Origin of the sequence: Parabacteroides sp. AF17-3 (assembly GCF_003635445.1) — a bacterium.
GTDB lineage: Bacteria > Bacteroidota > Bacteroidia > Bacteroidales > Tannerellaceae > Parabacteroides > Parabacteroides goldsteinii.
The window spans coordinates 230687-346029 of record NZ_QTMM01000002.1 but is presented as its reverse complement, the minus strand read 5'-3'; the positions used below and the strand labels follow the sequence as shown (position 1 = coordinate 346029).

The following is a 115343-nucleotide window of genomic DNA, read 5'->3' as shown; positions in this document are numbered from 1 at the left end:
ATGGAAATCTTGATCAACCATCCGTTTCCGTAAACATCTTCGTTTACCAGTTCAGGTTTGTCTTCCAGTTCGGAGTTTGCCTGGATCACTTCTCCGCTAACCGGCATGAACAGGTCGGAAACAGTTTTTACAGCTTCGATTGTACCGAAAACTTCTTCTTTGGCAACGACTTCGCCTTCAGTGGTGATGTCTACAAAAACGATTTCGCCTAATTCGCTCTGAGCATAGTCAGTGATACCGATATAGGCAACTTCGCCGTCTACACGAATCCATTCGTGATCTTTTGTGTACTTTAAATCAGCAGGAAAGTTCATAACTTTAGTGTTTTTATTAGATGAATAAATAGATATAACTCAATAATGAGGCTACAAAGGTACATATAAAACCGAGACAAAAGCCGGCATATACCTGCATAGGAGTATGCCGTTTTAAAAAGATACGTGAAGTACCGACCAGCCCGGCTGCCAGCAGTATGATAATGAATCCCCAGTAAGGATTTATCAGGTGGATGCGCGCAACACCCATGATTCCTCCGAGAAGTCCTCCGATGCCCAGCGCATGGGCACTGATCTTCCAGAAGAAGTTAATGCACAGGGAAAAGAGCAATGCTACGCAGGCCCCCATCAGCAACGAGAGGAACCAGAACGGGATCATCATCTTGTACATATAAAATATACAGACCATGATGGAGGTGATGATGATCAGGTAGGGAACTACCCGTTCTTTGCGGTCTGTCAGTTCCAGGTCGCCGGCGGCCCCGTTCTTGACCATCAGAAAGATGAAAATTCCCGGAACGACGGCTGTCGACAGGAAGGCTCCGCCAACCAGAAACAACTTCATGGTGGGCGGGTAGATCGCCAGGTATGTGAATGACAATGCCAGAATGACTCCATACGTTATCATTAGTAACGGGTGGAACATGCCGGATATTATATTTGAAAACAATCTCATAACGCTTCAAATTTATATTTCTTTTCTGAGCCTTGCAACCGGAATGTCTAGTTGTTCCCGGTATTTGGCCACTGTGCGGCGGGCGATCACATAACCTTTCTCTTTGAGGATCGTGGTGAGTTCCTCATCTGTGAGCGGTTTGCGTTTATCCTCGCTGTCTATGTGTTCTTTCATTATCTTCTTCACCTCACGGGTGGATATTTCCTCGCCGCTGTCGGTTTGCATCGATTCGGAGAAGAAGAACTTCAGGGGGTAGATGCCGAAATTGGTTTGCACGTATTTACTGTTGCTAACCCTCGAAATGGTCGATATGTCGTATCCCGCACGTTCGGCCACGTCTTTCAGTATCATCGGGCGCAGGGTCGCATCGTCTCCCGTCAGGAAAAAGTCCCGTTGCAGGAGGATGATGGCTTCCATCGTACGCTGTAATGTTTCCTGGCGCTGTTTGATAGCGTCGATAAACCATTGTGCGGAATCCAGCTTTTGTTTTACGAACTGCACTGCTTCACGCATTTTGGAAGTCTGGTTGGCCTTATTGCCGGTGTAGTCCTGAAACATTTCCGCATATTCACGGCTGATCTTCAGATCCGGAATATCCCGGTTGTTCATGCTCAGGATCAATTCGCCGTTCACCGCCTCGACCAGGAAATCCGGAATGACCTGGCTCATGGCTGCTTCCATAGAACCACCCCAACTGCTGCAAGGTTTAGGATCGAGAGCAATTATTTCGTGAATAGCCTTTTTCAGCGTGCCTTCGCTGATGTTGAGGCCGCGCATGATCTTGTCGTAGTGCTTGCGGGTAAATTCCTCGAAATATTCCGTGAGGATATGGATAGCCATCTTTACTCCGGGCGTCGACTCTTTACGGTCGAGTTGGAGCAATAAACATTCCTGCAGGTTGCGGGCTCCGACTCCGGCGGGGTCGAAATCCTGTATGATGGTGAGCACCTCTTCTATTTCTTTCTCGTTAACGTCCTGTCCGGCCTGGAAAACCAGGTCGTCGGCAATGGCGGAGAGTTCGCGACGCAAGTAACCGTCGTCGTCTATATTTCCGATAATATATTCGGCAATCTTCATTTCCTTTTCCGGCAGGTCACGCAATCCGAGCTGTTGCAGCAGATATTCGTTCAATGACTGGCTTACGGAAAAAGGAATATCTTCCTTGCGGTCGGTTTTCTCGCTTATCTCGCGGAGCTTGTAATCCGGGATATCGTCTTCACTCATATAGTCTCCGAGTGAGAGGTCTGTATCTGTTTCGTTTGTAGTTATATCATCAACACCCTCGTCGTCAGTCCGTTCAAAGTCGTCCGCAATATCCTTTCCTTCCTCCAGGGCAGGATTATCCTCCAGTTCGTGCTTGATTCGTTCTTCCAGCTCGATAGCGGGAAGTTCCAGAAGCCGTATTAACTGGATCTGCTGCGGAGATAGCTTTTGCTGTAACTTTTGTTGTAACTGTTGCTTCAACATATTTAAAATCGTCTACATTAGAACATGCAAATATAACTTTTTACGCTGAACACGCTTATGATTAAAAGCATAATTGTTCTAAAGAAACGGCCTTCCGGGCGATTTCCAGTGAATATTAACATGTCTCGACGTGAATTAGTTCCTTGAAATGCCTTAAAAATCAAAACTATTCAATATTTTTGCGTTTATAAAGAATTACCATATGATGTCAACACTAACAAAGAACAAATATAACCGATTATCCAAAGAGGAACTGATACTATTATTAGAAGCACGTGACAATGAACGGAAGGCCGATACCGGCAGTTCTTTTGCTGAAGCTTCCAATATCAAGCGTATTATTTCCGAGGTACTTGTATTGCTGTTTAATGAAGAACGCCAGCCGATAGAGAAGGCCATGAGTTTGCTCCTGAACTTTTTCAATGCAGACTGGGGATATGTAGCTATTTTTGAAAAAGACGGGCGGACAGCCTATTTCCCTTACGAAGTGATGAGCGAATGGGTGGAAGTCCCCAAAGAGAACCATTCGGAACTGACGGACGAGACTATCCCCTGGATCATGGAAACAGTAAAGGACGGACGTGATATCGTCATGTGCAGCATGAGCGACCTGCCTCCGGAAGCGGAAACGGATAAAAAGCTGTTTGAGTTGCAGCACCTGAAATCCATGCTTATTATTCCGCTTTCTTTCCATAATAAAATACAGGGGTTTATTGGTTTTGATTCTGTTCGTGTACAACGTTTCTGGACTGCTACGGAAATCGAAGACTTACATATTATAGCAAGTATCTTTTCCCTGATCATCGAACGTCGGGAGACACAAGCCAGCCTGGAAGAATCGAGGAAACATTTGGCGGAACTCAGCATCAAATTTAAACAGTTCTTCAATAATTTGCCTATCGGGGTGGAACTATATGACTCCGAAGGTTACCTGATCGATCTCAATGAGGCTGATGCCCGTATTTTCGGCTCTGCCCGCAAAGATCTTTTAGGCATTAATCTTTTCAGGAACCCGGCTATTCCGGAGAAAATACTGAAGGGGATAAAGAGCGGACGGGCGTTTAGTTTTCCATTCGTCTATGATTTTAGTATCATACAGAATACCAGCTATTATCCATCGGCTTTCGTAGACCAGGTCAAATATCTTCAGATAAAGGGAATAGGACTGAATGATCCGGAGTTCGGGCTGGTCGGATACCTGCTAATCATTTCAGATAACACGGATATGCAACTTAAAGCGGAACAGACCCGTAACAACCTGGCTATTTTGAAAGCCGTTCTGTTGTCCGGTCGTTCAATAGTCGGTGAGTATAGTGTGGAGGAGGATGAACTGTATATAGACCCTGTGTTGAATGACCATTCCAGTTCAAATCCTTTGTTCAATTATCTGAAGACACATAATTATCTGTCTATTCAGGAGTTGTGGGATTTGGGGCAATTCAGTTCTATCCCCGGGAATGATATGGGACCTCTTTTGCAGGTTATCCGCGGAGAGACTGATAATTGTAGTTTTGTATGTAAAATGTTTGTCCGGACGGTTCCCACATGGATTCGTATAAATGCCCAGGCGCACAAAATCAATAAAGACGGGCATCCCAGCAAAGTCGTTTGTTATATAACGGACATAACGGGAGAGAAACTGCTGGAAGAGAATTTGCAGCAGGCCCGTGACGAATCGCGTAAGAATGAACTGGAAATGCAAAAGGCCCGTGAGGCAGATATGCTGAAATCTACGTTTCTGGCCAATATGAGCCATGAGATCCGTACGCCTTTGAATGCCATTGTCGGTTTCTCCGGTATCATTGCTGAAATGGATGATGAAGAGGGAAAGGATGAATATGTGAAGATTATCAATACAAATTGCGACCTGCTTCTTCGTCTGGTCACCGATATCCTTGATTTCTCAAAGATCGAATCGGGAATGATGGATTATTCGCTGGCAGATGTCAATATAAAGGAAATATGTGCAGAACAATATAAAGTACATTCCCTGAAAGTCCAGGAAGGCGTCTCTATGCGGTGCGACCTGAATGCTTTGCCGGACAAAATACTCCATACCGACCCCAAGCGAGTTACGCAAGTGGTCTCCAACTTACTGTCGAATGCCATCAAGTTTACCGAACAAGGATCTATCACCCTTTCCTATCGTGTGGAAGAGGATCATGTCTTGTTTGAAGTCAGCGACACCGGTATCGGTATTTCAGCCAGGCATATCGAAACGATTTTCGAACGGTTTACCAAAGTCGATTCTTTCAAGCAAGGTACTGGTTTAGGCTTGTCTATTTGTAAAACGATCGTCAATGCCTTACGCGGTGAGATCGGTGTGGATTCAACGCCTGGCGTGGGTTCAAGGTTCTGGTTTACACTGCCTTGTGAATAAAAAAGAAAGAAAGGAAACAGGTATAAGAGCTACATAATCAAAAGTTTTTGCATATATTTGTCGGAAACAGAACGTGTTTTTAGGACAGACGCCGGGAACTAAGACCAAATTTGAAAAACGATTATGTATGAAAAATGACCTGTTATATGAAAATCTTGTAACGGCTATTAAAGACAAGTTTCCGGGACGAGGCGTGCTGACAAATAAGTTGGCCGACCTTCTGATGCTGGAAAAGGAAGCCGTTTATCGTCGGTTGAGAGGCGATGTCCCTTTTACCATCTTCGAAATTGCTACCATTGCTGCCAAGCTGGATATTTCGTTGGATCATATCATTGGCTGTTCTTCGGGTAAGAGCAGGCCGTTCCAGATGAAAATGGTAAACTTCCTGAATCCGAGCGAAGAGGATTATGAGATGCTCGAAAACTTTGTGAATGAGTTGAGGTATCTCAAGGATGATCCGAATTCAGAAGTGGGCGGGGCGTTGAATATTCTTCCTCAGTCGTTGGTGTTAGGCTACAGACATATTTATCGGTTTTACCTGTTCAAATGGATTTATCAATGTGGGAATGTTATGCCTGCCCGGTACAGCCAGATTGAACCACCTGTCCGGCTGCAACTGATTAACAGCGAGATTGTAACGGAGGTTTGCCAGGCAGCCAATGCGTACCATATAATGGATAGCATGACATTCCTGTACCTGGTGAATGATATTAAATATTTTGCCAGCATCTACCTGATTACCCGGGAGGAGATAAATGTCCTGAAGAAGGAACTGATGATCTTTATTGATGATCTGGAGACTTTGGCTGCCAGAGGTTTCTGGAAGGAAGGCAAGAATATCCATTTTTTTGTCAGCAGTGTTAACTTTGAAACCAGTTACAGTTATGTGGAAACGCAACATTGCCATCTGACGATGCTTAAATCTTTCACACTGAACGACGCGACATCTCCTGACGAAGCTATATTCCAACGGATGAAGCAGTGGATGCAATCCCTGATCCGTACTTCTACCCTGATCTCCCGAAGCGGAGAGAAAGACCGTATCGTCTTTTTTGAAGAGCAGCGGCGGATAGTAGATATGCTATAAGTTTTGCAGGGGGCTAAAAGGGTGGAAAACGCCCCTTTTAACTGTTAAAATTAGCAGTTTTTGTCTGTATTGTATAAAGTTTTGTGTTCTAAAACAATTTTTAGCTACAATGCCCGGATGGCTTAACATATATTGTCTGTAAAAGACTTGACAAAGGCTTGCTACAGCCTTATCTTTGCATTGTGGTTTTTTCATAATAGTATTAGATTTAAGGTTAACAAAGTTGGTTAGGGCTTGTCGTGAGACAGGCTTTAATTGTTTATAGACCTTTCCTTCTCTTTGCCACTCTCCCTGTTTACTTCTCTCCTGACCTATATGGGATTACTCTATAAGGAATTTGAAGTATCATATATTATGATATTATAATCGCATATATTATGAGAATGTTGTATCATAATATATGATACTATGAAGAATAAGGTAGTTTTCTTTCCGAGACTATTGGATAATGAAAAAGCCCTTCCCGGATAAACAGAAAGAGCTTTTACTTGGTAACCATAAAAGTTTATGGTTATATTTTCTTTTCGATAACGGCCTGTACTACATTTAATACATAGTCACCCAGTTTTTCGGATTCACCGACAAGGTCCATATAATAAACACCGTCCTGATACTGGTATTTCTTATTGTTGACATCTTCCATATTGTGTATCTTCAACTGGTTGCGATAATTGTTGATTTCGTTTTCAATGTTGTAAGACTGGTTGATATCGTCGTGAACGACTTCCTGCATGTGGAGGATTTCATTCATCCGGGTTAGGGCCTTTTCAAGCAGGGCGAACATCTGGTCGATGTTGTGGTTCTGCTCGTCGGTAAACTCGGATTTGCCTTCGTTGCGGCGTCTGATACCACGTGCCAGGTTGTTGCACGAGTCGGCGATACTTTCTATTTCCGTCACGGTACGCAACATGATACGGATCTCTTCCTTACCTTCAGAACTCAGGCGTCCTTCAGCAACGAATGTCAGATAGTTGGCAATCTCGATTTCCATACGGTCACTGATGTTCTCGTACTTTTCGATGCGACTGTATATCTTCAGGAAGTTGTCTTCGTTTTTCTCATAGAACAGGTCTTTAACCATGCCGAACATACGTTGTGTACGTTCTCCGAATACGGCAATCTCTTTCTTCGCCTGCATCAATGATAACTCGGAAGTGGAGAGCATACCGGAAGGAATATATTTCAACTGGAACTCTTCTTCGTCGCTTACGTTCTTCGGTTTGATCAGGGCTGAACAAACATATACGTAGAACTTCACGAACCAGATCATGATACAAACGTTTGTTATATTGAATACGGTATGGAACAGGGAAAGGCCGTAGGAAACGGATACCTGTAATGTGAGTAATTGCTTTTGCAAAGCGAGCAGGTGCGGGTCTGTGATCTGCGCGCTGGAAGTGATCAGGGAGATCGTCTTCGGATCGAGTGTGCTCAGGAACTGCGTCATCTCGTTCGGGTCGCCCGGGCCATAGTTTGTAACGATCCAGGTGATCATGCTGGTGAACGGATAGAACAGCGCCATCACCCAACATACCCCGAATACGTTAAACATCAGGTGGGCGATTGCAGCACGCCGGGCCGAAACGTTTGCCGAAATAGCTGCAATATTCGCTGTAATGGTTGTTCCGATATTTTCTCCCAGTACCATGGCTGCCGCCATCTCGAAAGGAATCCATCCCTGCGTACACATAATCAATGTGATGGCAACGGTAGCACTGGATGATTGAACGATAACTGTAAGAATGGTTCCTAAAAGGAGAAATATAAGGAGGGAAGGATATCCCAAAGAGGTATAATCTTGTAAGAAAGAAAGGATTTGAGGATTGCTTTGCAAGTCGGGTACTGAAGATTTCAGATAGGATAGCCCCATGAAGAGGAAAGCAAAACCCATTAAAAATTCACCCCATGATTTTCGTCTGCTCTTGCCGGAGAAGATCAGCGGAATACATAATCCGATGAGTGGCAGGGAGAAGACACTGATGTCGACTTTAAATCCGAAGAGGGAGATGATCCATGCCGTAACCGTCGTACCGACGTTGGCTCCCATGATGACGCTGATTGACTGGGTTAGCGTCAGAAGTCCCGCATTAACGAAACTGACAACCATCACGGTAGTGGCACTTGATGACTGAATGAGTGCTGTGATCAGAATCCCGGTCAGAACACCTGTAAATCGGTTAGTCGTCATTACCGAGAGAATGCTGCGTAACTTGTCTCCTGCGACTTTTTGCAGACCTTCACTCATTACTTTCATTCCGTATAGGAACATACCTAATGCTCCTACAAGCGTAAGAAAATCAAAAAAAGAATAGTCCATTTATATAAATTTAAGTGGATAAATATCCGATTAAAATGAATGTATGCATACTTATATTTTCTTCTCTATAACAGCCTGTACAACATTCAGGACATAATCTCCCAGCTTTTCAGCTTCGCTGACGATATCCATATAATATACCCCGTCCTGATACTGGTATTCCTTATTATTGATATCTTCTACATTATGTTGTTTCAACAGGTTGCGATAATTGTTTATTTCGTTTTCGATATTGTAAGACGGGTTGATGTCGTCGTGCGTCAACTCCGGCTTTTTCAGTATCGAGTTCATCTGATACAACGATTTCGTCACCAGTTCGAAAATCTTGTCTATGTTGTGGTTCTGTTTGTCGGTAAAGACAGACTTCCCTTCATTCCTGTGTTTGATGGTACGAGCCAGATTGTTACAGGAGTCGGCAATACTTTCTATTTCCGATACGGCACGTAGCATGATACGGATTTCTTCTTTACTTTCCGAACTCAGGCGGCCTTCTGCAACGAGGGTAAGATAGTTGGCTATCTCTATCTCCATATGGTCGCTGATGTTCTCGTATTTTTCAATCCGGTTATACGTTTTCATGAAGGTGTCCTCGTCCTTCTCGTAAAACACATCTTTTACCATGCTGAACATGCGTGTTGTCCGTTCGGCAAAAAGGGATATCTCCTTATTCGCTTGCAGAATAGACAATTCAGCGGTAGAAAGCAAACCTCCTGTGATGTAACGCAGGCGGTACTCTTCGTCTTCCGGCTTTGATTTGATCACTAAACAAACCAATCGTTCAATCGGTTTAATGAACCATATTAATATCAATACGTTGCAAATGTTAAATGCGGTATGGAACGCCGATAACATATAGGTGATAGCAATGTCTTTGGGCGTATTGGGAGCAAGGTAATTGACAAGATTCGTTACAGCGTCGATAAACGGGTGGAAGATGCAGAGCACCCAGATAATCCCGAAAAAGTTGAATATGAAATGGGCAAATGCCGCCCTTCGTGCCTGTGCATTTCCGGTGAGAGCCGCGATATTGGAGGTTACCGTTGTTCCGATGTTCTCTCCCATCACCAGCGCAATACCCAGATACAGGTCTAATACGCCGCTTGAACATAATATTAATGTAATAGCCATAACGGCCGCCGACGACTGTACCGCCATTGTTATAATGCCTCCGATCAGCAGGAACAACAACACGGAAAACATTCCCCATTCCTTGCAGGATGCGATAAAAGACAGGAGTACCTGATTGTGTTCCAGGTCCATGTGCATCGCATTCTCCCTCAAAGTCGTTAGTCCTAAAAACATAAAAGCGAACCCGAAAACGAATTCACCGAATGACTTGCGTCCGCTTTTTTTAGAGAATATTAAGGGGAGGGATAATGCAAACAGGGGATAAATGACATTGGACATATTAAACTGGAAACCGAAGACAGACATAATCCACGCAGTGACTGTCGTCCCTATATTGGCTCCCATAATAACGGATATAGCTTGTGTCAAGGTAAGAAGACCGGCGTTTACGAAACTAACGGTCATAACGGTGGTAGCGGTGGATGACTGGACAGCGGCTGTAACGAATGCTCCCGTGAGCAATCCGGTAAACCGGTTTGTAGTCATGGCGCCCAGGATATTACGCAAACGATCTCCTGTTAACTTCTGGAGACCTTCACTCATAACTTTCATTCCGTACATCAAAAGAGCCAGCGAGCCGAGCAGTTTAAGTACGGTAAAAATTGTATTATCCATCAAAAAATAGTTATACCTGGAAGTATATCCGATTAATATTCCTAACTTTAGGCAGCAAAACTACAAATAATAACTGATATAATATGTCTGAAACAATCACAATTTATTGCAAAAATAACAATACTTATAAAGAGGTACCAATCGGCTCCTCTTTATTGGATATTTATACGATGATGGGGGCGCCTCTGCGTTACCGCCCGATGAATGCAAAAGTGAATAACAAGGTAGAAGGCCTGAATTTCCATTGCTGGCATCCGAAAGATGTTGAGTTTGTGGATTATACACAGCTTTCCGGGTTGCGTACGTATGTCCGTTCCCTTTGTCATATTTTCTCAAAGGCGGTTAATGACGTGTTGCCTTCCGCAACATTAAATTTGGAACATCCGATATCGAAAGGTTACTACTGTGTAATCCATAATGGCAAAAAGATCGATCTTGAAACAATCGACAAGATCAAGAAGCGTATGCGTGAAATTATCGATGCTGATCTGCCTTTCCTGCATAAAACAGTCCGGACGGTGGATGCGGCTGTCCTTTTCCGTGAACGGGGAATGAATGACAAGGCGCGTCTGATCGAGACTGCCGGGATGCCTTACACTTCGTATTATGAACTGGATGGCTATATCAATTTCTTTTATGGCTGCCTGACGCCTTCCACCGGTTATATCCAGTTGTTCGATATCGTTCCGTATTTCGACGGGGTGTTGCTCCAGATACCGAAGAGAAGTAATCCGCTGGAACTGGAGCCGGCTATCACGCAGGATAAGATGTTCGAGGCTTATAAAGAGCATCTGACTTTGCAGCGCACACTGGATTTGAATAATGTGGGCGACCTGAACCGGGCTATCGAGAAGGGGCATACTTCCGAAATTATAATGGTTTCGGAAGCAATGCAGGAAAAACAGGTAGCCAAGATTGCGGAAGAGATTGCGAAGAGATATGAAGAAGGTGTCCGTATTGTTCTGATCTCGGGACCTTCGTCTTCCGGAAAGACAACTTTCTGTAAGCGTTTGGAAGTCCAGTTGATAACGAATCTGATCCATCCTGTGGCTATTTCGCTCGATGATTATTTCCTCAACCGGGAAGATACGCCGAAAGACGAGACGGGCGATTATGATTTTGAATCGCTTTATGCCCTCGATCTGCCTTATTTTAACAGCGAGATGAAGGATTTGTTGGCGGGGAAAGAAATAGAAGTGCCTACTTTTGATTTCGGTACGGGTAAACGTATCTATAAAGGTAAGAAACTGAAGATGCGTGAAAATTCAGTCCTGGTGATTGAAGGTATCCATGCGTTGAATCCGGAACTGACATCCATGATCGAAGACATATATAAATACCGGGTGTATGTTTCCGTCCTGACATCCATCTCTTTGGATAACCATAACTGGATACCGACTACCGATAACCGTCTGTTGCGTCGTATCATTCGTGATTACCGTTTCCGCGGTTATTCGGCCAAAGACACGATTGCCCGCTGGCCGAGTGTGCGCCGGGGAGAGGACAAATGGATTTTCCCTTATCAGGAAAATGCGGATGCCATGTTCAACAGTGCCATGCTGTATGAGTTGGCGGCTTTGCGCAAATTTGCCGAACCGATCCTGGCCGAAGTACGTGAGAGCGATGAAGAAAACGCAGAAGCCTACCGCCTGTTGCGTTTCCTCCGTTACTTTAATTATATTCCGGACGTCGGCCTGCCCGGCACTTCGCTTTTACGCGAGTTCCTGGGGGGAGGAAGTTTCCGGTATTAAGAAATGAATATATTTCTTAATGCATACAGACTGTTGTTGTCGTTGTCCGGAAACCAGCAAAGCGGACGGTTGACGTAAGGAGCCAGATAATAGCGTAACTCCTTCGGAAAACGGTTGTAAGGAACAATGTCCGTGAGTGTTGGTGCCTGATGAGCGTATACATGATATAATCCGTCATCCAAATGCAGTGCTTTTGGACGGATATGATGTTTTATAACCCGGATCAGTGAATATGGTATCAGTTGCATAACTCTTTTCATAAGGCTGATCTCCGGGTTCATCCGGTAATCAAACGGAATGGATAGCAAAGGCTCTTCATACAGTCCGTCTTGTTCGCATTTATATAGAAAATTACGATATAGTTTATAATCCAGATGTAGCGACTGCCAATACGTTACCAATTCCTGGTCCCATAACGGTGTCCTCCAGTCGAAGCCAAAGTATTCGTATACACGTACGCTGTTTAGCAGGAATTTGCAGTGCCATTCCTGCCACATATAATACTCTGTAAAATTGTTGGGAGGAAGCGGTGTGTGGTTCATCATATCCAGAAGTTCTTCATATAGAACAGGGCTGCGCTGTTTGTAACTCCATTGGTTGAAGCTATATTTTAAATAATCGATAATGCCTTTGGCTGATTTAATTTCACTGATACCTCTCAGGCATTGGGAGCCGGTGATGAAATCGTACGTATGTCCTGGTACAAAAATATCGTCAGGATGCAGAATACCCTTACTTTTTAATTCGGATACTGCTAATAAGTCTTGAATATGCGGATTGCTCACTCCATTAAAAGCAAAGTCGAAATAATTATTAAAGTCTGCGCTTTTCCGGAGTTTTCCCCATTTTTCTGCGTTGTATTCCACATAATACCAAGGGTATCCCAGTGCCTCCGCAACTTGTTTACTTAATGAAGACTGGCGGTTGCCGGCTTCTCCATATGTGAAACAGATAATATTCTTAACTCCAAGTTTATGCATCTGGTTGATTACCATGCGAGAATCATGTCCTCCACTGAGAGGTATGACCCAATTGTGCACATTGGGGGCACTGTCCAGCATTCTTTGGAAAATATGTGTAAAAATGATATTCTGTTTCTTAGCCTCTTCAGTTGGAATAAGGTGCTGTTTGTCCGTCGTATTCAATTTGTATATGAAATAACGTTTACGTTTAATTTCCGGTTCTTGCCCGGATAGTTGTACGATTTCTGAGGCTTGTATTCCGTAAATATCTTTGAATACTGTATGTTCACCCCAAGCCAGACTGGATAAAAGGAATATTTCTGCCTGGCGGAGATCCACTTCCGGTTGGATCTTATAGTCGCGGAATAGGGACAAAAGATCATCTGTAATGTAAGTAACTCCGTTTATTGTTGTATAAAGTATCGGATATGATCGGGTCCGGTCTGCTATCAGATATATTTTTTCATTACATTCAATGATCAGGGCAAAACTACCGTTTAGTTCATTAATCAGTCTGCCGGCTTCTTCCATATCGAATGTATCCTTGTTGACGAGAGAAATAATCTGTTGATGAAACTCTTCTCCCGAATAGCATTTATTCTGCCTGGAAGCCCATCCTATAGTATGAACTGAGTTCCCTGTTGTCCAGTTGTTACGATATAATTTAATCTGAGTATTCATGATTTTTTATTCGTTAATGAATGAAACAATGGGGCAATAACCGCCCAATAGTCTAATTTGAATAATTTACTGCTTAATATGAGTAGCACATAGAATGCCATAAATGTAATCATCAGAATTATTAATGGCGGGTATGATTTTACAAAAGGATAAACAGTGTATTGAATTATAGTAAGTACAACGGCAGAGTGGATAATCGCTTTACCAAGGAATTGCAGGATATTTTTAGTAAACACAGTGATGTGCAATTTATATTTTATATAGATATAAAAGGCGATAACGAGTAAGATTGTATTTGCTATGGAAACCCAGGCGATTGTTACCGGCGAGGGATAAAGATATATGGCAATAGCTTCGGACACCCATATGGATATGGCTGATAAGAAGTAAAAAGAAGAATATACTTTCAACTTTCTAAGTGCCAGCAAAATAGGTAGAAAAGGATATACGTTGATGAAATTACTTAACAATATGATCCGGAAATAGATTGCGGAGTTCGCATAATCTTTTCCGTAGATGAAAACGACAATTTCTGTAGCAAAGAATAAGCAGAATGTCAGTAGCGGATATAATAATAAACAAGTCTTTTTTATTGCGTTCTGCCATGATTGGATTGCTTCTTCGAATCCTTTTGGAGTATTGACTTTGGAGAATAACGGTATAAGGACTGTCAATACAGACCCTGATACCATGGTGGCTAAAGGAAACTGGATGAAGCCATTGGCAAATTCGGCAAAGACAACTTCTCCGAAATAACGACTGATGAAAAACTGGTCGGCAGCGGTGAATAACATCAGTGAAAGATCTGCACTCATTAATGGAATGGCATAATAAACAACATCCCGGATATGCAAGGTCGATTTTTGGGGAATAAAGCCTCTGTATGGTTTATAGATAAGAAAAAAGGCTACTATCAACATACAAAAGGATGAAACAACCAATCCCTGGAGTGCAACCAGGCAGTTTGCTTTATAAAAGATTACGGGAAGAGTGATGCAGCATAAGATTGTAATCCTGGAAATGACTGTGTACATTGCCAGGTAATAACTTTTCTGTTCACACATATAAATGCTTTCCATCGCAAAAGTAGGTAATAACAGGAGCGGGATCGGGGCATATATTTTAAGAGCCTCATCCAAAGCGGGGTTTTTTAGTATGGAAGCAATCAGAGGAGATCCGAAATATAAAGATAAAGAGAAAATAAGTCCTAACAGAATGAAAGCTGTTTCGAACCGATTGATAAGATGTTTCCCTTCACTCTTGGTTAGTTTGGGTAAAAAGTAAGTCAGTGTTTCCGGCAGTCCGGCAGCAAATATAAGAGAGAAGGAAGCATAAATATACATCACCTGTTTGTATGTTCCATAATCTTCCTTTGTGAGAAAACGGGATAATATTGCTGCGCTGATAAATGCCAGGGCAAAAGAACTAAGTTTACCGAAGCCTAGCCAGAAGGCTTGTACGATATTCCTTTTATCTCCTATCAATCCTGTCATTTTACGTTATTTGAAGATTATCCAGTAAACGGACATACGTATCGATCGCCTCCCTGATCTCCATCAGGCCGATATACTCGTCTGCCGCATGCGAACGGGCGGAGTTTCCCGGGCCTATCTTGACGGAAGGGAACGGCATGAGTGCCTGGTCGCTGAGCGTGGGCGAACCGAACGGCTCTTTTCCCATCATGATGGCTCTTTGTACAAACGGGTGATCCAGTTCCGTACGGGTTGAGTTCAAACGGAAACTGCGTGCTTTTACCTCACATTTCACTTGCTCTTTGATCAGCTCGAACAGTTTTTCATTGGGGTAAAATTCATTTGTACGTATATCGACCGTGAATTCGCAGCGGTCGGGAACAACGTTGTGTTGTGTGCCGGCATGGATAATTGTAACGCTCATTTTTACCGGTCCGAGGAAATCACTCTTCTCCGGAAACTGATAGGTGTTGAACCATTCAATATCTTTTATAGCCAATGTGATAGCATTGATTCCTTCATTACGGGCAGCATGACCAGCTTTTCCGGTTGCTACGCAATCAAGGACCATCAACCCTTTTTCGGCAACGGCTGGCTGCATGCCGGTCGGTTCTCCGACGATGGCAAAAGCGATGGGCGGAAGGTCTGCCAGTGCACTTTCCAATCCGTTCTTTCCTGATACTTCCTCCTCGCAGGATGCCAGGAAAATCAGATTATAAGCCTGTTCTTTACCGGTCAGTAGTGTGAAAGCCGAATACAGGGAAACAACGCTTGCTCCGGCGTCATTGCTGCCCAGGCCGTATAACTTTTCATCTTCGCTCTCTTCGGGATTGAAAGGGTCTTTCGTCCAGCCGGAGGCCGGTTTTACGGTGTCGATATGTGAGTTCAGCAACAGTGTTGGTTTATTCAGGTCGAAACCGGGAGAAACGATCCATAGATTATTCCCTTTACGGTGTACCGTATGTCCTGCAGCTTGCCATGTCTGTTGTAAAAAGTCGGCTACAGCCGCTTCATCCCGGCTGAAAGAGGGACGGCTGATCATCCCTTTCAAAGTATCTATTGCTTCGTAGTAAAGTTCCATCTATTCAGATTATTGAATTTTGTTACCGGTTGTATCTCAATTCCCCTCTTGAGAGGGGGCAGGGTGTGTGTCACATTCCGTCAATAGCCTGTCCACCGTCTCCCTGTCATGTCCGAGTTGTTCTATCAGTTTTTCCAGGGAATTAAATTTGACATCCCCCCGTACATAATATATAAACGCAACAGTTATTTCATTATTATAGATATCTCCGGAGAAGTCCAGTATATTCACTTCCAGTGTAATATTGTCGCCATTCTGAAGCGTAGGACGGTCGCCGATGTAGAGCATCCCTTTATATTTCTCTCCTTTCAGATAGACCCACACTGCATAAACCCCGATCCCCGGTACAATTTTAAAAGGTTCGTCCACCTGTATATTGGCTGTTGGAAATCCCAGTTTTCGGCCGACTTTGTAGCCGTTTACAATCGTTCCCCGCAATTGATAAGGGTAGGTGAGTAACCGGCCGGCATCTTCTACATTACCGTCTGTCAATAATTTCCTGATTTCGGAAGAACTTACAGCCGTACGTCCTTCGTCGTAAGGCGATGCTTTGATAACTTCCATCCCGCAGACTGCTCCATAAATAACATACTGCTCAAAACCGTCTTTCCGGTCATGGCCGAAACGATGGTCATAACCGATCAGTAAGGCGGCTACATGTAATTTCTCCGCCAGTATGGAACTGATAAATTCCTGTGCCGTTAGGCGGGATAGCTCCACCGTGAAGTCGAGGACGATGCAGTAATCTATGCCGGTGGTAGCCAGTTGTTCCAGTTTTTCCTCAAATGAATTAAGTAATTTGGGCTGATAATCCGAATGCAATACGGCACGCGGATGCTCCGGAAAGGTAATAACGGCCGAAGGCAGGCCTTTCGTCTTCGCGACTTCCTTCAGTTCATTGATCAGGAACCGATGTCCCAGATGAACTCCGTCGAAGAAACCGATGGTGGCAACCAGTCTTTTCCCTTTTAATAAATTCGTATCTCTGATAACGATCATTTTCTTTCTATTCATTCAATGAAAAGGCAAAAGTACATAAAACCAATGGAAATTAGTCGTACATTTGACCTGATTTATTAACAGACATCTCTGAGTATTAGTTATGAAAAAAGTCTTTTATCTTCTGATTTGCCAGCTTTTATCCGTCTCCTATCTCTTTGCCGATGGTGTGCAGACTGAGAACAGAACGGTGATTTTCACACCTTCCGGTGGTGAAAAGGTTCATTTGTTAACTCCCGGAAGCAGTGTTTCCGAAACAGTTTCGTTTAAACAGGAAGCCTATCCTGTACGTAGACTCCTTCGTGTTGTCGGCGGAGTAAAAATGCCGGCTCCTTTTGAAAAAAGGGGAGAGGAAATGTTCAGGCGGTCGGAATTTTATATCGACGACAATCTGGATTCCGTCCATGTGAAGAAAGATAAGTATTCCTTATATTTTAAAGGAGAAGATAATAACTTCGAGCGGCATGCCTATTACCGTATTTCGGGTGACTTGCTGAAACCCGGTGAACTGACGGTGACTTTGCCGGTTGTGAAACGTCAGGACCTGTCCGTTTCTGCGGGTGGTGACTTTGGTGTACAGATAGAATTGTTTTATAAAAAGCCAGGACGCTATAAAGACGATATTTACGACTGCCCGGATTCGCTGCTTTACTTCCCGGTACCCGCAGGCTCCGGCAAATATCAACAAGTAACGCAAACATTCGTGCTTCCTGATAACGTCGCATGTGCCTTTTTACGTATCGGGGGAACTCATTTCAGCGGTGAGTGCTGGGTGGAGGCACCCCGGTTGGTGCAGAACAAGAAACAGGTCTGCTCCATACCTTTTGCTAAGTTTGCCGATAAGACAGACGATTATAACTACTGGACCGGTTGTAACCTTTCTACCCGCAGCTGGCCGCGTTGGAAACTGGATTTCAACGGTACGACTGTTTACGAAGGAAATATTTTCGACAGAGCTTCTGATATAGCGGACTTTTATATCCTTCTGCCTGCATCCGTGCAGGGTAACGGCGATTTGAAACTGACTTTGCTCAAAGAGGATAACCGTGCAGCGTATTCTTATGAACTCCGTTCGCTGGAGATTATCGAAGAGAGTGCCCGTGATTTTGAAGTTGTTTCCGTGCCTGAATATGTTTCTGCCGGAGCGGCTTTCGGTGTACTGGTAGAAACGAATAAGCCGGATGTCCGTTTGAAGGTACAGGCTCCGTCTTCTGTTATCCCGGCGTCTCAGGAAGTGGTATTAAAAGAAACAGGTTTGCACGTGATTGAGTTTCGTGCCGGCAATTATGCTTCCGCCGTTCCGATGATTTTTGATGACGGAAGCCGTAAAGCGGAAGTAACAATTCGTCAGATAATAGAAAAGGAACCGGATGAGGTTTACATTTCTTCCGGGGATGAGATTTATATAGATAAGGAATATGCGCCTTATGATTATTTCTTTAAATGGTATATCTCCCAGCGGGTCGGAAACTGGTATCAGTTCCGTCCTTCCTATCAGTGGAGCGGTTTCCGCGTTGCCCGTCCCGAAGTTATCCGTCATTATACCGGTTTGCTGAATAAGCTCCGGGTTCCTTATGCCTGGCAGGTAGAAGGCCGTACATTGGCCGGTAAACGTATCAATCCGGATTTGGAAACATTGGCTTCCCCGATGTTCCGCGGAAAGCAGGCGCACGAAAATGACGGCGGTTATTATTACTGGCAACATTTCCTGTATCAGGGAGTCTTCTCGGATATGGCTGCCCGTAACCGTCCTTACGGCGGTATTTTTGCTAAACATCGCCCGATTTATACTGACCACGGAACCTTTATCCATTATGACCCGTATGGTGTCAAGGATATGGCCGACGGTGCCCGCAAGCTGGTTGAGAATTTCCGTTACTCAAAAGGAGAGAGTAGCCGCCATACAGGTCCTTCCACGTTGTTCCGTTATTTATATCAGGCAGGCTATAACTGGTTGGGAGCCGAGCAGATGTACGGTCCTGAAGAAATTATCCTGTCTTCATTGCGCGGTGCTTCACGTGCTTACAGCAAGCGGGATTTCGGAACGTTGCATGCTATGCAATGGGGTTCAGGACCTTTTACCGACCCGAAACATTCTTTACGTTTGTATATGTCGCTTGCCGTAGCCTATATGCATGGTTCTTCCCATATGAATACGGAAGAAGCCTTGTGGTTGGACGAGTATGCCAACGACCGTTATTCCCAATCGGGCAAAGAGCATTTATATGCACAGCATCGTGTGCTGGATTTCATAGAAACACATACCCGTCGCGGCGAATTGAAAAGTAACGTCGCTGTTATCCAGGGAAGGAATGATGCCTGGAAATCGTTCGGTCGCGGCAGCTTATGGTCACAGAAGGGTGACAAGTGGCAATTTAATAAGGCAACGGAAAGTTTTGACCTCCTGAAAGTCTTCTATCCCAATAATATCGTGGATGGTTGCGGTCCTAACGGTTGGTTCACCTCTACGCCTTACGGGACTATCGACATTCTGCCTATCGAGGCTCCGCAAGATGTGATGAATAAATATAAGGCAATGGTATTCCTCGGTTGGAACAGTTTCGATGAAAGCGACTTCCTCCGCATCCGCAACTATGTATTTGACGGCGGAACGCTTGTCCTGACGGCCGCCCATCTGAATGCCGAACTTCAACCCGACCAACCGGCAAAGTTCCCGACTAACGATGCGGTCATCCGTGAAATGTTGGGTGATAATTACAAGTCTTTGAATGGAAAGACCGTTATCCCGTTCGGATCAGGAAAGATCATCTACTTCCCGCAAGCTGCTTATCCGGCAGAATCGTCTTTGAGAAGCCAGTATGAAGAAACAATGCGTGAGTTAGCTACGGAAACCGTGAACAAGGAACTTCCCTCCGGTTGGATCGAATCTGCTCCGTCTGTAGGTTTTACTGTTTGGGATAACAAAGACCATCGCACGATTTATCTGCTGAACACCGACTGGCAAAGTGCTGAACAGCAACATACGGCAACCTTCGTCTATAACGGAAAGAAATTCCCTGTTGATGTCAGACGTTATCATATCGAAACTGTTCATTGCGCTAACGGTTTAGCGATTAATCCCGGTAGTAATACGACGGATATTTTAAGCATAAATAAAGAAGGTAACAGTTGGAAAGTAACCGTACAGAATACGGAGAAAGATACAATCCGTTGTTTTAATGCAGAAACAGGAACGACAACCACTGTTGTGCTGGATAGCCCTTCTGTTCATGTGATTACGGTTGGGTATTGAAAAATAAGGTATCTCTGTCAAGTTGATTTAAAATAGAATATCCTCCGATGAAACCGGAAAGAAACCGATTCATCGGAGGATATTTATACCTGAGCATTTGTAGAACAAGTTCACTCAAGCCTCTGTTAAATAAACGCAGACTTAGTTATTCTTCTTATCTTTCTCTATTTTCCTCAAAAGATATTCCACATTAATAAAATGCCGGGTGTATTCCGTATGCATCCTTCTTACAACCGAACTGGCTGCTGCCATCTGAGCAAGGAACTGTAAATGTTTTCCCAAAGAAACATTCACTTCCATCCGTTCTTTCTTTTGTATGGTATCCTGTACGGAATAGGCACCACAAGCCATTTGTATTTCCGGCATTCCCTCATCCCAGGCATGCTGTGTATACTTGCAAAGTATTCCGAGATTTTTCTTTAAATCTTTGCGAAGGATACTTAGCACTTCAAAATCATTGTGATTGGCAGAACAGGCATTCGGATTAACCAGACGGGCAAATTTAAGGTAAAATTCTTTCAATTCTTCTTCGGAAAAAGGAGATGGGTTGCCACTTGTTTTTTGCATCTTTTCACTTTGTTGGACAGTTAACAATTCTGTTTCCATACATATTAATATTAGATGTGAAGGCGAAGATTTTCTAAATATAAGAGCGGTTCCGCCTGTCCCGTTGCATTTCCTACCTCAGGCAGAGTAGATGCATTAACATTCTACACGGGGGTACGGAACCGCCATATAGAATGCTCGTGAGCGGACATAAAAATGCCCGCCACGGAAATTGGCAGGTTTCCCCGCCTGAGATATAGGAAATGCATGACAAATGTACGATAATAATTAAAGGATGCAATAAAATACACTTCAAAATTTGTAGATGAATTGATACTGGTAGTAGAGATACTTATAGCAGTTAGAGCTTTTAGGATAAGTCTCGATGCAAATAATTTCAATTCTGATAAAATATGAACAACTTTCTCTGATAGTCCTAAATTGACAAAATGCTATATAAGGTACCTTCTGAATAAGCTGTATGGGGTGGTATTTTGTACAGTTAGCTTTTATGCGACTGTGGGGAAGGATGGAATGTGCAAAAAGTCGGAATAATGGTGTGATATGCGTTATAATAATATCGTATTACACATGGCGGATGCTATCTGCTGTATTGATGGTGATTTTGCAAAATAAAAGATATTGGAAAAGTATCTGTGATATTCCTTGTTTCAGAAATAAAACATGCTCTTTAGCATGAAAATATCCCCTCGAAAATTCGAAAAATGAGTTTTTTTCTTGTTTTATTAACGTTTTTTTAGCTTATGTCGAGTAAATTTTCAACCATAATAAAAATATACTTCATTTAAAACGAATATAAATTCCGTTTTAAATGAAGTATATTTTGCTTGAAGAACAGATAAAGTCGGATGCTTTGTTAATAAATGTATATAAAATTATCCTAGATAGGCAATATGGATGAATATACTGGTTGTTTAAATAAGTGTTTTGCTATCATAAAGACATCTAATCGTTTGATTTGATAGAATAATGATATATTGATAATCAATTGAAAGCCGACATAACTGTTATTTGTGAGTCAACTGTCAACTTCAGAAATGTTTCATTTCTGATAAAAATAACCCTGATAAACCCTTTTAACGGGTATATTCAAAGAGGATGAACTCTTTGGGACAGTTTACTTTTTATCCGGGAATAACTTTTGTATTTCATACTCTGCGTTGTGTCCGGGGAAATTATCGTCGACCACATTCCCATCCCGATCCAGCATGACATAACGAGGTATGCCATTGAATTTGAATAGTTGACGCAGATAGTTGTATTCATCTTCCGGCAAACGGAACAAGTTGTCACCCATATCATTTTCCGAAATAAATTTATTGTAAGACTCTTCCGGAGAACCGCCTGTATCTGTAATATAGACAAAGGCGAGGTCCGGACTTCCTTTATATTTGTCTCTTAGTGGCTGCATATGTTTAATGCCGTAAATACAAGGTCCGCAGGTAGTAGCCCAAAAGTCGACTAAAACGAATTTTCCTTTGTGCGGGTCTGTCATTTTACGGAAAATATCCGTGGCCTTCCCATCCGGAAGTTTATAGGCTTGTTTTTCTCCTTCTGGAAATTTCTTGGCATACATACGCATCGTTTCTTCTTTCAGGAAAGGCTCTGAGATACTGTTGTTTATTTCTTCAGCCAGCAAATGTCCTTCTTTGGGTGTAAGCATCTCTAGTGCATAATTCAGCGAACGGGTTTTTGCAATCTCAAACAGCAGACCGGGCGTGACTTGCAATTCATTCCGTAAGACAGAATCTTTGCGTAACCATCCCTTGCTAAACATTTCAAGCTTATTCTCGGGGGTGAATGTCATATCTGCGTTGTTGAAAGGTCCCATATATTCATAACGGTTGATGAAAGAACTGAACATATTCGAGACAAGTAAACTTTTGTCGTTACTATTTATCTTCGGAAGGAAGTTATAATAATCATCCGGAATCGGTTGTTTCAGGATTTCATTGGTAGAGTCCTGAGAGGCGTAATACCTTCGTGTCATAACATAATCAAACAAAGCTCCGTAAAATGATAGAAGTATTTTATTTTTCAGTAATTGCTGGCCTTTGATTGAAATAGTATTTTGTTTCAGCTTTTCTGCCAGTGAGTTATCAGCCTCTTTCAAAGCGTTCAATTGCTGTTGTTTAAATTCCGCCGGGGCAAGAGTTTTTAGTTGCTTTTCGAAATTCCGATAATTGAAAGTATTCACTTTAAACTTGTTAAGTTCTTTGTTTATTCCGGCTGAGGCTCCTTTGAAATCTATGTTTTTAAACTCATACCGGCGATCGCGATATCGGTCTGCCATCAGGAAGTCTTCCCAGTCGAGAGAAATAAATAAGGTTTCTCCCGGTTCGATATAAAATGGAATGGAAGTCCTTTTGAAAGAGATATAACCTTCCCAGGGATGATTTAAAAGAAAGTCAGCTTCGAAACGTCCGTCAGGATGGATTTGTATGACAGTCGGATAGTCTTCGCGGGTTAGTTCGTTACCAGTATAAATCATGCCGGTACTGAAGCCGGCTCTGGGATCGTATCCTTTTAGAAAACCGCGTAAATGGGCTGTGTCTTTCCGGAAGAAGTCGGTTCCGTAACCGGTCGACGGATCAGCTTCTGCTGCCAGCTGCTTTTCCATATCTTCCCATGTCCCGTATATGCTTTCTTCCACCGGTTTCTTTTTCTGATCTTTTGTTTTTTTCAGTGAGATTCCGAAGATTGAACCTTCTCCAGTATCTGATTCGATATAATCGAATTTCTTCATTTTTTTATCGAAAGGAGGAAAGATCAGGACAAATGTGGAGTCGCCGGAATCAGGCATAAATGTTTTTTTACCGAACTCGGTTCCTTCGATTCCGGTCGGAAAATATTTCTTTCCGGTATCCGCATCTTTGATGTAAGTAGTACTGTCGAAAGAAATCCACCAGTGGGGAATAAATTCGCAATGTACTTGTACCCGTGTGTTTTCTTTGTTTCGCTCTATCTGAGTGATCGTATTGATACCTGTGCTTTTAAATTCATAAGCAGGGTTTTCAATGACGCGTTGGGCGAATGCTGTATGGCTGAGACCCAGAAGTAAGAATAGGATGACTGTTTGTTTTTTCATATCGGAATGTTTTAAATGTTATCCTTTCGTTAATTTATAAGGCTAAAGATAGGTTTTAGTAGTTATAAACAGCTTGTTTGGGTATGGTATTATTCTGTTTTTATCCTATTTTATTGTTTACTATGGGGGCTTTAACAGATATTTTATCTTTTAGTTGCTTGCTGCCTTTGAATTTTAATTCCTGTAGTTGAATATTTTGATGGATGGTTGCTATTGCCCCGATTAGTGTACAGATTGGAGGATTCAATAATTTTTTCGGCAGATGTATATAGGTGTTTTATAAAGGGTATAGCGTTAAAATAGAGTTGGGACAGGGCGTTTTCCGAGATTTTTAATAAGTTTGCAAAATGGAAGTAAAAGATCAGACGACAAATTGTTATCAGCGCATATATATGGAATATGCGCCTATGTTGCTTCGTTTTGCGGGCAAGTTTGTCTCCGGATTCTTTGCAGAGGATATTGTGCATGATGTTTTCCTGAAATTATGGGATAAGCAGGTTTTCCTTCTTCCTGATGACGATTTGAAAAGGATTCTTTTTGTAGCTGTGCGTAATGCCTGCATCGACCATCTGCGTCGTTCTAACATGGAGCAGGAGATACTTGACCGCCGTGCTGTACAGCTAAAATTGGAAGAACTGGATTATTTCGAATCGTCCGACGAACTTTTCATGCGGAAAGATTTGTTGGAGCTTCTAATGAAGAAAGTGACGGAATTACCAGAACGAAGCCAGGAAATATTCCGTCTCTCTTATCTGAAAGGAATGAAAGCTGCTGAGATCGCTGAACAACTGGGTTTATCTGTCCGTACGGTAGAGAACCAATTGTATCGTTCCTTGCTTTACCTCCGTAAGCACTGTTCTCATTTATTCTTTTATCTTTTTACCTTGATTTAAAAGGGGGCATTTTTTTATTTTAAAAAAAGTTTGTTTTCGTGTGAGTACTTTTCATGTCCCATTCGTTATAAGTTCATAAAGGACTAAGTCACTAAAGACGACGAATTACAGGGAAAAAGTATGGAACATGATTATACAGAGTTAGTTATAGGTTACTTGCAAGGTAATCTTTCCAAAGAAGAAACAGACCTTTTTTACGATTGGGTGAATGAGAGTGCCTCCAACAAAGAGACATTCTTTGAAATCAAAGCAATATATGATGCCGGTCTGTTTTTAGGAAAACCGTTGGATACGGCTTCCAGCTGGCACCGTTTGCTTAATAAAAAGAAAAATTCACAAACTCGCCGGTTCAATCTTTGGTACCAAATAAGTAGCTATGCAGCGGTGGCCCTGATAGCTGTGGCGATTAGTTCTGTTTTCTTTTTATTTATCCGTGATGACGACAAGACTTTATATTCTAAGTATATAGGAGGTGACGGCCTGGAGGCAGATGTAATAGAGTTACCAGATGGTACACATGTTAGTCTTGGCTCAAAAACGACTTTCCATTATGATAAGAATTTTGGAAAAGATAAACGTATTGTATATCTGGAAGGTGAGGCATATTTTGAAGTCGCCAAACAAAAGAATAAACCTTTTATTGTAAAGACAAAAGAACAGGATATCGAAGCCCTTGGAACCAAGTTCAATGTAATGGCTTATCCAATGGATTCTATGACAATCACTACGTTGCTGGAAGGATCAGTTCGTCTGACAACAATGCATATTGCTAAACAAACGATATTGGAATCCAACCAGCAGTTTGTATATAACCGGAATACAGAATCTGCTATCCTTCGAAAAGTGGATGCCCGGCAATTTGTATCGTGGACTTCCGGTTATTATTATTTTCATGAACAAAGTCTAAAAGCAATTTTAGATCGTCTTAGTCACGTTTATGGTGTAGAGTTTGCTGTAAGTTCTAAGACATTGAATAAGCGTACTTTCACCGGAACTTTCTATCGGGGACAGAGTATTAAAGATATTATGGAAATAATAAATTTATCTATTCCGGTCAAATATAAGATTGACGACCATCATGTGACGATTTCGGAAAGATAAGTTATAAGAGTAGTTAACTTTTAAATTCAATAGTATGAATGGATAACGTAAGTAATTAAAAAAGAAGGGAAAAAATATCTTGCCGGATATTCTTTTCTAAAGTATGTGATTCAATTAAACTTCCATTGCCGTGGAAAATGTGTTTAATCTTAAAACAATCAAAAGTATGAATTATCAACGTATAGTTGTTTCTGTAAACCTGAAAAGAACTATTAAAATTATGAAGCTAACCGTGTTAATGCTTATTGTTTGTCTATCACAAATGGTAGCAGCAACTTATGCACAAACCACCAAATTGAGTCTTTCTATTAAAAATGAGACACTGGAATATGTACTGAAACAAATAGAAAAACAGTCTGAATTCCTGTTTTTCTATAATCTGGAAGAGATAAACAAAAATGAGAAAATCTCTATTACAAAGAAAAATGCAAATATCCAGGATGTTCTGGATGCTATCGCCACTAAAACAGGTTTGAAATATACCATTAAAGATCGCCATATAGTATTAACGACAGAAATATCATCACCTGTAACAGGCATAATACAACAAAACCGCAAAATAACCGGTACAGTGAATGATACTTTTGGACCGATTGCAGGAGCAAACATTATCCAAAAAGGGACAACCAACGGAACAACTACCGATGTAAACGGTAATTATTCGATCGAGGTTCCGGAAAATGCCGTATTGCAAATATCTTTTATAGGATATATCCAACAAGATATAGCAGTAAAGGGTAAAAGTATAATTGATGTATTATTGAAAGAAGATACACAAGCACTGGAGGAGGTTGTTGTCGTCGGTTATGGCACGATGAAGAAAAAAGACCTGACAGGTGCTGTTGCTTCTGTCAAAATGGATGACGCACCGGTGGGAACTGTTTCGACTATCAGCCATGCCCTGGCCGGAAAAGCTGCCGGTTTGCAGGTGAGCGCTGTAAGTGCACAACCTGGTGGAGGTACAAATTTCCGTATTCGCGGTGCTGCCTCTGTTAATGCAAGTAATGATCCGTTGATTATTATCGATGTTTTTCCCATAAGTACTCCTAATGAGGATAAAATCAAAACAGGAAAATATTCAAGCGGAACAACCGATAATATCCTGGCTTCTATAAATCCGAATGATATCGAGTCTATCGAAGTATTGAAGGATGCAAGCTCTACCGCTATTTATGGTGCACGTGCAGGTAACGGTGTAATCATTATAACTACTAAAAAAGGTAAGACCGGTGCTCCCACTGTTACATATTCAGGAACAGCCAGTGTTCAAACCCTCGCTAATTCTTACGATATGCTGGATGCAAAAGATTTTATGATCCAGTCTAATCGCTATCAATACGAACAATGGATGAAGGATAATAAAATAGGTATTTATGGAGGAAAAAATGAATCGGAAGCCTCTTCTACTTATACCCCACGTTATACAGATGCTCAGATTAGTAATCCAACAAATGATACAAATTGGTTTGATGAAATTACCCGTACAGGTTTTCAGACCCAACATAATATTTCAATTAATGGTGGAACTGATATGACAAAGTATTTAATATCCGGTAACTTCTTCAAGCAAAACGGAGTAGTGAAGAATAATGATATGGAACGTTATACAGGTCGCATGAATCTGGAACAGGTAATCAGCAAATATGTAAAAGTCGGTGTAAATCTGACATTGTCAAGAAATCAGATGAACAATGTCCCATTAGGTTCCGGACAAAATGAAAATGCCAGTATCATGGTGGCTGCAGCTCAGTTTAATCCAATTCTAGGCATTAGAGATGAAAACGGCGAATATATTTTAAATGACGAAGCTGCATTTTTACCGAATCCGGTTTCATTACTTGACATAACAGACAAAACGACCAAGGAAAGATTACTGGCTACTTCTTTTATAGAAGTAAAGCCTATCAAAGATTTGACTTTAAAAGCGAATCTTGGCATTGATCGTAATTATCAGAAACACAAGGTGTATTTGCCTAAAACAACTCTTTATGGAGCTAAAAAAGACGGGCAAGCAGATATTGCCCAGTATGATAAATCAGATTATCTGTTAGAATTAACTGCCAACTATGCAAAACAATTTGGTAATCACAATTTGAATGCACTAGTCGGTTATTCTTTTCAGCGTTTCACTGATGAATCTTTATCAGCAGGAAACAGTCAGTTTCTTATTGACGGTTTCTTATACAATAATCTGGGAGCAGGAGCTTATCCGAAGCCTAGTGTTGGTTCTTCTGCATCCAAAGATGAAATGGCGTCTTTCTTCGGTCGCGTAAATTATTCTTTCAAAGATCGTTACTTACTGACAGCCACATTACGTGCCGATGGGGCTTCCAACTTTGCCCAAAATAACCGTTGGGGTTATTTCCCATCTGTTGCTTTAGGTTGGAGATTTACTGAAGAAGAATTTATGCGTCCGTTAACAAACGTACTATCGAATGGTAAATTACGTCTGAGCTATGGTCAGACCGGTAATTCCAATATTGGTAATAAGGCGATTTCCTATTACAAAACCGGCAATAATAATGAATTTGGAGGAACTGAGTCAGTCGGTGTTTATCTGGACCAAATGGGTAATCCTGACCTGAAATGGGAAACTACTACTGAATGGAATGTCGGTTTGGATTTAGGTTTCTTCAATAACCGTTTGAATGTAACGGCTGAATACTATCATAAAGTCGTATCAGATCTGCTGAGCGAACGCACATTATTATCTTATAATGAAGTAAGCAAAATTGCCGCTAATATAGGTGAAACGCAAAGTCAAGGATTTGAATTGACAATTAATACCAAGAATATTGATACAAAAGATTTTAGTTGGAATTCGGATTTTACATTCTCTTTTTATCGTGATAAATGGAAAACTCGTGATGCGTCATGGAAACCGGCAGCTTATTCACAGTACGATGCACCGATCCGTTACTATTTCGGATACATGTCCGATGGCTTAATCCAGGAAGGAGAAACTGTAGACTGGATGGCAGGCTCAGTACCTGGTCAGGTAAAGATCAAGGATTTGGATGGTTATGTATATAATGAAGACGGTACACTAAAAGTTGATAAATACGGTATTCCGGTAAAAAGTGGTAAACCTGATGGGAAGATTGATGAAGCAGATATGGTTATTTATGGCAGTAAAGATCCTGGATATATGATAGGATTCAACAATACGTTACGTTATAAGAATTTTGATTTCAATATCTATTTCTACGGACAGTTTGCCCTATGGAATATAGGTTCTTATAAAGACTTGTGGTTAACCGGAGCTGATGGTATGACAGGTATTGTAAATATGTACCGGGGGTACAATATGCCTGTTTCATCTAAAGATGTATGGTCTCACGATAATACTTCGGCAACTCGTCCGGGATACTTTCAGGATAAGAGTCCGGTTTCTGCAGGAAGCACAAGTACGGGTAAGATTGGTGACTACTATCTTGAAAAAAGTTGGTTCATCCGTTGCCGTAACATTACTTTAGGATATACGATACCGATGAAACAGTCAAAGAAAGTTTTATCTAATATCCGTGTGTATGCAGATATCAATAATCCGTTCACAATTACTCCCTACAAAGGGCTTGACCTGGAAACAGACAATTCCGTATGGGCTTATCCGAACGTTAGGAGTTTCAGCCTTGGATTAGATATAACATTTTAATTAAAATCTAAATTGAGTATAATATGAACAAGTTACTATATATATTATCCTTGTCGTTGACAACAACCGCATTTTTACCCTCTTGTACAAATCTGGAATCAGAAATGTATGATGTGATTAATCCGAATATCTTCCCCGTTAACGAAAATGATGCCAATGCATTAGTTACAGCTGCCGCTTACGCCCCCTTTCGTTCAAGTTGGTATAGCGGTCTTTTCACAGCAGCTAACGGTGGCATTCATGTTATTGGAGAAATGACGACTGATATAGGTTATTGTCAGTGGAATGATGTTTACTGGCCTGATTTATTGGAAGTAAATTTTACTCCATCATCCGACTGCCCAACAAAAATCTATAAAGATTATATCAACTATATTGGGAAAATGACATTAGCTCTAGATCGTATATCAAATATCGAAATGAAAGATGAAGCTAAAAAACGATTAGAGGCTGAAGTCCTCTGTGGTCGGGGATGGTTAGCTTATATATTATACGATTTTTATGGTCCCATTCAGATACCGACATTGGAACAGTTGAATAATCCGTTAGGGGAAATAATTATATCCCGCGTATCCAAAGAAGATATGGTCGCATTCATTGAGAATGATCTGAAAGCAGCGATAGAGGTGTTACCTGCAACTTACAAATCATCTGATAGCAACTACGGACGTTTTACCAGAGGTCTGGCTTATACAGTATTAATGAAACTGTATATGCATGAAAATAACTGGGCAAAAGCAGAAGAATGCGGACGGGAATTGATGAAACCGGAATATGGATATGGACTGATGAATAATTACAAGGATATTTTCACTTTGGAAAATGAAGGAAATATTGAAACGATCTGGGCTGCGATCTGTAGCAGCAGTGTAAATCAGCAACTTTGGCAGGCTCATGTTCTCTCCAGTCAGTATCCGACAAAGAATGAAAGCATCCAGAAATGGGGTGGTTATCGCGTTTTATGGGACTTTTATGAAACATTCGATAAAAACGATAAACGATTAGAAGTGTTGGTCGGTGAATTTGTTGGGACAGATGGTAAACTTTATAATAAAGAAAATCCGGGTACTGTATTACAAACAGGAGCGATGCCGGTTAAATACGGAGAAGACCCTGCAGCAACCGGTGAAGAAAGCCAGATAGACTGGATCGTATATCGTTATGCAGATGTAATTACTTTATTATCGGAGGCTATTGTCCGTAATAGTAATGCTGTGACGCAAGAAGCTGTCAGCTTATTAAATATGGTACGTTCGCGTGCTGGTATTTCTACCTATAATCTCTCCGATATCAAAGGTGTCGATGATTTTCTGGAAAAAGTACTGGAAGAACGTGGTCATGAACTATGGTTTGAAGGTGCTCGCCGTACAGACTTGATCCGTCATGGTAAATACATTGAATACGCCCGTAAATACAGAGGATCTGTAACCGCTCAGGATTACATGAACCTGATGCCGTTACCCCAGTCCATTATTAATGAAAGTAAGGGTACTGTTATCCAGAATCCGGGTTATTGATAGTACGCTTATCAGTAACTATTGATTCTATAAGATCTTTGTGCAGTATTGTTAGAAATCAATAATACTGCATAAAGATTTTTTTATTTTATCATAGTAAATATTGTTCACATACGCTGAATACCTCTCTTTTTCGTTATGATACACAAATATTCTTTCATAATAATTTTTATTCTGCAAAATCGGAAAAGGACTATATTCCAACCGTAAAATGTATCTTTGTAGAAGTATTCGAATAAAACTTTTAATAATAACGCTATGCATTCAAGGAAAACACTTCTTCTATTTTTTCTGGCAGCATTTTTTACATTATCATGCTGGGCAGAAAGTAAATACGAATCAAAAATCACATCCTTAAAAGGTGAAAAATGGTGGGGAGGCATAGTTGCCCTCGGGTCCCAGATGCCTTTTAAAGACGATATCCGCTTATTCGATCTTGCTTCTGAAAATCTGAATAATCAGAATGTTCCTCTTCTTTTATCTTCTGAAGGAAGATATATCTGGAGTAACAAGCCTTTCTCTTTCAAACTAGAGAATGGAAATCTGCAAATCTTTTCAGATTATGAAAGCCTGGAACCGATATTGGCTGGAAATACGTTGAAAGATGCTTATATGGCAGCCTCTACAAAACATTTTCCTCCTTCCGGACAGTTACCGGATTCATTATTTTTTTCCATGCCTCAATACAATACCTGGATTGAACTGATGTACAATCAGAATCAGGAAGATATATTGAAATATGCTGATAACATAATGAAGAATAATTTTCCGGTCGGTGTTTTCATGGTAGACGACAACTGGCAGAAATATTACGGTAATTTTGATTTCAAACCGGAGCGTTTCCCCGATCCGAAAGGAATGATCGATCGGTTACATAAAGACGGATTCCGCATCATGCTATGGATTTGTCCGTTTGTAAGCCCTGACAGTCCTGAGTTCAGGGAATTACAACAAAAAGGCTATTTGATCAAAAAGAAAGGGACTAAACAAGCTGCAATTATCCCCTGGTGGAACGGTTATAGTGCTTGTTATGATTTAAGTAATCCTGCTGCCGCGGAGCATTTGAAAAAACAATTGCGCAATATGCAGGAACAATATGGAGTAGACGGATTTAAGTTTGATGCCGGTGACATCGGTCATTATAATGATCCGACTTTAGAATTCTATGACAAGGCTGCAACCTCCGTGGATATGTGTGAATACTGGGCCAAAATCGGGTTGGACTTTCCGTTCAATGAATACCGTGCCGGTTGGAAAATGGGTGGACAGGCTTTAGTACAACGTCTGGGAGATAAGGATTATTCCTGGAATGCAGTAGGACTCCTGATTCCTGATATGATTGCTGCCGGATTATTAGGGTACGCTTATGCTTGCCCTGACATGATCGGCGGAGGCCAGTTCGGTTCTTTCCTGGGAGTAGACCAGACAAAGCTGGACCAGGAGTTGATTGTTCGTTCCTGTCAGGTACATACACTGATGCCGATGATGCAGTTCTCCGTTGCGCCCTGGCGTATCCTGGATGAAAAACACCTGGCTATTTGCCGTGATTACGCTCATTTGCATGAGAAAATGGGTGGTTACATTTTGGAACAGGCTCGTCATTCTGCAGAGACCGGTGAACCAATTCTCCGCCATATGGAATATGCTTTCCCACATCAGGGATTTATCGACTGCAAAGATCAGTTCATGCTGGGTGATAAATATTTAGTAGCTCCCATCGTGACAAAAGGACATAAACGCAAAGTAATGTTGCCCAAAGGGCAATGGAAAGACGATACCGGTAAAAAGTTCCGTGGCCCTAAAACGATAGAGATAGAAGTTCCGCTGGAAAGGTTACCCTGGTTTGAAAAGATTAAATAAAAACAGATCCCCGAGAATAAATATAGTTCCCGGGGATTTTTCTCAAAATATATTTCTAGTTAAATACTTCTTTGAATATACGTTTTACAGTCGAAATACAATCACCCTCCGGTTCGGATGAATAAGAATCCGTCAATTTTGTCCAGGGTTCTTCCAATGCGTAGAAATCGATTGCAGTCGGCTTTTTGCCATCCAGTAATTCGTTCTGATAGTCGAACCATGTTTTCCATCTCATGTAATAGAAGTCTTTCAGGATACCGTTCCATTCTTTATGGGCATAATCACGCAAACCGCCTTTATCGGCAGCATTGCGGTTCCCCCAAGTCGTGATCTGTACACGGGCATTCCATTCATACAGGTCTTTTTCTTCCGGGGTATTTCCGAGAGAGCGGGCCCGGGCGATCCAATTTCCGACTTTAAATTCTGGACGGGTTCCCAGCAACTCATCCTGTAACAGGAGAAGTTGCAGAAAACGGTTGGCAGCTGTATTGTAAAGCTGTTTATCACCGGAGGCAAAGGAGGCTTCCACTACTTTTTCCACCAAACGACCTTTTTCGGCAATGGCCTGGCGGACGATGTCTACCAGATCGTATTCAAAATTATTATTACCTGTAAACTGGTCAGCTACGGAAACCATCATGGCTGCGGCACGAATAACGTCATCCGGATTGTAATAGTCACTCATTTCAGACCAACTCGATACCAGATAAGGATGATCGGAAGGGCGGGCACAGAAAATAGATTCGTGAGTACCCTGTTGCGTATTTTCCGGCGGACAATTATAAATGGAATTGCTTAGGAGAATCCAGGCCTCCTGCACGGTTGGGTTCGCTTTTCCGTAACGGGCTACCGTGTAGTTTTTAAGCCACTCATTTTTATCGAAATGTACCGGGCGCCAGGGGAGTTCCGTCAACAGTTCGAACATGACCGGATTATTTTCGCTTCCTTCCATTGTCATTCCTACACCACGCAATGTTTTGCCGAAAGAGCTTTCTTTGGCTTTATAGTATTCGTCGATCACGTGCGCCATCTTGCCGTGCAGACCTACATTGCCGCCGTAGTTCAGCAACATGCAATAAATCCAGTCGTGCTGGCCGAAACCGTCTTTGCGATGCCAGGTAGATTCGGGATCACCCCATTGCGGGCGGCTTTCGGAAAACAGGTCGAGAACAATCATATCGTCGGCTTTCAGATTCTCAATCATTTGAGAGCGTGGATTTGCCTGCCAAGCTTGTGCCACCCATACGGCTTTCGGATTGTTTTTCTTCATAGCCTGCATAATTGCTTTTCCCGCGGCATCCAAGTCTACTCCGGCTACGCTTCCACCTTCATGGAAGGGATCCATGCTGTAGAAGTTAGCTTTGCCGTAGAGTTTGTTCAGCTCTTTATAATACAGGGAGGCTATTTCCTGGAAGCGGGGATCTGTCGGTTGCAGGAATGCAGGGCGGTGGTAACCACACCATAGTCCGGGGTCGGAAACATTCAGTCCCAGTTTTTCTTTTGCATTGTGAGGAACCATTCCCGAATAACCGGGGAAGACGGGTTCAATGCCGTATTCGCGCATCCGTTTTACAATACGCTGTTGCAGGGTGATCTGCTGTTTGTACCAGCTGTCGGGATTCGGTCCACCCCAGCCTTCCAGATTATTCATCAGCCACCAGGCCTGAAAACCGGGGCCGGCAATAAACTCGTTGATTTCGTCTTTATTGTATCCTAACTTTTTAAGTACATTATACCAGACGCCGTCCGTCCCGACCATGGCAAGCGGCAGGTTGATTCCATGCAGAGCCATCCAGTCGATTTCCTTTTCCCAACGTTCCCAATCCCAGAAAGCCATGGTATATGAATAGGTGCAATAATTGAAATCGTAGCGATATTTCATATCTGTTTCATGACGTTCCTTTCGGACGACAGCTGGTAAAACTTCCGGAAGCTTGGCTTGCATGCCATTCCAGGAAAGATGGATTCCGGCATGATATTTCAGATACCAGTTTAATCCTACCGCTATATTTACCGGGTTATTTCCACGGATGACGACTTTGTTTCCTTTCTGATCCAGTTCGAAAAAATCGACCGGGGATTTGATCTGTTCGATAATGAATTTACCGGAAGCTCCTTTGTCAATGCGTTCCAACAAAGCCTCGACGGGTGATGCAGCTTTGGCTATCACCGCGATGAATAGTAAACATAAGAGATGAATTATTTTCATAGAATTAATCTTATTTGATAGTGATGATTAACGTAGCTTTTTGCCCTTTCAATAATGACTCCGGTAATCCTTTGATCTGGCCATCTACAATAACAGTTCCTTCTTTTTGAACTTTTTCAAAGGCTTCCTTATTTAAAGGTTCCCATTCCACAAATTGTTGAGTTGTAGTACCGTCATTATAATGTACATTGACAAACGAAGGTGTATATAACAATTCGCGGGTAATGTGCCCGTCAATATTCCGTAAAGTAGCTTTCCCTTCGGCAACTTGTAAACAGGCAGGTTCGATAGAGGTAATGCACAAATCATTCTCCGGAATGCTCTTGTATCCTTCCGGTATTTTTTTGTACATACGAATGTAGTCGATATCAAAACTTTTAGGATAGGGAATGGTTGGATCATAAGTACCTGTCCAACCATCTTTGGCTTTCCGGTTATCATAAAAAGAAATGATTTGGATGAGCGGATAGGTAATCGCTGCTTTATGTTTCATAACCTGTATGCCATCGACATAAACAGTGACACCTTCCGGTGTCCAGTCGAAGCCATATATATGGAATTCTTCTGCCAATTTTTTATTGGCAAACCACGGATGTTCCGTATGATATTGAATGGTAGAATCTTTCCAGCTATGTACTGTTGCCCAAATGCGATTGACATCAGTTCCCTGTATTTCGAATATATCGATTTCACAACTTTGATTCGGATCGTCTTCGAAACCGATGAGCCACCAGGCACAATGAACACCTCCGCCATCCTGCATCTTGGCACGCATTTCGTAATATCCGTACTGATTGATCTGAGTTGCTTCGGTTTTTATCTGGTGAAGTGCTTTTTTCTTTGGGTCATAATGATGCAGCCCGGTACGACTGGCACTCATGAAACCGGAAATATACATACCGTTATCAAATTCATTCTTTGAGTTCTTGTCAATGATAAGTCTGATAATACCATTCTTCATTTCATAAGTCGGGGTACAAACGGATCTGTCTTTAGGCCATGACGGCAAATACTCCGGAATCCATTTATCGGTATTAATTTCTTTACCATCAAATTCATCATGGAAAATTAAGCGGTATCCTTCTTTTTCCAACGGGTTGGGAGGATAGTCCTGAGCATTGGAAGGTAGTATATTACTTATAAAAAGTAAACCGGAGAGAAATGTGTAAAACAAGTGTTTCATGATATTTAGTTTTATTAGAGAAAAAAGGCCGCAGTTAAAAGCGGCCTTTTCTTAAAAATGCAAATATAGTTTTTTTATTTGGAGGAACGAATTAATATCCGGGGTTCTGGATAATAATTCCTTTCCCCTCGTTGATGACAGCCTGTGGCAACGGGAAGAGAACAAATTCGGGTTTCGTCGTCGTTGAACCACGGTCGATCGCGTTCTGGATGAATTTACCATATCGAATCAGGTCTGCACGGCGATTTCCTTCCCACCAAAATTCGTGACCGCGTTCCTGAAGCATCTTATCCAGAAAATCATCGACGCCTTTTATGTCTCCCATAGTATATGGAGACAATTTAGCTCGTACACGTATTTGATTTAACAAATCGACAGCTTCTTGTGTTACCGAATTTCCCTGGCGGACGATTGCTTCTGAAAGCAAAGTCAGCACATCTGCGTAGCGATAAACGATCCAATCGATCTGGCTGCCATCACCTGTTGATTCCGGATCTTCGCCATATTTCACAGGAACCGCGCCTGAATAGGTATTACCATGTTTTATAATATCAGATTCTTCATTGAATAATACGCCGTCGTTACCCATATATTCGCCAACCAATACGGATAGACGATCATCGTTCTTGTCAAATGTGCGATAGAAAGGCCAGGGAACCTTGAAGCCGTCCCAACGCTGGATAGAATTGTTCTTACAGGGATAGTTACCCGGCAGGCAATGGTCGTGCCATAATTCCAGTTGGGTACCTCTTTCTTCGGTGCAGGCAAAGATGATTTCTTTATTCTGTTCGTTTTCCAGGGTGAAAATAGACTGGTAGGAATCCATTAATCCGTATCCGTAGTCGGCTTTCATCAACTCACGACCACATTCAACAGCTTTTGCCCAGTTCTTTTCGTGCATGTAGAATTTCATCAGGACTGTATATGCTAGACCTTTATCAAAACGTCCGAATGCAGAAGCGCGGGTAGGAAGGCCTTCCAGTGCTGATTTTAATTCTGTTTCGATAAATGTTGTCATTTCTTCCTGGCTTGCCCGGGGAATGATCTCTTCTGCCAACGGGTTATTTAGCTGTTCAAGTGTAGGTATTGGCATGGGACCATAGAAATCATATAAGAGGAAGGCTAGCCAACCACGTCCCATATGGATTTCGGCATTCATACGTGCTTTCACATTATCTGCCATTTCCACACCGGAAATGCGTTCAAGCGTCAATGTCATTGTCCCCAGATATTTGGCATAATTGGTGTAGTTTATTGTCGAATACTGGTGATTGGGTGTCCAGTTGTGACTGGTCAAAGGAATCCATGCATCATTCACCCAACAACAAACAGCCAGATCGGTCGACATATCTCCGATAATCTGTACACCGGTTGCCACGTTGAAGATACCACTATAGTTATCGCAACGAAAAGGGGCGTAAACTCCGCCTGTGATCAATGCTTCCGCATCTTTCTCTGTTTTTGGGAAAAATCCGGGGTTGATGGCATCATATCTTTCCGGCTCCAGATCAGTACATGAGATTAATGTACAGCAGCACATTAATGTATATAATAATTTCTTCATGATCTTATATCTTCTTTTATTGATTAATAAATTAGAATGTAATATCCAAACCAAAGCTGTAAGTACGGACATTCGGATAAGCCCATTGCAGACTTGAAGGAGTACTTTCTGAACTTGAAATGTCAGTTTCCGGGTCAAGTCCTGTATACGGCGTGATAACAAACGGGTTGTTCACATCAAAATATACGCGGACATTAGATAAGATGTGCTTGCTGGTCTTGATCGGTATATTATAGCCTAACGTAATATTGCGACAACGGATAAACCAGGTCTTTTCGTAATAATAATCCCCCGTTCCGTAAGCGCTTTCAGTTTGGAAATAACCAGGCAATGTGCCGTTAGGATTCGTTGAACTCCAAATATCGCCTACTGAAACCGGTTGGTTGTAACCACGGCGTAAGTCATTGACGTTATTACTAATCCAGGTTTTCTTATAGCTACCGGCTGATAATTTATCAAATTGTCCGTAGAAATAGACATTCAGGTCAAAGTTTTTATAACGGAATGTATTGTTAAAACCAAACAGATACCCAGGGTCGGCAGAACCATAAATCACTTTATCAGCATCATCCAGTTTGCCGTCAGGTTTACCGGTCTTCATTGGAATACCGTGTTCATCAACTTTAATCGAACCGTCTTCATTGTAAACATATCCGTTGATATCTTTAATTTTTACCTGTCCGGGAAGAGCTCCTGGCATATGGTCGATCTTTTCACCCGGTTGTACCAGACCATCTGACAGATAACCGGCATAAGAACGGATATAACCGTTGTATTCGCTGTATGCACTCGGCTTCCAGTTCGGATCGCGTTCTTTCCATTTGTCCCGGTATAAAGAGAATGTCAGATCGGAAGTCCATTCAAAATTTTTGTTCCTGATATTGGTTGTATTGAGTGTGAATTCAAAACCCTGGCTTTGAGTTTTACCTACGTTAGCTATAATTTTATTCACTTCGTTGTAAGATAACAGAGTCCGTTCGTTTAACAGGTCTGATATTACTTTGTGGAAATATTCAGCTGTTACATTAATACGACCGTTCAGAAAACCTAAATCCAGACCAAGGTTCCATTCACGTGTCGTTTCCCAGGTAAGTTCATTGTTACCCATCTGATCCAGGTAAACACCATTGACTGCACTACCGCCAAAGAAGTTATTATTACCCACTTTATAGTAGCTATATGCTTTGTCACCCACATTGGCATTACCTGTTTCACCATAGCTCAAACGTAATTTACCGTTTGATAAGATATTTGTCAAAGGCTTCAGGAATTCTTCTTCCGTGAATCTCCATCCGGCAGCAACAGAAGGAAAATACCCCCAGCGGTTTCCGTCTGCAAAGTTAGAGGAACCATCGGCACGAAGAGTGGCAGTCAATAAATAACGATCTTTGAATGAATAGTTCACGCGACCAAAAAATGAGGCCATGCGTGATTTTGTTGCACTTGAACCTACAGTCGGACGTTTTGCATTGCCTGCTCCCAGGTTATTATATAAGAAACCATCTGTAATGAAGTCATTGCTCTTTCCTGACAGAAATTCATAATCAAACAACTGATAAGAATGACCAACCAATGCATTTAAATTATGATCACCAAATTGTTTAGTATAGTTAGCTGTTAATTCCATCAGATAGTCTGAGTTGTCAGCCTGTGCTATATAACCTGAACCATTTTCTCTTGCTCCGTACAACGTTGTAGTAGGCATGTATTGTTTACGTTTCTGATAGTTACGGTCGATACCGAAATTAGCTTTCAACAATAAATCCTGAATCGGACGAACTTCAAAGAAGACCGTACCTAGTAATCTTTCTTTAGTTGTCTTATCTGTAATATCCAATAAAGAAACTGGGTTGGGAAGGAAAGAGGCGTCCTGATTCATTGAGTATTCACCGTTTTCATCGCGTACAGGCAATGTTGGATTAAACTGAGCGGCCGAAACCAGGATACCTGCATTTTCATTCTGCCCATTTCCCAGAGGAATATTATCATATTGGTTACGGGATACATTCAGGTTTACTCCCATCTTTACATATTTACTCAGTTTCTGATCCAGATTTACACGTGCAGAATAACGCTCCATGGCATTATTTTTAATTACACCGTCTTGTTTGAAATAGTTACCGGAAACCAGATACTTCGTATTCTCATTACCGCCGGTAATGGATAAATTATGTGAAGTTTGGAATCCCAATCGGGAGATTTCGTCAAACCAATTTGTGTTATGTGCAGGATTGGCAATTTGTTCAGCAGTATAATCCGGAACAAAAGGTGAAGACACTTCTGATTCGGATTTACCACCATAAATGCCCACGCCATTCGTACGCAGCCAAAGCTCTTTTCTGTAATCGTTTGTCGCTTGCATAAAGCCTGAAGCATCCAACATTTCATAAGACTTTGAAATATCCTGAACAGATGCAGAACCGGAATACTGTACTTTTGCCGCACCACTTTTACCTCGTTTCGTCGTTACGATAATCACACCGTTACCGGCACGTGCACCATAAATAGCAGTAGAACTTGCATCCTTCAGTACTTCGATAGATTCTATATCGTTCGGGTTAATTGAAGACAGGATATTATCCTTATTTCCATCCTTATATTGGTTTCCGCTGTCCAATGATCCCGGATCGCTCACTGGAAAACCATCGATAATGATCAGCGGATCATTCCCAGCCTTGTCTGAAGAGGCAGCACCGCGGATACGGAAAGTAGACTGACCTCCCGGCTGTGCACTGATCGTACTTACCTGCAAACCGGCAGCCTTACCAGCTAGCGCATGACTGATGGTTGAAACCGTACCGACGGGGGCATCGTCCATTTTAACAGAAGCAACAGCGCCAGTCAGGTCTTTCTTCTTCATCGTACCGTAACCGACAACGACAACTTCTTCCAGCGCCTGTGAATCTTCTTTCAATGTTACATTAATAACACTCTGTCCTTTTACGGCAATATCCTGTGGAATATAGCCGATAAAAGAAATCTGCAATGTTGCATTGGCAGGCACCTCGATAGAGAATTTACCGTCTAGATCGGTAGTCGTACCATTGGTTGTTCCTTTTTGAATCACGTTAGCTCCGGCAACCGGTCCCATAAGATCACTGACAACACCTGTTACTTTCTGTGATTGTTGTGAAATAGCAGCATTTGAAACATGTTCTGTAGTCAGCACAATGTGACGGTCTTTGATCGTATATCTCAAGCCTGTTTTGGTGGCAATGGCATCCAAAACGTCCTGGATATTGGCATTCTTTTTTCTGATCGAGATCTTTTCGTTTTTATTGACCTCTTCCAGATTATAGAAAAACAAGAACTCTGATTGTTTTTCTATTTGTTTCAACACATTTTCTAATGTCTCCTCTTTGGCAGAAACATTTAGTTTTGTTGTTTGCGCATAAGTTGCGGCGACCATTTGCGACAAGCAAACGGTTAGCATTAACACGGTTAATTTCATAATTTTTATAGTTCTTTTCAGATTTACAGAAACAACTATACGTTGATTATTCATACTTTTGAATGTTTTAAGATTAAACATAATCCCACGGCAATGGGAGTTTAATTGAATCACACGTTTTAGAAGAGAGAATCCGGCAAGATTTTCTCTTCTTTTCTTTTTACCACTTTACTCGCTCATATTAATACATTTTTAAGATTAGCTATTATTTATATTTCAGAAACGGTTATATGACGGTCGTCAATCCTATATTTGATTGGAATAGAAAGGTTGACGATTTCCATGATATCTTTTATACTTTGTCCCCGGTAAAAAGTTCCGGTGAAAGTTCGTTTGTTCAGAGTTTCGGACGTGACGGTAAATTGCACTCCATAGACATGACTCAGCCGGTAAAGTATGGCTTCCAGGCTTTGTTCCGGAAAATAATAATAACCGGTAGTCCAGGATGTGAACTGTTTGGCATCCACATTCCTGACATCACCAGCATGTGTATTCCGGTTGTAAATAAACTGCTGATTGGGTTTCAGTATGGTTTGATGCAGAATATTCTCTGTCTTCAGACGAACGGCTCCTTCCAGCAGGGTTGTAGTGAGCAGTGAGTCGGAAGCGTAAGCTGTAACATTGAATTTTGTTCCCAGGGCTTCGATATTCTGTTCCTTTGTCTTTACGATAAAGGGCTTGTCTTTATCTTTTGCGACTTCAAAATAAGCTTCACCTTCCAGATAGACAATTCTTTCTTTTCGACCATAATCATTTTCATAATGAAAGACAGTCTTCGATCCCAGACAAACCTGTGTTCCATCTGGTAATTCAACGACATCAGCATCCAAACCGTCCCCACCGATATATCGGGTCGCTATTTTGTCTTCATCCTTATTGAAAGTCAGAAATAAAGAGGTAAGACATACTGTTATAAAAGAGACTGCTGCATAATTACCCAATTGCAGCCATCTGCTTTTCTTACGTGGATAAAACACCTTTCTCTTCTTCAGAAGGCGATCCCAACTTCCTTCCATATCATTCTGCATTCTATTGGTATAGCAGGCATCATAGACCGCTTTGATTTCAAAGAATACCTTTTTATTTTCGACATTCTCATTCACCCAGGTGTAAAAATCATTTATACCCTGTGTATCCAGTTGCCCTTGCAGATATTTTATGACCAATTCAGATCGTCCGTCTTCCATATAATTTCTCTGTTAGATATAAAGTGACTTAGTCCTTTATGAACTAAGTAATTCTTCAAATCTCGGAAACAGTCAAAAGAACCACGCAAAATGAAAACTTCAACTCTTTTACTTCTGCTATTTTTGCTCATACTTAATCTAATAAACAGAAAAATATGAAACGTTATGGAAGTGTTATCGGCGTAAAGCCTGAAAAACTGGAGGAATATAAGAAATTGCATGCTGCTGTATGGCCGGCTGTGCTGGCTATGATCAGTGAGTGTAATATCCGCAATTACTCCATTTATTACAAAGATGGAATGCTGTATAGTTATTATGAATATATCGGAAATGATTATGAAAAGGATATGCAGCGAATGGCTGCCGATCCGACCACACAGGAATGGTGGAAGCTCACCGACCCTTGCCAGCAACCGGTAGAGAACCGTGCTCCCGGCGAATGGTGGGCTGCTATGGAAGAGGTTTTCCATACAGACTGAATAGCATATAAATAGAATAGGCTTTAAATATTATTGAACATGAACGACATTATTATTAAACTTGGCGAATGCGTGGAATTCGGCAAGATCAGTCTTGCATCGCCCTATCCACCGGCAATGAAAGGACAACCGGGTGCTGACGAATTGACCCGGGAAGCATTGGAGAACGGCTTATCTCCTCAATCCGTACTGAATGACGCCCTGATCCCGGCAATGAACCGGGTTGGCAATAAGTTTACGGAAGGGAAGATATTCGTACCTCAAATGTTGTTATCGGCTAAAGCGATGAACAGTGCCATGAAGCATCTGAAACCTTTTTTTCAGAATGGCGAGATCAAACGGAAAGGTGTATTTGTTATCGGTACCGTTATGGGGGATTTGCACGATATCGGCAAGAACCTGACAGGCATGATGGTGGAAGGCTCCGGTTGGGAAGTGATCGATCTGGGGACGGATGTGCCGGCCGAGAAATATATCCAGGCATTGGACGAACATCCCGGAGCTGTCTGCGGTATGTCTGCCTTGCTGACTACTACCATGAGTAATATGCAACCGATGATCGCCACTATACGTGCAAAATATCCCGAAACTAAAGTGGTTGTCGGTGGCGCACCGTTGAATGCGGAATTTGCTCAAAAGATCGGGGCGGATGCTTATGCCCGTGATCCGCAGGATAATATCAACTGGTTGGAATCAATCGTAGCCTGATAGCGTATGAATAAGTTTATCGAGCAATTACAGGATAGCGACAAGCGGATCGCTATCCCTATCATGACCCATCCCGGAATTGAAGCGATCGGGAAAAAAGTGATCGATGCCGTTACGGACGGCGAGGTTCATTATCAGGCAATCAAACAGGTGACGGAAACCTATCCTACAACGGCTTGTACCGTCATTATGGATTTGACTGTCGAGGCGGAGGCTTTTGGTTGTGCGATCAGTATGCCGGAACACGAGGTACCCAGTGTTACCGGGCGTCTGGTGTATGACGAAGAAACCGTGAATAGCCTGCAGGTCCCTTCTTTGTCTGCAGGCCGGATGCCGGAATATCTGAAAGCGAACCGCCTGGCAGTGGAAAACATAAAAGACAAACCTGTCCTGTCCGGCTGTATCGGTCCTTTCTCATTAGCGGGAAGACTCTATGATATGTCTGAGATTATGGTCGGTATTTATATCGAACCGGATGTGGTAAAAACGCTGTTGGATAAATGTACAGCTTATATTACAGCTTATTGCCGGGAGCTGAAAGCGATCGGCGCAACAGGTGTGATCATGGCCGAACCGGCTGCCGGATTACTTTCCAATGAAGACTGTCAGGAATATTCGACCGTTTATGTCCGGCAGATAGTGGAGGCGGTACAGGATGAGAACTTTGCTGTGATCTTACATAATTGCGGAAATAAAGGACAATGTACCCAGGCAATGATTGATTCCGGCGCTGCAGCTTTACATTTCGGAAATGCCGTAAATATGGTTGAGACGCTGGAACAATGCCCGTCAGACCTCATCGTGATGGGAAACATCGACCCTGTCGGCATTCTGAAACAGGCCACATCGGAAGAGGTGTACCGGATTACTGCTGATTTGTTGTCAAAGACATCGCAGTATAAAAACTTTGTTATCTCTTCCGGTTGTGATATGCCGCCTTTGGTCCCGGATGCAAATATCAAAGCCTTCTATCAGGCAATAGCCGATTTTAATACAGGGAAATGATGTTCCGGTCATACACATTTTCGTTTGAAGAGGTTCGTCCGGAAATACCGGTATTGATGGAGTACCTCCAAATCCCGGATTCAGAGAGTTATGCACTCGTCTCGGAGATTGTGGAGAAAACCTTTGACGAATTGAAAGATTCGAAAGAGATTATCGGCGGATACCGCGTACTGGATTGTCCGGAAGTAAATATGAGAGAAGGAATAGTCGCTTGTTCTGCAGGGTATTTGCATACAGGGCGTAAGATTAGCGGTTATATGAAAGGATCCGGCCGGATAGCTTTATTTCTTTGTACGGCAGGGAAAATTTTTACCGGGTTGTCACAAGCTTATCAGCAGAACGGTGATTTTCTGGAGGCATTCGTTGTCGAGTCGATCGGCTCGGCGACCGTTGAAAATGCAATGGATAAAGTGCAGCAGTATTTGGAAGAAGATATGACAGAACAGGGAAAGAAGATCACGAACCGTTACAGTCCGGGCTATTGCGAATGGGCACTGTCAGGGCAGCGCGATCTGTTTGCCTATATCGGCGACCACCCGACCGGGATTACTATCAATGAATCTTGTCTGATGCAGCCGATCAAATCGGTTAGCGGAATTATAGGAATAGGGGATGAGGTCAGAAAGCGACCTTATGGCTGTGATATCTGTAACAGTGCCTCTTGTGCGTATCGGAATATTAGAAGAAAAAAACATTAAGAGTTATGACATTTGAATTATTATTCGGAATTGGGCTGATAGCTATCGGAGCATTTTCGTCGGGAAGTTTCTCGATCCCTTTTGGAAAGACCCGTAACTGGGCGTGGGAAAACTATTGGCTGATATATAGTTTGTTTGCTTATGTGATCGTGCCGTTGGTGGCATGCTATGTTTTTTGTCCGGGCTTTATGAATGTGCTGTCCGGTGTCCCGGCACAGACGTTGGGATGGATCTTTTTACTGGGGATCATCTACGGTATTTGTAATCTTACCTTCGGACTTTCCCTGCGTTATCTGGGGCTTTCGTTAGGCTTCTCGCTTTCTTTGGGATTGATGATGATACTGGGAACGATCATTCCTCCGGCTATCGACGGGCGTTTGAATATTCTCTTGCAACAATCCGGGGGGACTATGTTGATAGCCGGTTTGCTGATTGCCGCAGTCGGTATTGCTTTGAGTGGATATGCCGGTTACCGGAAAGATAAAGGTGCCGGACCGGAAGCGAACCCGGAACTTAATTTCGGAAAAGGACTGGTGCTGGTTTTCTTTGTCGGAATAACCGGTGCTTCGCAAGCCCTGGGTATAGAACAGGGTACGGGGATTTCATCTGCTTTGGTCGCTTCGGGTATCGATCCGCTATTCCAGACGTTACCTGTCTTTTTCGTATTGTTCGGTGGTTCTTTTTGGGCGACTGCGATTTGGTGCTTGTTCCTGTCGAAAAAGAATAATAACCTGAAAGTCTTTGTAAAGACAAAGGATATCGCTGTTTCAAGCAACTATCTGTATTGCGGATTGGCGGGTTTTCTTTGGTTTGTCAACTTTATCTTTTACGGTATGGGGAAAAGCCGGATGGGAGAGTTTTCGTTTACGGCCTGGGGGATATTGATGTCGCTGACCATTGTCTTTGCTACCCTTTGGGGATTGTACCGGGGCGAATGGAAGGCTACGGATACAAAGACAAAAGCATGGATGTATGCCGGACTGGTCGTATTGGTTGCTGCCTCTTTCATTATAGGAATGAGTGGCGGAGAGTGAGGATGATTGAAAATTGAAAATTGAGAATTGAAAATTATGACTTCAAGAGAACGTGTTTTATCAGCTATAGCTCATAAAGAGCCTGACCGTGTTCCGGTCGATATGGGAGCAACTCCCAGTTCGGGTATTTCGGCAATTGCCTATTCCAATTTATTAAAATATCTGGGGCGTACCGACCTCCCGGTTCAGATTTACGATGTGGTACAGCAACTGGCACAGCCGGATCTGTCGATTATCGATCAGTTCGGTATTGATGTCCTCGATATCGGCCGTACGTTTAATGTGAGTCCGTCCGACTGGCAGGAGACAATACTGGCTAATGGCGATAAAGCCCTGTATCCCGCCTGGTTTAATCCTGTAGAACAACCCAACGGTTCCTGGCATTGTTATGATACCGATGGTAAACGCCTGTTAGCAATGATGCCGAAAGGTGCCACATTCTTCGACCAGTCCTATTTCCCTTACGTGGATGGCTATCCTGATAGTTACGACGGTCTGGATGAAGAGATGGGACGTGTCCTGTGGTCGCGTTATGTGCACAGTCCCTGGGATCATGCTGCTGATGACGGTTTTTGGGAACAGTTGAGAACAAATGCCTTGCATTTGCGGGAGACAACGGATAAAGCGTTGATGATCGTTTGCGGTTGCAATCTTTTTGAATGGGGAACATTCCTGCGCCGGATGGATAATTTCTTGATGGACCTGCTTTGTGATCCGGATCAGGTGGAACGTGTATTGGATGAGTTACTGGAACGTCACCTGGCAACACTTGAAAAGGTCTGTGCTTCGGTCGGCGATATAGTTGACATTATCCGCTTCGGGGATGATCTCGGGATGACAACCGGTCCGTTCATGGATCCGGATACTTATAAAACCCTTTTCAAACCCCGTCATAAACAGTTATGTGATTATGTAAAATCTCATAGTCAGATGCATACCTTTATCCATTCCTGCGGTTCTATCTCTTCATTGATGCCCCATATGATCGAGGCAGGAATTGAAGTTTTCAACCCGGTACAAACCAATGCCGTAGATATGTCTCCCGAATTTCTGAAAAAAGAGTTCGGACAGGATTGTACTTTCTGGGGCGGTGGTGTAGAAACCGTCGGCACACTGAACAACGGCACACCGGCTCAAGTTCGTGAACAAGTCCTGGAGCGTCTGGAGATCATGTCGTCCGGAAGTGGTTTTGTCTTTAATACCGTGCACAATATACTTCCGGATGTTCCGCCGGAGAATATTATCGCGATGTTTGATGCGGTGAAAGAGTTTAATAATAAATGAAGTTGATGATGTGAAAATATAAAAAAAAACAATGCTTTTTGGGGGTGTACTTTCTGTTTGACTTGTACGTCGGAAAATAACGAAAGCACTGTTTCCTCCGTCTGTTAAAGAATAAAATGTGATTCAATATATATAGGCAGGGATTGATGATTAGTTAAATAATGATCATAGTTTTTGTAGAACTACGTATCTTTTTGCAAAAATAGAAAAACATCCGATAAAATCGTTTAAAAAATCCGTTCTTTTTTTTGCAAAATCCGATATTAAACTAATAATAGAGGGGTAAAAGGTGAAGTTTTAACCTTTAACAAAACGTTTGTTGAGTTTTGTCTGCATATTTTTGACGCAATTTACTGATTATCTCGAAATAATTATTGTCTCTGAACCATAGTTCTACAAAGACTATGGTTCAGAGACTTTTTTTATAAGTATGCGATAATAGATTGCAAAGGTGATGATTTTTATGGTTTAGACTTATGAATAGTCGTTTGATATTTGTATTAACTTTTGTTTGACCTTATCTCTAATCTCAATATGAATTGAAGGTGGATGAGATATAGCTATAGTATTAATGAATATAAAAGAATTTGTAAACCTAAATTTAATGCCTATGATATAAAGAAAAGGACAGTATGCTAAAAACGGATAATGTTTACACAATTATTCGGTTCACGTAAGATTAAACCAAATGTAAAACTGGTTAAAACTCTTAAACTAAGTAATTATTATGAATAAAAAAAGAATTGAAATAGGGATGGTAGCTAAAAGATCCCTTCCTATATTCGTTTTTACGACATTTTTATTTGTTTTGGCAGATTCGGCTTTTGCCACTGGAGCTGATGAAAAATCTACTATTACAGATAATAAAGTCAAAAAAGCAGGAATGGCTCTTATTCCTGCTCCAATGCAACAACAGAAAAAAATCAGTGGAGTAGTGACAGATGATTTAGGTGAACCTTTGCCTGGAGTTGCTATTCAGGTTGTAGGAACGCCGAGGGGGGTAACTACCGATGTTGATGGGACATATTCTATAGAAGTAAAAGAATCAGACAAATTGGTCTTTACTTATTTAGGAATGGAAACGCAAACAATTCCTGTTATAGGTAAAAAAGAACTGAATGTTACATTGAAACCTAAAGTTGACGAATTGGAAGAGGTTACTGTTGTTGCTTTTGCCAAGCAGAAAAAAGAATCGGTTATTTCTTCTATTACTTCCGTTAAACCTACTGATTTAAAAGTTCCCAGTAGTAACTTGACAACATCTTTGGCTGGTCGTATTTCCGGCTTGATTGCTTATCAGAGAAGTGGAGAACCTGGACAAGACAATGCAGAATTCTTCGTTCGCGGTGTAACAACATTCGGTTATAAAAAAGATCCATTGGTATTGTTGGATAATAATGAAATATCTTCTTCTGATTTGTCAAAAATCCAGCCAGATGACATTGCCAGTTTTAATATTATGAAAGATGCTGCAGCAACAGCCCTGTATGGTTCGCGTGGAGCAAATGGCGTTATTTTGGTTACAACGAAAGAAGGTGTTGAAGGAAAAGCCAGACTGAATGTCCGTTATGAAGAGTCTATCACAACCCCTACAAGTATGGTTGATTTGGCAGATGCGGTAACATATATGAAGCTGCACAATGAGGCCATTAAAACACGTGACCCACTGGGAGCAACCATGTATTCACAACAGAAAATCGATAATACGATTGCCGGAGGAAATCCGTATGTTTACCCTGCTAATGATTGGTATGATATTATGTTTAAAAAACAGGCTCATAGTCGTCGTTTGAATTTCAATTTAAGTGGTGGTGGTAAAGTTGCCAGTTATTATATCACAGGTACTTATAACTCAGATAAAGGAAATCAGAAAGTAGATGGTGTAAGTAACTTTAATAATAATGTCAATTTGAATCGTTATATTTTACGTTCCAACGTAAATATTAAAGTAACACCTACAACAACAGCAAAGGTTCGTTTGCAGGGTACTTTTGACGATTATAGTGGTCCGTTGGATGGCGGAGATGATTTGTATAAGAAAGTGATGAATGCCAATCCAGCGTTGTTTCCGCCCTATTATTTGCCTGATGAAGCGAATAAATATACTCAACATGTTTTATTTGGTAATGCAGATAAGGCACAATATATGAATCCGTATGCAGAGATGGTAAAAGGGTATAAAGAATATTCGACTTCCAATATGTTTGCCCAGTTTGAATTGGAGCAAAAACTGGATTTCATAACCGAAGGTCTTTCTTTGAGGGGATTGTTTAATACGAGTCGTTATTCATACTTTGAAGTAAAACGTGCTTATAATCCTTTTTATTATTCAGCAGGTATGTACGACAAGGCCTCAGATACTTACAAACTGAATATATTGAATGAACAGAGCGGCACGGAATATTTGAATTATGTGCCGGGAGAAAAAAAGGTTAATTCTGCTCTTTATTTTGAAAGTGCATTGAACTGGAATCGTATTTTCCATGAAAAACATAATGTTGGCGGCTTGTTGGTTTTCACGATGAGGGAATCGAAGAATGGAAATGAAAGTGACCTACAAAAGTCATTACCTTCACGAAATATCAGTTTGGCAGGACGTTATACTTATGCTTACGACGGACGTTATTTCGCTGAATTTAACTTTGGGTATAACGGTTCTGAACGTTTTGCAAAAAAAGAACGTTTTGGTTTCTTTCCTTCCGGAGGTTTAGGTTGGTTCATTTCCAATGAAAATTTTTTCCCTGAGGCTTTGAAAAAGACAGTAACCAAGTTAAAATTGAAAGCAACTTATGGTTTAGTTGGTAATGATGCAATCGGTAGTGAAGACGACCGCTTCTTCTATTTATCTAATGTGAATATGAATAACTCATATCTGGGCTCATCTTTCGGTACGTTAGGTAATAGAGGGGGGCGTGGGTTGAGCGGAATTTCCATTAGTCGTTATCCGAATGAAGACATCACTTGGGAAATTGCACGTAAGGCCAATTATGGTATTGAATTAGGCTTATTTGACAAAATTGAAATCCAGGCAGATTATTTCACGGAAAAGCGTTGGAATATTTTGATGGATCGTGCTGCCATACCGGAGACGATGGGGCTTCAAAGTAGTTTGAGAGCAAATGTTGGAGAAGCAAAGAGTCACGGTATTGATATGTCGCTTGATTATAATCACTCGATCAATAAAGATTTATGGATTACGGGGCGTGCTAATTTCACGTATGCAACTAGTGAGTTTTTAGTATATGAAGAACCAGATTATAGTAGTACGCCTTGGAAATCACGTATCGGTCATTCGTTGGCTCAAGAATATGGCTATGTTGCTGAACGCTTATTCATTGATGAAGAAGATATCCGCAACTCTCCGGTTCAGTTTGGTAATTATATGGCTGGAGATATTAAATATAAGGATTTGAACGGTGACGGGAAAATAACGGAATTAGATCAGGCAGCTATCGGTTATCCTACCAGTCCTGAAATTGTGTACGGTTTTGGTTTTTCTATGGGATATAAAGATTTTGACCTTTCTTGTTTCTTCCAAGGATTGGCAAGGGAATCGTTTTGGATTGATGTAGAAAAAACTTCCCCATTTATTGGAAACCAAAGTGCATTGTTGCAAGCGTATGCCGATAGCCATTGGTCGGAAGCTGATCGTAATACACAAGCATTGTGGCCGCGTCTGTCTACATCCGTAGTTGAAAATAACAATAAGAAATCTACATGGTTTATGCAGAATGGCGGATTTTTGCGATTGAAATCATTGGAATTCGGTTATCGTATTCCGAAGCATATTATTGATAAAGCTCATATAAGTGATTTGCGTTTCTATTTAAGCGGAACCAACTTGCTGACTTTCTCTAAATTTAAATTGTGGGATCCGGAAATGGGTGGAAATGGTTTGGGATATCCTATTCAGAGAGTATTTAATGCCGGAGTTCAGTTGTCATTCTAAAATGTAAATAAGATGATGAAAAATATATTATTAAAAAGTTTACTGTTCTGTATCGTATTACTGGAATGTATCTCTTGTAATTATTTGGATATTGTTCCGGATAATATGGCGACAATTGATTATGCATTCCGTAATCGTACAGCATGTGAAAAGTATTTATATACTTGTTATAGCTATCGTCCGAGACATGGTGATTTCCAGTGGGATCCGGCAATTGCTGCTACAGACGAAGTTTGGTGCCATTCCTATATTAATACTGCCGGGCGTTATATTGCTCGTGGTATGCAGAAAGTGAATAATCCTTATATGAACTTCTGGAGTGGAGCTAAATCAGGGGATTCCTTTGTCATTCCGGCTTTGTGGGATGGTATTCGTGACTGTAATATCTTTCTTGAGAATGTGGATAAAGTAACAGATTTACCTTCGTATGAACGTGACCGTTGGATAGCAGAAGTAAAATTCCTGAAAGCCTATTATCATTTTTATTTGTTCCGAATGTATGGTCCTATACCTATTATGGATGTCAATCTGCCGGTATCGGCTACTCCGGAAGAGGTAAAAGTATATCGTGAACCGGTAGATAATGTTGTTGATTATATAGTAAATCTGCTGGATGAAGCGGCTGCAGGTCTTCCTTCTAATGACGACTTGGTGGAAGGCACTGAAGCCGGACGAGTATATAATCTGGTGGCTAAAGCAATGAAAGCTAGAGTTCTGGCATATGCTGCAAGTCCATTGTTTAATGGAAATACGGATTATGCCTCTTTGGTCGATAATCGCGGAGTACAATTATTCCCTCAAACGTATGATCCTGAAAAATGGAAAAAAGCAGCAGATGCTTGTTTGGAGGCGATTGATATGGCTCATGCACAGAATAAACGGCTTTATACGAGTGTAGATCCACTGTTGAGTACGCAGAACGATACCTTCAAATTGCAGACCACTTTACGTCAGGCTATTTGTGATCGTTGGAATTGTGAACTGATTTGGGGGAGTACTAATAATGACCAATATTCATTTGTTCAACGATGTCAATCCCGTGTTTTGCGTGTTGGTGCAGAAATGGGAACAGTAGTTCGTACCGAGTGGGCCCCAACATTGAATACGGTTGAAAAATTCTATTCATCCCATGGCGTACCTATCAATGAAGATAGAGACTGGGTACAGAACAACTGGTATAGCCAACGTTACGAAATTCGTCCGGAAGTCTCTTCCGGTGCTGAAAAGTATTATGTAAAGGAGGGGCAGAAGACTGTTAATCTACATTATAATCGTGAACCCCGATTCTATGCAAATATAGGTTTTGACCGAGGTATCTATTTCGGTAACGGTTATAATAAGTTTCCGGACAATGTAAAACATTGCGAATTTTGTGCGAAAGAATATTCAGGAGTTGCTTCTGCTTCCGAGGCATTCTCTGTTACAGGATACGGAGCTAAGAAAATGCATAGTTTTAAAGATGCTATGACGGCGAACGATTATAGTATAGAGTATTATCCATTCCCGATCATGCGTATGGCAGATCTGTATTTGTTGTATGCTGAAGCACTGAATGAATATAGCGGTCCGAGCGGTGAAGTATATAAATATGTAGATATGATTCGTGAACGCGCCGGTTTGGAAGGAGTTCAGGCTTCTTGGACTAAATATTCCATTTCTCCTTCTAAAGCTGCAACCAAAGAAGGCTTACGGGAAATTATACAGCATGAACGTGAAATCGAATTGGTTTTTGAGGGACAACATTTCTGGGATCTCAGACGCTGGAAGAGAATTCAGGATTTTAATGAACAGCCAAAAGGATGGAATGTCATTCAGGGAGATACTCAAGATCTCTTCTACACAGTGACTTCAGTGGCCCAGACTCCTGTTGAGTTTTCAGTAAGAGATTATTTCTGGCCGATCAATGAAAAAGAGATTTCGATAAATTCGAATCTGGTTCAGAATTTTGATTGGTAAGTTGGTAATTAGTAATCATAATAAATGGGACAATGAAAAAGAATTTATTATATATACTTTCCGTTTTGCTTCTGATTGCATGTTCGGAAGAGGAACGTACGTTTGTTAAAACAGATTCTGTCGCTCCGCAACCTGTCAGCAATGTAGAAGTTACTAATATTCCGGGTGGTGCTATTTTGAAATATACTTTGCCGGACGATGAAGATCTACTTTGTGTAAAAGCTAATTATGAATTGAAATCAGGTGTTTCAAGTGAAGTGAAAGCTTCCTTATTTGTGGATACTCTTAAGATCGAGGGTTTCGGCACGGAAGATGAACGTATCGTGGAACTGGTAGCAATAGATCGTAGTCTGAATGAATCGTCACCTGTAAAAGTGACCGTGAAGCCACTGGAGGCTCCTGTTGTTACGATCGGACGTACTTTAAAGTTGATTGCCGACTTTGGTGGTGTACATGCCTATTGGGATAATCCCGGGCGATCTGAAATTTCTGTTATTTTGGAACAAAAAGATAATAACAATGAGTTCAACCGGATCGATGCTTACTATAGTACGGTGGTAGAAGGTAGTGCCGCGACTCGTGGAATGGATACTGATCCGAAAGATTTTAAGATTTATATACAGGATCGTTGGGGAAATGTAAGTGAAGCTTTGGAAACGACCATCTCACCTCTGTTTGAGGAACAATTTGATCGAACAAAAATCACAGGTATGTCTATTGAAGGCGACCAACCTTCGGCTTGGGGATGGGTTCTCGCAAACTTGTTTGATGGGACGAAAAGTGATGGTAACGGATTTCATACAGCTAATGGGTCAGGTGTTTGGCCGCAATGGATTACATTCGATTTAGGTGTGACCGGGAAGATCAGCCGTATCAAAGTATGGCAACGTTTGGGTGACTGGATTTATAAACATGGAAATTTGGAACATTTTGAAATCTGGGGAACCTCAGATGCTGAAAATTTGAATGATCCTTCGGTTTGGACTTTGATGATGGATTGTAAGAGTACTAAGCCTTCCGGATTACCATTAGGACAGATATCCGATGAAGACAGGCAATGGGCCGAAGCGGGTGAAGAGTTCGTTTGTGACCCAAGTAAACCTAAGGTTCGTTATCTCCGTTTGCATGCTTTGCAAACTTGGTCTAATGGTGACTTTTTCCATATGTCTGAAATAGAGGTCTATGGACAGGTTGGTGAGGATAAGTAAGGTTATTATTAAATGTATAGAAATATGATAGTAAAATATATTATTCCCCTCCTGATTTTTTGTGTTGGGGTATTTTCTACGTCTTGTGATGATATGGACGCTTTACATATTGGTTTTCTGGAAGAAGGCGAAACTATTTATGCGGCGAAAGTGGATAGTGCATCCGTCGGTCCGGGTAACGGTCGTGTTAAGATGGAATTATTTATTAATGCCCAACGTATTGAGAAGCTTCGTATTTATTGGAATGCTTATACGGATTCCATTGATTTCAATGTCGGCGGACAAGTTGGTGAATTCTCTCTTATGATTGAAAATCTGCCGGAACGGGAATACTTGTTCCAAATCGTCAGTTTTGATAAATATGGAAATCGTTCACTTCCGTTTGAAGCAACAGGTAGAGCTTGCGGTGAAGATTATCGGAATACCTTACCTAACCGTCATATTGAAAACATTTCGAAGACGGAAGATGGTAATATATTGATAACCTGGGGCGCGGCAAATGATGGTGCGGAGAAATGTGTGTTGACTTATACCGATGCAACCGGTCAGCAGCAGGTTCGTGAGGTATTGGCTACGGTCTTGGAAGATATCATTCAGAATGTCCAAAGCGGATCTTCATTTACGTATTATACAATATATAAACCGGCGGCTAATTCACCGGATAGCTTTAATACGAAAGAAGATTCAAGGGATTTTCCTGAATGAGTAGTCTTTATAACTTGTAGATAAACATGTTGAATGTAAGGAGAGGTGTGTTGGGGTACAACATACCCTCCTTTCTTCTAAAGTGAATTCATTATGAACAGGAAGGTTGCGGACATATTATTTGTCCTGTTTCTATTCGTAGGTATGGTAACATATCTCTTTTATACCCAATCTTACCGGATTATTTTATCTGGACAGGTTGGTTGTTTTTTAGCAACAACTGATTTTTTCACATCTTTTCTTCCTCGGATACAAGGAATTGTAGATTATCTAGCCTCTTTTCTTGTACAATTTTATGTGATTAGGTATTTCGGAATCGGAGTCTTGATAAGTCTGGCTTTTCTCTTGGGACTTCTGATAAATATGTTGTTAAAACCTTTTACAGAATCTCGTTACCGCATTCTTTTATCTTTTTTATATTCGACGACATTTGTTTGGTCTCTACATAGTTTCTCCGATTATCCCTTGTCGAAAGATCTAACTTTATTGATTTCTTTTATCTGTTGCCGTCTTTATATCGGACTATCCGATAAGCGTATACGTGTTTTGTTCAGTTATTGCCTTGCTTGTATTCTTTGGTATATTTGTAAAGAAGCAGCGTTTGTAGCTTGTTTGTATATATTTGTTTATGAGTATTTGAAAGGAATGAGAAATTATTCTTACCTGATCTCTCTTTGTTCTCTTTTTGCCTTTTCAGCATTGTTCACGACTTTATTGCTCCAATATTGTTTCCCGATGGAAGAAGTGTTTGTTGCTGAATGGGAATTGGATTGGTATCCTTGGTATCTGATTTATATGACTTCTTTTGTCGGTTGTATCTTTTTATTACGTTGTTCACGCGGTTATCTCTTTGTTGCCTCCGGTTATCTTCTGTTGGCCGTATATGCTTGTCATGTGAATACCGACCGTACCAGGGAGTTTGAGATGAAATTGTTTTACCTAATGCAACAAGGTGATTGGAATAAATTGCTGGGTAGTATATGTGATGCCGAAAAACTGAACTCTAGAACCTTGAATTATTATTATATGGCATTGGCACAAACCGGACAATTGAGTAATGCCTTGTTTCGGGATGGATTCCCTTATTCGAAGTCATTGGTTTCAGCGGGTGAGCAATCGTATGTTTCGAAAACTCGTTTGAGCGATATCTATTGGAACTTAGGTTGTTTTCGGGCTAGTCAGGTGTTCTCGACTGAAGCCATGTCGATGTTGGATACGGGGGTGAACCCTTATCATCTTAAACGCTTGGCGATGATCCATTTGATTTATCGGGAAAATGATTTGGCAATAAAACTTCTGCGTATATTGAAAAAAACGGTGATGTATAATCGCTGGGCTGTCGATTTGTTGAACCGGATGAAACATGATCCAGATCTGGAACAGGTCGATTGGATCATTCGTTTCCGGAAGATGCTTCCTTCATATGGTTTCCAAATAGGTATGAACAGGCCATTAGAAAATATAACAAACCTAGCTATCCAATTACCATTTGAAACATTGGCCTTGGAATATGCTTGGAATTTGGCATTACTGGAGAAAAAGGTTGATTGGGTGGCTAGGATGGTCCGCTATAGATTGGATTTTTCTCCGAACTCGGAAATTCCGATCCTGTGTCAGGAAGGAATTTTAATCTATGAGCGAGAGAATAAAATCAGTGAAGACCGGAAATTAAAGATAAACTATGATGAAGGCGTATTGGCACGTTTCAAAGAGTATTGTACTCAGGGAAAACGTCCGCTAAATACGATATCCGGTTATTTTGTAATGAATAATGATTATAAATCCAGTTACTTTTATTATTATGAATCTGTCGATGTTCATAAATAGGTATTGTTATTTCTGTTTATTGGTATGGGTATGTATTTCGTGTCAATCTGTATCCAAGTATATAACTGAGGAACTGTCGCAGAAACCTCAGTTGTTTCCCGATTATACCGATATTGTCATACCCTATAATATTGCCCCGTTGAACTTTAAAGTGACTGGTCGCCCTGAGCGAGTTGAGGCTGTGTTGCGGTTTTCTGACGAGAGTTGGGTACTTACAGGAGAAGAAAAGATTATTTTCCCGGAAAAGAAGTGGAAACAATGGCTTGAAAAGGCTAAAGGAGGTCATATATCGGTGACATTGAAAGCCGAATGGGATGGAAAGACATATCAATACGTTCCGTTTGACTGGGAGGTGTCGATTGCTCCAATCGATCCGGTACTGGTTTATCGAAAAATAGAACCAGGGTATACAACTACTAATACTATGTCGATTAACCAGCGGAATTTGACAAACTTTAATGATGAAGTTTTAATCGATAATATGAAATCGGAAACCGGCTGTATAAACTGCCATTCTTTTTGTCAGAATGATCCGGATCAGATGCTGTTTCATTCACGTCAGAAAAATCCGGGGACTTATTTTATCCGACATGGAGAAATAGAGAAAGTGAATACTCAGGCGGGAGAAATGTCACAGGCCGCCGGATATCCTTTTTGGCATCCGTCGGGCAACTACATTGCTTTTTCTGTTAGTCAGACGCGACAAATTTTTTATGAAGGGAAGACTCCCATAGAGGTCTTTGACTTGGGGTCGGATGTGATAGTATATGATTTGAAAGACAAGAAAAGTTATACAATTCCGGAACTATTTGCAGATTCATTGCATAATAACTATCCTGTGTTTACGCCCGATGGTAGAACCTTGATTTATTGTGGGGGTAAAGCAGTTCAGGTTCCTGAATATAAGAGTGATTTAAAATTATCTCTTTGTGCGATTCGTTTTGATGCGGATAAAATGGAATTTGGGGAAACGGTGGATACATTAGTGTCAGCTTCCCGGATTAATAAAAGTATGTTACATCCGAGAGTCTCTCCCTGCGGACGTTTTTTGCTTTATACGGAGGTGGAATACGGTTCGTTTTCCAATTATCATAAATCATCTGATTTGGCTTTATATGATTTAAAAAATAAGACACATAGGGCGCTAGACGAGATAAACTCGGAGGATGTGGATAGTTTTCATTCCTGGTCGTCTGTGGGTGGATGGGTGGTATTTAGCAGTCGTCGGAATGACGGATATTATACGTACCCTTGGTTTACACAAATCAATGATGCCGGGAAGGCTTCCAAACCGTTTCTTTTGCCTCAGGAGAACCCAGACTTTTATATTTATTGTCTGACTTCTTATAATGTTCCCGAATTGGTAAAAGGAAAAGTAAATATTAATCCTTATAACCTTCGGAAAGCAGTTATGGAAGTTCCTGTAATAAGGAGTAAATACGAAATACAAAATGACTGAATTTAAACACGACACGCCAAGTCGGAGATGGCGTGGGAACTCCGGTAATCAGATTTATCCCGCCTTGATGTATTGTAACAACCCCGTAGGGCGGTAATCTGAAGCCATAAAGAAGAGCGGTAGTAAGTCAATGAACCGTACGCTCGTAAGTGACAATATCTTTTGGATGAAATTGAATGGTGCACCTGAGACAATTCCTGAAGAAGGAGCTGTGGAGATCATCCGGAGATCGAGTGATCTTCCCTTGAATGTATGATGAAAGTGTTACAAAGTAACTGCCTTGTCCGTTGGGACGGGAGAAGTGTTTGCAACACTTTCTTTTTTTTGATCGGAGTTAGATGTATTAACTTTTGTCTTTGTTGTAATAGGTGAAAAAAGTATATTATAATTTGTGAAACCAAAGGCTTCTTTCTACTTTTGTAATCCAATCGTTGGTAAAATGTTACCATAAAATGATTGGATTAATTACGAGAAGCGTTTTATGATATTATCCTAACATTGGAACTTCGACACTTTCAGATAATTGGATAGTAGACAGCGAACGCTCACATACCTGTTTTTGTTATATCCCAGTGTATTTGCACAGGGGAATATTCAAAATAAAAGGGTGTGAGCTGTTGTTTATATCAATTATCTAGGCAGTCGAAGGCCTCAATGTTAGATATATCAACAGTCCTCACGCCTCTTTTTATTTATTATCCAGTCCTGGGGATTGATGGATACAAATGTTTTCCTAAATTTGGAGCCTCATATGGAAATAAATTATAATGTATCGGAAAATGTTCTTTGGATGAGTTTTAAGAACGGAGATGACAGAAGTTTTGAACTCATATACAGAAAGTATGCAGATGCTCTGTTCCGGTATGGCGTCCAGTTTACTTCCAATGAGTCTTTGGTAAAAGATGCTATTCATGATGTTTATGTAAAACTTTATAATGACAGACAGCGTTTAAAAACGGAAGTCAATATAAAATTCTATTTGTTTACCTGTTTGAAAAACCACCTGTATAATCTTCTGAAACGAGAACTGTTTTTTGATAAAGTAGATATAGAAGAAAATGAATATTTAGACCCAGGAGCGGAAGAGCAGGTTACGTTAACTCTAAATCAAAGCGAATTACAGGAAACAGTTCGAAAAGTCCTGGGTATGTTAACAGACCGACAACGGGAAATAATTTATTATCGCTATATAGAAGAGCTTTCGATAGAAGAAATTGCTATTTTGATGGATATGAATTATCAGTCAGTACAAAATTCAATACAACGTTCGATTAAGAAAATGCGGGAATCTTTCCCTGTACTGATTGTTTTTGTCATTATATTAAAAAAAATGTACTTCTGTTGAGTATAAATTTTCCTTTCGATTGTATTCCTTATAGAGAATATTTAACAGGTACAATTAAGAATGAAAGGAAAAGACTATACAGGCTATTCAGTTGAGCAGTTATTGGAAGATGATTTTTTTCTGAAATCATATTTTTATCCGACAGATAATTCGCAGGCTTTTTGGAAAGAACAGGCTCTTAGGGATGAAGTTCTTGCCAAAGAAATTGTTTATGCCCAAATGGTTCTACGTTCTATTCCTTATCGCAAACAGACTTTTTCATCTGAAGACAAAGAATTACTTTGGAAACGTATTTCCAAAACCAACCATAAAAAACGATCATTCAGATATTGGTATTCCTCGGTAGCTGCAGTTGCAATATTATTGTTGGCTGTGGGAAGTTTCTATTATATGAACTATTATGAGGAAGACAACTTAACTGCAATTGAAAAAGTGCAAAAGCCTGAACAGCCAGTCGAAACAGTTCAGTTAATTCTGGCTGATGAAAAAAAAGTGAATATTGAAGAGAAAAACTCCCATTTGCAATATAATAAAAAAGGAGAATTGCATATCAATGCCCAAAAGATGAAAACCTCACAGGACTCAGTAACGAGTTCTGACAATAAAAATGAGTTAATTTATAATCAATTGATTGTTCCATCAGCAAAGCGATCTTTCCTTGAACTAGCTGATGGCTCGAAAATCTGGGTGAATGCAAATACACGAGTCGTTTATCCGGTCACTTTTGATGATAAAATGCGTGAGATATATGTAGACGGTGAAATTTATATAGAAGTTTCCCCGGAAGAAAAGCGACCGTTCATCGTTAAATCGAAAAAAATGGATATTCGTGTGTTAGGTACGAAATTTAATGTATCGACATATGAATCCAATGAGGGGGTATCTGTTGTTCTCGTTTCAGGAAAAGTTAATGTACGGACCGATAATCGGGTTGAGTCATTATTGACTCCGTCTGATCGACTTTCTTATGAGAAAGGGACTACTGATATTAAGAAAGTGAATGTGGAGAATTATATTTCCTGGAAAGAAGGGTATTATACATTTGATAATGAATGTTTCTCTGTTGTCTTGGATAAACTGTCTGATTATTATGGAAAAAAGATAAGATATAATGATAAGGTAAGAGCTTTGCGTTGCTCCGGTTCATTGAATCTGGATGAGGATATGGTAAAAGTACTGACCGGCTTAGAGTCGACCATGCCTGTCACTTTTACAATAGAGAGAGAGTATATATTAGTAATTGTTAAACCTTAAAAAAGAATATAAATATGAAGTAAAGGAACTTTGAAAAACAAAACCGGATAATAGTGGGTATTATCCGGTCGTAAATTTAAAAGAAAGAATTTTAGCAGAATTCTTTCCAGTTAAATCAAAAATCAATACAAATGTATGGAAAACAAACGAATAATAAACGTAGAAGTACGTGGATTTAGAAAATTAATGTGTATCATGGCTGCTTGTCTGGTCGCAGCATCTTGTTGGGCAGCAGATTTCTCCGCGAAATCGGCCTATTCACAAAAGACCCAGATATCCTTAAATCTTTCGAATAAAACAATCAAAGAGGCATTTAAAGAAATAGAACGAAACAGTGAGTTCGTTATCTTCTATTATGAGGGAATAATTGATGCCAGCAAACGAGTGGAGCTGAATATCAAGAATCAGACGGTTGATAAAATCCTTGATAAATTATTTGAAGGGACTGAAAACACCTATAATATTGTCGATAAGCAGATTTACATTACCAAAAGGAATGAAAAAGAAGAGGCTGTTGTCTCTTTTCCGGTCACTCAACAGCAAAGAAAAGTTACTGGTAAGGTTATTGATGAACTTGGAGAACCTTTGCCTGGAGTAGCTATACAAGTGAAAGGTACCCCCCGGGGGGTAACCACTGACATCGATGGATCCTTCGGTATCGATGTCAGTGATACTGATATATTACAATTTTCTTACTTGGGTATGCAAGACCAGGAAGTAGCAGTCGAAAATAAGAAACAGTTGTTTATTACGCTGAAAGAGAAAACGGATGAACTGGAAGAGGTCACTATTGTTGCATTTGCCAAACAGAAAAAAGAAAGTGTATTGGCTTCTATTACAACGGTAAAACCTTCTGAGTTGAAAGTCCCAAGCAGTAACCTGACTACAGCTTTGGCAGGACGTATGTCCGGCGTTATTTCTTATCAACGAAGCGGAGAACCGGGTCAGGATAATGCAGACTTCTTTGTACGTGGGGTAACTACCTTCGGTACAGGTAAAAGTGATCCGTTGATCCTGATTGACGGTGTAGAATTTACTTCCGAGGACCTGGCACGGTTAAATACCGATGATATCAATAGTTTTTCAATTATGAAAGATGCCAATGCGACGGCTCTTTATGGTGCTCGTGGAGCAAACGGGGTAATACTTGTTACAACTAAAGAGGGGCAGGAAGGTAAAGCTAAATTTTCCATTCGTTTCGAAAACTCCCTGGCTGCTCCGGCTAGCGAAGTGAAATTGGCTGATCCGATTACTTATATGAATTTGCATAATGAGGCTGTAAGAACACGTGACCCATTAGGCGTACTTCCTTACTCGAATGAGAAAATTGCTAATACAGGCATAGGAAATCCGAATGTATATCCCGCCACTGATTGGAAAAATATGTTGTTTAGAGATTATACGATGAACCAGCGCTTGAATATGAATATCAGTGGTGGTGGGAAAGTAGCACGTTATTATGTGGCAGCTTCATTTAATCAGGATAATGGTATTTTGAAAGTTGATAAGCGGAATAATTTTAATAGTAATATTAATTTGAAAAAGTATTTGCTTCGCAGTAATGTTAATATTAATGTGACAAAAACAACCGAATTAATAGTCCGTTTGCACGGAACCTTCGATGATTACAGCGGCCCTTTAGATGGTGGTAGCGGTTTATATAATAAAGTGATGCGAACAAGCCCGGTATTGTACCCTGCTTATTATGAACCGGATGAAACTCATAAGTATACACAACATATTTTATTTGGAAATTATGATGGCGCTAATCATATCAATCCATATGCTGATATGGTAAAAGGGTATAAAGATTACAGTAAAACGGTTATATTAGCTCAGTTGGAATTGAAACAGGATCTTGATTTCCTGCTAAAAGGATTGTCGGTGAGAGGATTGTTCAATACTTCCAGGTCTTCTTATTTTGACGTATCCCGATATTACACACCTTTTTATTATAAAGTAGGTTCATATGATAAATATCAGGATGTTTACAGGCTTACGGGGTTGAATGAACAGAGTGGTAAGGAGTATCTTGATTATAATGAGGGGAAAAAAACGGTCAGCAGCACGACTTATTTTGAAGCAGCAGCACAATATAATAATACTTTCAATGAAAAACATAGTGTAAGTGGTATGTTGGTTTTTACAACTCGTGAAGAACTGATCGGTAATGCCGGTGATTTACAACAGTCTCTGCCTTTCAGGAATATAGGCTTGGCCGGGCGTTTGACTTATGCCTTCGATAATCGTTATTTTATTGAAGGAAACTTCGGGTATAATGGTTCGGAGCGTTTTTCATCCAAAGAACGTTATGGATTCTTCCCTTCGGCAGGTGTCGGTTATATGGTTTCAAATGAAAAGTTTTTTGAGCCGTTAAGTCACATTATCACAAAATTAAAGTTGAAGGGTACTTACGGGCTTGTAGGTAATGATAATATAGGGGAAGCAAAAGACCGCTTTTTTTATCTGTCGAATGTGAATTTAGATAATTCGGATCGTGGTTATGTTTTTGGAACGGATTTCGGCTATTCAAAAAACGGTGTCTCCATTAGTCGTTATGAAGATCCGTTTATTACCTGGGAAAAAGCTTATAAGCAAAACTATGGCATAGAATTGGGATTATGGGGAAAAGCAGAATTACAATTGGATTATTTTAGGGAGAATCGGAAGAATATATTGCAAAAGCGTTCTGCTATTCCATCAACTATGGGTTTACAGGCAACACCTCAGTCAAATGTCGGAGAGAGTTTTGGTTCGGGCGTCGATATGTCATTGGATTACTCACAATCGTTTAATAAAGATTTTTGGTTGACAATGAGAGGTAATTTTACGTATGCGACGGCAGAATTCAAGGTTTATGAAGAACCGGAATATAGCAGTACCCCTTGGCGCAGGCATAAAGGACAGAAACTATCCCAACAATGGGGGCTTATTGCCGAACGACTTTTTATAGATGAGGAGGATGTAAAAAACTCTCCGGTTCAGCAGTTCGGTGAATATATGGCGGGTGATATTAAATATAAGGATATCAATATGGATGGAATTATAGATGATCAGGATAAAGTTCCTATCGGTTATCCAACAACTCCGGAGATTATTTATGGATTCGGTTTTTCAGTGGGTTATAAAAATTTCGATTTCTCGGCATTCTTTCAAGGATCGGCCCGTTCTTCTTTCTGGATTGATTCGAGGAAGATAACTCCTTTTATAGATACGGATAACGATTCGGATACAGATGCCGGTAAAGTTGCCAGAAATGCACTGTTACAAGAAATCGCTGATAGTCATTGGTCGGAAGCACATCGGGATCCTCATGCCTTTTGGCCACGTTTGGCAGATCGGAGTATTAGCAATAATACACAAACCAGTACATGGTTTATGCGGAATGGAGCATTTTTACGTATGAAATCGGCAGAGCTAGGATATACAATTCCTAAAGAACTGACTAAAAAGATCCATTTGGGAATGGTAAGGTTTTATTTGAGTGGAACAAACTTATTTGTGATCAGTCCGTTCAAATTGTGGGATCCGGAAATGGCTGGAAATGGTTTAGGGTATCCTGTACAGCGGGTGTTTAATGTTGGAGTTAATGTTAGTTTATAAAACGAGTACTATATGAAAAAGATAATTGATGTATTTATTTTGCTGATCAGCCTATTGAGTTTAGGTTCATGTAGTGATTATCTGGATGTTGTTCCGGATAATATACCGACTATTGATCATGCTTTCAATAACAGGATTAATGCAGAGAAATATTTATTTACTTGTTATTCTTATCTACCTAATCCTACCAGTCCGAATACGAATCCCGGATTTTTGTGTGGATATGAGTCCTGGATAACAGAAGAAGGTACATATTATTGGGGGAGTTTGAATTCTTTTAACGCAGCAAAGATCGGGCAGAATTCCAATAATCCATTATTAAACTATTGGGATGGAGGAAATGATGGTCATAACCTTTTTGTTGCCATCCGCGATTGTAATATATTTTTGGAAAATATTGATAAGCCTGTCGATTTGGAAGAGTATGAAAAAGTGAGGTGGGTAGCTGAAGCTAAATTTCTGAAGGCTTATTATCATTATTATCTGTTGCGGTTGTATGGTCCGATCCCTATTATAGAGAAAAACCTTCCGGTATCGGCTTCTCCGGAAGAAGTACGGGTTTATCGTGATCCGGTGGATGATGTGGTTAATTATATCGTGCAGTTGCTGGATGAGGCGGTTGTTGATTTGCCGGATAATATTCAAATCGAAATTGAAGAGATGGGACGTGTTACGAAATCAATTGCGTTGGCATTGAAGGCTAAAACACTTGTGTTGAATGCTAGCCCTCTTTTCAACGGGAATCCTTATTATACAAATTTGAAGGATAATCAAGGTCGAAATCTTTTTTCAACCTCGTATGATGCTGGTAAATGGGAGGTTGCAGCAAAGGCTTTAAAAGAGGCTATCGATTTTGCCGAAAGTCAGGGAGCCGAGCTATATTATTACAAAGGTTTTGATCCGGTAACTGATTCCACACGTCAAAAATTGAATATTCGTAAAGCAATAACTGAACGTTGGAATAAAGAGATAATTTGGGGATCGACAAAGAATGATAATTTTTTGCAGAAAGTATCTTTTGTAAGAACAAAATTGGATCAGAAGACGGAGGCTATGCTTTCTCTTTTGTCACCTACCATCCGATCGGTAGAACGTTTTTATACTAAAAATGGAGTTCCCATCAATGAAGATAAAGAATGGGATTATGAGAACCGATATAAAATAACTGAAGTGGCGGAACAAGATTGTTATTATATGAAAACCGGTTATAAAACAGCTCGACTGAACATCGCTCGTGAACCGCGTTTTTATGCCTCACTTTCTTTTGACGGTGCCATTGTATATGGGAATGGTATAGTTGGAGATAATGATTATTCTAAATTGACTTATGCACAGATGAAAAAGGGGCAACCAGGTGGAATGATTGCATCACAGTGCTATTCCATCACTGGATATTTGCCTAAAAAACTGGTTGCGGTCGAGACTGTAGGAAACCAGGGCACTTTTACCTCCTATCGTTATTCATTCCCTGTAATTAGATTGGCCGACCTCTATTTATTATATGCGGAAGCACTGAATGAAATAAAATCCAGTCCTGATGCGGAAGTATACCAATGGATTGATAAGGTAAGGAAAAGAGCTTCTCTGAAGGGGGTAGTTGAGAGTTGGACTAAATATTCTACTATGCCGAATAAGGTTTCTACCCAGGATGGTATGCGTGAAATTATTCATCGCGAACGTTTGATTGAATTGGCTTTTGAGGGTGAAACTTTCTGGGATTTGTTACGTTGGAAAGAGGCTGGAGAAGAGTTTAAACATCCAATACAAGGCTGGAATGTGTCAGCAAGTGATACGGAAAGTTATTATAAGATACAAACGATTGCAAATCCTTCATTTAGCATAAAGAACTATTTCTTCCCAATAAAACAAGCGTCGATTGATGTGAATCCTAATCTGGTTCAGAACTTTGGTTGGGGGAGTACAAATTGAGTTAATGGTCATATAATTAAGGAAACGATATGAAGAAACAATTATTTTATATTTTAATTGCATGTACAGTTTTACTGAATGCTTGCAAACAAGAATATGTCGGACAACCTGGAATAGACTCGGTACCTCCGGGTAAAATAGAAAATCCCAAGGTGGAAAATTTACCGGGTGGAGCGAAAATAACATACGATTTACCTCATGATGATGATTTATTGTATGTGAATGCTGTATATCATATTAATGGAAAGGAGATGAATACTTCTTCTTCCATGTATAATAATGAGTTGATGGTTGAAGGTTTCGGAAGTACGGATGAACAAAAAATAAAACTGTATTGTATTGACCGAAGCAACAATGTTTCAGAACCGGTGGAAGTTACCATCCATCCTACTACACCTCCTGTGCAATTGATCTATGAGTCATTGAAAGTAAAAGAAGGATTCGGTGGTATACAAGTGGAATGGGAAAATAAAACGGAGGCGGATATAGCCATCTATTTGGTGGCTGCCGATTCCATAGGTGATTTAAATGTAGCCGATGTTGTCTATACAAGCACTGCGGAAGGAAAATATTCTTTGCGTGGTTTTAATGATGAAGAACGCGTTTTCGGTGTATATATTCGTGATAGATGGGACAATTTTTCTGACACGCTTTCTAATGCATTTACTCCCCTTTATGAAATGGAAATGGATAAATCCAAATGGAAGTGGGAAAAATTATTAGGGGATAATACAACAGAATTGGGAGGTAATTGGGCTTGGGAAAAAATCAGAGATGGAATAGCCGGGGATCAAGGTTGGCATACAAATATAGCAAAATCTCCTATGTATTTCACAATTGATTTAGGCGTTACAGCCAAGTTAAGCCGATATAAGTTGTGGCATAGACTTGGTGGTTGGGCTTATACGCATTTTAATCCTAAAAAATGGGATGTGTATGGTACGACTTCTCCAGACTATGGGAATCATGATGAAGCATATTGGATTGAAGGCGGATTCAAAGAAGATTGGCATCTGTTATTGAGTTGCTATTCTTTTAAACCTTCCGGCGAGAACTCCCCTGTTACGAACGAAGACCAGGAGTATGCCGCGAATGGTTTTGAATTTGAATTTCCGTTGGATGCACCTCCTGTTCGTTATCTTCGTTTCCATGTCCATGAAACGTGGGGAGGAGCAGCAAATATACACATCTCGGAATTGTCTTTCTGGGGGAAAGTTGTAGAAGAATAATTTATATATAAACTTTATATTTATGAAAGCTGTAATAATTATATGTAGTTTGTTGGCAGTATTATTTGTATCATGTGATGGTATGAATGATAATATAAAAGAATATTTGGACCGGGGGGAAATAGCTTATATCGGAAAAGCGGATTCTGTCACAACTGCAGGAGGAATCAACCGGATTAAACTCCTGTGGAAAATAAATTCAGACCCGCGTATCACTTCTTGTAAAATTCTTTGGAATGATAAACAAGATTCTGTGAGTTTCCCGATTGACAGAGGGGAAGTCGATAAGAATGGATATCTCTCTTATATTTTAGAAGATATGCCGGAAGGTACATTTATTTTCAATTTATATCATGTCGGAGTGGATAATAGTTTGTCTATGGGCAGTGAAATTGAGGGAACTGTTTATGGTGATATCTATAAATCTAATTTAAATCCAAGGAAGATCCGGTTAGTGGAGACATTGGCTGATAAAGTTAACCTGTATTGGGAAGAGGGTGGAAATTCTTCGAATGTTTTATTTACTTATATCAATAGAACTGGGGAAAAAAAGACAATCAATATTCCTGCGTCGGAAACTGTTACTGTGATCGATGATTATGTGTTGGGAGGTGAATACAGTTATAAGACGATCTTTTTGCCGGAGGAAAATGCCTTGGATCAATTCGAGTTGGATTCTCCTGTTGATAAGTTTCCAACCTATTATGTAGGAGATGGTTCTTTGGATGATATATTCCCTGAATATTTGAAATTAGACAGAAGGGCCTGGAAGATAGATGATTTCTCTTCGGAAGAACCGACAGGTGAAGGTGCCAACGGTCGTGCAGCTCAGATTATAGATAATGACCCTTCAACATTCTGGCATAGTGAATGGCAGGCAACTACGGCTCAATTACCGCATTCTATTACAATTGATATGAACACAGTAAAAGACGTAAAATGTGTAACCATCGCTAAAAGACAGGGTAATACGGATTTGAAGGCCGCTCATATTGAAATCAGTACGGATAACCGTAGTTGGGAAATCGCCGGGAAAGTGGAATTTGAAAAAACGGCTGATCCGAATGCTAAAACGATTGTATTGGGAGAAATAAAAAAAGCTCGATATATGAAGTTGGTTATTACAGAAAGCCATCGTTCTCCGTCTGCCTCTATATCAGAGGTGTATGTGTTAGGAACAGAATGATTTTATAAACAAAGTAGGGAGATATCACAAAAATATCTCCTTACTTTATATCATAAAAGGAAAGGCCATCCTCCATCTGAACCAGATTCAAACAAGGCACGCTGAGCCGGAGATGGCGCGGGAACTCCGACATATGGAATTATTTTGATACTTTCCGGAGGGAAATAACAAGTGTCCGGCATCGAGCTATGCCAGGTCCGTCACCTGAGGGCATCAGGTCCGTCACTAGACCATGTCAGGTCCGTCACCTGTCATTCTCCCTTTTTGAGAGGCATCAGAAATAACTTAAATCTGAACTGTATGGCTTTTTTCAAAAAAATTCAACAGAAGATTAATGGAAAGTGGTATCCGAAGTCTGTTACTGTCGGTAAACCCGTGACAACAAAAGAGGTATCTGACCGTTTGGCACAGATATCGACTGTGAGCCGTGCCGACACCTATGCTGTTCTCATGGAACTGGCAGGCGTGCTGGCTGATTACATGTCACAGGGACGTACCGTAAAGCTTGACGGGCTGGGCACTTTCTATTACACCCTTACTGCGGGAGGTAACGGGGTCGAATCGGCAGACAAGGTGAGTGTTTCGCAAATAGCTGGCGTTCGTGTCCGTTTCATTCCTGAAGCCACGAAAAACAGCGGTAGTAAGACGATGAACCGCTCGCTTATCAGCGACAACATCTTTTGGATGGAATTGAATGCTGCACCCGAGACAACTCCTGAAGAAGGAGGCGGTGAAGACCGTCCGGAGATCGAGTGATCTTTCTCTGAATGTATGATGAAAGTGTTGCAAAATAACTGCCTTGTCCGTCGGGATGGGAGAAGGGTTTGCAACACTTTCTTTTTTGATTGAAGTTAAATGCATAATAAACGAATAATCCTATTCATGAAAATACCACCTAACTATCCGGAAATTTCCGTACTTTTGTCATCAGATATAATTAAAGAAAGGAATGTATTATGACAGCTATGGAACTGGATGCCCGTCGAATGGAACTTATCCGAAAGATTATGGAAACAGATAGTGTTGAAGTTCTTGATAAGATGAAACAATCTTTCAATCGGGCGGTTAAAGCGGCTCAAGCTAAGAACACGGAATCTATTCCTGGTGTCCCTTCTTCATTGGAAGAGGTAAAGCAGAATATTACGGCATTTGAGGCAGATCTTGATGCTGATATATTAGAAACGGTTTCGCATCAAGATGTGATGAAGGATGTACGACAAATGCTCGCTTCCTTATGACATGCGAATGGAAGAAAACTGCCATGGCAGAACTAACTAAAGCTACAAAATATTGTGCGAAAACATTTGGGAAAAGAGTTGCAGAGAAATTTCTTGATTCAGTAGACCATCAGATTTTACTTTTGGCTGGAAATCCATTGATGGGGATTCATGTTCCTGAATTGGATACATCGCGTCGCCAATATCGAACTTTGTTAGTTCATAAACTATTTAAACTCGTGTATTATGTGGATGAGAAGAAATCTGTACTTTATATCGTTTCTCTTTGGGATGTTCGCCGCGATCCCTCTACATTGATAAGTCGTATTCGTAAAAAGAAGACCTAACTATCCGGAAATTTCCGTACTTTTGTCATCAGTTTAAAACGAACAGACAAAAGCAATGAAATATCTGATAAAGGCCCCGGAAGAAAGACTTCGGGCTTCTGTGCAACTTCCTGCTTCCAAGAGCATTAGTAACCGTGCTTTGATATTGAATGCACTAAGTTATAGTCCGTATGATATACAGAACCTTTCCGACTGCGATGATACGGAAGTGATGGTTAAGGCGCTGAACTCCGATAGTCGTGATTTCGATATTAAGGCTGCCGGGACGGCTATGCGTTTCCTTACTGCTTTCCTTTCTAAAATAGTGGGTGAATGGACGATCACCGGAACGGAGCGGATGAAGAATCGCCCGATCAAACTGCTGGTCGATGCACTGAACTCGTTAGGCGCCCGCATTGAATATATCGAGAAGGAAGGCTATCCCCCTTTGCGTATCTTTGGAAGTGCGTTGCAAGGAGGTGAGATCTCTCTGGCTGGAGGTGTCAGTTCACAATATATTTCAGCCTTGTTAATGATCGCTCCTTTGATGGAAAAGGGATTGACATTACATCTGGAAGGAAATATCATCTCCCGTCCTTATATCAATCTGACGTTACAATTGATGGAACAGTTTGGGGTGAAAGCTACCTGGAACGGACAAACCATCAAGATTCTTCCCCAGGAATATAAACCGATCCGTTTTACCGTGGAGTCGGATTGGAGTGCCGCTTCCTATTGGTATGCAATCATGGCTTTGTCGAAAAATGCCGAAATAGAACTGCTGGGCCTTTTTAAGAACAGCCTGCAAGGAGATGCCGCCGGAGCAAAACTATTTGCTCAACTGGGTGTTGGTACGACCTTTACAGACCGGGGCGTCGTGCTGAAATATAACGGTAATGCGGTAAAAAAACTGATCTATAATTTTGTCAACGAACCCGATTTGGCGCAAACATTTGTTGTCACCTGCGTGTTACTAAATATCCCCTTCCGCTTCACCGGATTGCAATCGCTGAAGATAAAAGAAACCGACCGTATCGAAGCTTTGAAAACGGAACTTCGTAAACTCGGCTATCTGTTGACCGACAGCAACGACAGTATTCTGGAATGGAATGGGGAACGTTGCGAACCGGAAGCTGATCCGATTATTGCCACATATGAAGACCATCGGATGGCAATGGCATTTGCCCCGGCTGCGCTGGTATTGCCGAAAGGTCTTAAAGTGGCTGATCCGGAAGTGGTGACAAAGAGTTATCCTGCCTATTGGGAAGACTTGCGCAAAGCAGGATTTGCTTTAATTGAAAATTAACATGTGGTACATTATCATTGGTATTATCGTGCTTGGCGTTATTGCTGCCATAGCCGGTTATTTCAGGAATAAAAAATTACAGCAGATGCTGGAACGTGGGGAGATCAGCGAGATACCTGAAGCGCGTGAAATTCCCGAAGAATGCTGTGGCCAGCATGAGACTTGTGAGCGTGACAGTCTGTTGGCTGCCGTCAGCAAAAAGATTGAATATTATGATGACGAGGAACTGGATCGTTTCCGGGGGCTGGAGGGAGATGAGTATGAAGAGGATGCCGTCGATGAGTTCCGCGAGGTACTTTATACCCTGCAGTCGGAAGAGGTGGCCGGGTGGCTCCGTAGCCTGCAACTTCGTGGCGTGAACCTGCCGGATGCACTGAAGGATGAAGCATTTCTTATTGTCGGTGAGAGAAGAATACATTAAACGGTAGAGAACGTCAACCAGTGTTCAACATAAAGATTGTTTCTACCTAATGAAACACTTGTTTCTATATGGTGAAACAGTTGTTTCTTTATAGTGAAACTTTCTGTACCTCGTATCGGATATAAGGATAAGATTGCACAAATAAGACGAACCATCATATGGAATGAATATGGATCTATTACAATATACTTTTTTTCAACATGCTTTGCTGGGCAGCTTGCTAACAGCCATCACCTGTGGTATTGTCGGGACATACGTTGTCGCACGCCGTCTGGTGTTTATCAGTGGCGGTATAACTCATGCCTCTTTCGGTGGTTTGGGACTTGGCTTTTATCTGGGTACAAACCCGATCTTGATGGCAATGGTCTTTTCCGTCCTTTCCGCTTTCGGGGTAGAATGGGCGAGCAAGACACAGGATGTGCGTGAAGATTCGGCAATTGCCGGTGTTTGGGCGTTAGGAATGGCGCTCGGAGTAATTTTTATATTTCTTACTCCCGGTTATGCTCCCAATCTGTCTGCCTATTTGTTCGGTAATATCCTGACGATCTCCCTGTCCGATATTATCTGGATAGCAGCTTTAGCGGTGGTGCTGATCGCAGTATTTTCCCTCTATCTGCGGGAGATAGTCTATGTCGCTTTCGATAGCGACTTTGCCAAGACGCAGCATATCCATGTAAAGTGGATCGAATATATGATGATGTTCTTTATTGCCCTGACTATCGTCCTTTCCATCCGGTTGGTCGGTATTATGTTGCTGATGAGCTTGTTGACTTTGCCGCAAATTACAGTGAATCTGTTTACTTCCGACTTTAAGAAGATCATCTGGGGGAGTATTGTCCTTGGCTTTCTGAGTTGTGTGGTGGGGCTGGTTCTGTCTTATTTCCTGAATGTACCGTCGGGAGCTTTTATCATCCTGGTGCTGGTGCTGGTCTTTTTGATCCTGAAAGGAGTATTATTCTTTACGAAGAGGCAATAAAACAGGTTCTTCTCAGTTTATTATATGATAAAGAGTGCACATAATACGTGAAGAAAGGTTTTTACTATATAATTTCGATATTCGTGGTTCTCTTGCTTTGGTCGTGCAGTACGAAGAAAAACACCAAAGCAAGCCGGTTCTACCATTCCTTTACATCCAGATACAATATCTATTATAACGGAAAAACTTCTTTTGATGAAGCCCTGAAATCTATGGAGACAGGCTACAAGGAAAGTTATTCCGAAATGATCCACATGTATCCGATCAGTGCACAGCCGAAAGATAAAAAGGAAACCGGCGGCCCCTTCGACCGCGCCATCGAGAAAGGCAATAAAGCCATAAAACTTCATTCCATCAAAGCCAAGCCGGCAAAGAAACCGGGTTGGCGCAACGATCCCAAACAACGTGCTTTGCAGGAACAGGAAGAATATAACCCTTTCCTGAAGAAATGTTGGCTGCTGATCGGGCAGGGACAGTTCTATAATGCTGATTTCTTGCAAGCCTCTGCCACTTTTTCTTATATTGCCCGCCATTATTCCCATGACGAGGAAGTAGTGGCCGAAGCCCGTTTGTGGCAGGCCCGTTGTTATTCGGAAATGGATTGGTTCTATGAATCCGAAGATATTTTGGGTAAGCTGAATACTAATGGAATACCCCGCAAGAACCTGAATCAGTATGCCGCTGTTTATGCCGATTATCTGGTCAAGAGCAAACAGTATGAAGAAGCTATCCCTTATTTTAAGACGGCAATCAAATCGGAAAAAAGCAAACTTCAGCGTACCCGTATGAAATACCTGCTGGGACAAATCTATGCCGCGCAGGAACAGGATGGCCTTGCCTATAAAATGTTCAACGAAGTAGCCAAAGCCAGTCCTCCCTATGAACTTGAATTTGCGGCCCGTATCCGTCAGACAGAAGTATTCTCCGGTGCTAACTATCAGAAGGTAGTCAAGATGCTTCAACGCATGGCGAAGAGCGATAAGAATAAGGATTATCTGGATCAGGTTTATTATGCCCTCGGAAATGTTTACCTGAACCGGGAAGATACGGCAAATGCCATAAAGAATTATGAATTGGGTATCGAAAAGAGCACACAGAACGGACTGGAGAAAGCTATCTGCCAGATCAAACTGGGCGATATCTATTTTACCATGCGTGATTATGTAAAGGCACAGCCTTGTTTCAGTGGCGCATTGTCCGGCATCCAAAAAGAATACAAAGACTTTAAACGTGTGTCGAAACTTTCGGCAGTCCTGGACGAACTGGTCGTACATGTGGAAGCCGTCCATTTGCAGGATAGCTTGCAGACCCTGGCAAAAATGCCGGAGACGGAACGTTTGGCTGTCATCGACAAGATCATAGAACAGGTAAAGAAAGAGGAAGAAGAGGCCAAGGCTTTGGCTGAGAAAGAGGCTTATCTGGCTGACCAGGCTGCCAAAGGAACGGGTATAAACCGTCCCGGGACAGAAACCGGCGGTATCGTTCTCCCGACTGCATCGGGCGGGACTTCTTTTTACTTCTATAATCCTTCGACCGTATCGCAGGGTAAGGCGCAGTTCCAGCGCAAGTGGGGACGTCGTACACTGGAAGATAACTGGCGGCGCCGTAAAAAAGAAATGTCGACCTTCAACGAAGATGCTTTGGAAGAGGGTGAACTGGCGGAGACAGCAGCCGGAGCCGTCGGACCGGATGGTCAGCCTTTGCCGACCGACTCGCTGGAGGCCGGTTTGCCCGAGGTTGCTGCCGATGACCCGAAATCACGCGAATATTATTTGCAGCAGTTACCTTTCACGCAGGAAGATGTGGATGCCTCGAATATAATTATTGAGGACGGATTGTATAATATGGCGATGATCTATAAAGATAAACTGGAGGATCTGCCTTTGTCGATCGAGGCTTTTGAAGAACTGGAACGTCGTTTTCCGGATAATTCGCACCGCTTGGAGAGTTATTACCAGGTCTATCTGATGGCGCTCCGTACGGGTAATACCTCTTTGGCTGCCGAGTACAAGACGAAGATGATCAATGCCTTCCCGAATGAGGATTATACGATTGCCATCTCTGATCCGAATTATGAATATAATATACGTATGATGGATTCCGTACAGGATTCGATCTATCAACAGACCTATAATAGTTATCTGGCAAGCGATACTGTTACCGTGCGTCGGAATTTCCGCGATGTCAGTGTTAAATATCCGTTGGCAACCCTGATGCCGAAATTTATGTTCCTGGATGCGTTGACTTATGTACAAGCCGGTGATGCCGAAGGTTTCAAAACGGCCCTGAAAGCGTTGGTAGAGAAATATCCGACAGCCGATGTGACGGAACTGGCAGGTGAGATGCTGAAAGGTATCCTCCGTGGCCGTACCCTGATGCAAGGCAGCGTGACCGGTATGACCTGGAACCTGCGTTTTGGTCTGGGTGAAGACGGTTCTTTGTCGGCAGCCGACTCTGCACGTACATTTACAGCTGAACCGAATACTCCTTACCGTATGATCTTGATGTATCCGACCGGAAGTGTGGATAAAAACCAGTTGCTGTTTGCCGTGGCAGCTTACAACTTTGCCAACTTTATGGTGAAGGAGTTTGATTTGGCTTTTGAAGAAGCCGGCCCGATGTCAATGCTGAACATCAGCGGATTTACAGGTATAGAAGAAATCTTGCAATACTATAAAATGATTTATGGTAAAGATGGTTACGCCCAGGCTCTGGATAAAAATGTTGCTATCCTTCCGATCTCCGAGGACAATTACGAGACATTGATGCGAGGTAAGACACTGGAAGAATATATTAACTTCTTTGAAGAAAACTTTGGCGGTAAAGCCCCGGAATTGGCAACACGTTGGAATAATCGTATGTTGGTGGAAGAAGAAAAAGTGAAAGAAGCCGAAGCTGAAGCTGAAGCTGAAACTGAATCAGAACTTCCGGGCGAAGATCAACCAGACGAAACAGTTCAACCGGAAGATGAATCCCCGGCAAAAGAAATCAAGTCGGTACGTAGAAAAGAAGCCGAGGAAGAAAAGAAAGAAGAAGCTGAAAAACCAGTAGAACAGGTTGCTCCGAAAGATACTGTCATTCCGGAGATATCTGTCCCGGATACTGTTGCCAATGTTCCGGCAATTGAAGCTCCTGTCGATACGGTTTCCGTACAGCCGGCTGTTTCCGATACTGTTGCGGTTGCTTCTCCTCAGGATACTGTCCCTGCCGTGCAGGCACCGGAAGAACGGAAAGAGCTTACATTAAAAGAAATAGAAGCAATCCGCAAACGCGAAGCCGCAGCCGAAGAAGCCCGTAAGGAAGCTGACCGCAAAGCATTCGAAGCACAACAGAAAGCCGAGAAAGAATTGCAGGAGCAGAAAGCCAAGGAACGTGCTGACCTGTTGAAGAAACAGGAAGAAGAAGAGAAAGCCCTTCTGAAAGCGAAAGCCGACCGTGAAAAGCAACTTGAACAGGATCGTAAGAACAAGTTGAAACAGGCCGAAGCCGACCGTAAAGCGAAGCAGAAAGCTCGTGAAGAACTTCGCAAACAAAAAGAGCGCGAATACAAGGAAAGGCTCAAACAAAAGGAAAAAGAGCGTAAGCAGAAGGAAAAACAGTATAAAGAAACACTGAAAGCAAAAGAAAAGGCCCGTCGCGAAGCGCAAAAAGCGAAAGAGGCGGCACGTAAGAGGTGATCTGCACAGATACCCCTGTTTTGTCATGGCTCGAGTCTGCCATGACAAAACAGTTTTTCTTATGCATATTGGTAGTCTTTCAGCTTTTGCTGTAATTCTTTGCGTGCGAAAAAAATACGGCTTTTTACTGTCCCCAAAGGGAGATTTAGTTGTTCTGCAATTTCATGATATTTATAGCCATTTAAAAATAAGGAAAATGGGATTTTTACTTCATCGTTCAATTCTGCAACAGCTTTTGTGATCTCCTGAATTTGATAGACTTTGTCTGGAGAACCAGAGATGGAGTCATTGGTTATGTCCAGGTTGTACAAATCAGTATTTTGATCTACTACAGTCTGTTCACGCACAATCTTATGATAGTTATTAATGAAAAGATTGCGCATTACGGTCATAACCCAACCTGTAAAATTGACATTGTCTACGAATTTTTCCTGATTGTCCAACACTTTCAGTGTAGTATCTTGCAACAGATCCAGAGCGTCATCCCTGTTTGCTGTTAGCTTGATAGCGAAATTCATCATGTGATCCTGTAATCCGAGTAATCTTTGTTGAAATTGTATTCTGTTCATAATGTTTGTTGTTTATTAATATACGTTTTTATCTGCTGCAAATCTATTTTTTATGTTCGTTATGGCGTGTTCGATTTCGTACGGAAAGATTCAGAAATTGTTTTACATACCCGTTAGAGCATATTTGTCGGATGATTTCGTACTTTTGGTAGACAGTAGATGGTCTCTCGGTGAATGCTGAATAGATTTATTGTAAATATCGGATAGAAATGATCTTCTTTTGTTCTTATCTAGTTACTATTGTAGAGGATATTGGTAAGGTAAAGAATATTTTTCCGGATATTAGTTCTTGGAGAACTATTTCATTTAAAGACTATATCACATTGTGAAAACAAAATTATATAAAAATAGAAATTAAAACAAAACTATATGCGATAATATAACTATATTTAACCAATTAGAGCCTTCTCAGATTTCATCTATCATCTCTCTGTCTGTCTTATATTTCAATCAATATGCTTATGTGCTTAATATTTAGTAGGTTATATTGTAGCCATAGTTCTCCAAGAACTATGATGATAAAATGACTGTTCATATTAAATAATTCTTAGACCTGTTTTTTGTTTATTAACCTTAAATTAGCAAGTGTAATGATTAGATTGCGAAAGAGGTGTAGCGGTCAATGCTGTCAGCCTCAGAAGATTCAAAGCACGAAGCCTGGAAAATATTCATATGGATGGATATTTTTGGCATTTTTATTAACAGTTGTGGGACTACCCTGTCGAAACCTTCGGGCTGAAGTATTTCCCGTGGTAGCCAAAGTTCAACAATCGTCGAAATTCAAAGGTAAAATCTCGGATACGGGAGGAGATCCTTTACCTGGTGCTACGGTGCAGATAAAAGGTAGTACGAAAGGGGTTATTGCCGATATGGATGGTAACTTTGAGTTTGATGATTGTCCTCTTAACAGTACCCTGGTTGTTTCGTATATCGGTATGGAAACTAAAGAAATTAAGTATACCGGACAGAAATTCCTGAATATTGTAATGGAAGCAAAAACGGATGAGTTGGAAGAAGTAACCGTAGTCGCTTTCGCCAAACAGAAAAAAGAAAGTGTGGTATCCGCCATTACGACTGTGAAACCGACGGAGTTAAAAATCCCGAGCAGTAACCTGACAACGGCTTTTGCCGGTCGTGTTGCCGGATTGATCTCTTATCAAACAAGTGGTGAGCCGGGACAGGATAACGCCAGTTTCTTTATCCGTGGTATTACGACTTTTGGTGCTGAAGCAAAGAAAGATCCGCTTATCCTGATCGACGGTATTGAATTGAGTACAGATGACCTGGCACGTTTGAATACAGATGATATTGCCAGTTTTTCGATCATGAAAGATGCTACGGCTACGGCATTATACGGTGCACGCGGAGCGAATGGCGTAATCTCTGTTACAACGAAAGAAGGTAGAGAAGGAAAAGTAACCATTAACGCCCGTGTGGAAAACTCTTTCTCATCTCCGACCAAAAAAATCAGCCAGACCGATCCTGTTACTTATATGCGGATGCAGAATGAAGCAATTAAAACCCGTGACCCACTGGGATTGGCTTTGTATTCGGAAGAAAAAATAACGATGACCGAACGTGGATTATATCCGAATATTTTCCCGACAACGGACTGGTATGATACCATGTTCAACGATGTGATCTCCAACCAGCGTGCCAATCTGAGCCTTAGCGGTGGTGGAACGGTTGCCCGTTATTATGTGGCTGCCAATGTGTCGAAAGACAATGGTAACATGAAAGTCGATAAAAGAAATAATTTTAATTCTAATATCAGCCTGATGAAATATTCGATCCGTTCGAATATCAATATCAACCTGACAAAAACAACGGAGTTGGTATTGCGTATGAGCGGAACGTTTGATGAATATACAGGACCTATCGGCGGCGGTTCTTTTATGTACAAGGAAGTGATGATGGCCAATCCCGTATTATTCAAACCTTATTATGAACCGGATGAACAGTACGCATATTCCAAGCATATCTTATTCGGTAACTATGGTGCCGGTAATTATGTAAACCCGTATGCACAGGCATTGAAGGGGTATAATGATTATAGTAAGAATACGATGCTGGTTCAATTCGAAGGTAAGCAGAAGTTGGATATGTTGACCGAAGGACTTGCTATCCGTGCAAAGATCAATATAGACCGTTATTCTGAATATTCGGTAGACCGTGCTTATTCTCCTTTCTTTTATAATATATCATCTTATAATCTTCAGAATAATACTTATAAACTGAATCGTTTGAATCCGGCTACCGGTACGGAATGGATTAATTATAATCCGGGAAATAGATATGTAAATACGAATTTTTATCTGGAAGGAGCAGCAGAATACACCCGTAATTTTGACAAACATGGGGTAAATGCTTTGTTAGTTTATACAATGCAAAGTAAAAAGACGGGTATAGCCGATAATCTTCAATTGTCTTTACCCGGGCGTAATATGGGGTTAGCCGGACGTGCAGCCTATAATTATGACGGGCGTTATTTCGGTGAGTTCGTTTTTGGATATAATGGTTCGGAACGTTTTTCCAAAAATAATCGCTGGGGATTCTTTCCTTCTGTAGCCGGTGGCTGGATGCTCTCAAAAGAAAGCTTTTTCGAACCTCTGACGACAGTGTTTGACCAGTTTAAGTTTAAGGCCTCTTACGGTTTGACAGGCCAGGATCAGATTGGAGATGGTAATGACCGGTTCTATTATCTGTCGCAAGTAACATTGAATAGCAGTGACCGGAATGTGAATTGGGGTACTCAATTGAATTACAATCCGGGGGGGATTATTGTAGACCGTTATGCCAATGATGAGATTGGATGGGAAAAATCCTATAAATTGAATGTGGGAGCAGAAATGCGTACGGTATTTGGGCTTTCAGCCAATGTTGAATATTTCACGGAACGGCGGGAAAATATTTTGCTGAACCGTATAATCCCGAATACAATGGGGATCATTCCTGATGTAAAGGCTAATTTAGGAAAGGCGAAAGGTAAAGGTGTGGATATGGAACTGAATTATGAGAAGAGTTTCAATAAAGATTTATGGATCACAGGACGCGGAACGTTTACGTATGCAACGAGCGAGGCTGTGGAATGGGAAGAACCGGATTACAGTGAAACTCCTTGGTTGTCGAAAGTTGGCAAATCGTTGGGACAGACATGGGGATATATAGCAGAACGTTTGTTTGTTGATGAAGAAGAAGTAAAAAATTCTCCTACCCAATTCGGTGAATATATGGCGGGTGATATTAAATATCGTGATGTAAACGGTGACGGTAAAATTTCGGAATTGGATAAAGTTCCTATCGGTTATCCGACAACCCCGGAGATTAATTATGGTTTCGGTCTGTCGGTAGGTTACAAAGGACTCGATGCCTCTTTCTTTTTCCAGGGGTCGGGACGCCAGTCTTTCTGGCTGGATCTTAAAAAGATCACTCCGTTTTTAGATGGAGATGCCGGAGAGAATGGTGAAGATGGTTTGCTGGGACAAAATGCAGTGCTGGATGTGATAGCTAATAGCTATTGGTCGGAAAATAACAGGAATCTTTATGCTTTCTGGCCTCGTTTGGCAAATCAGTCAGTTGAAAATAACAATCAGACAAGTACCTGGTTTATGCAGGATGCTACTTTTCTTCGATTGAAATCTGTGGAAATAGGTTATACTGTACCCAAAAATTTGGTGAAGAAGTTCAAGGTTCAGAACTTACGTTTTTATGTGAGTGGAACTAATTTGCTTTGTTGGAGCAAATTTAAACTATGGGATCCTGAAATGGCAGGTAACGGATTAGGTTATCCTGTTCAACGTGTGATCAATGTGGGACTTAATTTAGGATTCTAATTTAATAAAACGGAAAATATGAAATCGATATATCAATATTTAATATATATATGTACGGCTTTTTCAATAGCCTCCTGTAACTATCTGGATGTTGTTCCGGACAATGTTCCGACATTGGATAATGCCTTTTCAGATCGGTATACAGCTGAACAATATCTGGCTACCTGTTATTGGGGAATGCCAAAGTCGGCCGGATGGAACGAGAATCCGGGAATATTCGGATCGTTAGAGATGATCTTTAATAAAGAAGGGAGTACTTCCGGTGGTATGAAATTCGGGCTGGGAACCGATAGTCCTACCAGTGCTTTGATCAATTATTGGGGTGGTACAGGTAGCATGATCCGTTCTTTGTATGCAGGTATTCGTGAGTGTAATACTTTTATGGAAGGAATTGTTGGTGTAAAAGATCTGAACCAGTACGAAATTAAGCGTATGATTGCAGAAGTTAAACTGATTAAAGCCTATATGCACTTTTACTTGCTGACCTATTACGGCCCTATCTGTCCTTTGCGTGAAAATATACCGGTGAACGAATCAACACAAGGTGTCAGGGTATATCGTGAAAAAGTTGATGATTGCTTTGCCTATATCCTGGAATTATTGGATGAAGTAATAGAAGGCGATCCGCTTCCTTTGGTGATTGAAAACCAGACTAGTGAATTAGGCCGTTTTGCCCGTCCGGCAGCTTATATGTTGAAAGCAAAAGTTTTGGTCTATTGGGCCAGTCCGTTGTTTAACGGGAATACGGATTATAACAGTTTCCGTAATTATAACGGGGAACCGTTCTTTAATCAGACGTATGATGAAACACGTTGGCAAAAGGCTGCGGAGGTTTGTAAAGAGGCTGTCGATATTTGTGAGAGTGCTGGTATCCGTCTGTACCAGATTTCCGATTATATTGCTACTAAAACTCTTTCGGATGAAACTCAATTGGTACAGACATTGCGTGGTTCTGTAAGTGACCGCTGGAATTGTGAGTTGGTATGGGGAAATTCTTCTTATCCGGTAAATAGTGGTTTGCAGGGAGAATGCATCTGTTATCTGGAGCAGGCAACCTCTTTAAACTATGGAACACGTATGAGTGTGTCGATGGCGACGGTCGAACAGTTTTATTCTAAAAATGGTGTTCCTATTGAGGAAGACAAAGAATATGATTATTCGAATCGTTTCAATGTGCGGACCGGAGACGAGGATCATAAATATTATATTCAGAAAGGTGAGCAGACTGCCGCTATGAATTTTGACCGTGAGCCTCGTTTTTATTCGACATTAGGTTTTGACCGTGGTAAATGGTATGGGAACTCATATAAGAACGTACCGGATGACGATGCGGAGTGTCTATATCCCAAAAATCGGTTCGGTGAATTTTCTTCGGTAGCCAATCCGGGTAATTATAATGCGACAGGTTATTGGCCTAAAAAGTTGGTTTCGATCAATTCCAGTTTCCGTAATGCCAATGATATCAGCTGGGAAAACTATGCTTTTCCGGATATGCGTTTTGCCGACCTTCTCTTACTATGCGCCGAAGCTTTGAATGAATCGAAAGATGCTCCCGACGCGGAAGTTTATAAGTATGTGGACATGGTACGTGAACGTGCCGGTTTGAAAGGAGTGGTGGAAAGCTGGCAGAAATATTCGAATCAGGCTAATAAACCGTCTACGAAAGTCGGCATGCGTGAGATCATTCAGCGTGAGCGTAAAATCGAACTGGCTTGTGAAGGTGTTTATTATTGGGACAGCCGCCGCTGGAAAACAGCCCAGAAAGAGCAGAACCGTCTGATACAGGGTTGGAATGTCAATGCCAAAGAGGTCGTGGATTATTATACTTTGACTACGGTCTATACGCAGTCATTTACTTATAAAAACTATTTTGCCCCGATACCAGAGTCTGATATTGTGAATAATCCGCAATTGGTACAGAATCCGGGGTGGTAATTAATAATGTAATACAGAATTATGAAAACGAAATATTATTTCAGTATACTGACTTCGGTTCTATTGCTTTGCTCTTGTTCGGAAAAGACACTGGAACCTATAACCGGAAGTCTGGGAAAACCCGGAGTGGTGACCGATGTAAATGTGGAACCGATAGCCGGTGGTGCCGTCGTTTCCTACCGCATTCCCAATTCGGAAGATATCCTGGCTGTAAAAGCCGTTTATACGCTTACGAATGGAAAAGAGACGGAAAGAGTTGCTTCTTTTTATGAGAACAAGATCAAAATAGAAGGATATAACGATACTATCCCGAATAAAGCGAATATTTATGTGATCAATCGTGCTCAGGAATTGTCGGATCCTGTGGAAGTGACTTTTACTCCATTGGAGTCTTCTTTGAGTAAAGCCATCAAGACAATATCGATCGTACAGGATTTTGGCGGTGCCCAATATAACTGGCGGAATGAAGACAAAGCTCCCTTGACGATGGAGTTTCTTGCACAGGATTCGCTGGGGCAAATGCAGACTATGCGTATTATGACTTCGGAAGCTGATTCGAACCGTTATAGTTTGCGCGGCTATAAAGCCGAGCCTCGTTATTTCGGGATGATCATGCGGGATAACTTTGACAACGCTTCCGATACTATTTTCCCTTCGGAAGGTCAGATAACACCGCTTTTCGAAGAAAAACTGAATAAAAAGAAAATGGTCGTTATGAAATTGGGTTCTGATGCCAGCTTTACCAATTGGGAGGGGATGGACAGCTATCTGATCGACGACGACCATGATACTTTCGGCCATTCGGCATCCAATTCCATGCCTGCCGCATTTACCATCGATCTGGGATGTGTTGCGAAACCCAGCCGTGTTGTGATGTTCCAGCGTAAATTTTCCGATTCGTATTATAACTGGGGAAATCCGTTGGATTTCGAGGTGTATGTGTTCAAAGGGACGGGAACACCTTCGCAGAGCGGTGACTGGAGTGAATGGGAAAAAGTGATGGATTGTCTGGTTGTCAAACCTTCCGGATCTCCGAGCGGAACAGTGACGGATGAAGATATTACGGCTGCTGAAGAAGGACATGAATTTGCTTTTGAATTGTCACAGGAACCGATACGCTATATCCGTCTTAAGATATTGAGTACCTGGGGTGGTTCTGCCTTTACTCATCCGGCAGAGGTGGATCTGTATGGGGAAGTGGTTGAATAGTATAAATTAAAAAAGAATATATAAACCATGAAAAGAATATATAGTTTATTAGTATTTATAGCATGCACTCTCCTGATTACTTCCTGTGAAGATTTTATGGATGTGCATAAAGAGTATATTGAAGGCGGAGAGATCATTTATGCTCCTAAACCGGATTCAATTGCGTTTATTGCGGGAAAAGAGCGTATTCTGTTTTTTTGCAGGACATATAATTCTCCAAATGTGAAATCGGTAAATCTGTATTGGAACGACGGATTGGATTCATTGCTTATTCCGGTATCCTTTAATTCAAGCTATGACAGCATCGAGGTCGTATTGGATAACATGGAAGAGAAGTCATATACATTCACAGTACAACTGGTGGATAATTTCGACCATCGTTCTTTGTCTGTAACAGATTTTGGAACTTCCTATGGTGAGAATTATCAGGTTTCCCTAATGGACCGTCGTATAAAGGATATTTCACTTACGGACAAAGGCGGTTCGGTGGAATGGTATTCTGCTGCAGAAGGCTTATTAGCCAATGAAGTCAGATACGTAAAAAATGATGGTACGGAAAGTATTATCCGGATGTCGTCGGCAGAATATACGACATTCTGTCCGGATGCCAAGGCGGGTGAAGAGTTTGAGTTCCGTTCTTTATTTATTCCGGAAGAAGAGTCAATCGATACTTTTTATACGGCATGGAGTAAGTATGATGAGGCTTTCCCTGCCGAATACAAGTTCGATCGTAGCGGATGGACGGTAACCGTTTCCGACGAAACTGCTAGTGACGGTGGTGGGAAAGATGCGATCATTGATGACAAACTGGATACCTGGTGGCATTCCAATTATACGGATGGAAATACACCTCTGCCGCATTGGGCTGTGATAGATATGGAATCATCGAAAGAAATGTCGAAAATAGAAGTTTATCGCCGTCCTGGTACCACCGATACGAAAAGTGTTGAAATTTATATAGGAAATAGTCCGGATGCCAACGCTACAGATTGGATTCAGTTGGTAACCGGAGTGTTCGGTGATGGTGATAGTTTGGAATTGCCTGTTCCCGCATCAATAGATACAAACCAGGGCCGTTACATGAAGATCCTCTTGCCGGATAGTAACCGTGAACCTTTTACTAACATTGCAGAAGTGTATATTTATGGCAAGTGATCGTTTTTCATAGTACTAGATTAGTGAAGTACGCCAAAAGAAAATTCGATTGGCGTACTTCTTTTTTATTAAAATCCGAAATATTCTTTCGCATTCTTATAACTGATATCCTCTACCATCTTACCGATGAAAGGAATTTCAGAAACAGGCAATTCGCCGTTTTCCACTTCTTTACCCAGCATATTGCAAAGGATACGGCGGAAGTATTCGTGACGCGGATAAGACAGGAAACTGCGTGAATCGGTCAGCATTCCGACAAAACGGCTCAGCAGGCCCAGATCGGACAGCGTGTTCATCTGGTCTTCCATGCCATGGATCTGATCCAGGAACCACCAGCCGGCGCCATACTGCATCTTGCCCGGTAGCGAACCGTCGTTGAAGCTGTAAGCCGTAGTCATCATTACGGCACTGTCTTTCGGGTTCAGGTTGTAGAATATTGTTTTAGCTAATGCTCCTTCTTCTTCCAGGCGGCTGAGGAAACGAACCATCGGTTCTGCCACTTCCAGGTCGCCGATAGCGTCGTATCCGGTATCCGGACCCAGCTTTTTGAACATGCGGGCATTGTTGTTACGTGTCGGACCGATATGGAATTGTTGTGCCCAGTTGCTACGGGCATCCATAACAGCCAGTTCATACAACATGGCAGAACGGAACTTGTCGATCTCTTCGCTGGTCAATGCCTTATTCATTCGGGCTTTCATGAAGATAGCCTCTATCTCGGCATTGGTATAAGGAGTTGCGTAGAATGTACTCAAACCATGATCCGATACGCGGCAACCGACAGATTCAAAGAAGTCATGACGTTTCTGTAAAGCCGCTAACAAGTCTTTGAAAGAAAGGATCGACATGCCGGAAGCTGCTTCCAGCTTCGTCAGGTATTCATTGTAAGCAACTACATTTTCGATAGCCATCGCCTTGTCCGGACGCCAGGTAGGAAGAACTTTCGTCTTCAACGAAGTGTTACGGATCGCTTTATGGTATTCCAGTGAATCGACCGGATCGTCAGTCGTACAAACTACTTCTACATTCATGCGTTCCATGATGGCCTGCGCACGAAATTCCGGGGTTTGCAGTTTGGCGGTACATTCGTCGTATATTTCACGTGCAGTTGAAGGATTCAACACCTTATCGACACCGAATATGCGGCTCAGTTCCAGGTGAGTCCAGTGGTAAAGCGGGTTGCGCATAGCATGTTGCAAGGTATCCGCCCATTTCTGGAATTTCTCGAATGCCGGTTTGTCGCCGGTGATATACTCTTCGGGAACACCGTTTGCACGCATGGCACGCCATTTGTAATGGTCTCCGCCCAACCAAATCTCTGTCAGGTCGGCAAACTGGTAGTTGTCGGCTATCTGCTGCGGGATCAGGTGACAATGATAGTCAATGATCGGCATCTTTGCTGCATGTTCGTGATACAGTTTTTGGGCTGTCTCTGTCTGTAGCAGGAAATCTGAATCAAGAAAAGGTTTCATATATCAACGGTATTTTTTGATGATGCTTAATGCGTTGCTGCAAAGAGCAGTGATGGCATTCCAGTCTTTGGCTGCAATGGCTTCTTTAGGGAACAGGTTGGAACCCATTCCAACACAAGTAACGCCAGCCTTGAACCAGGCCGACAAGTTCTCTTCTGTCGGTTCGACCGCTCCTGTAGCCATAATCATAGACCATGGCATCGGTGCTTTGATATTCTTGACAAAAGAAGGACCACCCACATTCCCGGCCGGGAATACTTTACACAAATCACATCCCACTTCCTGTGCAAATCCTATTTCCGAAACAGATCCGCATCCCGGTGTATAAGGAACCAGGCGGCGGTTACATACCTTCGCAATTTCCGGATTGAACAACGGGCCGACAACGAAGTTGGCACCCAGTTGCAGGAACAGGGCAGCCGTAGCCGGATCGACGATAGAACCGATACCTAAAACCATTTCAGGACATTCTACCGCAGCATATTTTACCAGTTCGGCAAATACTTCATGAGCGAAGTCTCCGCGATTGGTAAATTCAAATGCACGTACTCCGCCATCATAACAAGCCTTTAATACTTGTTTAGCCGTTTCTATATCTTTATTATAATAAACAGGTACCATTCCGGTGCTGATCATCGCATCCAATACCTGCATTTTACTAAATCTAGCCATCTTTCTCTTTAATTTTCAATTCTCAATTTTCAATTACCTCGACACTCTTCCCGATCCGTCGCCTTCCATCAGTTTTTCCACTTCGTCGACAGTTACCTGGTTGAAGTCACCGTAGATGGTGTGCTTCAGGCAGGAAGCAGCGACAGCGAAGTCGAGTGCTTTCTGGTCGTCTGTAGTATAAGTCAGCAAACCGTAGATCAGGCCCCCCATGAAAGAGTCGCCGCCACCAACGCGGTCGACGATATGAGTAATATCGTAACGGCGTGACTGATATAATTTACCGTCGGCATACAGAACGCCGCCCCATGTATTATGATTGGCATTGATAGAACCACGCAAAGTGATGATTACTTTCTTTGCACGTGGGAATTTTTCCATCAACTGTGTGCAAACCGATTCGAATTCAGCTGCATTTACCTGGCCTTCAGTCTGTGCAACGTCGAAGCCCTCCGGTTTGATACCGAATACTTTCTCTGCATCTTCTTCATTTCCCAGAATCACATCGCAACCGGCAACCAGTTCAGGCATTACTTCAGAAGCCTTTTTGCCGTATTTCCAAAGGTTTTTACGATAATTCAGGTCGCAGGATACAGGTACACCCAGTTTATTGGCAGCCTGGATAGCTTCCAGACAAGCATCGGCAGCACCTTGTGAGATAGCCGGAGTGATACCGGTCCAGTGGAACCAGGAGGCATCTTTCAGCACTTCTTCCCAGTTGATCATTCCTGCTTCTATTTCAGCAATAGAAGAATGGGCACGGTCGTAAACAACTTTGCTGGCACGGGCTACGGCTCCTGTTTCCAGGAAGTAGATACCCAGGCGGTCGCCTCCGTAAACGATGTGGGAGGTTCCGACACCATATTTACGTAAATCCATAACACAGGCACGAGCAATATCATTTTTCGGCAAACGGGTTACGAACTCTGTGTCGATCCCATAATTTGCCAGCGATACGGCAACGTTAGCTTCGCCACCTCCGAAGGTAGCATTCAATTGATTTGTCTGATTGAAACGGAGATAATCTGGTGTGGCCAGTCTGAGCATTATCTCTCCAAAGGTGATTACTTTTTTATCCATGGCATAAACTTTTATATTCCAGTGCAAAAGTAGTAGTTTATATTTAATTTCCTACTATGTGTGTGCGAAAACATTTATACAAAATGGAATTAAAACGGGTATGTCTTGTTTATGTTGGCAGATTAGTTCATTTATTGATAATAAATAATTGTACTAACAATTTTTATTCATCCATGAATTATGTATATCTTTGTGAACTACGTAATACATAAAACACTTAATTATGAAAAATTCAGATTCAAAAGCCATGGCAGAGAATGAAAGAAAAGAATTGCAGGATCGGTATATCCGCTTTGATTGGGCCATCAAACGTTTGTTGCGTCAGAAGGCCAACTTCGATGTGCTTAACGGTTTCCTGACTGTCATGTTGCGGGAAGAGGTCCGTATTCTCGAAATTCTCGAAAGCGAAAGTAACCAGGAAAGTGTCGATGACAAGTTTAATCGTGTCGATATCAAGGCGTTGAATAGTAAAGGTGAGGTCATCATCGTCGAAATCCAGAACACTCGCGAAGTTCATTATCTCGAACGCATTCTTTACGGTGTAGCCAAAGCCATTACCGAACATATCTCGCTGGGCGAGGGATATCAGAAAGTGAAGAAAGTCTATTCCATCAGTATCCTCTATTTTGACCTTGGTGTGGGTACGGACTATTTTTACCATGGACAGAATCATTTCACGGGTGTGCATACCGGTGACCGCTTGCGAATCAACATGCGCGATCGTGATGCAGTCATCACTCGTTTACCCGCTGAAATTTTTCCCGAGTACATTCTGATCCGTGTAAACGAGTTCGATAAAGTAGCCTCGACACCCCTTGACGAATGGATCAAATATCTGAAAGACGGTACGATTCGTCCAGACACAACAACACCGGGGCTTCGTGAGGCCCGGGAAAAGCTGAAATACTACTCGATGTCTTCTCAGGAGCGTCATGCATACGATGAGCATTTGAATGTGATTATGATCCAGAACGATGTGCTCGACACTGCCAAATGGGAAGGCCGGATTGAGGGGCTTGCAGAAGGAGAAGCCAAAGGGAAAGTGGAAGCCTTACGCCAGACAGCTGTTAATATGAAATGTATGGGTATGGAAATTACCGATATTGCAAAATGTACAGGGTTGCCGATTGAGGTGATAGAGAAGTTATAAAAATAATGAGCCAATGTGGCAATATGCTAATGTGCCAATTTAGAAATAATTGAACTATCCCGTTCCCGTGCTTGACACGGGATCGCAAAGGCACAGACCGTATCCTATATGTATCTTTTGATACTGCTGGTTCTTCTGCGTCCCCGTGTCAAGCACGGGGACAAGATAGTTCAAACCTAACAAATTCTGAACCGGATAAACGCGAATATATAGTTAGTCATGAATGTTATTCTGTCCGTTTCTAATTCGTATTTATTTTGAATTGATCCAGGTCAGTTTATGCCATAGGCTTTCCAGCGGGCCTTGTTTATGTCCTTTCAGCCACCATTTACAGAAACTTACCTGCAACAGGAACAGGATGAAACCGATCAGCAGACTGACGGTATATCCGCAATAAGGAGCCAGGTATAAACCGAACGGGAAATAGATGATTGCTCCCATTATGGATTGGGAGATATAGTTTGTCAAACTCATCTTTCCGTAGAAACGTAATGAGGTAGTCAGTTTCTTGAATGAATCTTTCTGATATAATAAAACGAAAGAGGCAACCAGTACAACTGTGAAGGCAAACTTTTGCCACATATCCAGAATTACACCTACCGTATTTTTGATCATATTCGCATCACTGTTATCGTATAACATGACCTTCAACTGGTAGAGCGGGCCAAATACAATCGCAGAAATGATCAGGGCTTTTACCCAGAAGCGGGTATTCGTATCGGTAGTAACAAATAATTGCTTTCTGCCGATAAGCAATCCGAGCATGAATAGGCCGGCTGTTTGCAGGAAGCGACCGGCACCGATTGCCCAGAACAGGCTGGCCTTTTGTCCGAGTGTCACGTTGCCGAGAATGAATTTCCAGAAATCACCTTCTTTGGTATAAGCGGCTACTTCGCCGTACATCTCTCCGACGCCCAGATTCGGCAGCGTATATTCAGGATTGAACAGGCTGGCGATATAATGGAACCATTCGACAGGCTGCAATAAAAGAATGATTGCCGTGATAAGGACCGCTTTATCACTCCATTTACGTACCAGAAAAAGGAATATTCCCACTACGCAGAATAACAGTAACACATCACCTGCCGGGAAGAAGGCGGCATTCAATGTGGCAAAACCTACCAGCAGAAGCAATCGCCAGAGGAAACGGTAACCGAAGTCTTTCCCTTTTTTCTGTTGGTTGGTATATTGGATATAAAATGTAAAGCCGAATAATAAAGCAAAAATAGCGTATGCTTTCCCGGCAAACAGCGAGAAGGTGACGCTGAAGACGCCTTCATTCAGAATGTTCAGCCATTCTGGTTGGCTGGCCGCATCCGGATATACCGGAAAGATAAAATGTTCCAGGTTATGAACCAGAATAATTGCCAGAACGGCAAAGCCTCGTAAAGCATCTACCATCTCGATACGGGGAATTTTGGAAGTTGGAGTTTGTTGCATGTCGATTATTATTTTTTGTTTAATAAATTCTTTACCAATTTGTTTGCCGGCTTTTCAAAATAGTAATATGACAGCAGGCTTAGTCCGGTCACGATAATTAATATGACGGGTATCCCCAGTTGATACGGGATATGGAGATCGTAGCTACGGATTATCCAGTTATATCCTTCTATTATGAAAAGATGTATCAGGTAAAAACTGAAACTGATTTCACCTCCAATAACAAGATATTTATTGGATAAAAGACGTGATATATATCCTTTCTGATGTGCAAAAACATACAGCAACAGACTGATAGGCAACCAGTAGTAACAGGAATAACGAAATACTTTGGGAATATATTCTCCCGCAGGCAGATAAAAAAGAAGGAAAAGCAGGACAACGGCTGTTTCGTAGACCGAAGCCTGTTTATAAGTCCATTCTTTCTGTTTGAATTTATCATACAGGTGGAACAATAGCATTCCGATCAGAAAATCCGGTAAACGGGTAAGCGGATTTACATACCATATCGCTTTTATATCTTGATCCATTGTGAAGTACATAGCTATTGGGATTGCGATAACCAGAACCCCGGCAAGGTAAAGAATCCGGTTCTTTTTGCCCAGGCATCCGATAATAAAAGGAAACAGGAAATAAAATAATTGTTCGCATCCCAAACTCCATGACGGGCTGTTGAATGAAAAGAAATAATCGGCAGCTGGTATAAACGGTTGGAGAAGAAATAGATTGGCAACAAAATGTTTGATCCAGTCAATAAGATCACCCGATATATATCCACCCACACAAACCGATATGCCAAGTGTCAGTAAATGGAGCGGATAGATGCGTGCGATACGAGCCACCCAAAATTCCCGCAAGGTAGACTTTTGTTCAAGAAGCCTGTCGCGATAGGTATAAGCGATAATGAATCCGCTAAGAATAAAAAAGAAGTTTACACCCACAAATCCTTCTTTATAGAACAAATGGTCGAAATAGGGATCGATAGTGTAAATATGTGCTCCGAAAACCATTAATGCAAATAAAAAACGGAGCGATGTCAATGGGCTTATCATGGTAAAAGTCTGTTATTTGCCGCAAAGGTAACGAATTAAAGTAAAATCATTCTTCACATAGATCAAAATCGGAGGGAAGTAAGCATGGAATTCGTAGACAGAAGATGCTGGGCGACTTTCATATGAGCTAATGGAGAAGGCCCGTAAACTTCCGTTTATTGATTTATAGGGTAAATGTTGTTTGTCAAAATGTCAAATTAACCCTGTTGCCAGCGGACTGTATGTGTCCTTACTCAAGTATGTCCTTTTTTATTGCTCTTACGAGCAATGTTTGTGTGTCTTTATGTCGGTTTTTGTTTATTGCGACTGTCTTTTAGTCTGCATTGTGCTGATATTGTTGAATATTGATATTGAATATGAATTATCTGTATGAATGTGTTATTTGGCTCTGATACGATATTTGTCTCCGTCTGGAAAAATAATCTGCTGTAAAACATGTGTTTTGAGGGTAAAAAGACTCTGAAAAGAGATCTCTTCGACCGAATTTAACAAAAATTTTCTCTTAAATAAATCCCCAATTCATTTAAAATGAAAAAAATCTCGTTTTAAACGAACTTGCAATTTATTTAAAACGGTGATTTGAATTTGGCTTTGATGAATTAAGTGTTAAATATTGTATAGCAAGTCCCTCTGCTTTGGTTGTCTTGCGTAATGTGGCTGATATGAAAATGTTTATAAATGGATCAATATGATAGATTATTGATGCTAAATGCATCAAATTGAAAAAGAGGGTATGGGGATTCATTTATTATATACTTGTCGTAATACATCCCGAATGATGACTGACATCTACTAGTCAATCTATATTATCTTTTGAAACTACCATAGGGTAATCTGGGGGTAGGATTGATTATTGCGAGCGTTGTTGTTATTAATATTTTCTCAAAAACCGTATCGCATTAAAGTGAAATAGATAATATGTAACCGTTAATTATGTTTGAAATTTATATATTGAAAATTTTTAGAGGGAAGAATGACCTTATCTGGCGTAACCTGTTTACCTATGCGAAGAAACCTTGATTATCTCTGTTTATATGAATTGGTGTGATAGTTGTAAGATGATTTAAGTTCTGAAAGAACTCTGTTTTTTCTTCGCAAATATATTGAAATATTTATTTAATCGTGATATAATTATGTAAAAATATCATATTCTAATTCAATTTTAACAGATAATGCTGATGTGTGCGTAAAAATCACTATAAAAGAGTTAGAAATTTCATACTACATCTTACTATTTTTTACTCACTGAAATAAAAACCAGTTTTTGAATGGAAATACGAGAATGGGGTGACAGAGTTCTTTCAGAACTTATATAAATAATGACAAGCAAATGACTATGAAAAGTGCGCCCAGTTCTATTGTCTGAGAGTGAATGTTTCTACTTACCTGTAAGACTGCCGCCCTTTTTATAAAAGATGTATTCTTTAAATTATAACTTTATGCTGAAAAAAACTAAGTTAGTAAGTCTAATTTTGCTATCGGGGGCCTTAGCTGTTCCTGTTGGTGCTTTTGCTGAGATTGCACCTGAAAAGCAAAGTGTTAGCGTTCCCCAACAAAGCGGGAAAGTTAGTGGTGTGGTAGAAGATGCCTTAGGTCCTATTACCGGAGCTACTGTACTAGTGAAAGGAACTACAAATGGAAATGTTACCGATATGGATGGTAACTTTACATTGGAAAATGTGAAAAAGGGTGATATCATTCAGGTTTCCTACATTGGATTTGTTACGCAGGAAATCACCTATACGGGGCAAACAGCCTTGAAGATTGTACTGAAAGAAGATTCCAAAGCCTTGGATGAAGTGGTGGTGGTTGGTTATGCTACTGTGAAAAAAGCCAATTTGACGGGGGCTGTATCCGCCATTGATAGTAAAGTATTGGAAGATCGTCCTATCGTCAATCTGGGACAAGGTTTGCAGGGGGCCATTCCTAACTTGAATGTGACGACCAGTGGCCGCCCGGGTACAGGTTCTTCTTTCAACATTCGTGGTACGACGGCATTAAGTGGTAGTAGCCCGTTGGTCTTGGTGGATGGTGTGGAAATGGATCCGAACTTGATTAATCCTCAGGACGTAAAATCAGTTTCTGTATTGAAGGATGCCGCTTCTGCTGCTATTTACGGAACACGTGCCGCTTACGGTGTTGTACTTATCACGACTAAAGGAGGCCGCAAAGATCAGCCAACGCAGGTTTCTTTTGATGCATCCGTTTCTTTTAACGGTCCGACTACCCGTCCTACTTATATGAATTCCATGGAGTGGGTGAACTGGATGAATACGGCAGAATATAACACCTCCGGCCGTGCGCTTTATTCAGAGTTTGATGAAGAATTTATGGAACATGTTCAGGCATATTATAATGATCCTGTTAATAATTCTCCTGTTTATGTTTCTTCAAATCCGAATTTGAGTAAAAACGGTACCCGTTATTCCTATTGTGGTAATACAGACTGGATGGAAGAGATGTATAAAAAGACTTATCCGGTACAAAATTATGGTGTGAATATCAGTGGTGGTACAAAAAAAGCTACTTATTATACCTCTTTGGGATATCTGAATCAAGGCTCTTTATTGAAATACGGAAATGAAGATTTCAAGAAGTTTAATATCATGAATAACATTAATTATGATGTTAATGACTGGTTGCACTTATCAATGAAGACGACTTATAACCGTACGAGCTTGTCGGGGTTGAATCAGGACAAGACGCATGGTGATAACTTTATGGGAGGCGATACGCGTCCGATCATGCCGGTGAAGCATCCGGATGGGAACTGGGCAGGTCAGGGTAATTTTACCAATTTCCCGGCAGTTCTTTCCAATGGTAGTCGTAAAACGGATAAGAATGACTTTTGGAATACGGTTGCATTGAAATTAACGCCGATCGAAGGTATGAATGTGAATATGGATTATACGTTTAATTATTATGCCGAGCATAATAAATTTCATATGAAATCATTTAATGAATACGGTGCGGACGGACAATTCCTTCAGATATTTACCTGGACAAATCCGAATTCTGTAGCCGAATCGCAAAGTAATGATACGTATAATGCATTCAACTTCTTCGGGGATTATGAAAAGACATTGGGACAGCATTATTTCAAAGTGATGCTCGGTTATAATCAGGAAAGTAAACATACACGTAGTTTTAGTGCCAGTCGCGAAAGTCTGATAGCGAATGATATACCTTCGATGAATGCTGCTACCGGAGAAAAATATGTGAGTAATGGCGAAGGTTCCTGGGCTACCCGTAGTGGTTTCTTCCGTGTGAACTATACATTTGCCGATCGCTATTTGATGGAATTTAACGGGCGTTATGACCTTTCATCCAAATTCCCGAAACATGACCGTTCCGCTTTTAATCCCTCTTTTTCTGTGGGATGGAAATTGTCAGAAGAAGCCTGGTTTAAAAGTATGACTAATAGTTTCTTTGATGAATTGAAGTTAAGAGGCTCCTATGGTAGTTTGGGTAACCAGGCATTGGATAACGGATGGTATGCATATTTATCCAATTATGGAACCGGACAGATCGGTTGGATTATGGGGAGCAACCAGCCGCAGGCAGTTGGACCGGGCGGTCTGGTGAGTCAGTCTATTACCTGGGAAACTGTTACCCAATGGAATATTGGTCTTGATTTCAATATGGTAAACAGCCGCTTAAAGGGTGCATTCGACTATTATCAGAGACGTACGTCTGATATTCTTTCTGCAGGCAAAATCTTACCGGGTGTTTTAGGTGCCAACGAACCTTTGGAAAATGCAGCAGAGTCACTGACGAAAGGTTGGGAATTCGAAATAAGCTGGAATGATCAGTTACCTAATGGTATACATTATAATATCGGTTTCAACTTGTCTGATTATCAGAGTGAAGTAACAAAGTTTGACAATATAGAAAGAAGTTTGAGCAACTCTTATGTAGGTCAAAAACAGGGTGAGATATGGGGATATGAAACAGCAGGATTGTTCCAGAGTCCGGATGAAATAGCCGATGCACCTACTCAGGATAAAGTATCTGGTGGTATTCAATTGATACCGGGGGATATCCGTTTTGCTGATCTGGATGGTAACGGAGTGATCGATTGGGGTGACAACACTGTTGATAATCCTGGTGATAAAAAGATAATCGGTAACTCGACTCCACGTTTCCATTATGGTATTAACCTGGGAGCAGACTGGAAAGGTGTGGACTTCTCCGTATTTTTCCAAGGGGTGGCTAAGCGCGATATAATGATGCCGGGACTACCTTTCCGTAATGGTTATTCCAGCGAATGGAATGTCCCTTCCGGTTATAATACGGATTATTGGTCAAAAGACAATACGGGTGCTTTATTCCCCGTTCCCCGCTTTAATGGCGGTTCGGCTATAGGGCAGAACCAGACTCGTTATTTGTTGAATGCAGCTTATTGTCGTTTGAAATCTTTGAGTATCGGTTATACGTTGCCGAAAGAATTTACATCGAAGTTTTCTATTGAAAAATTACGTGTTTATTTTACAGGAGAAAATCTCTTTACCATTTCAAATACTCCTGAAGGATTCGATCCGGAATTGGATGACCCCTATAAGTATCCGATGCAACGCGCTTGCTCTTTCGGTTTAAATCTAACTTTCTAAAAATAAAGGATTATGAAACAAATAATAGTATATATCGGAGTGGCAGCCGTGCTCTCATTAACGGCGTGTAACGACTCATTTCTGGAACGTTCTCCGCAGAGTATCAATGATAAAACGTTCTGGAATACACCGAGTGACCTGGAAGCTTATGTGAATAATTTTTATAGTTGGCTGCCTAGTGGCGTGACTTCTATTGCTGACGGGGAAAGTGACGACCAGGTACCTAACGGTATAAGCCAGTACTTCTGGGGACAGTATACCACACCTACACCTGAAGCATCTTCCTGGTGTAATTGGAGTAAAGGTGCATGGGAGCCGATTCGTCTGACTAATTATTTTATGACACATTATAAGACAGTAGTCGGTTCTGAAGCGGATATAAATAAATATGTGGGTGAAAATCGATTTTTCAGGGCTCTGCAATATGCCGGTTTGATGAGAACTTTTGGTGATCTTCCCTGGGTCGATAAAGAACTGGGTACTGATTCTCCGGAATTATATGATGCGAAACTCAAACGGTATGAGATAATGGATAAAATCATAGAAGACTTTGATTTTGCCATTCAATGGTTACCCGAAAAACCGGCTGCCGGACGTATCGGTAAAGATGTGGCCCGTCATTTAAAAGCCAGGACTTGTTTGCATGAAGCTACTTATTACAGATATCATACTGAGCTGGGATGGCAGGACAAGGCTGAACGTCTTTTGAAGTTAGCAGCCGACGAAACCGATGCGATTATTAACAGCGGACGGTATGAAATTTATAATACGGGAAAACCGGAAAAAGATTATTATGAAATGTTCGTCATGGAAGATAAGACTAATCTTAAGGAAGCAATCCTTCCGGTAACTTATTTGGATGGAAAAAGAAAACATGGTATGAGCCGTACTTTATGGGAAGCTAATACCGGTTTTTCCAAGGATTTCATGGAAGGCTATTTGTGTAAGGATGGAAAGCCTATCTCGTTAAGTTCTTATTATAAAGGAGATGACAATATGCGTAACGAAACGGCAGATCGGGATCCCCGTTTGAAACAAACTGTTCTGACTTGGGATTTTCCGACTCGTGTAACCGTGTCAACAAATGACAGTACGTTTATAACGGAGGAATCTAAGTTTATCGATCAATATTGCTATACCGGCTATAAGTCTATCAAATATTTTATTCCGACTGATAAAGCATTTGAAGCGAATAATAATACGTACGATGGAATAGCTTATCGTTATGCTGAAACTTTGTTGATAAATGCTGAGGCTAAAGCTGAATTGGGAACAATCTCACAGGCTGATCTTGATAAAACGATTAATGTGCTGCGTGACCGTGTTGGTATGCCTCATTTGACAACAAATGTTGGTTTTACCGATCCGAACTGGACAAAGTGGGGATACGAACTTTCCCCGCTATTGCAGGAAATTCGTCGTGAACGCCGTGTTGAACTGGCCGGTGAAGGACGCCGTTGGGATGACCTGATGCGCTGGAAAGCTGGAAAGATTTGTGATAACATAAAAACCTATGTAGGTAAACGCCAGCCGGAAAAAGAGGGTAAATATGCAATTGTATATCCTAATTATACGAATGAAGATTATTCTTATGAAGCCGGCAAGAGCCGTACATGGGATGATCGTCTATATTTGCGTCCGATTCCTACAGCAGAACTACAGCGAAATCCGAATTTGCTTCCTCAAAATCCGGGATGGGATAAATAATAGTAAAAGGGGCTGTATCATGCAGCCCCTTTTTGTCTCTTTTAAATCATGAAAATACTATGAATGCAAGTAATATATTAATTGTTGGCCTTTGTGCTTGTACATTCTTGTCTTGTAAAGACGCGGAACCACCAGCTCCTATTTTGCCTGTTCCGACTCAGGAACAAGTTGCCTGGCAGAAAATGGAAAACTATGCTTTTGTACATTTCGGACTGAATACGTTCAACGATCTGGAATGGGGCTATGGGAATACGCCTGCCGGAACATTCAATCCGACTGACCTGGATTGCGAACAGTGGGTGCGTGTCATTAAGGCGGCCGGACTGAAAGGGGTGATACTGACAGCCAAACATCATGACGGTTTCTGTCTGTGGCCTACAAAAACGGTCGATTATAATATTTCAAATTCTCCCTATAAAGACGGAAAAGGCGATATGGTCCGTGAACTATCGGATGCCTGTAAGAAATACGGACTGAAATTCGGCCTTTATCTCTCTCCCTGGGATCGTCATAATGCCGAGTACGGACGGGAAGGTTATCAGAAAACTTATCATGAACAGATCAACGAACTGATTTCCAATTATGGTCCGCTGTTCGAATTCTGGTTCGACGGGGCAAATGGCGGAAACGGATGGTACGGCGGTGCCGACGAAAGCCGTTCCATTAACCCGAAAGAATATTACGGCTATGAGACGGCCCGCGAAATGATTAAATCCAAGCATCCGGATGCCATGATCTTTGGTGGAACCGTTCCGGATATCCGCTGGATCGGTAATGAGTCGGGCTGGGCGGGCGAAACGAACTGGTCTGCTTATTCATACGATAAAGAAGAACATTACAGCCAGGCCCAGTGGGGAATGAAAGACGGTGATAAATGGCTGCCGGGAGAATGCGATGTCTCTATCCGTCCGGGATGGTTTTATCATCATCGCGAAGACCATCAGGTTCGTACCGTTCCTAATCTGGTGGATCTTTATTATCGTAGTGTCGGTCATAATGCCAATTTCCTGTTAAATTTCCCGGTCGCTTTGAGCGGACAGATTCATCCGGTCGATTCGGCACGTGCTGTCGACTGGTATCACACCATCACGGCAGATTTGAAAGATAATTTACTGAAAGATATCAAACCGAAAGCCAGTGAAACTCGTAGTGGAACGTATAAAGCTGGCAATGTAACAGATGGTAACTGGGATTCTTATTGGGCTACCTCTGATGGCGTGACAACCGGGACGTTGACATTCCCGTTACCTGCCGGAACATCTCTGAACCGTGTGCTGATACAGGAATATATCCCGTTGGGGCAACGTGTTTGTGCTTTTACGTTGGAAGTAGAGAAAGACGGGAAATGGATGCCTGTTGAAACAGCCGATACGCTTTCGACGATCGGGTATAAACGTATCGTTCGTTTTAAAACAACTCCGGCGGATGCCCTCCGTATAAGTTTTACAGAATCGAAAGGTCCGTTGTGTATTAATAATGTGGAGGCTTTCCTGGCCCCTCCGTTGTTGGAACAACCCTATATTATGCGTAATGCCCAAAACGAAGTACGCATCGGAACAGAAAGTGAAGGTGCCGATATTTATTATACGACGGATGGAACGGAACCGACTGCCCAATCTGCAAAATATGAGACACCGTTTATATGGGATACAAAAGGAACCGTAAAAGCCATTACTTGCGATCCTCAATCGGGTAAAACGGGACCGGTCGGCATGCGATATTTCGATCTTCCGGCTACTGATTATAAAGTTGTAAACCCTGTCGATGATCGTACGTCTTTGCTCTTTGACGGGAACGGTTATTCGACTTATTATCTGCCGGAAGGTAAAAATGAGTTGGCGATTGAACTGGCTGAACCGCATGTGATCAAAGGTTTTGTTTATACTCCGAATCAAGGGCGTGATGCGAGTGGTCATATCTCCAATTATCAGCTACTGGTAGATGGTAAAATAGTTGCTTCCGGTGAATTTTCGAATATCAAAAACAATCCGATAGAACAGGAAATACATTTTAATCCTGTGAAAGGTCAAAAATTAATCTTTAAGGCAACACGAATAGTGGATAATGCTAAACGTGTTGGAATTGCTGAATTTTCTGTGCTTACAGAAGATTGAGGTATTCAACATAATTGATGGTGACAGCAAGGGCTTGTGAAGGTCCTTGCTGTTTTGCGAAACTAAGCCTCTGTCCTGAATCGGCATATGTCGTCGACCGAGACGACTGTCATCCCGTGTTTTTCTGCAAAATCAATGATTTCCGGCATGCGTGCCATTGTCCCGTCTTCATTTGTCAGTTCGCATAAAACGGCTGTGTCTCCTAGACCGGCGAGTTTCACCAGGTCTACGCTTCCTTCGGTATGGCCCCTTCGTTCTAAAACGCCGTTATCTCTGGCTTGCAGGGGGAAAACATGTCCCGGATGGGATAAGTCCTCCGGTTTGGCGTCTTGGGCAATTGCCGTTTTTATCGTTTGTATCCTGTCGGCAGCCGAGACTCCGGTGGTTACCCCTTCTTTGGCTTCTATCGAGATGGTGAATGCTGTCTGGTTCTTACTGGTGTTGTCGTCTACCATCTGATGCAAACCGAGTGATCTGCATTTTTCGGAAGTGAGGCACAGGCATACGATGCCGCTGCATTCACGGATCATCAAAGCCATGTCTTTTACTGTCATCTTTTCTGCGGAATAAATAATATCTCCTTCGTTTTCCCTGTTCTCGTCATCGACCAGCAGAATACCTTTTCCTGCCTGTAAACAGCTGATCGCCTTTTCTACACGTTCTTTGTAGTCAACACCGAAATTTTTGATCGTTTTCATTTTCAAACCCTGTAATTTAAGTAGTTGTTAAATCGTTAACATATTGCTACAGGGCAGGAGGGAATACTATATACAACATTTTTCCTGCATAATGACTATGCCGGTAGAATTGTCGTACTATCGTTATTGTCTTCTTCTCTCATCCAGACTTTAACTGTCGGTCCCGGATTTCCACCAGGTCAGTCCCCTGTTTTGCAGAGGAGTCGCGGACTGTCACCGCCGGTAGGGAGTTACACCCTGCCCCGAAGAATACTGGTCACAAAAATAGAAAGAATTAGGAAAACAAACAGGATAAACAGATTAAAAGTGCAATTCTGAAAACAATAATTATATTTGTAGAAATATTAATCAATAAAATATCATGGGACACAATTGCAGCAAATGCCCGATACGGGCGAAATTTGAAAAAAATCCACGGTCATTATTAGGTCGTTTCTGGCGTTGGCACATTGATTATTGTCCGGGTTGGAAAGCCTATTTCACGTCGTTGGATGCGGATGAGCAACAGCTATTGCGTAATAAGTATAACTTCAAAAAATATGAGTAAGATGCTCACCGATATCCGTTTGCGAAGTCAGCAATTAGTTCGTCCGGAATTTAAAGATCCCAAGGATTTGGTTTCTTGGATGGGAGCTGTCCAGGCACAAGAGTATAGAATGGTTAAGTGGGCGCTGGGAATACGGCTGAAATCAGCTACATTACAGACTATTAACGATGCGTATCAGCGGGGAGATATTCTGCGGACTCATGTGATGCGTCCCACCTGGCATCTGGTAGCGGCGGAAGATATCCGTTGGATGCTGAAGTTATCATCGCGACGGATCATAGCAGCATGCAACTCCTTTGCTAAAGGTAATGGAGTGGATATTCCTGAAAGTACCTACACCAAAGCGAATGATTTGTTTCAAAAGGTATTGGAGGGTAATAACCATCTTACAAAACAAGAATTGGAAGATGAGATTGTGAAGGCTGGTATTATGCCTGATTCTCCTAAATTAGGTTATCTTTTCACACGGGCAGAACAGGAAGGTATTATATGCAGCGGAGCAGATAGAAAAGAAAAGGCGACCTATGCTCTATTGGAAGAACGTGCCCCTAAGGTTAAAGAATTACATAAGGAGGAAGCATTGGCTTTGCTTGCGAGAAAATATTTCAGAAGCCATTCGCCGGCCAGCCTGAGTGATTTTGTCTGGTGGTCGGGCTTACCTGTGGCAGAGGCACGTCAGGCAATTGCTGCAATCGACGGTGAATTGAATAAAGAGAAATTTGCCTCGCAGGAATTGTTTCTCCATCAGCTGTGGGACAAAAAGTTCAGGGCTAGCAATGTATTACATTTTATGCCTCCTTTTGATGAATATCTTATCAGTTACAAAGATCGTACCGCTGCGATGGATAAAGAACACCATCCGAAGGCCTTTAATAATTTCGGTATATTTTATCCGGTCATTTTATATAACGGGCAGATTGTCGGTAACTGGAAAAAAGTAAAAAAGAAAGGTGGAATTTCGTTTGAAACATCCTTCTTCATCGAATGTCCGGATTTAAATAAAGAATCATTGGAAGAGGCCGGGGAGAGATATAAGGCCTTTTATAATTTTTAATTGAGAAATTTATGAAATTAACGGTATTGGTAGATAATAATACCTTACATCTGTACGAAAAAGTAGGTTACCATATCGTTTCGAAAGAAAAGATGGGAGGTCTTTCTATGATTTTGATGGAAAAGGTTATAATTCGTTGATATTTTACTGTCAGATCATGTTTCTCAAAATATTTTTATAACTTGCCGCCTGTTTATCTATGTGATGTATAAATTCTTGGAACAATGAATAACAGACCGTTTCTATTTTTAATAATCAATCTTTTCCTACTGACAATATCCATTTCCTGTAGTAAGCTGGAAAGAGAAAAAGATATGCTCGAATTGTATACAACTTCTCTCTTAATAAATCAGGAAGGAGGGGAAGAGTGCATAGATCTTATGGCGAATGGTCTGTGGGAGATTCAGGATATTCCGGATTGGATCTCGGCCAGCCCTACATCGGGCGATGGTTATGGCATGGTGACTATCAAGGTGGCAGAAAATAAAGGGGCTGAGCGAAGAAAGGCTTCTCTGCGGTTTTCCCATGGAAAAGCAACGGAGACGTTGGAAGTGGAACAATTGAGCCTGGCAGAAGCAGATCCTTTTATTGAACTGAGTCAAAATCCAGTACAAATGTTTACTGGTGCAGGGATAAAACGTATAAAGCTGACCACCAACAGACCATGGAAAATGTCTGAGAATTTCTATCGGTGGATTTCTGTCAGTCCTTCTTCAGGTGAAGGTTCTGCTGAAATAACTATCGAGGTGAAAGAAAATCGTAATCCGGGTATGAGGCATTTATACGTGTCAATTATAGGGGAAAATATGCAGAGTGATTTGCTTATCAATCAGTTTGGACTTAGTGATGTTATCCGGTTACCGTGGTTGCCTATTTTCCGTTTTAAACAAATGTCATCCAATCAGGATCTGTATTCAGTGTTGACTAACAACTTATTTATAAATCCGGCTATCCGGGATGAGATTTATGTAGGAAACCTTGTCTGTCATACAACCCAATCCAATACCAATATACCTGAATTAACTGGTTATACCTTCAATCCGATTACCGTTTCAACATCTGCTCCTGTTGCTGAAGTTATGAAAACCTATATTCCATCACCGATAGAGCAAGAAACATTTGCCCGGCAAATCGTTGGGAATATATCCACCCAAAGTGGTACTTTGGTTGAAGATAAAGGCCAGTTTGAATTTTATACTCATAAGCAGTTGCATACTGTCGGGATGGTTAACCTGGGAGTGAAGCTGGACGAAATCATGTCGGATGTTTCTTTCAAGGAAAAAGAAATGACTCGGAAGTATGGATTAATTTATTCATTCAAGCGGACCTTCTTTACGTTAGATATAGATATTCCGAAAAAGCTTATAAAGGAAGAACTGAAAGATGCAGATAAAGCAAAAGGCGCTTCGTATGTTTCTTCTGTCGGTTATGGTAGGGTCGGATTGCTGATCGTTGAATCGGACACAGATTCGCGTGATGTTAAATTAGCGATAGATAAGGTGTTGGCTGATGAACCGTTGTCTCCGGAAGAAACCAGTCTGCTTTCGACAGTGGATCTCTGCTATGTTTATTTTGATGAAGATAAGAATGTGCAGGTCCAAAAAGGGAGTCTGGATGTAGTGAATGCCTACAAAGATGGAATTAATGCGGGAGCCGATCATATTTATCCGCTCGAATTCACATTAGCAAACTACCTGGATAATTCGCCAGGTAATATCTCGTTTACTTTTAGGGCGGAAGAATAGTCTTTTATCATTTTCTAATTTTCTGCCTACCGGAGAGTTGCAGGTTGGAAAGAGATAATGGAAATCTATTGAATTTGTTTCATAGAAAAGGCTGCCGGAAAAAGTTTATCTTTGTAAGTTGTCCGATGACCGGATAAACGGATACAAACGAAATATATACGTATGTTACAAAATAGTGATGCAGAGAAGAAAGTAATCAGGAGAATTTCCGTTTTTTGCGGTTCAAGCCGTGGGACAGAGCGGATATTTGAAGAACAGGCTTACGAATTGGGAAAGACGTTGGCCGTTCAAAACATTGAATTGGTTTATGGCGGGGCCAATGTGGGATTGATGGGTACTGTTGCCAACGGAGTCATGGAAAATGGAGGCAAAGCCATCGGGGTCTTACCTGCTTTTTTGAAGAAAGTGGAGATTGCCAATTTAAATCTGACGGAACTTGTGATGGTCGATACCATGCATCAGAGGAAAGCGAAAATGAATGAACTCTCTGATGGTGTCATTGCCCTTCCGGGAGGTTTCGGTACACTCGAAGAATTTTTTGAGATGCTGACCTGGGCCCAGTTAGGTCTTCACCGGAAACCTGTGGCTCTCTTGAACGTAGACGGATTCTATGATGCCCTTCTGGCATTGGTCGATACAATGGTCGACAGAGGATTCCTCCGAAAAGAAAACAGGGAAATGCTTCTGGTCAGCGACAATATAGAAGACCTGCTGGATAAAATGAGAAAATACGAAGCCCCGTCAGTCGGTAAGTGGCTGAACAGGGCGGGACTTTTGAATAAATGATCGTTGCCGGTTTTATAATTTGATTATCTCCATATCCTCAGGGACGAAAATATTCCCGGAGAAGTTCTCCCGTGCTTCGGCCGTATATTTTTCTTTACGTGTAGCGAGGGTTTTATCGACATGCTTTTAGTTTCCTTTTCAGATACCAGGTAATGAGGGCGAGTGTTACCAATGCCACAAAAACATAGCTTATTTCTCTGCTGTATCTCTCCAGTTCTTCCAGTAACCGGTCTTCAGGAAGTATCTGTGCCAGGTAATATCCGAGCAGAACCAGGATACTGTTCCAGATGGCCGAACCGAGTGTTGTGAACAGGATGAAGGCGGGAAGCCGCATTCGTGCCAGTCCGGCAGGGATGGAAATGAACTGTCGCACGGCCGGTATTAATCTTCCGAAGAAGGTCGATATCTTGCCGTGTTTCAGGAAGAATGCCTCCACATACTCTATCTTTTGCCGGTTTATGCCGAGCAGATGGCCGAAACGGCTATCGGCAAATTTATAGACGATGGGCCTGCCGACGAAGAAGGCGAGATGGTAATTGATTAACGCCCCGATGAGCGCTCCCAAGGTTGTGAAAAGTATCACGAGGAAAATATTCATCTCACCGTTTGCCGCCTTGTAGGCGGCAGGTGTGACGATCAACTCGGATGGTAGCGGAACCAGCGAGTTTTCAAGTATCATGAGGATTAAAATCACCCAATAGCTGAGGTGCTCCAGGCACCATTGGATCAGATCTGAAAAGTCCATAGGGTATTTTATGCATTATTATCGTTGGGTACCTGAACCAGGATTTTATCTATTCTGGCTCCGTCCATATCAACAATCTCAAAGCGGAAGTTGTTCCATTCGGCTTGTTCCCCGGATTGGGGGATATGTCCCAACTGTTCCAGCAATAATCCTCCTACCGTATGATAGTTACATCTTTCATATAAATCTTCTTTATCGAAATAAGACAGGAAATCATAAAAAGAACACTGTCCGTCGACCAGCCAGCCGTCGTTGTTGCTCCGTTGGATAATCTCCGGTTCCTTCTGCGTATCGTTGATGGTGCCTAACAAGGCTTCCAGAATATCCCTGAGTGTTATAATTCCCTGGCACATACCGAATTCGTCGCATATCAGGGCGCGGCTTATTCCCTGTTCTTTCATTTCTTCAAGCACTTTATAAACACTCATGTTCTCATGAAAATAGAAAGCTGGGCGGACGATACATTCCAGATTGAAATCAGGTGTATCCAGATGGAGAACCAGGTCTTTCAGGAAGATGACTCCTTCCACGTCTCCCTTTTTCTTGCCGGTCACCGGATACATTTCATATAAGTCCTGTTCGATGGTCTTTTTCACTTGCTTCTTATCCATATCCAGGTCCAGCCAGATGATTTCATTCCGCTGTGTCATAATGGAACTGACCTTCAGGTCGCCCAGGATGAAAACACGTTCGACGATGTCCTGTTCTACTTCCTGTACTTCACCGCCTTCTTTTCCTTCCTGTACGATTGATTTGATTTCTTCTTCCGTCACCTTATTATCCGAGTCCTTTATGCCCAGCAGATTGAACATGCAGGAAGTGCTTTTCGACAGCAGCCATACAAACGGGGCGGCTGCCAGCGATAAGATATACATCGGGCGGGCAACAACTTTGGAAGCTTTTTCTGCAATACTCAAACCGATTCTTTTAGGAACAAGTTCGCCGAATATTAAGGTCAGGTAAGTGACGGCTACAACAATCAACCCCTGGGCAATGAGGGATGCGTAAAGAGGGGATACTCCCCAATTCTTCAGGATAACCGAGAAGTCGTCCGTCAAAGCTGCACCGGAATAGATACCGGTCAGGATACCAATCAGTGTGATGCCGATTTGAATGGTCGAGAGGAAACGATCTGGCTCATTTGCCAGTTTCAGGGCTAGTTTAGCCGCTTTACTGCCTTTCTTTGCGTCAGTGTTCAGGCTCGATTTGCGGGCGGAGATTAATGCGATTTCAGACATGGCAAATATGCCGTTCAATAGGATAAGTGAAATGATTATTATTATTTCGTTCATGAAAATGATACTGTTTTAGTTTATTATTTAAATGTCTTATGGGCGGGGCCGGAGGGTTTGCATACGATGGTAGTATCATAATATATGATACAAGAATATTATAATATATGAGAACGGAGTATCACAATATATGATACAGCAGTCTTATAATATATGATATTATGCTTTCGTCCGGTGAAAGAATATGGCTGTGTACTAAATAAGGAATGTGCAGAACAAGGAATGTATCTGCCGTGGGGCAGGCCTGTTGTTAACGGGGGTATAGTAATTAATATGAACCAGCTGTGTGAACAGGTCGGGAAGCGGTACGGAACAAACCGGAATCAGAGGATGAACGGGGCGGTTCCCGTTGCGGTAAAACAATTCGTCCGTATTACCCGGCTCATCGGTATCTTCCGCCTGGTTGGAAATTTCCGTCTGGTCTGCTGTCTGTGTATCGTAATTGGGCACAACGTATCCGAATACATCGAGTAACACCAGGAATAACATGATGATACAGATTGCCCGTGCTTTGACAGTATAAATCGTATGTTGCGTAAATGCCATGCAATAATGTACAGCTAATTTGGGTACGAAAATACATATTCGTCTGTTCGGTACATAGTATTCAACGCGTTTTTGTGTTACTTTAACGAATTTGCTTTAACATCCATCTATTTGAGTATCTTTCTTATGTGAGAATAAAAAAAGTGCAAACCCCATGCAGTCTTTTCCATATTAGCGCATCATAGTTATATGATGTTGTGGGACATGGACAGAGAGGACTTTGTAGATTTGTGCAAAAAAGGTGACGAGCAGGCATTAAACCAGCTTTATAAAACTTACTCGGGAAAGATGATGAAGATATGCCTTCGTTATGTGCCCGACAGACAAATTGCACAAGACCTGCTGCATGACGGTTTCATTGTTATCTTTACTTCCATTGGCTCATTGCGTAATCCGGAGAGGCTGGAAAGCTGGATGGGAGTCGTGATGAAGAATATCGCACTTCATTATCTCAGTCAAAACAACATGGTTAATACTATCCCTTTGTCTGAAATGTCTGAAGAAGATGAACCGGCGGAAAGTCCTTTCATGGCTGATTTGGTATCGTATGACCGATTGATGGAATTGGTGGAAGGGCTTCCTGATGGTTATTCAAAGGTGTTCAAACTGGCGGTACTTGAAGGGTTACCTCATAAAGAGATAGGTGACTTGTTGCATATAGCTCCTCATTCATCATCTTCGCAATTGTATCGTGCGAAAGCGTTGCTGAGAAAAATGATTGTCGATTGTCGCCTGGTTATTATAATATTGCTGCTGCTTCTTGTCCCGCTGTTCTACAATTATCTGCCCTGGAAAAAGAAACAACAAAGCCATCAGCCTAAGATGGCGATGCGTCAGCCGAAAGCTGAAAAAAGGAAGGAAGACAGGCAGACCGATTCCCTGGAACAGAAGGTTTGTCCCGGTACGGGAGAACGTTCGCAATTGCCAGGACTGATTAGTGCGCCACCGCTGGCGGACGCAGGAAAAGTTCCGCCTATCTTACCTGTCGGAAATATTACGATAAGTGTGCCACCTGTCAATAAACCGTTGTTTGTTTCTGATTTGCCAAGTGCGACTATCTCCGGTTTGTGTCCGGAAGGAAACTTTGTCTCCGTGCAACGTAAAAAGAAAGCAGGAGTTTGGAAGTTTATGCTGGCAGGTTCGTTGGGTCCACAACTGGCTCAGAATATATACAAACTGATTGCTACTCCCCATTCTGACAGTGGAGTAGGGGCTGATCTTCCTCAGCAGGTAAGTACCTGGGAGGATTATTACACTTACCTGAACACCCGTTATCAGGAAGGTACTTTGGGCGATTCAGTTACGATAATAAATATCGCAAAAAACAATCAGGGAGATATTGTAGAAAGTCAACATCACTATTCTCCTGTTACCATTGGGCTTTCGGCAAACAAAAAACTAAACGAACGCTGGAGCCTTGAAACGGGATTGCAATACACCTTCCTGAAATCCGACTTTACTACAGGTAATGATTTCCGTATTCAGGAAACACAAAGAATCCATTATATAGGAATTCCTTTCCGTGTCTCTTATTGCTGGGGTAATTTCAGGAATTTCTCGCTTTACTCGACAGCCGGTATGCAACTTGATATTCCGTTAAAAGGGACACTTCAAACTTCTCATATAACGGACAGTATACCTATGAGCATGGGGCGTCAGTCATTGAATGTACCTCTACAATGGTCGATTAATGCCAGTACAGGTGTACAATATCATTTCACTCCCCGCATCAGTCTCTATATAGAGCCTACTGTCAATTATTATATTCCTGACGGAAGCGGGTTGCGTACTATCCGGAAAGAGCACCCGGTGACATTCACGGTTCCTGTCGGTTTGCGTTTCAGTTGGTAGGGAAAAACAATAAGTTTCAATAAAATGATTTAACCACGCAGTCTTTTGCCTGAAAGAATATCATACTTATAGATATTTAAAAACAGAAAAGAGATGCAGGAACGACATATCAACCGTGACCGTTATTTTGAAGAACAGGCACAGACAACCCGGAAATATTATATTCCGTATATAAAGCGAATAGTTGGCGACCTTCCGGAGAAAGTTTTGGAAGTGGGATGTGGCGAAGGAGGTAATCTGCTTCCTTTTGCCGAGTCGGGTTGTGAAATAGTCGGAGTGGACATTGCCCCTCTGCGGATAAAACAAGCCCGGGCATTCTTCGCCCAAAGGAATCAAACAGGAACCTTTATTGCTTCTGATATTTTTCGGTTAAAAGACCTGGAAAAACATTTCCCTCTAATCCTGATACACGATGTAATTGAACATATCGAAACCAAATCCAAGTTCCTATCCGGTATGAAAAGTTATCTGTCGGCTGGCGGGGTCATTTTTATTGCCTTCCCTGCTTGGCAGATGCCGTTCGGAGGGCATCAGCAGATAGCAAGGGGCAGGGTTGTTTCCCATCTTCCTTTCATACATTTGCTTCCACGGACTTTATATAAATGGATACTGGATACAGGCGGTGAAGAAGAAGATACAATAAAGGAGTTGCTGAGTATTAAAGAAACGAAATGCACCATTGAAATGTTCCGGAATCTTGTAAAACAGACGGGATATCAGATTGTTGACCAGCAATTATTTTTTATAAATCCGCATTATGAGGTTAAGTTCGGATTATCACCACGAAAGCTGGGTAGAGTTCTTTCTTCCGTTCCGTATCTGAGAAACTTCTTTAGTACAAGCTGCTTTTATTTGTTGAAGAAAGGGGATGAATAATTCAGATCTGTCAATGACCGGGGAATGTCATGCGGAACACTGTTCCTTCTCCGGGTTCTGAGTTCACAAGAAGTTCTCCGCCATGGAGTTGCATAATGCGCCGGGATAGTGGCAACCCTATTCCGCTTCCTTCTTTTTTGGTGGAATAAAAGGGAATGAAGATATCTTCCAGTCGGTTTGCCGGAATGCCTTCCCCGTTATCAGTTATCTGTATGAATGAAGAAGTGGCTTTTTTCCCTGCCTCAATCCTAATCTGTGGTTCCGGGGTATTGGTTGTGGCCTGTAAGGCGTTGCGGATAAGATTAATGAGTGCCAGTGTTATTAAGTTTTGATCCAGTAGGATTTCTATGTTTTCCGGTGAAATATAGCGAATGTTTTCACTGCCTTGTTCCGAACTCAATAACCGTTCAAGCTTGTCGAACAAAGAACTGATTTGAACTTTTGCTTTGACCGGGTCAGGGAGATGGGTTAACCGGTGATAGGCATTCAGGAAAATATTTAGTTGCTGCACTTGCTGGTTAATGGTTTGCAACCCGTCGATTGTCCCTTCTTTACCATATTCATCATTATATTTGATCAGGTCGGCCGACAAGGAGGCTATCGGTGTAATGGAGTTTCTGATTTCATGTGTCAATACCCGAATGATACTCTCGTAATAGAATCGCCGTTCCTCTAATTCGGTATGATTGTTTTCAAATTGTGTGATAATCCGGTTCATCTCCCGGAATAACCCGTTCAGGAATTTATCGTCCCCTTTTTCTGTGAAGTGGGCGTTGAAATCGTTGTTATTGATTGCGCTGAAGAAGCTTTCCAGCTGGCGGTTTGTCTTGTCCATTTTCCTTATCAGCATAATAGCCAAAGCTATAATCATACAGATACAGACAAAAGCAAAAAAAAGAGAAGTCCGGCTGATTAAAAGCCAGGCACCTATGAGTGAGAATAACACGATTCCTGTTATTCCTCCGATAATGATCCGGTGTAATCTGCGATTCAACATATCCTTTGTCACAAAAGTACAATTTAAACCGACAAGGTAAATGTAAAGTGGTCTGCTTTTAATTGGATGTATGGTTTTTTAGTAATCAAATCCCGGAATTGTCTAAAATTTAGACGATTTCATCTTGTTGTTACAAAGGAATGCTATTTTTGTTGTCAGGCAGACAGAGACTGATTAGTTTTGGCCCAAAACAGAAATATCATGGGGAACATATCATTCAATCTTATATTTCGGAGTTGGTTGCGTAATAAAACATTTACTGTAATCTCTATCCTCAGCCTGGCAGTCGGTATCGCCTGTACCAATTTGCTGGCCGCTTTCGTTATCCATGAGTATAATATAGAACAGGAGAATCCGAATAAGGATAGGATGGTAGTGGTTAAACAAACTATTTCGGGGGCAGGAATGACTGCCTTTAATACGGTCTCACGGGATATCACTTCCCAGTTACTCGAGCGTGTCCCGGAATTGGATAAAGCGTGCCGGGTGCATCCTTATTTCATGGTTACCTATTGTAAAGCCGGAGAGAATTTTTTCAAAGACATCAAAGTAATAGAGTCGGATAGTGCTTTCCTTTCATTCTTTCCTCAGAAAATTGTAAGGGGGAGTTTTGCGGATGCCCAGGTGGGGCCGGATCGGATCGTCCTGACAGAATCTTTTTCAAAACGTTTGTTCGGAGAGAGTGACCCGATAGGACAAACGGTTCAGATGCTATTCGGCCCTGGTGATTTCGGGGATGAAAAAGGTTTATTGGCGTTTACTGTTTCTGCTGTGGTAAAAGATAATAGCCAGGCGGCTTTCGGCTTTGATGCTTTATTCTTTGGCGATCCCTCTTCCGGATTAAACTTCTTTCTGCTGAAAAAGAATGTCTCCGTTCCCGACTTACAGGCTAAAACAGGGCGTTTGGTTCTTCAGAGAAGTGATGGTCAGGATTTTGAGAATGAACTCCTCACTATTCAACAGGCTTGTTTTGATACGGTAACGCTCCCGTCATCGTTGAAGAAACCAAATACGACATTACTGTTTATCGCTCTTTTTTCTGCTATTCTGATATTGGTCATAGCTTGTTTCAATTATGTTAATCTAAGCTTTTCACGTGTATTCAAACAGTTATATTCCCTGCATATACAGAAACTGATGGGGGCAGGAAGCGGACAATTGAGCATGCAATTATTTGCTGATACATTTATGACTGTTGGTTTCGGTTTCCTGATTGCACAACTGATACAATTCGATCTGCTGGGGATAATGAATCGCATCATGTCTATTCAGGTTTCGGTTAATTTTCTGTATAGTAGTCAGATGCTGCCGGTTACATTCGGGTTTATTCTTTTATTGGCGTGTATTCCTGCTTTGTATATGAGCCGGCGTTTACCGGAAATGTCGATTTCCCGGTATAACAATTTCTACCGGGGAAAAGCAAAAGGACGTATCATAACCTCGCTGGCTATCGTTCAGTTCGTTATTTCATTTATTCTGATAATCGGTAATATTTCCGTACGGCGGCAAATCTCACTTTTATATGATAAAGCAGAAAATTATAAAGGTATTTATATTTTCTCAGTCGGAGATAACAAGACATCTATGTTACGACTTAAAGAAAATATCGGTTCTCTTTCGGGCATACAGGCGGTGGCATTAAGCAATCCCATATATGAATGGCCTCTCGGTGAGTTTTCGCCGGATGGTACATATGAATCTTATACTTCAGAGGATGGTGATGAAGAAATAATGGAAGTTATGGGCTATAAGCTATTGAAAGGTCTGCCCTGGAAAGAAGCGATAGAAAGGTATCCGCATCCGGTTTATCTGAACCGTACCTGGGCTCAGAGCCTGTTTCCGGATGGAGAACTGCCTGTCGGGAATCTTATAAAAGAATACGAACCCCGGTTGAAGGACCGTCCTCCTTTTGGTGATGATCATGTTATTGCCGGGATTGTTGAAGATTATTTTAAGCTATATATTTCTAATAGCCTTGAAACGCCTGTCGATAAAGGTATTATTGGCTTTGCCAGGGATGGAACTGATTTAAAAGTCCGCATAGCTCCCGGAAATGCTTCGGTTATCAAACAAATTTATAAGGAATGGGATCAGCTTTATCCTGGGAATTACCTTGAACATGAGAGCTTGTATGACAAAGTGCTGGGAAATAATAAGAAACTTTTCGAATTGTCCGATTTATTGATGATGTATTCAGTTATCAGTATTCTGCTCACCTGTTTTGGGCTTTTTGGTATGGCGCTGTACGCTATCGAACAACGCACAAAAGAGATCGGAATCCGAAAGGTGAACGGATCGACTACCTGGCAGATTATAAAACTGCTCAATCGTCAGTTTATTATATGGATTGGGATTGCTTTCGTTGTTGCTGTCCCTATAACCTGGTGGTTGCTTAATCAATGGATGCAAAGTTTTGTTTATCGGGCGAGTTTTAGCGTCTGGACATATATTATGTCTCTATTAATTGTTGTCGGTATAACGTTATTAACTGTTAGTTGGCATAGCTTTAAGGCAGCCTCCGGAAATCCGGTTAGAGCGTTGAGGAATGAGTAAAAAGCAGCTTTGCCGGGCACAGCACTTGAAATCCTTCTTAATAAAAAGTATATTACTTTCTAGATATCAGGAAATAAGTATATTTGTAATCTATAAACTAAATTCATAAAGAAAACATGAATATAAAGACTTTGTTCAAAATACTGTTGCTATTTTTTTCGGCTATAGGATTTGGTAGTTGCGGAAGTGATGATGATGAGAAAAAAGAAATATACCCTCTATCGTTTGAAAAAGAGTATTACGAAGTTCCATTATTAGGAAATCAATCTATATCCATTAGAGGTGGCAACAGGAATTATTCTGTAACTGTTGAAAAAACAGAGATCTTGGATGTGTCTGTGGATTTGTCAAGTTCGATAGATATGGGAAATTTAGTTATCACCCCGAAGCAAAAAGGAGAAACCACCGTTACCATAAAAGACAATATTGTTAATGAGGAGGTTGGATTGAAAATAAAA

The 115343-nt window shown here is 41.5% G+C and carries 78 protein-coding genes and 1 riboswitch (2 of these 79 running past the window's edge); of the genes, 51 read left to right on the top strand and 27 right to left on the bottom strand.

The features are described 5' to 3' along the window. The 3 genes in view from gcvH to rpoN are tightly spaced (at most 16 nt apart) and all read right to left on the bottom strand, a layout consistent with a single transcriptional unit that may run on beyond the window. A protein-coding gene (gcvH, locus tag DWW91_RS03650) for a glycine cleavage system protein GcvH (RefSeq protein ID WP_009860132.1) crosses the window boundary here: on the bottom strand, window positions 1-314 show its 5' portion. It extends 67 nt beyond the left edge of the window; only the first 314 of its 381 coding nucleotides appear in the window; its start codon is at window positions 312-314; its stop codon lies off the left edge, out of view. A gap of 16 nt (window positions 315-330) precedes the next feature. Continuing rightward, window positions 331-951, bottom strand: a complete 621-nt coding sequence (locus DWW91_RS03645; RefSeq protein ID WP_009860131.1) for a phosphatase PAP2 family protein — start codon at window positions 949-951, stop codon at window positions 331-333. A gap of 12 nt (window positions 952-963) precedes the next feature. Continuing rightward, entirely contained in the window at window positions 964-2418 is a 1455-nt protein-coding gene (gene rpoN / locus DWW91_RS03640) for an RNA polymerase factor sigma-54 (RefSeq protein WP_009860130.1), read from the bottom strand. A gap of 202 nt (window positions 2419-2620) precedes the next feature. Between rpoN and DWW91_RS03635 the strand changes: the two genes are divergently transcribed. Then, window positions 2621-4798 carry a GAF domain-containing sensor histidine kinase gene (locus tag DWW91_RS03635; protein WP_010800964.1) on the top strand — a complete coding sequence of 726 codons (2178 nt, stop codon included), beginning with the start codon at window positions 2621-2623 and terminating at the stop codon, window positions 4796-4798. A gap of 127 nt (window positions 4799-4925) precedes the next feature. Further along, window positions 4926-5885, top strand: a complete 960-nt coding sequence (locus tag DWW91_RS03630) for a helix-turn-helix domain-containing protein (RefSeq protein WP_122326978.1) — start codon at window positions 4926-4928, stop codon at window positions 5883-5885. A 511-nt stretch (window positions 5886-6396) separates the two neighbouring features. Here the strand turns inward: DWW91_RS03630 and DWW91_RS03620 are convergent. Together DWW91_RS03620 and DWW91_RS03615 are read right to left on the bottom strand one after the other, a co-directional pair. Further along, window positions 6397-8202 carry a Na/Pi cotransporter family protein gene (locus tag DWW91_RS03620; RefSeq protein ID WP_122326977.1) on the bottom strand — a complete coding sequence of 602 codons (1806 nt, stop codon included), beginning with the start codon at window positions 8200-8202 and terminating at the stop codon, window positions 6397-6399. A gap of 51 nt (window positions 8203-8253) precedes the next feature. Next, complete coding sequence (locus DWW91_RS03615) at window positions 8254-9945, bottom strand: Na/Pi cotransporter family protein (protein WP_122326976.1); 1692 nt, start codon at window positions 9943-9945, stop codon at window positions 8254-8256. Between the two features lie 83 nt (window positions 9946-10028). On the opposite strand from DWW91_RS03615, the gene DWW91_RS03610 reads away from it, so the two are divergent. Then, the gene (locus DWW91_RS03610; protein WP_122326975.1) at window positions 10029-11696 is read left to right on the top strand and encodes a nucleoside kinase; all 1668 of its coding nucleotides are present in this window, start codon (window positions 10029-10031) and stop codon (window positions 11694-11696) included. On the opposite strand, the gene DWW91_RS03605 is transcribed toward DWW91_RS03610, so the two are convergent. The 4 genes from DWW91_RS03605 to ribF are packed head-to-tail and all read right to left on the bottom strand — an operon-like array spanning window position 11693 to window position 16891. Next, window positions 11693-13339 carry an asparagine synthase C-terminal domain-containing protein gene (locus DWW91_RS03605; protein WP_122326974.1) on the bottom strand — a complete coding sequence of 549 codons (1647 nt, stop codon included), beginning with the start codon at window positions 13337-13339 and terminating at the stop codon, window positions 11693-11695. The genes DWW91_RS03610 and DWW91_RS03605 overlap by 4 nt on opposite strands. Continuing rightward, on the bottom strand, window positions 13336-14832 hold the full coding sequence (locus tag DWW91_RS03600; RefSeq protein WP_122326973.1) for an oligosaccharide flippase family protein: 1497 nt from the start codon (window positions 14830-14832) through the stop codon (window positions 13336-13338). The genes DWW91_RS03605 and DWW91_RS03600 overlap by 4 nt, the downstream gene beginning before the upstream one ends. Window position 14833: 1 nt before the next feature. Beyond that, complete coding sequence (locus tag DWW91_RS03595) at window positions 14834-15892, bottom strand: M20 family metallo-hydrolase (RefSeq protein WP_122326972.1); 1059 nt, start codon at window positions 15890-15892, stop codon at window positions 14834-14836. Window positions 15893-15928: 36 nt separating this feature from the next. Beyond that, window positions 15929-16891 carry a riboflavin biosynthesis protein RibF gene (gene ribF, locus DWW91_RS03590; RefSeq protein WP_122326971.1) on the bottom strand — a complete coding sequence of 321 codons (963 nt, stop codon included), beginning with the start codon at window positions 16889-16891 and terminating at the stop codon, window positions 15929-15931. Window positions 16892-16994: 103 nt separating this feature from the next. Here ribF and DWW91_RS03585 point away from each other — a divergent pair, with 103 nt between their 5' ends. Further along, window positions 16995-20144: a hypothetical protein gene (locus tag DWW91_RS03585; protein WP_122326970.1), complete on the top strand. Its 3150-nt coding sequence runs from the start codon at window positions 16995-16997 to the stop codon at window positions 20142-20144. A 141-nt stretch (window positions 20145-20285) separates the two neighbouring features. On the opposite strand, the gene DWW91_RS03580 is transcribed toward DWW91_RS03585, so the two are convergent. After that, window positions 20286-20750: a hypothetical protein gene (locus DWW91_RS03580; protein WP_129698021.1), complete on the bottom strand. Its 465-nt coding sequence runs from the start codon at window positions 20748-20750 to the stop codon at window positions 20286-20288. 1078 nt (window positions 20751-21828) lie between these two features. Next, entirely contained in the window at window positions 21829-23799 is a 1971-nt protein-coding gene (locus DWW91_RS03570; RefSeq protein WP_122326968.1) for a TlpA disulfide reductase family protein, read from the bottom strand. 347 nt (window positions 23800-24146) lie between these two features. On the opposite strand from DWW91_RS03570, the gene DWW91_RS03565 reads away from it, so the two are divergent. The 5 genes from DWW91_RS03565 to DWW91_RS03540 all read left to right on the top strand — a co-directional run bounded on the left by DWW91_RS03565 (window position 24147) and on the right by DWW91_RS03540 (window position 32825). After that, complete coding sequence (locus DWW91_RS03565; RefSeq protein WP_046146011.1) at window positions 24147-24692, top strand: RNA polymerase sigma-70 factor; 546 nt, start codon at window positions 24147-24149, stop codon at window positions 24690-24692. A 120-nt stretch (window positions 24693-24812) separates the two neighbouring features. Further along, window positions 24813-25793 carry a FecR family protein gene (locus DWW91_RS03560; RefSeq protein WP_122326967.1) on the top strand — a complete coding sequence of 327 codons (981 nt, stop codon included), beginning with the start codon at window positions 24813-24815 and terminating at the stop codon, window positions 25791-25793. Between the two features lie 220 nt (window positions 25794-26013). Next, window positions 26014-29448 (top strand): TonB-dependent receptor, encoded by a 3435-nt coding sequence (locus tag DWW91_RS03555; protein ID WP_122327081.1) that lies wholly within the window; start codon window positions 26014-26016, stop codon window positions 29446-29448. Between the two features lie 23 nt (window positions 29449-29471). Next, window positions 29472-30965 (top strand): RagB/SusD family nutrient uptake outer membrane protein, encoded by a 1494-nt coding sequence (locus tag DWW91_RS03550; RefSeq protein ID WP_122326966.1) that lies wholly within the window; start codon window positions 29472-29474, stop codon window positions 30963-30965. Window positions 30966-31223: 258 nt separating this feature from the next. After that, window positions 31224-32825 (top strand): glycoside hydrolase family 31 protein, encoded by a 1602-nt coding sequence (locus tag DWW91_RS03540; RefSeq protein WP_010800951.1) that lies wholly within the window; start codon window positions 31224-31226, stop codon window positions 32823-32825. A gap of 55 nt (window positions 32826-32880) precedes the next feature. On the opposite strand, the gene DWW91_RS03535 is transcribed toward DWW91_RS03540, so the two are convergent. From DWW91_RS03535 to DWW91_RS03515, 5 genes are all read right to left on the bottom strand, one after another. Then, window positions 32881-35034, bottom strand: a complete 2154-nt coding sequence (locus DWW91_RS03535; protein ID WP_122326965.1) for an alpha-N-acetylglucosaminidase — start codon at window positions 35032-35034, stop codon at window positions 32881-32883. A 10-nt stretch (window positions 35035-35044) separates the two neighbouring features. After that, window positions 35045-36217 (bottom strand): family 16 glycosylhydrolase, encoded by a 1173-nt coding sequence (locus DWW91_RS03530; RefSeq protein WP_122326964.1) that lies wholly within the window; start codon window positions 36215-36217, stop codon window positions 35045-35047. 91 nt (window positions 36218-36308) lie between these two features. Next, window positions 36309-37781 carry a RagB/SusD family nutrient uptake outer membrane protein gene (locus DWW91_RS03525; RefSeq protein WP_122326963.1) on the bottom strand — a complete coding sequence of 491 codons (1473 nt, stop codon included), beginning with the start codon at window positions 37779-37781 and terminating at the stop codon, window positions 36309-36311. Between the two features lie 31 nt (window positions 37782-37812). Continuing rightward, window positions 37813-41286 (bottom strand): TonB-dependent receptor, encoded by a 3474-nt coding sequence (locus DWW91_RS03520; RefSeq protein WP_122326962.1) that lies wholly within the window; start codon window positions 41284-41286, stop codon window positions 37813-37815. A gap of 155 nt (window positions 41287-41441) precedes the next feature. Next, the gene (locus tag DWW91_RS03515) at window positions 41442-42419 is read right to left on the bottom strand and encodes a FecR family protein (protein ID WP_009860108.1); all 978 of its coding nucleotides are present in this window, start codon (window positions 42417-42419) and stop codon (window positions 41442-41444) included. Window positions 42420-42574: 155 nt separating this feature from the next. Here DWW91_RS03515 and DWW91_RS03510 point away from each other — a divergent pair, with 155 nt between their 5' ends. The 25 genes from DWW91_RS03510 to DWW91_RS03390 all read left to right on the top strand — a co-directional run bounded on the left by DWW91_RS03510 (window position 42575) and on the right by DWW91_RS03390 (window position 77200). Beyond that, window positions 42575-42898 (top strand): L-rhamnose mutarotase, encoded by a 324-nt coding sequence (locus DWW91_RS03510; RefSeq protein WP_009860107.1) that lies wholly within the window; start codon window positions 42575-42577, stop codon window positions 42896-42898. 39 nt (window positions 42899-42937) lie between these two features. After that, window positions 42938-43606, top strand: a complete 669-nt coding sequence (locus tag DWW91_RS03505) for a B12-binding domain-containing protein (protein ID WP_046146023.1) — start codon at window positions 42938-42940, stop codon at window positions 43604-43606. 6 nt (window positions 43607-43612) lie between these two features. After that, window positions 43613-44611 carry a methylcobamide--CoM methyltransferase gene (locus tag DWW91_RS03500; protein WP_048314215.1) on the top strand — a complete coding sequence of 333 codons (999 nt, stop codon included), beginning with the start codon at window positions 43613-43615 and terminating at the stop codon, window positions 44609-44611. Continuing rightward, window positions 44608-45309, top strand: a complete 702-nt coding sequence (locus DWW91_RS03495; protein ID WP_224264106.1) for a vitamin B12 dependent-methionine synthase activation domain-containing protein — start codon at window positions 44608-44610, stop codon at window positions 45307-45309. The genes DWW91_RS03500 and DWW91_RS03495 overlap by 4 nt, the downstream gene beginning before the upstream one ends. 5 nt (window positions 45310-45314) lie before the next feature. Next, on the top strand, window positions 45315-46343 hold the full coding sequence (locus tag DWW91_RS03490; RefSeq protein WP_122326961.1) for an L-rhamnose/proton symporter RhaT: 1029 nt from the start codon (window positions 45315-45317) through the stop codon (window positions 46341-46343). Between the two features lie 36 nt (window positions 46344-46379). After that, window positions 46380-47627 carry a uroporphyrinogen decarboxylase family protein gene (locus DWW91_RS03485; protein WP_122326960.1) on the top strand — a complete coding sequence of 416 codons (1248 nt, stop codon included), beginning with the start codon at window positions 46380-46382 and terminating at the stop codon, window positions 47625-47627. A 727-nt stretch (window positions 47628-48354) separates the two neighbouring features. Further along, window positions 48355-51576, top strand: coding sequence for a TonB-dependent receptor (locus DWW91_RS03480; RefSeq protein ID WP_009860101.1), 3222 nt, complete (start codon window positions 48355-48357; stop codon window positions 51574-51576). Between the two features lie 12 nt (window positions 51577-51588). Further along, window positions 51589-53532, top strand: coding sequence for a RagB/SusD family nutrient uptake outer membrane protein (locus DWW91_RS03475; RefSeq protein ID WP_122326959.1), 1944 nt, complete (start codon window positions 51589-51591; stop codon window positions 53530-53532). A gap of 32 nt (window positions 53533-53564) precedes the next feature. Beyond that, a complete protein-coding gene (locus tag DWW91_RS03470; protein ID WP_009860099.1) occupies window positions 53565-54740 on the top strand; it encodes a DUF5000 domain-containing lipoprotein in 1176 nt (391 codons plus the stop codon). Between the two features lie 24 nt (window positions 54741-54764). Next, window positions 54765-55445, top strand: a complete 681-nt coding sequence (locus DWW91_RS03465; protein ID WP_122326958.1) for a DUF4998 domain-containing protein — start codon at window positions 54765-54767, stop codon at window positions 55443-55445. Between the two features lie 93 nt (window positions 55446-55538). Beyond that, complete coding sequence (locus DWW91_RS03460) at window positions 55539-57272, top strand: DUF6057 family protein (RefSeq protein WP_122326957.1); 1734 nt, start codon at window positions 55539-55541, stop codon at window positions 57270-57272. Continuing rightward, entirely contained in the window at window positions 57259-58731 is a 1473-nt protein-coding gene (locus DWW91_RS03455) for a hypothetical protein (protein WP_233584397.1), read from the top strand. The genes DWW91_RS03460 and DWW91_RS03455 overlap by 14 nt, the downstream gene beginning before the upstream one ends. A 751-nt stretch (window positions 58732-59482) precedes the next feature. Beyond that, the gene (locus DWW91_RS03450) at window positions 59483-60076 is read left to right on the top strand and encodes an RNA polymerase sigma factor (protein ID WP_158599428.1); all 594 of its coding nucleotides are present in this window, start codon (window positions 59483-59485) and stop codon (window positions 60074-60076) included. A gap of 60 nt (window positions 60077-60136) precedes the next feature. Next, window positions 60137-61330, top strand: coding sequence for a FecR family protein (locus tag DWW91_RS03445; protein WP_122326954.1), 1194 nt, complete (start codon window positions 60137-60139; stop codon window positions 61328-61330). Window positions 61331-61465: 135 nt separating this feature from the next. Continuing rightward, a complete protein-coding gene (locus DWW91_RS03440) occupies window positions 61466-64933 on the top strand; it encodes a TonB-dependent receptor (RefSeq protein ID WP_233584396.1) in 3468 nt (1155 codons plus the stop codon). 12 nt (window positions 64934-64945) lie between these two features. Next, the gene (locus DWW91_RS03435; RefSeq protein ID WP_122326953.1) at window positions 64946-66862 is read left to right on the top strand and encodes a RagB/SusD family nutrient uptake outer membrane protein; all 1917 of its coding nucleotides are present in this window, start codon (window positions 64946-64948) and stop codon (window positions 66860-66862) included. A gap of 29 nt (window positions 66863-66891) precedes the next feature. Further along, window positions 66892-68091, top strand: coding sequence for a DUF5000 domain-containing lipoprotein (locus tag DWW91_RS03430; protein WP_122326952.1), 1200 nt, complete (start codon window positions 66892-66894; stop codon window positions 68089-68091). A 22-nt stretch (window positions 68092-68113) separates the two neighbouring features. Continuing rightward, window positions 68114-69277, top strand: a complete 1164-nt coding sequence (locus DWW91_RS03425; RefSeq protein WP_122326951.1) for a DUF4998 domain-containing protein — start codon at window positions 68114-68116, stop codon at window positions 69275-69277. 300 nt (window positions 69278-69577) lie between these two features. Continuing rightward, window positions 69578-70033, top strand: a complete 456-nt coding sequence (locus tag DWW91_RS03420) for an HU family DNA-binding protein (RefSeq protein WP_046146037.1) — start codon at window positions 69578-69580, stop codon at window positions 70031-70033. A gap of 200 nt (window positions 70034-70233) precedes the next feature. After that, window positions 70234-70515, top strand: coding sequence for a hypothetical protein (locus DWW91_RS03415; protein WP_122326950.1), 282 nt, complete (start codon window positions 70234-70236; stop codon window positions 70513-70515). Next, complete coding sequence (locus tag DWW91_RS03410) at window positions 70512-70841, top strand: type II toxin-antitoxin system RelE/ParE family toxin (protein ID WP_009860093.1); 330 nt, start codon at window positions 70512-70514, stop codon at window positions 70839-70841. The genes DWW91_RS03415 and DWW91_RS03410 overlap by 4 nt, the downstream gene beginning before the upstream one ends. Window positions 70842-70896: 55 nt before the next feature. Then, a complete protein-coding gene (locus DWW91_RS03405) occupies window positions 70897-72126 on the top strand; it encodes a 3-phosphoshikimate 1-carboxyvinyltransferase (RefSeq protein ID WP_122326949.1) in 1230 nt (409 codons plus the stop codon). 1 nt (window position 72127) lies between these two features. Beyond that, a complete protein-coding gene (locus tag DWW91_RS03400) occupies window positions 72128-72547 on the top strand; it encodes a hypothetical protein (RefSeq protein WP_009860091.1) in 420 nt (139 codons plus the stop codon). A gap of 169 nt (window positions 72548-72716) precedes the next feature. After that, window positions 72717-73523, top strand: a complete 807-nt coding sequence (locus DWW91_RS03395) for a metal ABC transporter permease (protein ID WP_122327079.1) — start codon at window positions 72717-72719, stop codon at window positions 73521-73523. A 47-nt stretch (window positions 73524-73570) separates the two neighbouring features. After that, on the top strand, window positions 73571-77200 hold the full coding sequence (locus DWW91_RS03390) for a tetratricopeptide repeat protein (RefSeq protein WP_122326948.1): 3630 nt from the start codon (window positions 73571-73573) through the stop codon (window positions 77198-77200). Between the two features lie 59 nt (window positions 77201-77259). Here DWW91_RS03390 and DWW91_RS03385 read toward each other — a convergent pair whose 3' ends face one another. Next, the gene (locus tag DWW91_RS03385) at window positions 77260-77769 is read right to left on the bottom strand and encodes an RNA polymerase sigma factor (protein WP_122326947.1); all 510 of its coding nucleotides are present in this window, start codon (window positions 77767-77769) and stop codon (window positions 77260-77262) included. Between the two features lie 590 nt (window positions 77770-78359). Between DWW91_RS03385 and DWW91_RS03380 the strand changes: the two genes are divergently transcribed. From DWW91_RS03380 to DWW91_RS03365, 4 genes are read left to right on the top strand one after another with little or no spacing between them, the layout of a single operon-like run. Beyond that, on the top strand, window positions 78360-81602 hold the full coding sequence (locus DWW91_RS03380; RefSeq protein ID WP_122326946.1) for a TonB-dependent receptor: 3243 nt from the start codon (window positions 78360-78362) through the stop codon (window positions 81600-81602). Between the two features lie 18 nt (window positions 81603-81620). Further along, window positions 81621-83537 (top strand): RagB/SusD family nutrient uptake outer membrane protein, encoded by a 1917-nt coding sequence (locus DWW91_RS03375; protein ID WP_122326945.1) that lies wholly within the window; start codon window positions 81621-81623, stop codon window positions 83535-83537. A 21-nt stretch (window positions 83538-83558) separates the two neighbouring features. Then, the gene (locus DWW91_RS03370) at window positions 83559-84746 is read left to right on the top strand and encodes a DUF5000 domain-containing lipoprotein (protein WP_122326944.1); all 1188 of its coding nucleotides are present in this window, start codon (window positions 83559-83561) and stop codon (window positions 84744-84746) included. A 27-nt stretch (window positions 84747-84773) separates the two neighbouring features. After that, window positions 84774-85901, top strand: a complete 1128-nt coding sequence (locus DWW91_RS03365) for a DUF4998 domain-containing protein (protein WP_122326943.1) — start codon at window positions 84774-84776, stop codon at window positions 85899-85901. A gap of 68 nt (window positions 85902-85969) precedes the next feature. On the opposite strand, the gene uxaC is transcribed toward DWW91_RS03365, so the two are convergent. The 3 genes from uxaC to DWW91_RS03350 are packed head-to-tail and all read right to left on the bottom strand — an operon-like array spanning window position 85970 to window position 89122. Beyond that, window positions 85970-87373 carry a glucuronate isomerase gene (gene uxaC / locus DWW91_RS03360; protein ID WP_122326942.1) on the bottom strand — a complete coding sequence of 468 codons (1404 nt, stop codon included), beginning with the start codon at window positions 87371-87373 and terminating at the stop codon, window positions 85970-85972. Between the two features lie 3 nt (window positions 87374-87376). Continuing rightward, complete coding sequence (locus DWW91_RS03355) at window positions 87377-88045, bottom strand: bifunctional 4-hydroxy-2-oxoglutarate aldolase/2-dehydro-3-deoxy-phosphogluconate aldolase (RefSeq protein WP_009860081.1); 669 nt, start codon at window positions 88043-88045, stop codon at window positions 87377-87379. 33 nt (window positions 88046-88078) lie between these two features. Next, window positions 88079-89122 carry a sugar kinase gene (locus tag DWW91_RS03350; RefSeq protein ID WP_010800923.1) on the bottom strand — a complete coding sequence of 348 codons (1044 nt, stop codon included), beginning with the start codon at window positions 89120-89122 and terminating at the stop codon, window positions 88079-88081. 223 nt (window positions 89123-89345) lie between these two features. Here DWW91_RS03350 and DWW91_RS03345 point away from each other — a divergent pair, with 223 nt between their 5' ends. Continuing rightward, window positions 89346-90272: an Rpn family recombination-promoting nuclease/putative transposase gene (locus tag DWW91_RS03345; protein WP_122326941.1), complete on the top strand. Its 927-nt coding sequence runs from the start codon at window positions 89346-89348 to the stop codon at window positions 90270-90272. 252 nt (window positions 90273-90524) lie between these two features. On the opposite strand, the gene DWW91_RS03340 is transcribed toward DWW91_RS03345, so the two are convergent. Both DWW91_RS03340 and DWW91_RS03335 read right to left on the bottom strand, forming a co-directional pair. Next, the gene (locus DWW91_RS03340) at window positions 90525-91712 is read right to left on the bottom strand and encodes a DUF418 domain-containing protein (protein WP_122326940.1); all 1188 of its coding nucleotides are present in this window, start codon (window positions 91710-91712) and stop codon (window positions 90525-90527) included. Window positions 91713-91720: 8 nt separating this feature from the next. Further along, window positions 91721-92764 (bottom strand): acyltransferase, encoded by a 1044-nt coding sequence (locus tag DWW91_RS03335; RefSeq protein WP_122326939.1) that lies wholly within the window; start codon window positions 92762-92764, stop codon window positions 91721-91723. A gap of 1439 nt (window positions 92765-94203) precedes the next feature. Between DWW91_RS03335 and DWW91_RS03330 the strand changes: the two genes are divergently transcribed. From DWW91_RS03330 to DWW91_RS03320, 3 genes are read left to right on the top strand one after another with little or no spacing between them, the layout of a single operon-like run. After that, the gene (locus DWW91_RS03330) at window positions 94204-97374 is read left to right on the top strand and encodes a TonB-dependent receptor (protein ID WP_122327078.1); all 3171 of its coding nucleotides are present in this window, start codon (window positions 94204-94206) and stop codon (window positions 97372-97374) included. Between the two features lie 12 nt (window positions 97375-97386). Then, window positions 97387-99081, top strand: coding sequence for a RagB/SusD family nutrient uptake outer membrane protein (locus DWW91_RS03325; protein ID WP_122326938.1), 1695 nt, complete (start codon window positions 97387-97389; stop codon window positions 99079-99081). 59 nt (window positions 99082-99140) lie between these two features. Then, a complete protein-coding gene (locus tag DWW91_RS03320) occupies window positions 99141-101195 on the top strand; it encodes an alpha-L-fucosidase (protein ID WP_122326937.1) in 2055 nt (684 codons plus the stop codon). Window positions 101196-101257: 62 nt separating this feature from the next. On the opposite strand, the gene ribB is transcribed toward DWW91_RS03320, so the two are convergent. Further along, window positions 101258-101893, bottom strand: coding sequence for a 3,4-dihydroxy-2-butanone-4-phosphate synthase (gene ribB / locus DWW91_RS03315; RefSeq protein ID WP_009860077.1), 636 nt, complete (start codon window positions 101891-101893; stop codon window positions 101258-101260). Window positions 101894-102020: 127 nt separating this feature from the next. Further along, a riboswitch (FMN riboswitch) is annotated at window positions 102021-102147 on the bottom strand. 107 nt (window positions 102148-102254) lie between these two features. Between ribB and DWW91_RS03310 the strand changes: the two genes are divergently transcribed. The 5 genes from DWW91_RS03310 (at window position 102255) to DWW91_RS03295 (ending at window position 106025) form a co-directional block, all read left to right on the top strand. Further along, window positions 102255-102440: a hypothetical protein gene (locus DWW91_RS03310; protein ID WP_010800915.1), complete on the top strand. Its 186-nt coding sequence runs from the start codon at window positions 102255-102257 to the stop codon at window positions 102438-102440. Between the two features lies 1 nt (window position 102441). Next, window positions 102442-103494 carry a winged helix DNA-binding domain-containing protein gene (locus DWW91_RS03305; protein WP_233584405.1) on the top strand — a complete coding sequence of 351 codons (1053 nt, stop codon included), beginning with the start codon at window positions 102442-102444 and terminating at the stop codon, window positions 103492-103494. Between the two features lie 11 nt (window positions 103495-103505). Continuing rightward, a complete protein-coding gene (locus DWW91_RS28290) occupies window positions 103506-103634 on the top strand; it encodes a hypothetical protein (RefSeq protein ID WP_255420015.1) in 129 nt (42 codons plus the stop codon). Between the two features lie 84 nt (window positions 103635-103718). Beyond that, window positions 103719-105239: a BACON domain-containing protein gene (locus tag DWW91_RS03300; RefSeq protein ID WP_122326935.1), complete on the top strand. Its 1521-nt coding sequence runs from the start codon at window positions 103719-103721 to the stop codon at window positions 105237-105239. A 162-nt stretch (window positions 105240-105401) separates the two neighbouring features. Further along, a complete protein-coding gene (locus DWW91_RS03295) occupies window positions 105402-106025 on the top strand; it encodes a TIGR00730 family Rossman fold protein (protein WP_010800910.1) in 624 nt (207 codons plus the stop codon). A gap of 112 nt (window positions 106026-106137) precedes the next feature. Here DWW91_RS03295 and DWW91_RS03285 read toward each other — a convergent pair whose 3' ends face one another. From DWW91_RS03285 to DWW91_RS03275, 3 genes are all read right to left on the bottom strand, one after another. Then, window positions 106138-106770: a DedA family protein gene (locus tag DWW91_RS03285; RefSeq protein WP_122326934.1), complete on the bottom strand. Its 633-nt coding sequence runs from the start codon at window positions 106768-106770 to the stop codon at window positions 106138-106140. Between the two features lie 8 nt (window positions 106771-106778). Further along, window positions 106779-108062, bottom strand: coding sequence for a hemolysin family protein (locus tag DWW91_RS03280; RefSeq protein WP_122326933.1), 1284 nt, complete (start codon window positions 108060-108062; stop codon window positions 106779-106781). A 195-nt stretch (window positions 108063-108257) separates the two neighbouring features. Then, window positions 108258-108608: a hypothetical protein gene (locus DWW91_RS03275; protein ID WP_228100050.1), complete on the bottom strand. Its 351-nt coding sequence runs from the start codon at window positions 108606-108608 to the stop codon at window positions 108258-108260. 204 nt (window positions 108609-108812) lie between these two features. Between DWW91_RS03275 and DWW91_RS03270 the strand changes: the two genes are divergently transcribed. Then, a complete protein-coding gene (locus tag DWW91_RS03270; protein WP_199722546.1) occupies window positions 108813-110459 on the top strand; it encodes a sigma-70 family RNA polymerase sigma factor in 1647 nt (548 codons plus the stop codon). Between the two features lie 93 nt (window positions 110460-110552). Then, window positions 110553-111335, top strand: a complete 783-nt coding sequence (locus DWW91_RS03265; protein ID WP_122326931.1) for a bifunctional 2-polyprenyl-6-hydroxyphenol methylase/3-demethylubiquinol 3-O-methyltransferase UbiG — start codon at window positions 110553-110555, stop codon at window positions 111333-111335. Between the two features lie 10 nt (window positions 111336-111345). On the opposite strand, the gene DWW91_RS03260 is transcribed toward DWW91_RS03265, so the two are convergent. After that, on the bottom strand, window positions 111346-112332 hold the full coding sequence (locus tag DWW91_RS03260; RefSeq protein ID WP_010800904.1) for a PAS domain-containing sensor histidine kinase: 987 nt from the start codon (window positions 112330-112332) through the stop codon (window positions 111346-111348). Window positions 112333-112533: 201 nt separating this feature from the next. Between DWW91_RS03260 and DWW91_RS03255 the strand changes: the two genes are divergently transcribed. Together DWW91_RS03255 and DWW91_RS03250 are read left to right on the top strand one after the other, a co-directional pair. After that, the gene (locus DWW91_RS03255) at window positions 112534-114885 is read left to right on the top strand and encodes an FtsX-like permease family protein (protein WP_122326930.1); all 2352 of its coding nucleotides are present in this window, start codon (window positions 112534-112536) and stop codon (window positions 114883-114885) included. 116 nt (window positions 114886-115001) lie between these two features. Next, window positions 115002-115343, top strand: partial view of a hypothetical protein gene (locus DWW91_RS03250; RefSeq protein ID WP_122326929.1) — the 5' end (the start) only. Its footprint extends 525 nt past the window's final position; 342 of the gene's 867 nt are visible here — the first part of the coding sequence; it begins with the start codon at window positions 115002-115004; its stop codon lies beyond the right edge, outside the window.

Excerpts from the sequence above, each read along its gene's own strand:
- DWW91_RS03645 (WP_009860131.1), bottom strand. The coding sequence starts at position 951 with ATGAGATTGTTTTCAAATATAATATCCGGCATGTTCCACCCGTTACTA.
- rpoN (WP_009860130.1), bottom strand. The coding sequence starts at position 2,418 with ATGTTGAAGCAACAGTTACAACAAAAGTTACAGCAAAAGCTATCTCCG.
- DWW91_RS03635 (WP_010800964.1), top strand. The coding sequence starts at position 2,621 with ATGATGTCAACACTAACAAAGAACAAATATAACCGATTATCCAAAGAG.
- DWW91_RS03630 (WP_122326978.1), top strand. The coding sequence starts at position 4,926 with ATGAAAAATGACCTGTTATATGAAAATCTTGTAACGGCTATTAAAGAC.
- DWW91_RS03620 (WP_122326977.1), bottom strand. The coding sequence starts at position 8,202 with ATGGACTATTCTTTTTTTGATTTTCTTACGCTTGTAGGAGCATTAGGT.
- DWW91_RS03615 (WP_122326976.1), bottom strand. The coding sequence starts at position 9,945 with ATGGATAATACAATTTTTACCGTACTTAAACTGCTCGGCTCGCTGGCT.
- DWW91_RS03610 (WP_122326975.1), top strand. The coding sequence starts at position 10,029 with ATGTCTGAAACAATCACAATTTATTGCAAAAATAACAATACTTATAAA.
- DWW91_RS03605 (WP_122326974.1), bottom strand. The coding sequence starts at position 13,339 with ATGAATACTCAGATTAAATTATATCGTAACAACTGGACAACAGGGAAC.
- DWW91_RS03600 (WP_122326973.1), bottom strand. The coding sequence starts at position 14,832 with ATGACAGGATTGATAGGAGATAAAAGGAATATCGTACAAGCCTTCTGG.
- DWW91_RS03595 (WP_122326972.1), bottom strand. The coding sequence starts at position 15,892 with ATGGAACTTTACTACGAAGCAATAGATACTTTGAAAGGGATGATCAGC.
- ribF (WP_122326971.1), bottom strand. The coding sequence starts at position 16,891 with ATGATCGTTATCAGAGATACGAATTTATTAAAAGGGAAAAGACTGGTT.
- DWW91_RS03585 (WP_122326970.1), top strand. The coding sequence starts at position 16,995 with ATGAAAAAAGTCTTTTATCTTCTGATTTGCCAGCTTTTATCCGTCTCC.
- DWW91_RS03580 (WP_129698021.1), bottom strand. The coding sequence starts at position 20,750 with ATGGAAACAGAATTGTTAACTGTCCAACAAAGTGAAAAGATGCAAAAA.
- DWW91_RS03570 (WP_122326968.1), bottom strand. The coding sequence starts at position 23,799 with ATGAAAAAACAAACAGTCATCCTATTCTTACTTCTGGGTCTCAGCCAT.
- DWW91_RS03565 (WP_046146011.1), top strand. The coding sequence starts at position 24,147 with ATGGAAGTAAAAGATCAGACGACAAATTGTTATCAGCGCATATATATG.
- DWW91_RS03560 (WP_122326967.1), top strand. The coding sequence starts at position 24,813 with ATGGAACATGATTATACAGAGTTAGTTATAGGTTACTTGCAAGGTAAT.
- DWW91_RS03555 (WP_122327081.1), top strand. The coding sequence starts at position 26,014 with ATGAAGCTAACCGTGTTAATGCTTATTGTTTGTCTATCACAAATGGTA.
- DWW91_RS03550 (WP_122326966.1), top strand. The coding sequence starts at position 29,472 with ATGAACAAGTTACTATATATATTATCCTTGTCGTTGACAACAACCGCA.
- DWW91_RS03540 (WP_010800951.1), top strand. The coding sequence starts at position 31,224 with ATGCATTCAAGGAAAACACTTCTTCTATTTTTTCTGGCAGCATTTTTT.
- DWW91_RS03535 (WP_122326965.1), bottom strand. The coding sequence starts at position 35,034 with ATGAAAATAATTCATCTCTTATGTTTACTATTCATCGCGGTGATAGCC.
- DWW91_RS03530 (WP_122326964.1), bottom strand. The coding sequence starts at position 36,217 with ATGAAACACTTGTTTTACACATTTCTCTCCGGTTTACTTTTTATAAGT.
- DWW91_RS03525 (WP_122326963.1), bottom strand. The coding sequence starts at position 37,781 with ATGAAGAAATTATTATATACATTAATGTGCTGCTGTACATTAATCTCA.
- DWW91_RS03520 (WP_122326962.1), bottom strand. The coding sequence starts at position 41,286 with ATGAATAATCAACGTATAGTTGTTTCTGTAAATCTGAAAAGAACTATA.
- DWW91_RS03515 (WP_009860108.1), bottom strand. The coding sequence starts at position 42,419 with ATGGAAGACGGACGATCTGAATTGGTCATAAAATATCTGCAAGGGCAA.
- DWW91_RS03510 (WP_009860107.1), top strand. The coding sequence starts at position 42,575 with ATGAAACGTTATGGAAGTGTTATCGGCGTAAAGCCTGAAAAACTGGAG.
- DWW91_RS03505 (WP_046146023.1), top strand. The coding sequence starts at position 42,938 with ATGAACGACATTATTATTAAACTTGGCGAATGCGTGGAATTCGGCAAG.
- DWW91_RS03500 (WP_048314215.1), top strand. The coding sequence starts at position 43,613 with ATGAATAAGTTTATCGAGCAATTACAGGATAGCGACAAGCGGATCGCT.
- DWW91_RS03495 (WP_224264106.1), top strand. The coding sequence starts at position 44,608 with ATGATGTTCCGGTCATACACATTTTCGTTTGAAGAGGTTCGTCCGGAA.
- DWW91_RS03490 (WP_122326961.1), top strand. The coding sequence starts at position 45,315 with ATGACATTTGAATTATTATTCGGAATTGGGCTGATAGCTATCGGAGCA.
- DWW91_RS03485 (WP_122326960.1), top strand. The coding sequence starts at position 46,380 with ATGACTTCAAGAGAACGTGTTTTATCAGCTATAGCTCATAAAGAGCCT.
- DWW91_RS03480 (WP_009860101.1), top strand. The coding sequence starts at position 48,355 with ATGAATAAAAAAAGAATTGAAATAGGGATGGTAGCTAAAAGATCCCTT.
- DWW91_RS03475 (WP_122326959.1), top strand. The coding sequence starts at position 51,589 with ATGATGAAAAATATATTATTAAAAAGTTTACTGTTCTGTATCGTATTA.
- DWW91_RS03470 (WP_009860099.1), top strand. The coding sequence starts at position 53,565 with ATGAAAAAGAATTTATTATATATACTTTCCGTTTTGCTTCTGATTGCA.
- DWW91_RS03465 (WP_122326958.1), top strand. The coding sequence starts at position 54,765 with ATGATAGTAAAATATATTATTCCCCTCCTGATTTTTTGTGTTGGGGTA.
- DWW91_RS03460 (WP_122326957.1), top strand. The coding sequence starts at position 55,539 with ATGAACAGGAAGGTTGCGGACATATTATTTGTCCTGTTTCTATTCGTA.
- DWW91_RS03455 (WP_233584397.1), top strand. The coding sequence starts at position 57,259 with ATGTTCATAAATAGGTATTGTTATTTCTGTTTATTGGTATGGGTATGT.
- DWW91_RS03450 (WP_158599428.1), top strand. The coding sequence starts at position 59,483 with ATGGAAATAAATTATAATGTATCGGAAAATGTTCTTTGGATGAGTTTT.
- DWW91_RS03445 (WP_122326954.1), top strand. The coding sequence starts at position 60,137 with ATGAAAGGAAAAGACTATACAGGCTATTCAGTTGAGCAGTTATTGGAA.
- DWW91_RS03440 (WP_233584396.1), top strand. The coding sequence starts at position 61,466 with ATGGAAAACAAACGAATAATAAACGTAGAAGTACGTGGATTTAGAAAA.
- DWW91_RS03435 (WP_122326953.1), top strand. The coding sequence starts at position 64,946 with ATGAAAAAGATAATTGATGTATTTATTTTGCTGATCAGCCTATTGAGT.
- DWW91_RS03430 (WP_122326952.1), top strand. The coding sequence starts at position 66,892 with ATGAAGAAACAATTATTTTATATTTTAATTGCATGTACAGTTTTACTG.
- DWW91_RS03425 (WP_122326951.1), top strand. The coding sequence starts at position 68,114 with ATGAAAGCTGTAATAATTATATGTAGTTTGTTGGCAGTATTATTTGTA.
- DWW91_RS03420 (WP_046146037.1), top strand. The coding sequence starts at position 69,578 with ATGGCTTTTTTCAAAAAAATTCAACAGAAGATTAATGGAAAGTGGTAT.
- DWW91_RS03415 (WP_122326950.1), top strand. The coding sequence starts at position 70,234 with ATGACAGCTATGGAACTGGATGCCCGTCGAATGGAACTTATCCGAAAG.
- DWW91_RS03410 (WP_009860093.1), top strand. The coding sequence starts at position 70,512 with ATGACATGCGAATGGAAGAAAACTGCCATGGCAGAACTAACTAAAGCT.
- DWW91_RS03405 (WP_122326949.1), top strand. The coding sequence starts at position 70,897 with ATGAAATATCTGATAAAGGCCCCGGAAGAAAGACTTCGGGCTTCTGTG.
- DWW91_RS03400 (WP_009860091.1), top strand. The coding sequence starts at position 72,128 with ATGTGGTACATTATCATTGGTATTATCGTGCTTGGCGTTATTGCTGCC.
- DWW91_RS03395 (WP_122327079.1), top strand. The coding sequence starts at position 72,717 with ATGGATCTATTACAATATACTTTTTTTCAACATGCTTTGCTGGGCAGC.
- DWW91_RS03385 (WP_122326947.1), bottom strand. The coding sequence starts at position 77,769 with ATGAACAGAATACAATTTCAACAAAGATTACTCGGATTACAGGATCAC.
- DWW91_RS03380 (WP_122326946.1), top strand. The coding sequence starts at position 78,360 with ATGATTAGATTGCGAAAGAGGTGTAGCGGTCAATGCTGTCAGCCTCAG.
- DWW91_RS03375 (WP_122326945.1), top strand. The coding sequence starts at position 81,621 with ATGAAATCGATATATCAATATTTAATATATATATGTACGGCTTTTTCA.
- DWW91_RS03370 (WP_122326944.1), top strand. The coding sequence starts at position 83,559 with ATGAAAACGAAATATTATTTCAGTATACTGACTTCGGTTCTATTGCTT.
- DWW91_RS03365 (WP_122326943.1), top strand. The coding sequence starts at position 84,774 with ATGAAAAGAATATATAGTTTATTAGTATTTATAGCATGCACTCTCCTG.
- uxaC (WP_122326942.1), bottom strand. The coding sequence starts at position 87,373 with ATGAAACCTTTTCTTGATTCAGATTTCCTGCTACAGACAGAGACAGCC.
- DWW91_RS03355 (WP_009860081.1), bottom strand. The coding sequence starts at position 88,045 with ATGGCTAGATTTAGTAAAATGCAGGTATTGGATGCGATGATCAGCACC.
- DWW91_RS03350 (WP_010800923.1), bottom strand. The coding sequence starts at position 89,122 with ATGGATAAAAAAGTAATCACCTTTGGAGAGATAATGCTCAGACTGGCC.
- DWW91_RS03345 (WP_122326941.1), top strand. The coding sequence starts at position 89,346 with ATGAAAAATTCAGATTCAAAAGCCATGGCAGAGAATGAAAGAAAAGAA.
- DWW91_RS03340 (WP_122326940.1), bottom strand. The coding sequence starts at position 91,712 with ATGCAACAAACTCCAACTTCCAAAATTCCCCGTATCGAGATGGTAGAT.
- DWW91_RS03335 (WP_122326939.1), bottom strand. The coding sequence starts at position 92,764 with ATGATAAGCCCATTGACATCGCTCCGTTTTTTATTTGCATTAATGGTT.
- DWW91_RS03330 (WP_122327078.1), top strand. The coding sequence starts at position 94,204 with ATGCTGAAAAAAACTAAGTTAGTAAGTCTAATTTTGCTATCGGGGGCC.
- DWW91_RS03325 (WP_122326938.1), top strand. The coding sequence starts at position 97,387 with ATGAAACAAATAATAGTATATATCGGAGTGGCAGCCGTGCTCTCATTA.
- DWW91_RS03320 (WP_122326937.1), top strand. The coding sequence starts at position 99,141 with ATGAATGCAAGTAATATATTAATTGTTGGCCTTTGTGCTTGTACATTC.
- ribB (WP_009860077.1), bottom strand. The coding sequence starts at position 101,893 with ATGAAAACGATCAAAAATTTCGGTGTTGACTACAAAGAACGTGTAGAA.
- DWW91_RS03310 (WP_010800915.1), top strand. The coding sequence starts at position 102,255 with ATGGGACACAATTGCAGCAAATGCCCGATACGGGCGAAATTTGAAAAA.
- DWW91_RS03305 (WP_233584405.1), top strand. The coding sequence starts at position 102,442 with ATGCTCACCGATATCCGTTTGCGAAGTCAGCAATTAGTTCGTCCGGAA.
- DWW91_RS28290 (WP_255420015.1), top strand. The coding sequence starts at position 103,506 with ATGAAATTAACGGTATTGGTAGATAATAATACCTTACATCTGTACGAA.
- DWW91_RS03300 (WP_122326935.1), top strand. The coding sequence starts at position 103,719 with ATGAATAACAGACCGTTTCTATTTTTAATAATCAATCTTTTCCTACTG.
- DWW91_RS03295 (WP_010800910.1), top strand. The coding sequence starts at position 105,402 with ATGTTACAAAATAGTGATGCAGAGAAGAAAGTAATCAGGAGAATTTCC.
- DWW91_RS03285 (WP_122326934.1), bottom strand. The coding sequence starts at position 106,770 with ATGGACTTTTCAGATCTGATCCAATGGTGCCTGGAGCACCTCAGCTAT.
- DWW91_RS03280 (WP_122326933.1), bottom strand. The coding sequence starts at position 108,062 with ATGAACGAAATAATAATAATCATTTCACTTATCCTATTGAACGGCATA.
- DWW91_RS03275 (WP_228100050.1), bottom strand. The coding sequence starts at position 108,608 with ATGGCATTTACGCAACATACGATTTATACTGTCAAAGCACGGGCAATC.
- DWW91_RS03270 (WP_199722546.1), top strand. The coding sequence starts at position 108,813 with ATGGACAGAGAGGACTTTGTAGATTTGTGCAAAAAAGGTGACGAGCAG.
- DWW91_RS03265 (WP_122326931.1), top strand. The coding sequence starts at position 110,553 with ATGCAGGAACGACATATCAACCGTGACCGTTATTTTGAAGAACAGGCA.
- DWW91_RS03260 (WP_010800904.1), bottom strand. The coding sequence starts at position 112,332 with ATGTTGAATCGCAGATTACACCGGATCATTATCGGAGGAATAACAGGA.
- DWW91_RS03255 (WP_122326930.1), top strand. The coding sequence starts at position 112,534 with ATGGGGAACATATCATTCAATCTTATATTTCGGAGTTGGTTGCGTAAT.